Origin of the sequence: Anoxybacillus tengchongensis (genome assembly GCF_014201585.1) — a bacterium.
In the GTDB taxonomy this organism is placed as follows: Bacteria; Bacillota; Bacilli; order Bacillales; family Anoxybacillaceae; genus Anoxybacillus; species Anoxybacillus tengchongensis.
This window is the reverse complement of sequence record NZ_JACHES010000002.1, coordinates 230,687-316,013: the sequence shown is the minus strand read 5'-3', so window position 1 is coordinate 316,013 and position 85,327 is coordinate 230,687. Positions and strand designations below refer to the sequence as shown.

94 protein-coding genes and 1 pseudogene (1 of these 95 only partly in view) are annotated in these 85,327 nt (G+C 42.3%); 76 read left to right on the top strand and 19 right to left on the bottom strand.

Annotated features, from left to right (window positions below; translation table 11 throughout):
• Window positions 1-84: 84 nt before the first annotated feature.
• Window positions 85-651, bottom strand: a complete 567-nt coding sequence (locus tag HNQ82_RS03965; protein ID WP_183247307.1) for a TetR/AcrR family transcriptional regulator — start codon at window positions 649-651, stop codon at window positions 85-87.
• 145 nt (window positions 652-796) lie between these two features.
• On the opposite strand from HNQ82_RS03965, the gene HNQ82_RS03960 reads away from it, so the two are divergent.
• The 12 genes from HNQ82_RS03960 to HNQ82_RS03905 all read left to right on the top strand — a co-directional run bounded on the left by HNQ82_RS03960 (window position 797) and on the right by HNQ82_RS03905 (window position 18,352).
• Window positions 797-1,435, top strand: coding sequence for a glycoside hydrolase domain-containing protein (locus HNQ82_RS03960; protein ID WP_183247305.1), 639 nt, complete (start codon window positions 797-799; stop codon window positions 1,433-1,435).
• 70 nt (window positions 1,436-1,505) lie between these two features.
• Window positions 1,506-2,411, top strand: a complete 906-nt coding sequence (locus HNQ82_RS03955) for a chemotaxis protein (protein ID WP_183247303.1) — start codon at window positions 1,506-1,508, stop codon at window positions 2,409-2,411.
• A gap of 16 nt (window positions 2,412-2,427) precedes the next feature.
• On the top strand, window positions 2,428-4,038 hold the full coding sequence (locus tag HNQ82_RS03950; protein ID WP_183247301.1) for a diguanylate cyclase: 1,611 nt from the start codon (window positions 2,428-2,430) through the stop codon (window positions 4,036-4,038).
• A 2-nt stretch (window positions 4,039-4,040) separates the two neighbouring features.
• Window positions 4,041-5,081: a HEAT repeat domain-containing protein gene (locus HNQ82_RS03945; protein WP_183247299.1), complete on the top strand. Its 1,041-nt coding sequence runs from the start codon at window positions 4,041-4,043 to the stop codon at window positions 5,079-5,081.
• Window positions 5,074-6,459, top strand: coding sequence for a glycosyltransferase family 2 protein (locus tag HNQ82_RS03940; RefSeq protein WP_183247297.1), 1,386 nt, complete (start codon window positions 5,074-5,076; stop codon window positions 6,457-6,459). Before HNQ82_RS03945 ends, HNQ82_RS03940 begins: the two co-directional genes overlap by 8 nt.
• Entirely contained in the window at window positions 6,456-9,662 is a 3,207-nt protein-coding gene (locus HNQ82_RS03935) for a hypothetical protein (RefSeq protein ID WP_183247296.1), read from the top strand. The genes HNQ82_RS03940 and HNQ82_RS03935 overlap by 4 nt, the downstream gene beginning before the upstream one ends.
• Window positions 9,662-10,036, top strand: coding sequence for a response regulator transcription factor (locus HNQ82_RS03930; RefSeq protein ID WP_183247294.1), 375 nt, complete (start codon window positions 9,662-9,664; stop codon window positions 10,034-10,036). The genes HNQ82_RS03935 and HNQ82_RS03930 overlap by 1 nt, the downstream gene beginning before the upstream one ends.
• Window positions 10,020-12,911: an ATP-binding protein gene (locus tag HNQ82_RS03925; protein ID WP_183247292.1), complete on the top strand. Its 2,892-nt coding sequence runs from the start codon at window positions 10,020-10,022 to the stop codon at window positions 12,909-12,911. The genes HNQ82_RS03930 and HNQ82_RS03925 overlap by 17 nt, the downstream gene beginning before the upstream one ends.
• An 80-nt stretch (window positions 12,912-12,991) precedes the next feature.
• On the top strand, window positions 12,992-14,455 hold the full coding sequence (locus HNQ82_RS03920) for a spore germination protein (RefSeq protein ID WP_183247290.1): 1,464 nt from the start codon (window positions 12,992-12,994) through the stop codon (window positions 14,453-14,455).
• Complete coding sequence (locus tag HNQ82_RS03915; protein WP_221261005.1) at window positions 14,455-15,552, top strand: GerAB/ArcD/ProY family transporter; 1,098 nt, start codon at window positions 14,455-14,457, stop codon at window positions 15,550-15,552. Before HNQ82_RS03920 ends, HNQ82_RS03915 begins: the two co-directional genes overlap by 1 nt.
• Window positions 15,549-16,661, top strand: coding sequence for a Ger(x)C family spore germination protein (locus tag HNQ82_RS03910; protein WP_183247288.1), 1,113 nt, complete (start codon window positions 15,549-15,551; stop codon window positions 16,659-16,661). Before HNQ82_RS03915 ends, HNQ82_RS03910 begins: the two co-directional genes overlap by 4 nt.
• 92 nt (window positions 16,662-16,753) lie before the next feature.
• Window positions 16,754-18,352 (top strand): putative bifunctional diguanylate cyclase/phosphodiesterase, encoded by a 1,599-nt coding sequence (locus tag HNQ82_RS03905; RefSeq protein ID WP_183247286.1) that lies wholly within the window; start codon window positions 16,754-16,756, stop codon window positions 18,350-18,352.
• Window positions 18,353-18,414: 62 nt separating this feature from the next.
• Here HNQ82_RS03905 and HNQ82_RS03900 read toward each other — a convergent pair whose 3' ends face one another.
• On the bottom strand, window positions 18,415-18,855 hold the full coding sequence (locus HNQ82_RS03900) for a YkyB family protein (protein ID WP_032100571.1): 441 nt from the start codon (window positions 18,853-18,855) through the stop codon (window positions 18,415-18,417).
• A 97-nt stretch (window positions 18,856-18,952) separates the two neighbouring features.
• On the opposite strand from HNQ82_RS03900, the gene HNQ82_RS03895 reads away from it, so the two are divergent.
• Genes HNQ82_RS03895 through HNQ82_RS03880 form a run of 4 tightly spaced genes read left to right on the top strand, consistent with a single transcriptional unit; the run spans window position 18,953 to window position 23,281 of the window.
• The gene (locus HNQ82_RS03895) at window positions 18,953-20,464 is read left to right on the top strand and encodes a Ppx/GppA family phosphatase (RefSeq protein ID WP_183247284.1); all 1,512 of its coding nucleotides are present in this window, start codon (window positions 18,953-18,955) and stop codon (window positions 20,462-20,464) included.
• A 2-nt stretch (window positions 20,465-20,466) separates the two neighbouring features.
• Complete coding sequence (locus tag HNQ82_RS03890; protein ID WP_183247282.1) at window positions 20,467-22,554, top strand: RNA degradosome polyphosphate kinase; 2,088 nt, start codon at window positions 20,467-20,469, stop codon at window positions 22,552-22,554.
• 8 nt (window positions 22,555-22,562) lie between these two features.
• Window positions 22,563-22,952, top strand: coding sequence for a fluoride efflux transporter FluC (locus HNQ82_RS03885; protein WP_246348857.1), 390 nt, complete (start codon window positions 22,563-22,565; stop codon window positions 22,950-22,952).
• Entirely contained in the window at window positions 22,949-23,281 is a 333-nt protein-coding gene (locus tag HNQ82_RS03880) for a fluoride efflux transporter FluC (RefSeq protein WP_183247280.1), read from the top strand. The genes HNQ82_RS03885 and HNQ82_RS03880 overlap by 4 nt, the downstream gene beginning before the upstream one ends.
• Here the strand turns inward: HNQ82_RS03880 and HNQ82_RS03875 are convergent.
• A complete protein-coding gene (locus HNQ82_RS03875; protein WP_183247278.1) occupies window positions 23,276-24,124 on the bottom strand; it encodes a metallophosphoesterase in 849 nt (282 codons plus the stop codon). The genes HNQ82_RS03880 and HNQ82_RS03875 overlap by 6 nt on opposite strands.
• A gap of 145 nt (window positions 24,125-24,269) precedes the next feature.
• Between HNQ82_RS03875 and fadH the strand changes: the two genes are divergently transcribed.
• The 9 genes from fadH to HNQ82_RS03830 all read left to right on the top strand — a co-directional run bounded on the left by fadH (window position 24,270) and on the right by HNQ82_RS03830 (window position 30,705).
• Complete coding sequence (gene fadH, locus HNQ82_RS03870) at window positions 24,270-25,025, top strand: 2,4-dienoyl-CoA reductase (RefSeq protein ID WP_183247277.1); 756 nt, start codon at window positions 24,270-24,272, stop codon at window positions 25,023-25,025.
• 249 nt (window positions 25,026-25,274) lie between these two features.
• On the top strand, window positions 25,275-26,489 hold the full coding sequence (locus tag HNQ82_RS03865) for an EAL domain-containing protein (RefSeq protein WP_183247275.1): 1,215 nt from the start codon (window positions 25,275-25,277) through the stop codon (window positions 26,487-26,489).
• 42 nt (window positions 26,490-26,531) lie between these two features.
• Window positions 26,532-26,765 (top strand): hypothetical protein, encoded by a 234-nt coding sequence (locus HNQ82_RS03860; protein WP_183247273.1) that lies wholly within the window; start codon window positions 26,532-26,534, stop codon window positions 26,763-26,765.
• A gap of 99 nt (window positions 26,766-26,864) precedes the next feature.
• The gene (locus HNQ82_RS03855; RefSeq protein WP_003396622.1) at window positions 26,865-27,104 is read left to right on the top strand and encodes a YkuJ family protein; all 240 of its coding nucleotides are present in this window, start codon (window positions 26,865-26,867) and stop codon (window positions 27,102-27,104) included.
• A 107-nt stretch (window positions 27,105-27,211) separates the two neighbouring features.
• Window positions 27,212-27,631, top strand: a complete 420-nt coding sequence (gene cbpB / locus HNQ82_RS03850; protein ID WP_183247333.1) for a cyclic-di-AMP-binding protein CbpB — start codon at window positions 27,212-27,214, stop codon at window positions 27,629-27,631.
• Window positions 27,632-27,692: 61 nt separating this feature from the next.
• A complete protein-coding gene (gene dapD / locus HNQ82_RS03845) occupies window positions 27,693-28,400 on the top strand; it encodes a 2,3,4,5-tetrahydropyridine-2,6-dicarboxylate N-acetyltransferase (RefSeq protein ID WP_183247270.1) in 708 nt (235 codons plus the stop codon).
• Window positions 28,401-28,442: 42 nt separating this feature from the next.
• The gene (locus tag HNQ82_RS03840; protein WP_183247268.1) at window positions 28,443-29,585 is read left to right on the top strand and encodes an N-acetyldiaminopimelate deacetylase; all 1,143 of its coding nucleotides are present in this window, start codon (window positions 28,443-28,445) and stop codon (window positions 29,583-29,585) included.
• The gene (locus HNQ82_RS03835; protein ID WP_183247266.1) at window positions 29,582-30,040 is read left to right on the top strand and encodes a TlpA family protein disulfide reductase; all 459 of its coding nucleotides are present in this window, start codon (window positions 29,582-29,584) and stop codon (window positions 30,038-30,040) included. Before HNQ82_RS03840 ends, HNQ82_RS03835 begins: the two co-directional genes overlap by 4 nt.
• Window positions 30,040-30,705, top strand: coding sequence for a potassium channel family protein (locus HNQ82_RS03830; protein ID WP_183247264.1), 666 nt, complete (start codon window positions 30,040-30,042; stop codon window positions 30,703-30,705). The genes HNQ82_RS03835 and HNQ82_RS03830 overlap by 1 nt, the downstream gene beginning before the upstream one ends.
• A 109-nt stretch (window positions 30,706-30,814) precedes the next feature.
• On the opposite strand, the gene HNQ82_RS03825 is transcribed toward HNQ82_RS03830, so the two are convergent.
• The 3 genes from HNQ82_RS03825 to HNQ82_RS03815 all read right to left on the bottom strand — a co-directional run bounded on the left by HNQ82_RS03825 (window position 30,815) and on the right by HNQ82_RS03815 (window position 33,211).
• Complete coding sequence (locus tag HNQ82_RS03825) at window positions 30,815-31,036, bottom strand: hypothetical protein (RefSeq protein WP_183247343.1); 222 nt, start codon at window positions 31,034-31,036, stop codon at window positions 30,815-30,817.
• Window positions 31,037-31,331: 295 nt separating this feature from the next.
• Entirely contained in the window at window positions 31,332-32,999 is a 1,668-nt protein-coding gene (gene rnjA / locus HNQ82_RS03820; RefSeq protein WP_183247262.1) for a ribonuclease J1, read from the bottom strand.
• Complete coding sequence (locus HNQ82_RS03815) at window positions 32,996-33,211, bottom strand: DNA-dependent RNA polymerase subunit epsilon (protein WP_183247260.1); 216 nt, start codon at window positions 33,209-33,211, stop codon at window positions 32,996-32,998. Before HNQ82_RS03815 ends, rnjA begins: the two co-directional genes overlap by 4 nt.
• A gap of 565 nt (window positions 33,212-33,776) precedes the next feature.
• Between HNQ82_RS03815 and HNQ82_RS03810 the strand changes: the two genes are divergently transcribed.
• The 3 genes from HNQ82_RS03810 (at window position 33,777) to HNQ82_RS03800 (ending at window position 36,722) form a co-directional block, all read left to right on the top strand.
• A complete protein-coding gene (locus HNQ82_RS03810) occupies window positions 33,777-34,826 on the top strand; it encodes a hypothetical protein (protein WP_183247258.1) in 1,050 nt (349 codons plus the stop codon).
• Between the two features lie 38 nt (window positions 34,827-34,864).
• Entirely contained in the window at window positions 34,865-35,755 is an 891-nt protein-coding gene (locus HNQ82_RS03805) for a hypothetical protein (protein WP_246348854.1), read from the top strand.
• A gap of 190 nt (window positions 35,756-35,945) precedes the next feature.
• On the top strand, window positions 35,946-36,722 hold the full coding sequence (locus tag HNQ82_RS03800; protein ID WP_183247257.1) for a Cof-type HAD-IIB family hydrolase: 777 nt from the start codon (window positions 35,946-35,948) through the stop codon (window positions 36,720-36,722).
• A gap of 30 nt (window positions 36,723-36,752) precedes the next feature.
• Here HNQ82_RS03800 and def read toward each other — a convergent pair whose 3' ends face one another.
• Window positions 36,753-37,307, bottom strand: a complete 555-nt coding sequence (gene def, locus HNQ82_RS03795) for a peptide deformylase (protein WP_183247255.1) — start codon at window positions 37,305-37,307, stop codon at window positions 36,753-36,755.
• A 383-nt stretch (window positions 37,308-37,690) separates the two neighbouring features.
• Between def and pdhA the strand changes: the two genes are divergently transcribed.
• The 5 genes from pdhA (at window position 37,691) to HNQ82_RS03770 (ending at window position 42,855) form a co-directional block, all read left to right on the top strand.
• On the top strand, window positions 37,691-38,797 hold the full coding sequence (gene pdhA, locus HNQ82_RS03790; protein WP_141653478.1) for a pyruvate dehydrogenase (acetyl-transferring) E1 component subunit alpha: 1,107 nt from the start codon (window positions 37,691-37,693) through the stop codon (window positions 38,795-38,797).
• 3 nt (window positions 38,798-38,800) lie between these two features.
• Window positions 38,801-39,778, top strand: a complete 978-nt coding sequence (locus HNQ82_RS03785; protein ID WP_012575447.1) for an alpha-ketoacid dehydrogenase subunit beta — start codon at window positions 38,801-38,803, stop codon at window positions 39,776-39,778.
• 49 nt (window positions 39,779-39,827) lie between these two features.
• Window positions 39,828-41,123 (top strand): dihydrolipoamide acetyltransferase family protein, encoded by a 1,296-nt coding sequence (locus HNQ82_RS03780; protein WP_183247252.1) that lies wholly within the window; start codon window positions 39,828-39,830, stop codon window positions 41,121-41,123.
• A 4-nt stretch (window positions 41,124-41,127) separates the two neighbouring features.
• Window positions 41,128-42,540, top strand: coding sequence for a dihydrolipoyl dehydrogenase (lpdA, locus tag HNQ82_RS03775; protein WP_183247250.1), 1,413 nt, complete (start codon window positions 41,128-41,130; stop codon window positions 42,538-42,540).
• A gap of 78 nt (window positions 42,541-42,618) precedes the next feature.
• Window positions 42,619-42,855, top strand: a complete 237-nt coding sequence (locus HNQ82_RS03770; RefSeq protein WP_183247248.1) for a hypothetical protein — start codon at window positions 42,619-42,621, stop codon at window positions 42,853-42,855.
• Here the strand turns inward: HNQ82_RS03770 and HNQ82_RS03765 are convergent.
• Window positions 42,843-43,223, bottom strand: coding sequence for a DUF1885 family protein (locus HNQ82_RS03765; protein ID WP_183247246.1), 381 nt, complete (start codon window positions 43,221-43,223; stop codon window positions 42,843-42,845). The genes HNQ82_RS03770 and HNQ82_RS03765 overlap by 13 nt on opposite strands.
• 127 nt (window positions 43,224-43,350) lie before the next feature.
• Here HNQ82_RS03765 and HNQ82_RS03760 point away from each other — a divergent pair, with 127 nt between their 5' ends.
• The 6 genes from HNQ82_RS03760 to HNQ82_RS03740 all read left to right on the top strand — a co-directional run bounded on the left by HNQ82_RS03760 (window position 43,351) and on the right by HNQ82_RS03740 (window position 46,943).
• A complete protein-coding gene (locus HNQ82_RS03760; RefSeq protein ID WP_183247244.1) occupies window positions 43,351-43,650 on the top strand; it encodes a DUF3055 domain-containing protein in 300 nt (99 codons plus the stop codon).
• A gap of 142 nt (window positions 43,651-43,792) precedes the next feature.
• Window positions 43,793-43,906: a GapA-binding peptide SR1P gene (locus HNQ82_RS03755; RefSeq protein WP_003395198.1), complete on the top strand. Its 114-nt coding sequence runs from the start codon at window positions 43,793-43,795 to the stop codon at window positions 43,904-43,906.
• 349 nt (window positions 43,907-44,255) lie between these two features.
• On the top strand, window positions 44,256-44,507 hold the full coding sequence (locus HNQ82_RS03750) for a hypothetical protein (protein ID WP_032100548.1): 252 nt from the start codon (window positions 44,256-44,258) through the stop codon (window positions 44,505-44,507).
• A complete protein-coding gene (locus HNQ82_RS14525; RefSeq protein WP_246348852.1) occupies window positions 44,500-45,174 on the top strand; it encodes a hypothetical protein in 675 nt (224 codons plus the stop codon). Before HNQ82_RS03750 ends, HNQ82_RS14525 begins: the two co-directional genes overlap by 8 nt.
• 98 nt (window positions 45,175-45,272) lie before the next feature.
• Window positions 45,273-46,451: a hypothetical protein gene (locus tag HNQ82_RS14520; protein ID WP_246348849.1), complete on the top strand. Its 1,179-nt coding sequence runs from the start codon at window positions 45,273-45,275 to the stop codon at window positions 46,449-46,451.
• Between the two features lie 66 nt (window positions 46,452-46,517).
• Complete coding sequence (locus HNQ82_RS03740) at window positions 46,518-46,943, top strand: HIT family protein (protein WP_032099485.1); 426 nt, start codon at window positions 46,518-46,520, stop codon at window positions 46,941-46,943.
• A 137-nt stretch (window positions 46,944-47,080) separates the two neighbouring features.
• Here the strand turns inward: HNQ82_RS03740 and HNQ82_RS03735 are convergent, their stop codons facing one another.
• Complete coding sequence (locus HNQ82_RS03735; RefSeq protein WP_183247242.1) at window positions 47,081-48,547, bottom strand: aminotransferase class I/II-fold pyridoxal phosphate-dependent enzyme; 1,467 nt, start codon at window positions 48,545-48,547, stop codon at window positions 47,081-47,083.
• 186 nt (window positions 48,548-48,733) lie between these two features.
• Here HNQ82_RS03735 and HNQ82_RS03730 point away from each other — a divergent pair, with 186 nt between their 5' ends.
• The 4 genes from HNQ82_RS03730 (at window position 48,734) to HNQ82_RS03715 (ending at window position 51,095) form a co-directional block, all read left to right on the top strand.
• Window positions 48,734-49,693, top strand: a complete 960-nt coding sequence (locus HNQ82_RS03730) for a nitronate monooxygenase (RefSeq protein WP_183247239.1) — start codon at window positions 48,734-48,736, stop codon at window positions 49,691-49,693.
• A gap of 32 nt (window positions 49,694-49,725) precedes the next feature.
• Window positions 49,726-49,995, top strand: coding sequence for a UPF0223 family protein (locus tag HNQ82_RS03725; protein WP_055440220.1), 270 nt, complete (start codon window positions 49,726-49,728; stop codon window positions 49,993-49,995).
• Between the two features lie 78 nt (window positions 49,996-50,073).
• Entirely contained in the window at window positions 50,074-50,262 is a 189-nt protein-coding gene (locus HNQ82_RS03720; protein WP_032101581.1) for a hypothetical protein, read from the top strand.
• A 50-nt stretch (window positions 50,263-50,312) separates the two neighbouring features.
• Window positions 50,313-51,095 (top strand): inositol monophosphatase family protein, encoded by a 783-nt coding sequence (locus tag HNQ82_RS03715; protein ID WP_183247237.1) that lies wholly within the window; start codon window positions 50,313-50,315, stop codon window positions 51,093-51,095.
• Here HNQ82_RS03715 and HNQ82_RS03710 read toward each other — a convergent pair whose 3' ends face one another.
• Window positions 51,096-51,278, bottom strand: coding sequence for a DUF5325 family protein (locus HNQ82_RS03710; protein ID WP_183247235.1), 183 nt, complete (start codon window positions 51,276-51,278; stop codon window positions 51,096-51,098).
• 104 nt (window positions 51,279-51,382) lie between these two features.
• On the opposite strand from HNQ82_RS03710, the gene typA reads away from it, so the two are divergent.
• The 3 genes from typA to HNQ82_RS03695 are packed head-to-tail and all read left to right on the top strand — an operon-like array spanning window position 51,383 to window position 53,810.
• Window positions 51,383-53,218, top strand: a complete 1,836-nt coding sequence (gene typA, locus HNQ82_RS03705) for a translational GTPase TypA (protein WP_183247233.1) — start codon at window positions 51,383-51,385, stop codon at window positions 53,216-53,218.
• 11 nt (window positions 53,219-53,229) lie between these two features.
• Window positions 53,230-53,532: a YlaH-like family protein gene (locus HNQ82_RS03700; RefSeq protein WP_183247230.1), complete on the top strand. Its 303-nt coding sequence runs from the start codon at window positions 53,230-53,232 to the stop codon at window positions 53,530-53,532.
• Window positions 53,529-53,810, top strand: a complete 282-nt coding sequence (locus tag HNQ82_RS03695) for a hypothetical protein (RefSeq protein ID WP_183247228.1) — start codon at window positions 53,529-53,531, stop codon at window positions 53,808-53,810. The genes HNQ82_RS03700 and HNQ82_RS03695 overlap by 4 nt, the downstream gene beginning before the upstream one ends.
• A gap of 32 nt (window positions 53,811-53,842) precedes the next feature.
• Here the strand turns inward: HNQ82_RS03695 and HNQ82_RS03690 are convergent, their stop codons facing one another.
• Entirely contained in the window at window positions 53,843-54,043 is a 201-nt protein-coding gene (locus HNQ82_RS03690) for a YlaI family protein (RefSeq protein WP_032101575.1), read from the bottom strand.
• A 93-nt stretch (window positions 54,044-54,136) separates the two neighbouring features.
• Between HNQ82_RS03690 and HNQ82_RS03685 the strand changes: the two genes are divergently transcribed.
• Complete coding sequence (locus tag HNQ82_RS03685) at window positions 54,137-54,592, top strand: pyridoxamine 5'-phosphate oxidase family protein (RefSeq protein ID WP_032101574.1); 456 nt, start codon at window positions 54,137-54,139, stop codon at window positions 54,590-54,592.
• 19 nt (window positions 54,593-54,611) lie between these two features.
• On the opposite strand, the gene HNQ82_RS03680 is transcribed toward HNQ82_RS03685, so the two are convergent.
• Window positions 54,612-55,196, bottom strand: a complete 585-nt coding sequence (locus tag HNQ82_RS03680; protein WP_183247226.1) for a YhcN/YlaJ family sporulation lipoprotein — start codon at window positions 55,194-55,196, stop codon at window positions 54,612-54,614.
• Between the two features lie 109 nt (window positions 55,197-55,305).
• Between HNQ82_RS03680 and HNQ82_RS03675 the strand changes: the two genes are divergently transcribed.
• Complete coding sequence (locus HNQ82_RS03675) at window positions 55,306-56,637, top strand: PhoH family protein (protein WP_183247224.1); 1,332 nt, start codon at window positions 55,306-55,308, stop codon at window positions 56,635-56,637.
• Window positions 56,638-56,660: 23 nt separating this feature from the next.
• On the opposite strand, the gene HNQ82_RS03670 is transcribed toward HNQ82_RS03675, so the two are convergent.
• The gene (locus tag HNQ82_RS03670) at window positions 56,661-57,155 is read right to left on the bottom strand and encodes a peptidyl-prolyl cis-trans isomerase (RefSeq protein WP_183247221.1); all 495 of its coding nucleotides are present in this window, start codon (window positions 57,153-57,155) and stop codon (window positions 56,661-56,663) included.
• A gap of 140 nt (window positions 57,156-57,295) precedes the next feature.
• On the opposite strand from HNQ82_RS03670, the gene HNQ82_RS03665 reads away from it, so the two are divergent.
• The 3 genes from HNQ82_RS03665 to pyc all read left to right on the top strand — a co-directional run bounded on the left by HNQ82_RS03665 (window position 57,296) and on the right by pyc (window position 62,368).
• On the top strand, window positions 57,296-57,586 hold the full coding sequence (locus tag HNQ82_RS03665; protein ID WP_004891276.1) for an Fpa/YlaN family protein: 291 nt from the start codon (window positions 57,296-57,298) through the stop codon (window positions 57,584-57,586).
• Window positions 57,587-57,660: 74 nt separating this feature from the next.
• Entirely contained in the window at window positions 57,661-58,863 is a 1,203-nt protein-coding gene (gene ftsW / locus HNQ82_RS03660; RefSeq protein WP_183247220.1) for a putative lipid II flippase FtsW, read from the top strand.
• Between the two features lie 64 nt (window positions 58,864-58,927).
• Complete coding sequence (pyc, locus tag HNQ82_RS03655; protein ID WP_183247218.1) at window positions 58,928-62,368, top strand: pyruvate carboxylase; 3,441 nt, start codon at window positions 58,928-58,930, stop codon at window positions 62,366-62,368.
• 24 nt (window positions 62,369-62,392) lie between these two features.
• On the opposite strand, the gene HNQ82_RS03650 is transcribed toward pyc, so the two are convergent.
• The gene (locus HNQ82_RS03650; protein ID WP_183247216.1) at window positions 62,393-63,340 is read right to left on the bottom strand and encodes a COX15/CtaA family protein; all 948 of its coding nucleotides are present in this window, start codon (window positions 63,338-63,340) and stop codon (window positions 62,393-62,395) included.
• A gap of 432 nt (window positions 63,341-63,772) precedes the next feature.
• On the opposite strand from HNQ82_RS03650, the pseudogene cyoE reads away from it, so the two are divergent.
• From cyoE to HNQ82_RS03615, 7 genes and pseudogenes are all read left to right on the top strand, one after another.
• A pseudogene (gene cyoE / locus HNQ82_RS03645) lies at window positions 63,773-64,624 on the top strand (heme o synthase); the annotation flags it as partial.
• A gap of 87 nt (window positions 64,625-64,711) precedes the next feature.
• Window positions 64,712-65,776: a cytochrome c oxidase subunit II gene (gene coxB / locus HNQ82_RS03640; protein WP_183247212.1), complete on the top strand. Its 1,065-nt coding sequence runs from the start codon at window positions 64,712-64,714 to the stop codon at window positions 65,774-65,776.
• Window positions 65,777-65,805: 29 nt separating this feature from the next.
• Window positions 65,806-67,674, top strand: coding sequence for a cytochrome c oxidase subunit I (gene ctaD, locus HNQ82_RS03635; protein ID WP_183247210.1), 1,869 nt, complete (start codon window positions 65,806-65,808; stop codon window positions 67,672-67,674).
• Window positions 67,674-68,294 (top strand): cytochrome c oxidase subunit III, encoded by a 621-nt coding sequence (gene ctaE / locus HNQ82_RS03630; protein ID WP_055440205.1) that lies wholly within the window; start codon window positions 67,674-67,676, stop codon window positions 68,292-68,294. The genes ctaD and ctaE overlap by 1 nt, the downstream gene beginning before the upstream one ends.
• Window positions 68,295-68,298: 4 nt before the next feature.
• Window positions 68,299-68,631 (top strand): cytochrome c oxidase subunit IVB, encoded by a 333-nt coding sequence (gene ctaF / locus HNQ82_RS03625; RefSeq protein WP_183241755.1) that lies wholly within the window; start codon window positions 68,299-68,301, stop codon window positions 68,629-68,631.
• 83 nt (window positions 68,632-68,714) lie between these two features.
• The gene (gene ctaG, locus HNQ82_RS03620) at window positions 68,715-69,584 is read left to right on the top strand and encodes a cytochrome c oxidase assembly factor CtaG (protein ID WP_183247208.1); all 870 of its coding nucleotides are present in this window, start codon (window positions 68,715-68,717) and stop codon (window positions 69,582-69,584) included.
• Between the two features lie 14 nt (window positions 69,585-69,598).
• Window positions 69,599-70,057: a DUF420 domain-containing protein gene (locus tag HNQ82_RS03615; RefSeq protein ID WP_032101562.1), complete on the top strand. Its 459-nt coding sequence runs from the start codon at window positions 69,599-69,601 to the stop codon at window positions 70,055-70,057.
• A gap of 26 nt (window positions 70,058-70,083) precedes the next feature.
• On the opposite strand, the gene ytvI is transcribed toward HNQ82_RS03615, so the two are convergent.
• Entirely contained in the window at window positions 70,084-71,202 is a 1,119-nt protein-coding gene (gene ytvI / locus HNQ82_RS03610; RefSeq protein WP_183247206.1) for a sporulation integral membrane protein YtvI, read from the bottom strand.
• Here ytvI and HNQ82_RS03605 point away from each other — a divergent pair.
• Window positions 71,189-71,449 carry a hypothetical protein gene (locus tag HNQ82_RS03605; protein ID WP_183247204.1) on the top strand — a complete coding sequence of 87 codons (261 nt, stop codon included), beginning with the start codon at window positions 71,189-71,191 and terminating at the stop codon, window positions 71,447-71,449. The two genes, ytvI and HNQ82_RS03605, sit on opposite strands and share 14 nt — an antisense overlap.
• A 6-nt stretch (window positions 71,450-71,455) precedes the next feature.
• Here the strand turns inward: HNQ82_RS03605 and HNQ82_RS03600 are convergent, their stop codons facing one another.
• Complete coding sequence (locus HNQ82_RS03600) at window positions 71,456-71,815, bottom strand: YugN family protein (protein WP_032101560.1); 360 nt, start codon at window positions 71,813-71,815, stop codon at window positions 71,456-71,458.
• Window positions 71,816-71,946: 131 nt separating this feature from the next.
• Here HNQ82_RS03600 and HNQ82_RS03595 point away from each other — a divergent pair, with 131 nt between their 5' ends.
• From HNQ82_RS03595 to HNQ82_RS03565, 7 genes are all read left to right on the top strand, one after another.
• Window positions 71,947-72,363: a CBS domain-containing protein gene (locus HNQ82_RS03595; protein ID WP_183247201.1), complete on the top strand. Its 417-nt coding sequence runs from the start codon at window positions 71,947-71,949 to the stop codon at window positions 72,361-72,363.
• A 102-nt stretch (window positions 72,364-72,465) separates the two neighbouring features.
• Window positions 72,466-73,476, top strand: coding sequence for a CAP domain-containing protein (locus HNQ82_RS03590; protein WP_183247199.1), 1,011 nt, complete (start codon window positions 72,466-72,468; stop codon window positions 73,474-73,476).
• Between the two features lie 65 nt (window positions 73,477-73,541).
• Entirely contained in the window at window positions 73,542-73,871 is a 330-nt protein-coding gene (locus tag HNQ82_RS03585; RefSeq protein ID WP_183247197.1) for a YlbD family protein, read from the top strand.
• Between the two features lie 11 nt (window positions 73,872-73,882).
• The gene (locus tag HNQ82_RS03580) at window positions 73,883-74,125 is read left to right on the top strand and encodes a YlbE-like family protein (RefSeq protein ID WP_183247195.1); all 243 of its coding nucleotides are present in this window, start codon (window positions 73,883-73,885) and stop codon (window positions 74,123-74,125) included.
• 32 nt (window positions 74,126-74,157) lie between these two features.
• Window positions 74,158-74,529, top strand: a complete 372-nt coding sequence (locus tag HNQ82_RS03575; protein WP_221261004.1) for a hypothetical protein — start codon at window positions 74,158-74,160, stop codon at window positions 74,527-74,529.
• 71 nt (window positions 74,530-74,600) lie between these two features.
• Complete coding sequence (locus tag HNQ82_RS03570) at window positions 74,601-75,050, top strand: YlbF family regulator (protein WP_183247191.1); 450 nt, start codon at window positions 74,601-74,603, stop codon at window positions 75,048-75,050.
• Window positions 75,051-75,071: 21 nt separating this feature from the next.
• The gene (locus HNQ82_RS03565; RefSeq protein ID WP_055440389.1) at window positions 75,072-75,338 is read left to right on the top strand and encodes a YlbG family protein; all 267 of its coding nucleotides are present in this window, start codon (window positions 75,072-75,074) and stop codon (window positions 75,336-75,338) included.
• 29 nt (window positions 75,339-75,367) lie between these two features.
• Here HNQ82_RS03565 and HNQ82_RS03560 read toward each other — a convergent pair whose 3' ends face one another.
• Window positions 75,368-75,757, bottom strand: a complete 390-nt coding sequence (locus HNQ82_RS03560) for a DUF7147 family protein (protein ID WP_032101595.1) — start codon at window positions 75,755-75,757, stop codon at window positions 75,368-75,370.
• 143 nt (window positions 75,758-75,900) lie between these two features.
• Here HNQ82_RS03560 and HNQ82_RS03555 point away from each other — a divergent pair, with 143 nt between their 5' ends.
• The 3 genes from HNQ82_RS03555 (at window position 75,901) to coaD (ending at window position 78,561) form a co-directional block, all read left to right on the top strand.
• Window positions 75,901-77,229 (top strand): hypothetical protein, encoded by a 1,329-nt coding sequence (locus tag HNQ82_RS03555; RefSeq protein ID WP_183247189.1) that lies wholly within the window; start codon window positions 75,901-75,903, stop codon window positions 77,227-77,229.
• A 265-nt stretch (window positions 77,230-77,494) separates the two neighbouring features.
• Window positions 77,495-78,061 (top strand): 16S rRNA (guanine(966)-N(2))-methyltransferase RsmD, encoded by a 567-nt coding sequence (gene rsmD, locus HNQ82_RS03550; RefSeq protein ID WP_183247187.1) that lies wholly within the window; start codon window positions 77,495-77,497, stop codon window positions 78,059-78,061.
• Window positions 78,062-78,063: 2 nt separating this feature from the next.
• A complete protein-coding gene (gene coaD / locus HNQ82_RS03545) occupies window positions 78,064-78,561 on the top strand; it encodes a pantetheine-phosphate adenylyltransferase (protein ID WP_055440193.1) in 498 nt (165 codons plus the stop codon).
• On the opposite strand, the gene ylbJ is transcribed toward coaD, so the two are convergent.
• A complete protein-coding gene (gene ylbJ, locus HNQ82_RS03540; RefSeq protein WP_183247185.1) occupies window positions 78,558-79,763 on the bottom strand; it encodes a sporulation integral membrane protein YlbJ in 1,206 nt (401 codons plus the stop codon). The two genes, coaD and ylbJ, sit on opposite strands and share 4 nt — an antisense overlap.
• A 99-nt stretch (window positions 79,764-79,862) precedes the next feature.
• Between ylbJ and HNQ82_RS03535 the strand changes: the two genes are divergently transcribed.
• Window positions 79,863-80,639, top strand: coding sequence for a patatin-like phospholipase family protein (locus HNQ82_RS03535; protein WP_183247183.1), 777 nt, complete (start codon window positions 79,863-79,865; stop codon window positions 80,637-80,639).
• Window positions 80,636-81,649, top strand: coding sequence for a SepM family pheromone-processing serine protease (locus HNQ82_RS03530; protein ID WP_183247181.1), 1,014 nt, complete (start codon window positions 80,636-80,638; stop codon window positions 81,647-81,649). Before HNQ82_RS03535 ends, HNQ82_RS03530 begins: the two co-directional genes overlap by 4 nt.
• On the opposite strand, the gene HNQ82_RS03525 is transcribed toward HNQ82_RS03530, so the two are convergent.
• Window positions 81,641-82,846: a nucleotidyltransferase gene (locus HNQ82_RS03525; protein WP_183247180.1), complete on the bottom strand. Its 1,206-nt coding sequence runs from the start codon at window positions 82,844-82,846 to the stop codon at window positions 81,641-81,643. The genes HNQ82_RS03530 and HNQ82_RS03525 overlap by 9 nt on opposite strands.
• Window positions 82,847-82,987: 141 nt before the next feature.
• On the opposite strand from HNQ82_RS03525, the gene HNQ82_RS03520 reads away from it, so the two are divergent.
• The 5 genes from HNQ82_RS03520 to HNQ82_RS03500 form a co-directional block, all read left to right on the top strand.
• A complete protein-coding gene (locus HNQ82_RS03520; protein ID WP_183241719.1) occupies window positions 82,988-83,503 on the top strand; it encodes a YceD family protein in 516 nt (171 codons plus the stop codon).
• 63 nt (window positions 83,504-83,566) lie between these two features.
• A complete protein-coding gene (gene rpmF, locus HNQ82_RS03515; protein WP_003395111.1) occupies window positions 83,567-83,740 on the top strand; it encodes a 50S ribosomal protein L32 in 174 nt (57 codons plus the stop codon).
• A gap of 104 nt (window positions 83,741-83,844) precedes the next feature.
• A complete protein-coding gene (locus HNQ82_RS03510; protein WP_183247178.1) occupies window positions 83,845-84,597 on the top strand; it encodes an enoyl-CoA hydratase/isomerase family protein in 753 nt (250 codons plus the stop codon).
• 60 nt (window positions 84,598-84,657) lie between these two features.
• On the top strand, window positions 84,658-85,104 hold the full coding sequence (locus HNQ82_RS03505; RefSeq protein WP_221261002.1) for an RsfA family transcriptional regulator: 447 nt from the start codon (window positions 84,658-84,660) through the stop codon (window positions 85,102-85,104).
• Window positions 85,105-85,172: 68 nt separating this feature from the next.
• On the top strand, window positions 85,173-85,327 hold the 5' portion of the coding sequence (locus HNQ82_RS03500) for a 2-dehydropantoate 2-reductase (RefSeq protein WP_183247176.1). It continues 739 nt past the right edge of the window; 155 of the gene's 894 nt are visible here — the first part of the coding sequence; its start codon is at window positions 85,173-85,175; its stop codon lies beyond the right edge, outside the window.

The following is an 85,327-nucleotide window of genomic DNA, read 5'->3' as shown; positions in this document are numbered from 1 at the left end:
CTTGCGTCATTGATCTTGATTGAACCGCCGTATACGGAACCGTACGTACGGTGGTGTGAGAGGACGGAGGTTAATCACCTCCTCCTACTCGATTATATAAGAAAGAAATACATGTAACGTCTCATGGAGAAACGTCGGCAACGGCTCCGTAATATGTGAAAAAATCCATAACTGTAATGCGCCAACGTATAATTGGACTGCCATTAAAGCAAGCGATGAAGACGAGTGTCTCGTTCGAATATCGCCACATCGTTTTCCTTCCTCAAACAAATGTACAAGCATATGAAGCAAAGGGGTAAATGGAAACGTTTGTTTAGAAGTATATATATGTAAAACCGATTTCGTCACTTTACGTCCAAGCTGCTCATGCATCATTGTCAGTTCATAAAACAGTCGCTCCATTCGTTCACGCCAATGCTCATGTTCATTGTTTTTCATTTTTTCATATACACGCTCGACAGACGAAAAAAATACACTTTGCAATACGTCTTCTTTCGTGCGGAAATAATTAAAAAACGTCCCTTTTGCGACGCCTGCTTCGTTTGTAATTTGCAAAACGGTCGTTTCATCGTATCCTTGTTTTTGAAACAATTGAAGTGCCGTTTGTTGCAGTAATAGTCTCGTTTGCTTTTTTTGTCGCTCTCGTTTCATCATACATCCTCCGCGATGATTATCTATTTTTATTATAGTGAAATTTACCTAGGAATAAAGTATTATTTTCATAGACTGAAAGTTTTGTTTAGACATGTATCATTCGCATATATATGGAAAGACACATAAAAAGGGGGAATGGTGCATGTGGGGCGTTGATTCAGCTGCAAAAGTGACGGAAGCGTTGCTTGCATGTGTGAGACGGGAATATGGTTTTCCGAAATTTTGGGGAAGATATGTGACGACAGTGCCGAACGTATCGGACGGGTTGACAAAAGAAGAAATCGCTTTCCTTCGTAGAAACGGGATACAAATTGCACCGATTTACAATGCATTTCGCGAGGCGACACAATACGAAAAAGGAAGGACAGCAGCAAGAAATGCGATTTTTCATGCGCGCAGACTAGGTATTCCGAAAAACAAAGTTATTTTTGCGAATATTGAAGATGAATTTCAAGTCGATGCCGCATGGATTCGCGCGTGGGTCGATACGTTTTATCCGAGCGGATATCGTCCGGGTATTTATGCAAATCCAACGAAAGGCGCATTCGGTGAAGCATATTGTGAAGCGGTAAAAAACGATGAACGTGTGGCACAACAAACGATTATATGGAGCTCTTATCCGCGCCCAGGGACAACACCAGCAACAAAAGCGCCAACGTATCGCCCTAACGTACCAAACTGCCGCGCGAACGTTTGGATATGGCAATACGGACGCGATGCGGACCGTTGCGCGATCGACACAAACGTCGCCAATCGAAAAGTGAGCGAGTTTTTATACTAAAATTTTTTTCCGTCGCATAAAAGAAGTATGATAAAATAAGCAGTAAATGATGTCGATGGAGGTTTTTTTTATGGAAAATAAAAACGGAATTTTATTAGAAAGTGGAACGAATGAACTAGAAATTGTCGAATTTTTAATTGGGGACAACCGATTTGCCATTAACGTCATTAAAGTGAAAGAAATTATTCAACCGATTGCGCCAACGAAAGTGCCGCATGCGCATCCGTACATTGAAGGGATTATTGAATTGCGCGGCGAGGTGCTTCCGCTCATCGACTTAGCGAAAGCGCTCGGCTTTGGGCCATCGAACAATCCAGCGCAAGATAAATATATTGTCGCACAGTTTAATCAACAAAAAGTTGTGTTTCACGTCCATAACGTCACGCAAATTCATCGCATATCATGGAAACAAATTGAAAAACCGTCGCAAATGTATCAAGGATTAGAAAGTCAAATTATCGGTGTTGTGAAGTTAAACGGAAATATGATTTTACTTCTCGACTTTGAAAAAATCGTTGTAGACATTAATCCACAATCTGGAATTAACGTCGAACGCGTGAAAAAATTAGGTAAGCGCGATCGTTCGAATAAAAAGTTGATCGTTGCGGAAGATTCACCGCTATTACGTAAACTACTTCACGATACGCTCGCTGAAGCGGGATATGTATACGTCGAGTTTTTTGAAAACGGCGAAGATGCGTTCAACTATTTACAATCGATCGTTCAAAAAGGAAAGCCGGTTGAAAGCGAAGTACAGTTAGTCATTACCGATATTGAAATGCCACAAATGGACGGCCATCATTTAACGAAACGTATTCGAGAAGATGAAAAATTAAAACATTTGCCAGTTATCATTTTCTCCTCTTTAATTACAGACGACCTTCGTCATAAAGGAGAGCGCGTCGGAGCGACAGCACAAGTAAGTAAACCTGAAATTGCCGAGCTTGTCCAAATGATCGATCAACACATTTTATAAGTAGTAGGGGATCACTATGGATCGTTATGAAAAATATCGCCAACATTTTTTAAAAAATATTCGCAAACGGTTAGAAGAATGGGAAAACGTTGATGAGATCGCCCATCAAGACGTCTATCGCCTTCTTCACTCCATTGCGGGCACGGCTGCGATGATCGGCATGAACGACATCGGAAACTATGCGCGCAAGTTAATGGAGCAGTGGGGAGAAAATGAAGAGAAAAAGTGGAAAGCGTCAGATGTGAAAGAGCGGCTCGCCCCGCTTTTTCAACTTTGTTACGAACAACAAATTGGAGAAGTGGCACAAAACGAACAAGGAACGAAACAAGGCGACGAACCGACCGTTTTGCTCATTGATGATGATCCGTCGTTTTTAATGTACGTGAAAGAACATCTTGAACAAAACGGGTGGTATGTCGTAGCGATTGCCGATCCAGTCAAAGCGGTCGCTTCGTTTTATGACGTTCGTCCGGATTGCGTTGTTATCGATATTCATATGCAAACGAAAACAGGATTTGAAGTACTAGCATTTTTAAAAGAAAAATTAAAACAACAATTCGTTCCGATGGTTATGGTTAGCATCGATGATCGAAAAGAGACGCGCATGAAAAGCTATGAAATGGGTGCGGATGACTTTATTCCGAAGCCGTTTGACATTGATGAATTGATCGTGCGCATTCATAGGCAACTCGAGCGAAAACAATTAATCGATGAGTTGCTTTTGTTAGATGAATTGACGCATGTGTATAACCGAAAATATTTAAAACAAGCGTATGAACAATTAAAAAGCGATTGGCACCGCACGCATGAACCGTTTTGTTTAGCGGTGCTCGATATTGACCATTTTAAACGGGTAAACGATCAATACGGTCATTTAATTGGCGATGTCGTCTTAAAACAATTTGCCCAATTTTTAAAAACGAACGTTCGTACGCACGATATCGTGATTCGTTTCGGGGGCGAAGAATTTATCGTTTTATTGCCAGCGACCGAAGCGAGCGAAGCGTTTCTCGTATTTGAGCGCCTGCGCGAACAATTTGAACGCATGACGTTTCAATCTGGAGAAACGACGTTTTCATGTACATTTTCGACAGGCCTTGTGGAAGTCAACGACCCGTCCAAACCGATCGGTCATTGGATTGAGCTTGCCGATTCCGCATTATATAAAGCGAAAAACACAGGAAGAAACTGTGTCGTGCTTGCGAAGCAACAAGAAGCGTCGTATCGTCGCACTGTAAAAGTAGCGATTGTTGATGACGATGCGATCGTGCGCGCCATTGTGACCGACGTCGTTCAAAAAATGTTTGCGAAAGAAAAAGTGGCGCTCGATTTACGTGCATTTAAAGACGGCGAGCAGTTTATGACGTCTGAATGGCATCATGGAAAAGAGTCATGCCTCGTCATTTTAGACGGCGTCATGCCGAAAATGGATGGACTCGAAGTATTACAGCAATTGCGAAGCCAAAAAGACTCATCAAGATACAAAGTCATTATGTTAACGGCACGAAAAAGCGAACACGATATTGCCCGCGCCCTTGAGCTTGGCGCAGACGACTATATGACAAAACCGTTTAAATTGCTTGAACTTGAAGCGAGAATACGCCATATGTTAAAAAGGATGAATTGACAATGTCCCATTCGCTTGTTTTGTTCACTTTGATTGTCATGACGTTATCGCTCATATTACTGACTATTTTTCTTTATTTAATTGTGCGAAAAAGAAAAGACTACCGATGGAAACAAGAAGTAGAGACATATAAACAGTTGTATGAGCCGATCTTGTTTCGTCATTTAGCATACGGCGACGAACAAATCACTCCTCCATCATCGTCTGCGCAACATGTGGCGATGATGGAATTGTTAGACCATTTTCTTCGCGTTTTAGCTAACGGTCATGTAAAACAACGAGCGACGGCATTAGCGGAAACTTATTTTTCAAATTACTTGCGCCAACAATTGTATCATCGTCGGCTCGGTAGAAGGATGAACGCCCTTTTTTACATCGAAGATTTTGGACTTCGTTCCCTTTTACACGAATTAGAAAAGATGTATGAACAAAAACATGTAACGATGATGGAGAAGCGCCAACTGTTAAAAATGTTTGCTCTTTTTCGCCATCCGCACGTATATGAATATATGAAAGCGAACGATGAATCATTTACACAGTTTGACTATCGCCTCATTTTATCCCGCATGGACGATAAAATGTTTGCGAAGGTGGTCGATCATTTTTTTGATTGGAACGAAAAAATACAATATGCGTTAATCGATATGATCGGCATTATGCAAAAAATAGCGCACGTATCGTTTTTGCGCACGTTGCTTCAACATGAACAAAGTGAGTATCGCATTCGCGCTTTAAAAGCGTTAGCTGAAATGGCGTTTCCACTTGAAACCGAACAACTTGATGTACATTTACGTTCACAAATTTGGCAAGAACGGTTGATGGCGTTGCGATTATGTGCGCGCGTACGAAAAGAGGAATTGATCGAACAGATCAAAGAGCTTATAAAAGATCCGATGTTTTCCGTTCGATCGCAAGCAGCAGAAGCGTTGTTGCGCATGCCGAACGGGTTGGCGATGCTCGAACAAATCGCCCAAACATCAGATGACCGCTATGCGCGCGATATGGCGCTTGAATGGTTAGAAAGAGGTCGACAATATGATTGAACTGGCGGCGCTGTTTGTCTTTTTCTTTATGATTGCAGTCATTGTTTTTTATACGTTTTTACTCGTCGTCTCGTTCGTGCAATTGCGTCGCATGTACGAGTTAGACGAATGGGAGCCGTATGAAGAAATGCTCGATGTCAGTTATACAAAACCAGTTTCCATTTTAGTGCCTGCTTACAATGAAGAAGCTGGCATTTTCGCAACGGTGCGCTCGCTTTTAAGCATCGAATATCCGGAATATGAAATTGTTGTCATTAACGATGGGTCAACAGACGATACGCTTGAGCGGCTCAAACGAGATTTTGACCTTGTTGAAATGAAGCGCGTCATTCGTGAGCAGTTAAAAACGAAACGTGTGCGTGCGGTATATCGCTCACAAAAATTTTCTCACCTATTTGTTATCGACAAAGAAAATGGCGGAAAAGCAGATGCATTAAACGCAGGCATTAATTTTTCATCTTATCCATACGTTTGTTCGATTGACGGCGACTCGGTCATTGAGCGCCGCGCCTTTTTAAAAGTCATGAAACCCATTATTGATTCAGACGAAGAAGTGATCGCTTCAGGGGGAAGTGTGCGCATCGCCAACGGCTGTGACATTGAAAAAGGGGAAGTCATTCGCATCGCCCTCTCTCGTCAACTACTCGTTGTTATGCAAGTGATCGAATATTTGCGCGCTTTTTTAATGGGACGGATCGGATTAAGTCGCCACAATTTATTGCTCATTGTTTCAGGTGCTTTCGGTGTTTTTTCAAAACAATGGGTCATTCGTGCTGGCGGATATGCGCATACAGTCGGAGAAGATATGGAACTTGTCGTCCGTCTTCATCGCCTTATAAAAGAAACAGATGCTGATAAAAAAATTGTGTACGTGCCTGATCCAGTTTGTTGGACGGAAGCGCCAGAGTCGATGACCGACTTACGTAAACAACGTCGCCGTTGGCATCGCGGATTATTTGAAAGCCTTTGGCTTCATCGTCGCATGTGGTTTAACCCGCGCTATGGGTCGATTGGGCTCGTTTCCATGCCTTACTTTTTACTCATCGAATTTTTTGGACCTGTCGTCGAACTGCTTGGTTACATCCTCATCGTCATCTCGCTCATTTTAGGCGACATATATATAGAATTTGCGATTTTACTATTCCTCGTTTCCGTTTTATACGGTTCGATTTTTTCAATGGCTGCCGTGTTGTTAGAAGAATGGACAGTGCGAAAATTTTCCAACGTTTCCGATGTTGTGCGCCTCTTTTTTTATTCGTTGACAGAGACGTTATGGTATCGTCCGCTCACGGTGCTATGGCGCTGTGAAGGAATCGTTGACGCGCTGTTAAAAAGAAAAGGATGGGGAGAAATGAAAAGAAAAGGTGTGTCGAAATGATGAAACGACAACGATGGCTCATTGGATATGTAGTATGTATTTTTCTTGCCATTTCTTCACCGTATTGGCTGTGGAAAATGAAGCCTGAAACAACGTTGAACATGCTCATCGTCAATAAAACGGTTCCAGATGAAACGTATCGCGAACATGAAGGGCTCGTTTGGCTATTAAATCAACAAAAATATGTGAAGCCAAACGGGGAGCGCTATGAGTTAAATAAAGATTACGTTGGTTTTGTACCAAACGGGAAAAAAGAACGACCGTGGCCGGCATCGTTACAACCGTACGACGTCATTTATGTGGCGGATACGTACGGTGTATATGAAAATGATTTCACTGCAGAAAAAAAGAAAGGGAAACGCTCGAAAAAAGTGTATGGCGGATTGACAGAACAAGAAGTCAGTCGCTTGCACGATGCGATGTTTGAAGGAAACAAAACGCTCATTGCGGAATTTAACTCGTTTGCAAGCCCAACGGATCGAGCTGTTCGTAATAAATTTTACGCGTTATTAAACGTCGAATGGACGGGCTGGATCGGCCGCTATTTTCCGAAGCTTGAAGATGACGAAGTGCCTGTATGGGTGAAAGAAAACTACGAAAAACAATACAACAAACGATATACATTTACCGGACCGGGCTATGTGTTTGTCGATGAGTATGATCGGCTCGTCATTTTAAATAAAAAAGAAATCGGAAAACGAGGGGTGCTTTTTACTCCGACGGACAAAGGGAAAAAAGAACTTCGGATTGACGGTTCGATTCCATATTCCTATTGGTTTGATATCGTTAAGCCACTATATGACGATGAAGTGTTAGCGACATATACGCTTTCGTTATCGGAAAGCGGAAAAGAGAAATTGCAAGCGATCGGCTTGCCGACGACATTTCCAGCAATCGTTCATCATCGCAACAAGCAATACGATGCGTACTATTTTTGTGGCGATTACGCCGATCAACCGGATGTGCCGAGCATTTATCAAACGGTCGGCATCGACATATGGCGGAAATGGACGACGCGCCACGATCCAAATAACACCGTCTCGTTTTATTGGAAAGCATATGTCCCGATGATGAAAACGATTTTAAAACATGTGCATGATGACGAAAAACAAAAACGTGAGCGAACGGTAGCGAAAACAGACGACGGCATTCAACTTGCTGGACGAGTTGGAGAGCAATATATCCAAATTTATAAAAACGGCAAATGGGAAAATATGTTGTTAAAAGGAGTGAATATGGGCATCGCGAAACCGGGTCATTTCCCGGGTGAAACAGCGATTACGAAAGAAGAATATTTTCGATGGTTTAAACAAATTGGAGCGATGCATGCTAACGCCGTTCGGGTGTATACGATCCATCCGCCCGCGTTTTATGAAGCGTTTTATGAATATAACAAAATCGTACAACAGCCTTTATATTTATTCCATGGCGTTTGGATCAATGAAGAAACATTTTTACGAACAAACGATGCGTTTGCAAAAGACAATACAGAGGAATTTGTTGCTGAAATGAAGCGAACGATTGACATCGTTCATGGAAAAGCAATCATCCCAGCTCGCCCGGGGCATGCAAGCGGTGTATATCGCTTCGATATTTCGCCGTATGTACTCGGCTGGATTTTTGGTGTCGAGTGGGAACCGACCGTTGTTTATGCAACAAATACGAAACATGCCGGCTTGCCAGATTATCAAGGGACATACGTGTATACAAAAGGGGCTTCACCGTTTGAAATTTGGCTTGCGCGCATGATGGATGAAGCGATTGCTTATGAAACGAAAACGTACGGTTGGCAACGTCCGGTGAGCTTTACAAACTGGGTGACGACCGATTTGTTAACACATCCGAGCGAACCGTTAGAAAAAGAAGATTTTGTGTCCGTCAACCCGAACGTCATTTATACGACAAACGCTATGCATAGCGGCTTATTTGCGTCGTATCACATTTACCCGTATTATCCAGACTTTTTAAACTATGAGCCGAAATATGTCAATTACATCGACCATCGTGGCAAGAAAAACAACTATGCCGGTTATTTGCACGATATGAAGCAAGTTCATCGCATGCCGATCGTTGTCGCAGAATTTGGCGTACCATCATCGCGCGGCATGACGCACCGCAACGTATACGGGATGAATCAAGGATTTCATTCCGAGCAACAGCAAGGCATCATCAACAAAAAACTATTCGAAGACATCGTTCATGAAAACATGGCAGGCGGATTTATTTTCACATGGCAAGATGAATGGTTTAAACGAACGTGGAACACGATGGATTATGACAATCCAGACCGTCGTCCGTTTTGGTCAAATGCGCAAACGAACGAGCAACAATTCGGTTTACTGAGTTTTGACCCAGCAAAAAACGAAACGATGATGATCAAAGTCGATGGACGAAAAGAAGATTGGGCATTTCAACAAATCGCCCCAGCGTTTCAACAAGACGGTCGAGCGCTATATATGACAAGCGACGAACGATACGTGTACATTCGTTACGATACCACCGTAAAGCAAAACAAAGACGTATATCTTTTATTTGACACGATCAACAATCAAGGACAATCAACCATTCTCGACGTGCCAAATGTCAAAACAGAAGGCGTCGATTTCGTCCTCCATTTACGAGGAGAAAAAGAAGGACGATTATGGATTGATAGTTATTACGATTCGTTTTATTATCATTACGGACACGTTTTAAATATGATCGATCGTCTGCCGTATGCGAACAAAAAAAATAACGGCGTGTATCATCTGATTCGCTTAACATTAAATAAAAAACTACAAATTAAAGGAAAAACATACCCATTCGACTTTTATGAAACAGGCGTCATGACGTTTGGCACAGCCAATCCGAACGATGAAGCATACAATTCATTAACGGACGTGAGCGTCAGCAAACAAAAAGACGGATATGAAATTCGCATCCCATGGGCGCTGTTAAATATGAAAGACCCGAGCATGCATGAAGCGATAGGGGATATGTGGCAAGAAGGGTTGGCGAGCAGCCGAACGATTGACGGCATTCGCGTCGGTGTATATGAAGATGGATTTTCGTATCCAGAAAAAGAAGGACATATGTTAGATGCCACACATTTTTATACGTACACATGGGATCGTTGGGAAGCGCCGACGTATCACGAACGGTTAAAACGTTCATACGAAATCGTGAAACAAACATATAAGAAGTTTGAAGGAGAGGGACAATAATGGCAAAAATTTTATTAGCGGAAGATGAAGAAGTATTGCGCATGCTTGTCGTTGATACGTTAGAAGATGAAGGACACGACATTGATGAAGCGTGCGATGGGGAAGAAGCGCTTGAAATGATTAAACAAAACGATTACGACTTAATTTTGCTTGATTATATGATGCCAATATATACCGGCTTAGAAGTCATTCAACAAGTACGAAATATGCCCGATAAAAAACATGTAAAGATTATGATGCTGTCGGCAAAAAGCCAACAAGCCGACAAGCAACGCGTACTAGAGGCGGGGGCGGATTACTTTATGGCAAAGCCGTATAGTCCGCTAGAACTTGTGCAACGAATCGAGGCGATTTTACATGGAGAAGATGCGTAATTACTTTCGAAAAAGTTTAGCAAGACAATTTATCGTGCTTGTCGTTAGTTTTTTAGTCGTATTTATGATCGGTTCGGCATCATTGCTCGTCTATCAATCGTCGTTAACGACATCGTTTGAACAAAAAAAGAATCAAATCGAAACGAAGATGAAATACGCCCAAGAAATCGAACGGGCGTTTAATCAAGCGTTTTCCGATGCGCGTGGCTATTTAGCATTTAATCGAAAAGAGTTTAAATTGAGCATTTTCCGCGAACAAGAAAATGTCCAAACGGCGCTTGATGCGCTCGAACTCGTCGCAACGACAAAAGATGATACGCAATTTATTTTAAAGGCGCGTCAGTTTGCGAGTTATTATTTTGGCAATCTCGTTCCGCAAGCGATCGAAGCGTTTGAAAATGGAAACATTCAAAAAGTGTTGAGTTTATCAGAAAATGGTGGTACAGCGTCCATTGAACAATTTCAATTTCAAATGAAAACGTATAAAAACAGACTAACTGAACAACTTGATGGTGAATTTCAACAATTACGTAATGCTCAAACGACGGCGCAAACGGCGTTTATTTTATTCATTGCTGTGATTTTAGCTATTTTAATTACAATTGCGCGCATCATGATGAAAAAAATCGGCAGACCGCTTAATGAACTTGCGAAAGTGGCGGAAAAAATCGCACACGATGAACAAGTCGTTTATGACATGCAAGAAACGACTAAACGAGAAGATGAAATCGGCAAATTAGCTAATGCTTTCAAAAAAATGTTAACAAGCATTCAAGAAAAAGAAGAAAGTTTAATGGCACACAACGAAGAGTTGCTCGCTCAACAAGACGAACTAGAAGTACAACAAGCGGAGCTTGAACAAGCGCTTGAGACGATGCAAGCGCGTGAAAAAGAGTTAAAACGGCGCAACGATTTTATTAACGGACTATCGAATTCGCTTGATAAACAAGAAGTATTAAAAAATATCGTTTGCAATATGGCGCGTGTGATGGAAGCGGACCGGGGCATGATCGTATTAATGAACGACGAAAAAACGCACGCCTCGTTCGGTTTATCAGAAGAAGGCGTCCATCAGTTTTTAACGTATATATATAACGGACTGCATCAACGATTGTTTGAACAAAAAAAGCCGTTTATGTTAAAGCGGGAACTGACTGCGTCTGAAAAAGGATATCATCAAGAAACGATGTATGTGCATGACGTCTTTTTACCTGTGTTATCAAATGAAAACGACGTACAAGCTATTTTAGTATTTAGCCGTTTTGGCGGACCGTTTTCAGACGAAGACATTCAAGAATATGTCGGCTTAACGAAACAAATATCCATTTCACTTCAAAAAATTGCGCTATATGAACAGTCCGAACAGGCGCGCGAAACGGTGCAACATATTTTAAATACGGTACAAGAAGGGATTCATTTCGTTGATCGTGACGGCCGTAGCGTGATGGTAAATAAACAAATGGTTACCTTGCTTCAAAAAGAGACGATTGCTGAACTAGAAGGAGCAAGTTATGAACAATGGGCGCGTGGTTTAGTTGAACAGTCTGATGCGGGCAAAAAGCTATGCGATTATTTACGAGCCATTATTTTTAACGGCGATGAAGAACATGAACCGTTTGTGTACCATTTACCGCAAAAACGAAAAGTGATGCAAGTGTACGCCAAACCGTTATATCGCAACGGTGAACGGCAAGGAACGGTATTTGTTCATCGCGACATTACGAAACAATTTGAAGTCGATCAAATGAAATCAGAGTTTGTCAGCACGGTCAGCCATGAATTGCGCACGCCACTTTCAAGCGTGCTCGGCTTTACGGAACTGATGTTAACGAAGGAATTAAAACCAGAACGTCAAAAAAAATATTTAACAACCATTTACCAAGAAGCAAAACGGTTAACTGCGCTTATTAACGACTTTTTAGACGTGCAACGAATGGAGTCTGGAAAACAGACGTACGATAAAAAATATGAAGATATCGTATCTATTATTGAAAGTGTGATCGAAACGCAAAAAGTAAATACGAAAATCCATCAGTTTCATTTGCAAAAAGAAACGGATAAAACGACGGTGCTCGGCGATCGCGATAAACTCGCCCAAGTGTTTACAAATTTAGTAAGCAATGCGATTAAATATTCGCCAGAAGGCGGAAACATTACAGTGCGAATGTACGAACGAGGCAACCGCTTATGTATCGATGTGCAAGATGAAGGATTAGGCATCCCTGAAGAAGCGTTGCCAAACTTATTTACGAAATTTTATCGCGTTGATAACTCCGACCGTCGCCGTATCGGCGGAACAGGGCTTGGACTTGCGATCGTGAAAGAAATTGTAAAAGCACACGAAGGGGAAGTAAGCGTCACGTCCGAATTGAAAAAAGGAAGTACGTTTACGGTATCGCTTCCGCTCGTTGCCCTTGCGAACGCAGAAGAAGAGGAGCGTGACAATTACGAAAAGTACGCGCATGCGCACGTCATTATTGTGGAAGATGACGAACATTTGGCGGCGTTATTAGAAGCAGAATTAAAAGATAGCGGTTTTCGCGTCAAACATGTGAAAGAAGGAAAAGAAGCGATTGCCCTCATTGAAAAAGAAAAACCAGATGCGGTCGTTTTAGATATTATGTTAGAAGAACACGACGCATCTGGTTGGGACGTGTTAAAAGCGTTAAAGCAAAACGAACAGCTTTCCGATATTCCAATTATTATTTCTTCTGCGTTAGAAGAACGAGAAAAAGGGATGGCGCTTGGGGCAAATAGTTATTTCGTAAAGCCGTATCAACCGAGCCAACTATCAAAAACCATTTTGCAAATGTTGTTAAATAAAGAACGACAAGGAGAAATTTTTATTCCAATGCCAAAAGAGGAAGCCAATTAAGGTTTCCTCTTTTTTGTATAAAAACGGGCAGTTATTACAAACTAGTAAAAAACGAAGCGGAAGAAAAAGGGGACAACATCATGTGGTTTACGAAAAAAAATCGAGTCGATGATGTCGCGAAACTGCTTGCCCATTCGCCAGATTTCATGTGCCGGCGCATTCGATGTCAAGGAAAAATCGTTAACGTTTTATTTTTAAGTAATTTAATTAACCACGACCATCTCCAACAAAACGTTTTAGCGTTTATTCATGAACAAAAACATGTTTCGATTGATGAGCTCGCCCGTTGTTTGCCGATTGGCGCAATACGTATATGTGAAACAGAAAAAGAAATGGCATCCGCTATACGTGACGGCTGGGCGGTCATTTCTATTGAACAAGAGAAGCGTGTGCTTGCTGTCAACATCGCTGAAAAAGTCGAACGGTCGCTTGAAAAAGCAGAAACGGAGTCGCTCGTTTTAGGACCGAAAATATCATTTACCGAGTCAATTGATACAAATATTCGCATTTTACGTCAAAACATTACAGATAAACATTTAGTAACGGAAAAAGTGGAAATTGGCGAACGCAACAAACTTGAAGTACGCGTCGTCTATATTCAAGACATTGCGGATGAAACGAACGTTCAAACCGTAAAACAACGACTATCGGAGTTGCGTATTGATGAGGTCATTGATAGCTCCGTATTAGCTCAACTGTTAGACGATCATGCATACACCATTTTTCCACAATATTTATTAACAGAACTTCCTGACCGATTAGCGTATAGCTTAATGAAAGGGCGCATCGGCATTTTTGTTGATCGCAGCCCGACGGTCATTGTTTGTCCGACGACGTTTTTTAGCTTTTTTGAAACGACGGAAGATATTTATTTACGTTGGACGATGAGCACGATTTTGCGCGCTGTTCGTATGCTCGGTATTTTTGCTTCTATCTTTTTATCGCCGCTTTATGTCGCTGTCATTACGTATCATTATGAAGTCATCCCTTCTGCTTTGTTGTTGACGATTGGAGAGTCACGTTCACGTGTACCATTCCCTCCTGTCATTGAAGCGTTATTTCTTGAATTTATGATTGAGCTGTTGCGCGAAGCAGGCGCACGCTTGCCAACAAAAGTTGGTCAAACGATGGGTATCGTCGGCGGTATCGTTCTCGGACAAGCGGCGGTCGATGCGGGTTTTACGAGCAACGTCCTCATTATTATCGTTGCGTTAAGCGCGCTCGGCTCATTTACGGCACCAAGCTATGAAATGGGCGCAACGATTCGCATTTTACGCTTTCCAATCATTTTACTTGCAGCGCTTTGGGGACTTATTGGTATTTTTATTGGCGTGAGCCTTTTGCTTATTCATTTATTAAAGCTGACATCGCTTGGAAGACCGTACTTGTCGCCTGTTTATCCGTTTCGTTTTGCAGATATCAAATATTCGCTCATTCGTTTGCCAATTAAATTTTATGGCGAACGTCCGAAGACGAACCGTCCAAAAAACTCTCGCCGCTTTTCATGGCGGGAAGCGATGAAACGAAAGGATTTGGATGAATAATGAAAACGCCACGCGAACGGCTATCGATTAACGCTTATCTCGTTTTTTTCCTCGTTCATACCGTACAAATTGGACTTGGGATTGTCGGTGTGCAGCGCGTCATTTTCGTTGAGGCGCGCCAAGATGCGTGGATTGCTGTGTTACTAAGCGGCTTATGGATTCATCTCGTCGTTTTCGTCATTTGTCAAACGTTAAAACAAACAGAGCACGACAACATTTTTTCGCTTCATACGTTCGTTTATGGGCGTGTGTTTGGCTGGATGGTGAATGCTGCAGTTGTCGTTTATTTTTTAATGGCATATACGTCCATTTTGCTCGGCTATGTTGAAATGGCGTTAACGTGGATGTATCCTGACTTTCCGCTTTGGGGCGGGGCGCTTATTTTAGTTGTGTTAACCGTATATGCACTATACGGCGGGGGATTTCGTCTCGTAGCAGGTGTCAGTTTTATCACATTTTTTATGGCGATTTGGATTGTTGTCGTCGTATTTCAACCATTGAAATACGCGGAATGGATTCATTTATTGCCGATTTTTGAAGCGACCCCAAAACAAATGGCAAACGGCGTATTAAAAACAGCATATACGATGCTCGGATTTGAAGTATTGTACATTATTTATCCGTTTGTTAAAGAAAAAGAACGCGCCCATCGTTACGCCCAACTTGGCGTTTTATTAACGACGTTTCTCGTAGCTGTAGTGACCGTCATCGCCATCGCCTTTTTTAGCCCGAAGCAACTCGAAGTGACGATTTGGGCGTCGTTGTCGATGTTTACAATCGTTAAATTTCCGTTTATTGAGCGATTTGAATATGTCGTCATTCCGCTTTGGCTTCTCGTCATTTTACCGAATTTACTCATGTTTATGTGGGCGATGACGCGCGGCGGAAAAGCGCTTTTTCACGTCAAACAAAAATATTTGCTTTTTGTTTTTGGCCCCATGTCTTTTTTTGTTGCCATTTTATTTAAACGAAGGGCAACGATTAACGAATTTATTGATCAAGTCGGATGGTACGGCTTTTGGTTAAGTTTCGTATATCCATTTATTTTGTATATGCTTGTCAAATACAAAGCATGGATGAGGGAGAAAAAACAATGAAATGGCTACTTATGTTTACATTATTGCTTTCTGGCTGTGTACAACCGCGCGTGTTAGAACGGCAAGGCATTATTACCGCTGCTGGGTTTGATAAAGAAGGAAAACAATATAAAGGGGCATCTGTCATGCTTTCGTTTCAAACGACCGGTTCGTCGATGTCAGAAGTCATTGAAGCGACAGATGTCACGAGCAAAGGGGTGCGTCAAGATTTAGAAGCGCAAACGAGCCACGATTTAGGGTCAGGGCAAATTCGTGTCGCTGTATATGGAAAAGAACTAGCAGAAAAAGAAGGAATTTATCCATTAACAGATACGTTGCAGCGCGATGCGAATATTGGCTCGCTCGTTTATTTAGCTGTTGGCGATCCGAGTGCTGTTGATATTATCAAGAGTAAAAAAACGGAGGATACGCCTGATATCGGAACGTATTTGTATCGTCTAATTGAAAAAAATGCAAAAACAGAATCGGTATTAGCGGCAACGCTTCATGAATTTATTGCCCATTATTATGACGTAGGAAAAGACCCGACGTTACCATGTTTAACGTTGCGCGATGGGAAGCCGATTATTCAGCATGTCGCTTTATTTAAAGGCGATCGGTACGTTGGAAGGGCGAGTTTAGATGAAAGTTTTTATATTAAGTTATTAGCATCTGGACGTAACGTCGGCATTAAAGACGTCCCGTTGCTCGTTGATGACATTTCACCGCTTATCGTGAAAAAGCGTGGAAAAAAAGTGAATATCGTTTTAAATGAAATTCGTACAAAACGAAACATCACACTCGTTCAGCAAAAACCAACTCCTCGCTTTCAAGCAAGTATTGAAATAGAAAGTGAAATATTAGAAACATCAACCAAGTTAAAACCGATTACAAAAGATAACGTCCACATTCTTGAACGAGCGATTGAGAAACAAATGAAAAAAGAAGTAGAGCGTGTATTACATAAATTAAAATCATACAAAACCGATCCGATCGGATTTGGGCAAATATACGACCATTCCGTGCGCAAATTGCAATTGACGCCAAAGCAATGGGACAAATTGTATCAAGATACACAAATCGATGTCGATGTGAACGTATCGATTTTACGAACAGGAACAATTGACTAATTTGTATTTCTTCATGAAAAAATATTTTCAATCGTTGAACCATATGTTTTAATAAAGAGGGAGGGAAGAAAACAAAAAGCGAGGATTACAACATGAGTGAACAACAGTTTCTGTACCAACACCCTCCATTTGCGAAATGGAAGGCCGTTGGGCAACAGTTTGACCAATATGCCATTTTTTTTATTACGAATGAAGACGGAACGATTGTGTATATGGACGATTCGTTTATGAACCAGTTGTCACGTCGTTACGGAGTCGTCCAACAATTTGTTGACAGCGCCCATGAAGTTGTGGCTACATTACATACAAACGATGCGTGGCGCGGCAAAACCGTTGTCGATCATCGTCCTGCATACATGCACGTATATTCGTTCCATTCGCACTTCATTTGGACAGGCTGCTTTTTATTCGATCACGATGATGCGGATATATTAACAGGTGTGCTATCGTACGATGCATTTAGCGACATGCTTCGTGCGCGCATGAATAAACGTGAGCCGTTTGCGTTATTTTCGCTCAATTTAGATCGTTTTAAATTTATTAACGATTTAATTGGCTATGAGTGTGGAAACGAATTATTAAAACAAGTGGCCGAGCGTTTGCGGCGCTATGAAGGGAGCATCGTTGCAAGACAACATCGCGATCAATTTTTTCTCGCTTTTTATACGATTGATCGAAATGAACTACGTCGCATGATCGGCGACGTCATTCAACTATTTACGTCCCCATTTCAGCTGACTGACCAAGAGTTAACCGTGACGCCAAGCATTGGCGTAAGCGTCTTTCCTCATGATGCAACCGATTGGACGACGCTCATTTCATGTGCCGATTTGGCGCTTGAAATTGCGAAAGAAAACGGTGGAAATACGTATTGTTTTTATACGAACGAACTAAAAAAGACGAACGAAGAAAAATTGTACATTCAACATAGCATTCGCAAAGCGTTAAAGCAAAATGAGTTTACCGTTCACTATCAGCCGATTGTCGATATTCAAACAGGCAATATTGTTGCGGTTGAAGCGTTATTGCGGTGGTTCCACCCGAAGCGCGGTTGGATTTCACCAGCAACGTTTATTCCGATTGCCGAAGAAACGAACTTAATTCAGCCGCTTGGCGACTGGGTATTGCGCCAAGTATGTGAACAAAGTAAAGTTTGGAGAAAAAAAGGTCTGCCACATGTCCAAATAGGTGTAAATATATCCATTAAACAGTTTTTACAAGCCGATTTAGTCAAACATATTGAACATGTGTTGCACACGTACGATTTAGACCCATTTTGTTTAAAGTTAGAAATTACTGAAAGTATGGCGATGCATCACGTCGATTATGTGCTCGCTCAGTTGCAGTCGTTAAAAAATTTAGGATTGCAACTGGCTGTCGATGATTTTGGGACAGGCTATTCGTCATTAAATTATTTAAAAAAATTGCCAGTAGACATCATTAAAATCGACCGATCGTTTGTACAAGATATGGTGAAACATTCATACGATTTATCGATCGTTCGCGCTGTCATTGAAGTGGCGCACAGCTTGCAGATGAAAGTTGTTGCTGAGGGGGTCGAAACGGAACAACAGCTTGCGATTTTACAGCGAGAAGGATGCGACCGCGCCCAAGGCTACTACTTCAGCAAGCCCCTCTCTGCTGAACAATTTGAACAATTAATCCAACATAACAAAGGGCGATCTCATTAAGAGGCCGCCCTTTTGTGTAATATAATAAAGCATGCTTGTGACTTTTCAAACTAGGCTTGTCCTTATCGAAACGTTTTTCCGAACCGATGCGGACGTGTCCAGTCATACCGTTTCGTTTTCGGCTCAACATCTTCTGGTGAAATGCCTGTATATGCTTGTAGTAATCGCTTCGCTTGAGACAACGGCATTTTAACAACAGGATTGCGATATGAATCGTCCAACGTACCGAGATGAGGCAAATGCTTGAAGTCTTCTTTTGTTGGAGGTATGTGGAAGTAATACGCACCGATCGCCACAAGCACATCTGACTTTTGCTGGCTATATTTCGGATTTCGAGAAAAATGAAGCCCAACTTTTTTCGCTTTCCCTTCTTCGAGCATTTTTTCAATCGTTTTTTTCTTTAATAAATACAAGTAAGAAGGGTTTAAAGCTGTTTTCGCATGACGATTGACAGTAAACAGCGCGACCGACAAATTTTCAACGGTGCATTCGACTGTTTCCATGTTTACTCAACTCCTTTTTATTTTGGTACACTTATATTATACACGATCGTTTATGTTTTTGGAAAATTTTCAATTTATTTTTTAGGGAGGTTGAACGTTGAAATACGGTATTATTGACATTGGTTCCAATACGATGCGTCTAGTCATTTACGAACAAAGTAAAAGCGGTCGTTTGCGCGAGCGAGAAAACGTAAAAATTGCCGCTCGCTTGCGCAACTATTTAACCGAAGACGGTTGGTTTACTGAGGAAGGATTGCACGTTCTTTTAGACGGGCTTCTTACGTTTCAAGACGTGACGCGCTTTCATCGATTGCACGATGTGAAATGTGTCGCAACGGCAACGATTCGTCAAGCGCGCAATCGCGACGATATCGTTCGTATCGTTGCGGAACGAACGGATTTTCACATTCGTATTTTATCGGAATATGAAGAAGCGTACTACGGTTTTTTAGCTGTCATTCAATCGACATCGTTTTATGAAGGAATTACGATCGATATTGGTGGGGGAAGTACGGAAGTGACGTATTTTCACAATCGTGAACTTGTCGATTATCATAGTTTTCCGTTTGGTGCGCTATCGTTAAAGCGTGAATTTGTCGCTGGAAACGTGCCGACCGACGAAGAACTACAAACGTTACGAGCATACGTCGAAAAACAATTTCAATCGCTTCCGTGGTTAAAACAACGAAAACTTCCGATCATTGCGATTGGTGGAAGCGCCCGCAACGTCGTACAAGTACATCAAATGTTGCAAAACTATCCAATTGCTGGCATTCATCAATATGAAATGAATCGTGAGCATATCGTTCAAGTAAAAAAATATTTGCGCGCGCTTACATTTGAACAACTTCAAAAAGTGGAGGCGTTATCGAAAGATCGGGCCGATTTAATTATTCCTGCCGTTGAAGTATTTCAAACGTTATATGAAACGGTCGATGCGACGATGTTCATTTTAAGTCGAAAAGGATTGCGTGACGGCATTTTTTATGAACAGTTTGGCCCGATCATTTTTCCCAGCGTATTAGATGAAAGTTTTTTTGAATTAGCCCAAGATTACGAAGTGAATACAAACCATGTGCAGCACGTATTAAAACTAGTTATCCAACTGTTTGAACAAATGCGTTCGCTTTCGCTTTTCCCATTGACAGGCGAAGACCTCGTTCTATTAAAACGCGCTACCCATGTGTTTTATTTAGGACAATATGTCGATGAAGAAGCGAGCAGCCAACATACGTTTTACCTTTTAGCTAATCGAACGATTGATGGATTAAGCCATCGCGATCGTGTACAGTTAGCTCTTGTTGCGTCGTTTAAAAATAAAACGTTGTTTAAACAATACGTCCAGCCGTTTCACACATGGTTCACACGTGCTGAACAAAAAAAGCTTCGTTTTCTTGGCGCCTTATTAAAATTTGCTTATAGTTTAAACGACACGAAGCGAAATATTGTTAACCGTCTACAACTTGACATGCAACAAGAAACGATCGTCATACACATTTTTTGCAGTCAATCGTTTAAGGCGGAAGAGTATCAAGCAGAAAAACATAAAAAGCATGTGGAAAAAATGTTAAAACGCCCGATTCAATTACAGTTTCATTTGGAGGGATGAGAATGGATTTTAGTCATCCGCGTTATTACAACAACCGCGAATTAAGTTGGCTAGCGTTCAACGAGCGCGTCTTGCAGGAGGCGATGGACGAACGCAACCCGTTATTAGAACGATTGAAATTTTTAGCGATTTTCAGCTCGAATTTAGATGAGTTTTTCATGGTGCGCGTCGCTGGCTTAAAAGATCAAGTGAAAGCGGGCTTTAATAAGCCAGAAAATAAGGCAGGATTAACGCCGAAAGAACAGTTGAAAAAAATTGCGAAAAAAACGCATGAGCTCGTTCAGTTGCAGTACGACATGTACAACCGGACGTTATTGCCGATGTTGCATAAGGAAGGGGTATATTTGCTTGCGCCAAACGAATGGAGCGATGAGCAACGAACGTATTTACAAACGTATTTTATGAAAAATATTTTTCCTGTGTTAACGCCGATGGCTGTTGATGCGTATCGTCCGTTTCCGATGTTGTTAAACAAAAGTTTAAACTTAGCGATCGTTCTTGAAGATGATGAAGAAGATGATGACGATCGAAAAAAATTAGCAATTGTACAAGTGCCTGCTGTGTTACGTCGTTTCATTCCTTTGCCTACACATAGCGGCACGCACGTTTATGCGCTATTAGAAGATGTCATTACGACATTTATTTATACGTTATTTAAAGGATATACCGTCTCATCTGTGACGCAATTTCGCATTACACGCAACGCGGATTTAACGATTCATGAAGAAGGGGCACGGGACTTATTAAAAGAAATTGAAAAAGAGTTAAAAAAGCGAAAATGGGGCGCTGCGGTGCGACTAGAAATGAGCAAAAAAGGATTCGACGAATGGGTGCTTGACTATTTATTAGATGAGCTAGAAATTCATGAAAAAGATGTGTACAACATCGACGGACCCATTGATTTAACATTTTTATTTTCGTTTTATCATGAAGTAGCACGATACAAAGAACATTTGGTTTTTGAAACGCTCATTCCACAACCGCCAAAAGATTTAGATGATGACGAAGACATATTTGAAAAAGCAAAAGAGCACGATTTATTGTTCCATCATCCGTACGAGTCGTTTGAACCGGTTATCGATTTTATTTCCGATGCGGCAGATGACCCGGATGTGTTAGCGATCAAACAGACGTTATATCGCGTGAGCGGAGATTCACCGATTATTGAAGCGTTGAAGCGTGCGGCGGAAAACGGGAAACAAGTGACTGTTCTCGTTGAATTAAAAGCGCGGTTTGACGAAGAAAATAACGTCCAATGGGCAAAAGAGCTTGAAAAAGCAGGTTGCCACGTCATTTACGGCATGACGCATTTAAAAACGCATAGTAAAATTACATTAATTGTTCGGCAAAAACAAGGAAAAATTGAACGGTTCGTTCATTTAGGAACAGGCAATTATAACGATGCGACTGCGAAAGTGTATACGGACTTCGGCTTTATTACGGCGAATGAGCAATTTGGAGAAGATGCGACAAACTTTTTCAATTATTTAAGCGGTTATATGGAAAAGCCACCGTTTCATCATTTATCCGTCGCTCCGTTTGATTTACGGCAACAATTTTTACAACTCATTGATGAAGAAATTCGTTACCATAAACAATACGGTGACGGTCGCATTATCGCGAAAATGAACTCGCTGACAGATAAACAGCTCATCATGAAGCTATATGAAGCGTCGCAAGCGGGGGTACAAATTGATTTAATTGTGCGCGGCATTTGTTGTTTACGTCCACAAATTGAAGGAGTAAGTGAAAATATTCGCGTCCGCAGCATCGTCGGCCGCTTTTTAGAACATAGTCGCGTATATTATTTTCACCATCACGGACAAGCGCGCGTCTTTTTATCGTCTGCCGATTGGATGACGCGCAATATGGATCGGCGCATTGAAATTTTGTTCCCGATTTTCCGCCAACCATTAAAAGAGCGGCTTATCGAAGTGTTGCACATGTTGCTTTCTGATAATGTCAAAGCGCGTGAACAAAACGAACATGGGGAATATCATTATGTGAAACGAAAAGATGGGGAAGAAGAAATCGATAGCCAAATGATACTATTTCAAATGGCTTACGATGTCGCAGATGATGAAGAATGAGGTGATAGATGATGAAAGAAAGTGGGGCAGTCGCCATAGGCGGAGCGTTCGGCGCGTTATGTCGTTACGGTGTGGCGCTTATCTTCCCATTTCTCACATTTCCATGGGGAACGTTAATGGTCAATTATATCGGTTCATTTTTGCTCGGTGCGCTGACGTCTTACGTCGGAAAACGGAAAATGGCTGAATGGTTGCGGCTTGCGATCGGTACAGGATTTTGCGGCGGATTGACGACGATGTCGACGTTTAGTAAAGAAACGGTGACGTTATGGCATACACATGCTGCATTAGCGAACGGATATGTACTTATATCTTTTGTTGGCGGTTTGCTTCTTTGTTATGCGGGCGTATATGTCGGTGAACGAGCAGGCGGAAAACAAGTAGGTGGACTGTCATGATGTATGTAGCACTTGGTGGGGCATTAGGAGCGTGGTGTCGGTATAAGCTTGGCATATGGCTGTTGCGTTGGACAAAACAGTCACCTGTTCCACTATCCATTTTGTTCATCAACTGGCTCGGTTCATTCGGGCTCGGTTTTGTTCTTTCGTCTGGCGTTCAATCGATTGGGGTGACAGTCGGGTTTTTCGGAGCGTTTACGACGTTTTCAACATTTAGCGTGGAAGCACTTCAACTCTTATTGCATAAACAACATAAAGAAGCGTTTATTTATATCAGTGCGTCAGTCGTCGGAAGCATATTGTTGTTTCAAGCCGGGTTTATGTTATAACCCGGCTTTTAACGTAAATAATGTAAGTTCTGGTGGCGTTAAAAAGCGAAATGGCATGCGCGTCGTACCAAGACCGCGATTGACGTACAATGTAAGCTGCCCGACGTCGTAAAATCCTTCCACGTATCGTTTCGCTAACGGAGGAGTGACAACTGGACCGATCCACGGTAGTTGAATTTGTCCACCATGGCTATGACCGGACAGTTGAAGGTGAAACGGATATACGCTTGCTTGCGTCACAAGATCGGGTTCATGAATTAAAGCGATCGTATACGTTTCTTTTGGCATATGTTGCACCGTTTTTGCGAAATTTGGCTTACCGAGCATGAAATCATCTAACCCGGCAATGACAATTTGTTCACTACCTTGTTTGACATATACCCATTCGTTTACAAGTAAACGAAATCCACTCGTGTTCATCATTCGTTTATATATGTCTGTGCCGTATCCACCATGATCGTGATTGCCATAAATGCAAAATTTTCCGAGTGGAGCGTGAAGTTGGGAGAGTAGCGATGTAATCGCATCGACATGTGCATATTTGTTCGGCTCATCAAGCAAATCGCCTGTAAAACAAATAAGATGTGGCTTTAAGTCGTTCATTCGTTCGACGACTTGTTGAAAATGACGAACGGTATAATGATAACCGATATGCACATCGCTAAATTGGAGCAGTCGACACCCGTCAAAGCTTTTTGGAATGAGGGGATGCACGACATCGTAATGATGCACCGTCAGCCGTCGCGGTTCAATATATTTCGCATACATATATCCTGCCGTTGAAAGCAATGCCCCTTTGACAACTAAAGAGAAAAACGTTTTCAAAACATCTCGTCGTTTCATTCGCTTCAAACCTTATACGTAAAATGTTCTTCACTCATTATAAAAGAAAAAAGTTGATAAAAACAGTAAAAATAATATTAAAAATTTTCTAAATATATAGTACAATAAAAATGAATGAATAACCATTCATAAAGGGGATGAGGAAATGAACGGAAAAGTCATTATTGTGACAGGCGGTTCAAGCGGTATGGGGAAATATATGGCGAAGCAGTTCGCGGAACAAGGGGCGCATGTCGTTATTACAGGAAGGCGAAAAGAAGCGCTCGAGGAGGCAGCAAACGAAATTGGCGAAAGAGTGTTGCCGATCGTTATGGACGTGCGTAAGCCAGAATTAGTCGCTGCGATGGTCAAAGAAACGGATGAACGCTTCGGAAAAATTGATGCGTTAATTAACAATGCTGCTGGCAACTTTATTTGCCCAGCGGAAAAGTTATCCATTAACGGCTGGAATAGCGTCATTGACATCGTCTTAAACGGCACGTTTTATTGTAGTCGAGAAGTTGGAAACTATTGGATTGAGAAAGGGCAAAAAGGGTCAATCATTAATATTGTCGCTACATACGCTTGGGGAGCAGGGGCGGGCGTCATTCATTCCGCGTGCGCCAAAGCAGGCGTATTAACGATGACGCGTACGTTAGCGGTTGAATGGGGAAAAAAGTACGGTTTTCGCGTGAACGCCATCGCCCCGGGACCCATTGAGCGAACAGGCGGGGCAGAAAAGCTCATTTTATCAGAAGAAATGGAAAAGCGCGTAAAAGATAGCGTACCGCTCGGTCGCTTCGGGACGCCAGAGGAAATTGCCGGCGTCGCCTCATTTTTACTTTCCGATGCCGCTGCCTACATTAACGGCGAATGTATTACCGTTGACGGCGGTCAATGGCTTAATCAACATCCGTTTTAATGCGACGTTTCTTGACGTCGCTTTTTTTTGAAAGATAAGAAAGTATAAAATTTCAGATTTAGGGAGCTGTCTAGCTCCAAGCGCCATCGGCTCAAGTCGCTTCGCCCCACACTGCGGCGGCGACAGCCTCCTCGGTGGGGCTTGTGCGCTCTTCGCCGATAGGCGGGCGCTTTGCGCTTTTCTTATACGATGAACGTGCGCATTTCTTATGATATAATGAGTGAAAAAAACGGGGGAGGAGGCGTCGTTTTGGATGCGCTAGACATTTTAACACATATCGATCAAGTTGTTCCGTATTATCAACCGATTTTTAGCGCCGATGAGCAATGTATTGTTGGTTATGAAGTGCTTGGTCGCTTTCAACATGGCAATGAAGTCGTCAGCCTCGGCCCATTTTTTCACGACGAAACGATTCCAGAAGAATTTCGCATGGAAGTTGATCATGCGGTGACGACGAAAGCGCTCGAACAGTTCGTAAATGAACAGCCTGCGTCACTCATTTTTATTAACCGCGATGCCAATGTGTTAATGATTGACCGCGGTGAATCATTTTTACAACTGCTTTTTCAATACAAGGAAAAAGGGCTGTCGCTCAATCAAGTCGTTCTTGAAATTACGGAACATCATTTTAAAGGCGACATTCAACAACTCGGGCACGTGCTCACATATTTGCGTACATACGGCATTCGAATTGCGGTCGATAACATCGGAAAAGAAAGTAGCAATTTAGATCGCATTCGTTTGTTAGCCCCCGATTTGTTGAAAATTGACTTGTATTCGTTGCGCACGTCAGCGACAACCGTATCATACGACGATGTACTATATTCCATTTCGCTTTTAGCACGAAAAATTGGTGCGACACTTTTGTATGAAGACATTGAAAACGCCTTTCAGCTACAATATGCGTGGCGAAACGGCGGACGATATTATCAAGGCTATTATTTGCACGAACCTTCGCCAACATTCCTTCCGAAAGATTTATTAAAAGAACGGTTGCGCGACCAATTTCATACGTTTATTCAACATGAAAAAAAGAAACTGCAGGCGTTATACGATATTTCTGAACAATTTCAAGCGCGCATATCAGAGCTTGTCGCTAAACATAAAAAGGCATCATCGTTTAATGAGCTCATTTCCGCCTTAGCAAAACAGTTAAGCGATTGTAGTTTTCGCATTTACGTATGTGACGAAGACGGTTTTCAACAGTCGGCGAACATGTTTAAAAAAGAAGATACGTGGGAATTACAGCCGCAATATGAAATGAAAAACTGGAGCTGGCGACCGTATTTTCTCGAAAATATCATTCGCATGCGCTCACGCAAGCGCGGCATTTTATCTGATTTATATAGCGATATTGAAACAGGGGAAATGATTCGCACGTACTCGTACCCAATTGACGAGCATCATTATTTATTTATTGATTTAACGTATGAGTATTTATTTGAACATAATGCTCATCTGTAATAAAACGTCGCTTGCGGTGGAAAAGTAAATATGAGGTGAGTGATGATGGATACATTTTCATGGATGCTTTTGCTAATCGCAAGCGGGGTATTAGTCGGAGGGCTTATATATACGTATCAAGTTGGTAAGCGGCAAAAAACGCAAGGCGAATACGATACGAGCGTTGGCGAAAAGGTGGCTGCTCATCCGTATGTGCGCAATCCAGTTTTTATTGCATACATCGTGTTTGTTGCCCTTTTACTCGGTTATATTGCATACGTCGCGCTTCAAATGTAAGCCCGCTTTTGTGGGCTTTCGTTTTTGTTTACTTTTTCCGCGATTCTTGGTACAGTAGTGAATAGTCGTTGAAATACGTATCGGAAAGGAATGAACGTCATGTCGCAATTATTAGGCATTATTCAACGCTTAATTAGCTTACAAGAACAAAAAACAGGAACGAACGAAGCGCCGCAACGCAATTTTGAAGTGAACGGTGAAAAAAAATGTAGCGTCACATATTACGAAAAAACAAACACGTTCGTATTAGAAGTGTACGAAAAAGGAGAAAAGCCGAAATCGTATCAATTTGACAACATTGATATGATCGCCATCGAAATTTTTGATTTGTTGAATTAAGTCTTCACATGTGTGAAGGCTTTTTTGCTTTACTTCTCGCTTTTCCTTATTGAAATGAACATGGTACAATGACAAATGGGGATTATATCGTGAAAGGCGGAATGACGATGCAACAACCACCGCTCATTGACTTGATGATTCCGTCCGATAAAGTAGCGCACGTGCAAGTGGGGAATCATTTAGAACACGCATTATTAGTATTGACGCGCACAGGATATTCGGCTGTTCCTGTGTTAGATATGACGTACAAACTGCAAGGGCTCATTAGTATGACGATGATTATGGATGCGATTTTAGGCATTGAGCGCATCGAGTTTGAGCGACTAGAGACGATGAAAGTTGAACAAGTGATGCAGCGCAACATTCCGCGCTTACATGTGAACGATTCATTTTTAAAAGCGTTGAAGTTGCTCATTGATCATCCATTCGTTTGCGTCGAAAACGATGCCGGCTACTTTGCAGGGATTATGACCCGTCGCGAAATATTAAAACGGTTTAACCGTTCGATGTACGAAAAGCGACAATAAGCTTGTCACTGCTTGTTTCATTTGTTAAAGTAAAAAATAAAGCGATAAGGAGGAAATGACGATGATGATGGATGCGAATGAAATTATTTCATTTATTCAAAACAGTAAAAAGAAAACCCCTGTGAAAGTATACATAAAAGGAGATATCGCCGACATCGACTTCGGCCCGAGTGCGAAAACGTTTATTACCGGTCAAACAGGTGTCGTATTTGGCGAATGGGTGGACATTGAAGCAGCGATTGAAGCAAACAAACATAAAATTGAAGATTACGTTGTCGAAAACGACCGTCGCAATTCAGCCATCCCGCTTCTTGATTTAAAACATATAAAAGCGCGCATCGAGCCGGGAGCGATTATTCGCGATCAAGTGCAAATTGGTAACAACGCGGTCATTATGATGGGTGCTGTCATTAACATCGGTGCCGTTGTTGGCGAAGGTACAATGATTGATATGAACGCTGTGCTCGGCGGACGTGCGACAGTAGGGAAAAACTGCCACGTCGGTGCAGGGGCAGTTCTTGCCGGTGTCATTGAGCCACCATCAGCGAAACCGGTCATCGTTGAAGACGACGTCATGATCGGAGCAAACGCAGTCATTTTAGAAGGCGTAACGGTTGGAAAAGGCGCGGTCGTTGCCGCTGGGGCAATTGTCACAGAAGATGTGCCGCCATATACGGTTGTCGCAGGTGTGCCAGCGCGCGTCATTAAACAAATTGATGAAAAAACGAAAGCAAAAGTAGAAATTAAACAAGAACTTCGTCAACTATAAAGCGTGGATCGATTCCACGCTTTTTTCAAAAGGAGGAGCGAAATGGGCGAATTTATTGCGATTCGTCGCGATTTACATCAAATTCCTGAACTCGGCTTTCAAGAGTTTAAAACACAACAATACATATTGAATTATATTGCAACGCTTCCGCAAGAACGAATACAAATTAAAACGTGGAGAACAGGTATTTTCGTTCGTGTCCTCGGCACAGCGCCAACGAAAACGATCGGTTATCGCGCCGATATGGACGGATTGCCGATTGACGAACAAACGGACGTCCCGTTTCGTTCAACGCATGAAGGACGCATGCACGCTTGTGGGCACGATATGCATATGGCCATTGCGCTCGGCGTCCTTACCTATGTTGTTCATCATCCAATTTGTGATGATATGCTGTTTATTTTTCAGCCAGCGGAGGAAGGGCCGGGTGGAGCGCTTCCGATGCTTGAAAGCGATGAAATGAAACAATGGATGCCCGACATGATCCTCGCTTTGCATATCGCTCCACAGTATCCGGTCGGAACGATTGCGACAAAAGAAGGGTTGTTGTTTGCGAATACGTCCGAGCTGTTTATTGATTTAATCGGCAAAGGTGGGCATGCCGCATTCCCGCACGAAACGAAAGATATGGTCGTTGCGGCCAGCGCCTTAATTATGCAACTGCAAACGATCGTCTCGCGCAACGTCAATCCGCTTGATAGTGCTGTTATTACAGTTGGCAAACTGACGAGCGGTACAGTACAAAACGTTATTGCAGAACGTGCGCGGCTAGAAGGAACGATTCGTACGCTTTCACCTGAAGCGATGGAAAAAGTGAAAGGGCGCATCGAAGCAATCGTGCGCGGCATAGAAGTGGCTTACGAATGCGAGGCACATATCGATTACGGTTCGATGTATTATCAAGTGTACAACGACGAGACATTAACGAACGAATTTATGCAGTTTGTTGAAAAAGAAACAGACGTCCGCCTCGTTCGTTGTCAAGAGGCAATGACAGGTGAAGATTTCGGCTACATGCTTGCGCGCATTCCGGGCTTTATGTTTTGGCTCGGTGTACAGTCGCCGTTCGGTTTGCATCATGCGCAATTAAATCCGAACGAACAAGCCATCGATGTCGCCATCCAACTACTCACTCGTTACGTCACTTGGAAAGGAAATCATCATGCAAAGGAAGAAGAACGATGAAATTACGAGAACAAATGCCATCATTAGACGGAGCAACGATCGTATTGAATGGACACGTCACTCGCGAACAGCTCATCGGGAAACCGACGCTCGTTCATTTTTGGGCGGTGAGTTGCCATCTTTGTAAAGATGGAATGAAACAAGTCAATGCTTTTCGCGATCGCTATCAAGATGAATTACACGTCATTTCCATTCATATGCCACGGCGCGATGGCGATGAGAACGTAGAAGTCGTCAAACAGCTAGCTGAACAATACGGCATGACCCATCCGATTTTCATTGACAACGACCATCGGTTAAAAGAGGCGTTTGATAATCGCTGTGTGCCAACGTATTATATATTTGATGCAGACGGTAAACTTCGTCATTACCAAGCAGGCAGTGGCGGTGTGAATATGCTAGAAAAACGGCTTTTACGTGTGCTTGAAGAAAACCGAACAAGAGGGGATTTTTGATGAAGAAAAAAGAATTTGCTGTCATTGGCCTCGGACGATTTGGCGGTAGCGTATGTCGTACGTTAAGCGAACAAGGCATGGAAGTGCTTGCGATTGATATAAACGAAGATAAAGTGAACGAATACGCGTCCATTGCCTCGCAAGCGGTCGTTGCTGATTCAACCGATGAGAACGTTCTAAAAAGCTTAGGCATTCGCAACTTTGACCACGTCATCGTCGCCATCGGTGACAACATTCAAGCGAGCATTTTAACAACGCTAATTTTAAAAGAGCTTGGCGTTGAAAAAATTACAGTGAAAGCAACGAACGATTATCACGAAAAAGTATTGAAAAAAATTGGAGCAGACCATATCGTTCATCCAGAACGAGATATGGGTGAACGAATTGCTAACAATATGATTTCAAACAACGTGCTCGACTATTTAGAACTATCTGATCGCCATAGCATCGTTGAAATTGTCGCAAACGAACAGCTTCATGGCCATTCGCTTCTCGAGTTAGACATTCGCGCGAAATACGGCATTAACATTGTCGCGATTAAACGAAACAACGACATTATCGTTTCACCGCTTGCATCAGAAATGATTTACGAAGGCGACATTTTAATTGTCATCGGTGCGGATCACGATATTGACCGCTTTGAAAACGAAGTTGTTGGGGAATAAGAAAAGAAGGTGTCCAAACGGGCACCTTCTTTTCAACAGTCTGAAAGACAGAGTATATCTCCGTCTTTTTCACGAGGTATAGTTATTTATGAAATTTACATTTGTCATTTCAAGGATTCTTTACTTTTTTCTCTTCTAAATATTTTAATTGGATTATTAACATAGACCTTTTCTTTTTTATAGGTACTTTATATTGTGACCAGTCGGTAATCGAAAAAAATTCTTCCTTGATAAAATAAATTTTAAAATGTTCAGACATCTCTTCGTACTCCAATCCAAAAAAAGAAGCGGATACCCCGCTTCTTTGTTGAAAAGTTTTCGAGTCCGCCATTTGTTAGTCGCCTGCGGATGGGCGACAAGTTTTTAAACCATTTGTCTAGCCTTTTGTCACCGCCATTTTTAACGGTGGCGAAAAGCCAATCGTAGGTAACTAAAACACCCTACATCTGTATTTTCATTATATTCAACGGAATTTATTCTGTCAATGAACATATTTGACAGGCTCCTTATTGTACCAAGGCACGAACCCGTCTTTTTTCTCCCACAAATTGAAATATTTGAAGGTAAAGGAGAAAATGTATTTCAACGTTTTAAAAAGAAGGTGTCCAAACGGGCACCTTCTTTTTTTATACTTCCATAATAATCGGTAAAATCATTGGTTTTCGCTTCGTTTTTTCGTATAAAAACGGTGCGAGTGTATCAGTAATTTCCGTTTTAATGTCCGACCATTGATTTGTTCCTTGTTCAAGCAACTGTTGTAAATGTTTGGCGATTAGTTGTTGCGCATCGCTAATTAAATTGCCTGATTCACGCATGTAGACGAATCCGCGTGAAATAATGTCTGGACCCGCAGCAATTTTCATTTCTTTCATATTAATGCTTACAACGACAATGACGAGTCCTTCTTCTGACAAAATGCGGCGGTCGCGCAAAACGATGTTGCCGATATCGCCAATGCCGCTTCCGTCAATATACACTGAGCCAGACGGAATTTTGCCGACAATGCTTGCTCCTTCTTCACTAATGCCAAGTACATCGCCGTTGTCCATAATAAAGCAATTTTCTTCTGGCACACCGCAATCAACCGCAAGTTTCACATGCATTTTTTGCATGCGATATTCCCCATGAATCGGCATAAAATATTTCGGTTTCATGAGACGAATCATCAACTTTTGTTCTTCCTGCCCACCGTGACCAGACGTATGAATGTCGCTAAGCGGTCCGTGAATGACTTCCGCTCCTGCGCGGGCGAGCATGTTAATGATGCGGTTGACGCTTACTGTATTGCCCGGAATCGGTGAAGATGAAAAGACGACCGTATCGCCCGGCATAATTTGAATTTGGCGATGTGACCCATTGGCGATGCGCGATAACGCTGCCATCGGCTCCCCTTGGCTTCCGGTGCAAAGAATCGTGACGCGATGGGCAGGAAGGCGATTAATTTGCGCTGCATCGACAAACGTATCTTTCGGACATTTAATGTAGCCAAGCTGTTGTCCAATTTCAATGGCTGCTTCCATGCTTCGTCCGAATACCGCAATTTTCCGATTGTTTAATACTGCTGCTTCCGTCACTTGTTGTAAGCGGTGAATGTTCGAAGCGAACGTTGCGAAAATAATGCGCCCTTGCACTTTTCGGAAAATGTCATGAATGCTTTCGCCGACGCGTCGTTCTGACATTGTAAAATGTGGAATTTCGCTGTTTGTACTATCCGACAATAAACAAAGAACGCCTTCTTTTCCGATCTCAGCCATTTTCGTTAAGTTTGCTGGCTCACCAACAGGTGTAAAGTCAAATTTGAAATCGCCCGTATGCACAATTTGACCGACTGGCGTTTTAACAACGATCCCGTAGCTATCCGGAATGCTATGGGTTGTACGGAAAAAAGTGACCGCTGTTTTTCCGAACGAAATGACATCATCTTCCTTAATTTCAATCAGTTTCGTTTGACGAAGCAATCCGTGCTCTTCTAGCTTGTTGCGAATCAGTCCGAGCGCTAGCTTCCCGCCATAAATCGGTACGTTCACTTGGCGAAGCAAATACGGAATGCCGCCAATATGGTCTTCATGTCCGTGTGTAATAAATAGCCCTTTAATGTTTTCTGCATGTTTCACTAAATAGCTATAATCAGGAATGACGTAATCAATTCCGAGCAATTCATCTTCGGGAAACTTAATGCCGGCATCAATGACGATAATTTCGTCTTCATACTGCACGCCATATGTATTTTTCCCGATTTCGCCTAGACCGCCGAGAGCGAAAACACCAACTTGTTTATTTTTTAAAATGTTCATTGTTCAATCTCCAATACGTGAAAATCAGGGTTTTGTTGCTCGTACGCTAAATGCGCCCCCTCAAGCGGTTGAATGTATTCAATATTGATATGACGGTCTTGTAATTTTCGGCGTACATCTCGCTCGCTTTCCGCTTCAATATAGAGCGTCTTCGTTTTTTCTCTTACCGGCACTTCATCGATCGTATCTTGGTAAAACACTTTAAAAATCAACATTCATCTCTCCTTATGTGTCATATTGCTTTTTTATTATGTTCCCTTTTAAAAAGTAAAGCGATGTGTAGCTCCGGACGCTTTCCGCTTTTCTTATTATATATAAAAAGTGGGGAATGGGAAACAAAATTGAAAAGAAGCCCTTCGATCGAAGGGCTCGTACAACTATGCAATGGATTTTCTGCGCAAAAGTTCTTTCCATTGTTTGAGCAGCTTGCGTTTCAACTTTTTCAACATGACGCATCACTCCTCACTTTTATTGTATCCGATTTTGTCGGAAAGTAAATGTGTTCTCTTATTATTTATTATAAGGAGATGATCGACAAATTTTGCATGGGAAAATATACATGGTTCTAACCTATTCACTACCGTATGCATGGTGGACAAGATGTTTTCTTAAATAATCATGTATTATTAACGTGAAACGCTTTTTGATGAGTGAAAAAGCACGTCAGCATAGCAAAAAGTTTTTGCCACTCAGCATGTTGACGTTTTTTTTTATATAATTAAGAAAATTCTTATATAATTATTTGAAGGTTAAATAAATTGTAGTGGGGGAGATTTAATGAGAAAAGTTTTGCTTAGTTTGTTTGTTTTGGTGATGTTCTACATTTTATCTACAGGATCCTCGACTTCCGCTACCATCATCACCGATGATAAAAAGGTTAAGGATGTAAATGAAATGTTAGAGTTGCTTGGTTTTTCTAAAGAAGATGTTAAAGATCTAAAAGCGAACAAGGTCGATGTAGCAGATATAAATTTTCAAAATGAAGGCACAAGAAATTTGAAACTAAGAAAGAAGGATATCTTATTTTTAGCTCACTTTGGGTTTACTAAGGAGAGAATTGAGCATTTCACGCTAAATGACTGGGATCATTTTAAGAATATGGAGCAACCTGAATTGATAGATGTAAATGTTTCGTACTTTAAAATTGATGGAAATAATGGGGAACTCACTCCTATAACGAAATATGAGTTTGAGAAAAACAAAAAACAGCGGGATGAGTATTATAACAAAATAAAAAATAATCCACAATTAGTGACAGCCTCTTTATGTGATCCAGACAATACTTGCCAAGGATCAAACTCATCGTCTATGCTGAAACTTACTGTTGCGGTTACCCATTCGTCAAAATATGCAATTGTATCTGATTTTGATTGGGTAAACGATTCGAATGAGCGACACGTTGATTTATTCGGAACTGGACATAAGAAGGCATTGACTGTAGATTATAAATCAATATTTGGAAGTTGGACGACGAAGTACTATGACAATTATGGTTACGTAGCAGGAAGAACCTCTCATTTTAATGGTGCGACATATAAATTTTCGACAGGATATGTTCACAAATTGGATAGAAATTCTTCTGATCATCAAGAATTTTGGCAGTATAATGGAAAGTGGATACGTGCACAAGATGATTCAGGATATACGTATGCCGAATTTGAGTGGAGTTCTGGAGCGAATTCTTCTGCATATGCTAATTATACTCATATGAAAACGGGATGGAGTTCTTCATTTAGTGTGTCGATGCCGCTAGGAGCGTCAATTTCTGTTTCGGGAACAACTAGTTACGTACAAATACCAAATGCTGCAGTTTCTTTTACGAGATAAAACGATGTTGTAAAGATATAGTGAAGGGTGGCTTTCTGTTGAAACGAATCCTTAGTTATTTGTTGTTGTGTACAATGCTAGCTGGTTGTGATCATCAGGGGATGTATTCACAGGGTCAGCATTTGGATGAAAAAAGACAAGGTTTTAATAAAGAAGAGATCGAAAGTCTCATTAGAGAGCCGGAAAAAGTGAATAATACAATTAACTCACAGTTTAAAAACAAAGATATTGTGAATTTATTTTTGCTCGGGTTGACGAAAGAAGAAATGAAACACATGGGTAGTGAGGAGTTGCGCTTCTTCAGCAATAAAATTTCAATAGATAAATGGAATCACCTAAATGAGCAAACGTTGAGAGACATTTTCAAAAAGCAGACAAAGAATCAAATCATTCAATGTGATCTCTATAAACAGATGTTATGCACAGCATCGACAATTTACACGATTCAAAAAAAGAAAGTGATGGAATTAACGATGTCTATTTCTTTGCTCAATCGAAAAGAGTCTCGATATGCTGTCGTTTTGTCATATAGATGGCTTACAAATCCACAAGAAAAGAAGGTGGATTTTTACGGAGTTTTGACAACGGAAAATGCGGTCGTAGATTATCAAAAGCTTCACAGCGTTTACAAGACATATCGAGAGGAGTCTCACATCAGCACAAAACATTACAATAAGCCTTATCAATCTTCTGTTAGTGGCTATGTCATAAAAAATTCTTTGAACAAGGAAAATAATCGGCATTTTGGCTATTTGTATGCCGAAATCGTACCCTCAGATCGTACGCATAAATATATTGATGTTGAGGGGTTTTATATACATGCTAATGAAGACAACTCCTTTTCTTTTCAAGATATTCTTGATGCGGGCGTGAATGATGATACGATGATGTTCAAGTCTCCGATTACCCGAATTGCAATCCAAAAGTGACGAGTAGAATGAAGTAAAGTTTAAAGGGAGCGCTTTTAAACAAGCGCTCCTTTTAATTTTGCATAATGAATTCACCCATTTTTGAAAATGAGTTGAACTGGTGGTGAAGAGATTGCTAACCATTTCGTTGACAATATTGCGCAATTCCGTTACGGTAAGTTTGTGCACTTTTACACGAGGAGCGAGAAACATGGAGAGAAAAATCGTCTTTTTTGATATTGACGGAACGTTGTTAGATCATGATAAACAGCTGCCGAAATCGACGTATGAGGCGATACATGAATTAAAAAAGCAAGGGGTATATGTGGCAATCGCAACCGGGAGAGCGCCGTTTATGTTTGAATGGTTGCGAAAAGAACTCGATATTCAATCATTTGTCAGCTTTAACGGACAATATGTCGTTTTTGAAGGGGAAGTGATTTACAATCAACCGCTTGATCGCGAACAGCTCGGCGCATTAAAGAAAATGGCGCACAATCATGACCATCCGCTTATTTTTATGGACGCGGATACGATGCGCGCAAGTGTTGCGGATCATCCGTACATTCACGAAAGCATGGGAAGTTTAAAATTTACCCATCCACCGCATGATGAAACGTATGACGAACGAAACGACATTTATCAAGCGCTTTTGTTTTGTAAGCCGGAAGAAGAACAGCCGTATATTACATCGTTTCCGACGTTTCACTTCGTTCGTTGGCATGCGGTTTCAACCGATGTATTGCCGTATGGCGGATCGAAAGCAGAAGGAATTAAAAAAATGATTGCCGAACTAGGCATTCCGCGCGAAAACGTCTATGCGTTCGGCGATGGATTAAACGATACGGAAATGTTACGTTTTGTCGGCACAGGGGTAGCGATGGGAAATGGGCATGAAGAAGCAAAAAAAGTGGCTGATTTCATTACAAAGCCAGTCGATGAAGACGGCATTTTATTCGGATTACGTCATCTTGGTTTGTTAAAATAAAAGGGCTCCGTCATGGTAGCCCTTTTCTTATTATCGTTCAATCGGAATGGCGCCAGCTGGCACGTCGTACGGATGTTGTTTATTAATATGATCATAAAACATAATGCCGTTTAAATGGTCAATTTCATGTTGAAATACGATGGCAGGCAATCCTTTTAAGCGCAGCTTCACCGTTTCGCCTTCAAGCGTCGTTCCTGTAACGGTAATACGCATATAGCGCGGCACGTAACCAGGAATCGCTTCATCCACAGACAGACAACCTTCTCCGCTCGTTAAATAGCACATCTCGACTGAATGACTGACGATTTTTGGATTAAATAGCGCATAGCTATGCAATGTTCCTTTCTCATCCGTCACGTGCACAGCAATCATCCGTTTGGAAACGTTAATTTGCGGTGCGGCTAAGCCGATGCCCGGACGAAGCCCATATTTTTTCGCTACATCGGGATGTTGGCTCATTTTCACATACTCCAATAAACTCGCTAAAATGCGACGATCTTCTTCAGAAGGGGGAAGTGGCACTTCTTCAGCTACTTTTCGCAACGTCGGATGGCCATCTTTAATAATATCTTTCATCGTAATCACGTACCTTCACTCCTTATCCGCAAAGTAGACTACGTTTTATTATGGGGCATTATATGCAAAAGTGCAATCTGCGTACAAACATACATAAGCACGTTGTAAAACAGAAATAATACAGATTGAGAAAAATAAGTATAACAGATTCATAACACAGTTAAAATTTTCTAAATTTCATTTTTATATAGAAGGTGATAAGCAAACTCATTGACGAGCGTTGTCGAACGGTGTAAACTTAAAGTTGTAAAAAAACAGTTGTATTAATCACAATGGCTTTTTTCATTAATACAGCTTTTCATACACAAAACGTTGTAAAAACGAATCGTTTTTGGGCAAATTAAAAGGAGCATCATTTTATGCGTTGAAAAAGAAAGGATGAGGTGAACAACATGGGTAAAAAGCCCCTATTTGATGTGAAAAAGCAACTTGAAAAAGTCGCTGAGCAGTTCCCGACGTTTCAAATTTTAAACGAAGAAGGCGAAGTCGTAAACGAAGCGGCGATGCCAGATTTAACAGATGAGCAATTAAAAGAGCTCATGCGCCGCATGGTATATACGCGCGTGCTTGACCAACGTTGCATTTCGTTAAACCGTCAAGGACGTCTCGGCTTCTATGCGCCAACGGCAGGACAAGAAGCGAGCCAATTAGCGAGCCATTTTGCGTTAGAAAAAGAAGATTTCATTTTACCGGGCTATCGTGATGTTCCACAAATGATTTGGCATGGTTTACCACTTTACCAAGCATTTTTATTTTCACGTGGTCATTTCCATGGCAACCAAATTCCTGAAGATGTAAACGTGTTGCCACCACAAATTATTATCGGTGCCCAAATTATTCAAACAGCCGGCGTTGCGCTTGGCATGAAAAAACGTGGCAAAAAAGCAGTTGCAGTTACATATACAGGTGACGGCGGTGCATCGCAAGGGGACTTCTACGAAGGAATTAACTTCGCAGGCGCATTTAAAGCACCAGCGATCTTTATCGTTCAAAACAACCGCTTTGCGATTTCAACACCAGTCGAAAAGCAATCGGCAGCAAAAACAATCGCACAAAAAGCAGTTGCCGCAGGTATTCCGGGCATTCAAGTAGACGGAATGGACCCGCTTGCGGTATACGTTGCGGTGCGTGACGCTCGTGAGCGTGCGATTAACGGCGAAGGTCCAACGCTCATTGAAACGCTTTGCTTCCGTTACGGTCCACATACGATGGCAGGAGACGACCCAACACGTTATCGTTCGAAAGAGCTTGAAAACGAATGGGAGAAAAAAGATCCGCTCGTTCGCTTCCGTAAGTTTTTAGAAAACAAAGGATTATGGAGCGAAGAAGAAGAAAATCGCGTCATCGAACAAGCAAAAGAAGATATTAAAGAAGCGATTAAGAAAGCGGACGAAACACCAAAACAAAAAGTAACCGACTTAATGTCGATCATGTACGAAGAAATGCCAGCGTTCTTAAAAGAACAATACGAAATCTACAAAGAAAAGGAGTCGAAATAAGCCATGGCGCAAATGACAATGATTCAAGCAATCACGGATGCGTTGCGCGTAGAAATGCGCAAAGACCCGAATGTTCTTGTGTTTGGTGAGGACGTCGGTGTAAACGGCGGGGTATTCCGTGCGACAGAAGGATTGCAAGCAGAGTTTGGCGAAGACCGCGTATTTGACACCCCGCTTGCAGAATCAGGAATCGGCGGTTTAGCGATCGGTTTAGCGTTACAAGGATTCCGTCCTGTCCCTGAAATTCAGTTCTTTGGATTCGTCTATGAAGTGATGGATTCCATTTCTGGTCAAATGGCGCGCATGCGCTATCGTTCTGGCGGCCGTTTCCATGCGCCAATCACTGTTCGTTCGCCATTCGGTGGTGGCGTACATACGCCAGAATTACATGCCGATAGCTTAGAAGGGCTTGTTGCACAACAACCTGGATTAAAAGTTGTCATTCCATCGACACCATACGATGCAAAAGGCTTGCTCATTTCAGCCATTCGTGACAACGATCCGGTCATTTTCTTAGAGCATATGAAATTGTACCGTTCGTTCCGTCAAGAAGTGCCAGAAGGCGAATATACAATTCCAATCGGCAAAGCGGACATTAAGCGCGAAGGAACAGACGTATCGGTCATCACATACGGTGCGATGGTACATGAATCATTAAAAGCGGCAGCGGAGCTTGAAAAAGAAGGCATTTCTGTTGAAGTCGTTGACTTGCGCACCGTTCAACCGCTAGACATTGAAACGATTATCGCATCCGTTGAAAAAACAGGTCGTGCGGTTGTTGTACAAGAAGCGCAAAAACAAGCAGGTATTGCGGCAAACGTCGTTGCAGAAATTAACGAACGTGCGATTCTTAGCCTTGAAGCGCCAGTATTGCGCGTCGCGGCGCCAGATACAGTATATCCGTTCTCACAAGCAGAGCCAGTATGGTTACCGAACTTTAAAGATGTGATCGAAACAGTGAAAAAAGTGATGACGTTTTAATGGAGGGGACACGCCCCTCCACATTTAAGAAACAGGAGGTTGAGGTACAATGTCATTTGAATTTAAATTACCGGACATCGGTGAAGGGATTCACGAAGGTGAAATTGTCAAATGGTTCGTCAAACCGGGCGATGAAGTCAACGAAGATGATGTACTTTGCGAAGTGCAAAACGATAAAGCAGTCGTAGAAATTCCATCTCCAGTGAAAGGAAAAGTATTAGAAATTTTAGTGAGCGAAGGCACAGTCGCAACGGTTGGTCAAACGTTAATTAAATTTGATGCGCCAGGATACGAAAACTTAAAATTTAAAGGCGATCATGGCGACGAGCCAAAAGTAGAAGAAAAGGCAGAAGAAAAGAAAGAAGAAGGAAAACAAGAGCAACCAGCGCAAGCACAACCGAAAAAACGCGTCATTGCGATGCCATCTGTGCGCAAATATGCCCGTGAAAAAGGTGTCGACATTCGCCTCGTGCAAGGAACAGGTAAAAACGGTCGCGTGTTAAAACAAGACATCGATGCATACTTAGCAGGCAGTGCAGCTCCACAACCAGAAGCACAAGCGCAAACGGTAACAGAAACAGTTGCGTCAGCACAAGAACAAAAAGCAGCACCAGCTCCACAACCAGTTGTTGTTGAAGGTGAGTTCCCAGAAACACGCGAAAAAATGAGCGGCATTCGCCGAGCGATCGCCAAAGCGATGGTGAACTCGAAACATACGGCCCCACACGTCACATTAATGGACGAAGTCGATGTGACAAAACTTGTTGCGCATCGTAAGAAATTTAAAGACGTGGCAGCGCAAAAAGGCATTAAGTTAACGTTCTTACCATATGTCGTTAAAGCGTTAACGTCTGCGCTTCGCGAATATCCAGCGCTCAATACGTCGATTGACGATGCGACAGAAGAAATTATTCATAAACATTACTACAACATCGGAATCGCAGCGGATACGGATAAAGGCTTGCTCGTTCCGGTTGTTAAACATGCGGACCGCAAATCGATTTTTGCGATCGCGAAAGAAATTAACGAGCTTGCGACGAAAGCACGTGAAGGCAAATTAATGCCAAACGAAATGAAAGGTGCGACATGCACAATTACAAACATCGGTTCTGCAGGCGGTCAATGGTTTACACCAGTCATTAACCATCCAGAAGTTGCGATTTTAGGTATCGGTCGCATTTCAGAAAAGCCGATTGTGCGCGATGGTGAAATTGTCATCGCTCCAGTATTAGCGTTATCATTAAGCTTCGACCACCGCATGATCGACGGTGCGACAGCACAAAATGCGTTAAATCATATCAAACGTTTATTAAACGATCCTGAATTATTATTAATGGAGGCGTAATGCGATGGTAGTAGGCGATTTCGCAATTGAAACAGAAACTCTCGTCGTCGGTGCAGGTCCTGGCGGTTACGTCGCAGCAATTCGCGCGGCGCAACTCGGTCAAAAAGTAACGATCGTTGAAAAAGGAAACTTTGGCGGTGTGTGCTTAAACGTTGGATGTATTCCATCAAAAGCGCTCATCTCTGCCGGTCATCGTTACGAAATTGCGACACATTCGCAAGATATGGGAATTTTTGCAGAAAACGTAAAAGTTGACTTTTCCAAAGTGCAAGAATGGAAAGCAGGCGTCGTCAAAAAATTAACGAGCGGCGTGGAAGGCTTATTAAAAGGAAATAAAGTAGAAATCGTGCGCGGAGAAGCGTATTTCGTTGATGAAAATACCGTTCGCGTCATGACAGAAAATAGCGCGCAAACGTACAAATTTAAAAACGCGATTATCGCAACAGGTTCTCGCCCAATCGAGTTGCCAACGTTTAAATTTTCAAAGCGCGTCCTTGACTCGACAGGCGCATTAAACTTGCCTGAAATTCCAAAATCAATGGTCGTCATCGGCGGCGGTTACATCGGTACAGAGTTAGGGACAGCATACGCAAACTTCGGAACGAAAATTACAATTTTAGAAGGTGCAGATGAAATTTTATCTGGCTTCGAAAAACAAATGAGCGCCGTCGTTCGTCGTCGCTTAAAGAAAAAAGGTGTTGACGTCTTTACAAACGCCCTCGCCAAAGGTGTCGAAGAGCGTGAAGACGGCGTAACAGTCACATTTGAAGTGAACGGCGAAACGAAAACAATTGATGCTGAATACGTGCTTGTCACAGTCGGTCGTCGTCCGAACACAGAAGAAATGGGACTAGAACAACTCGGTATTAAAATGACTGAACGCGGCTTAATTGAAATCGACAAACAATGCCGCACAAGCGTGCCGAACATTTACGCGATCGGTGACATCGTTGCGGGTCCACCGCTTGCACATAAAGCGTCATACGAAGGAAAAATTGCTGCAGAAGCGATCGCTGGTCATCCGTCTGAAATTGATTACTTGGCGATTCCAGCTGTCGTCTTCTCTGACCCTGAATGCGCATCTGTCGGTTACTTTGAAAAACAAGCGATCGAAGAAGGCATCGACGTCATTACAGCGAAGTTCCCGTTTGGCGCAAACGGCCGTGCCCTTGCATTAAACGAAGCAGACGGCTTCTTAAAACTCGTCTTAACGAAAGACGATGGCGTCATTATCGGTGCGCAAATCGTCGGTCCAAACGCATCAGATATGATTGCGGAACTTGGCTTAGCGATCGAAGCCGGCATGACAGCCGAAGATATCGCTATGACGATTCACGCGCATCCAACGCTCGGTGAAATTACAATGGAAGCGGCTGAAGTGGCACTCGGTAGCCCAATTCATATTATTAACAAATAAAAAGAGGATGGCTTAGCCGTCCTCTTTCTCATTATTTTTCCCTTGCGATCATATGATGTTTGTAAGGGGTGTGTAAACATGTATGTCGTTTTTTTAGTTCAATTACTTATTTGGAGCTTATTTTCACTCGTTGAATGGAGATCTGCCCACGATCATTTTATTTTTAAAGCGTTGCTGTTTATGATATTTATGTACGTTGCTTTTTTGCTTGCGCTTCGGTTTCGTTTAACGAAAAGACAAGCATGTTGGACAACCTTATTGACGATCGCCATTTATTTTCTTTGTCGCGGGCTTTTTTGGGCTTATCGTTTGTAATAATACATCACACGTCCGTTAAATAAATGCAGTTTCCCCGCCATTTGTTTAGCGAAAAATTTACATAGTTCGTTCGCTTTTCCTTTATCGCCATGCGTCGCTCGTTTCGGCAATACAAACTCGACCGCACGCTCATGAACGCGACATTCAATCATATAATAGCGGTCGCTTTTTCCAACTAATACAATGCGATCTTCTTTTGTCACGATGTCATACGGGAAAGCAGATTCCGCATAGTCCCAAGCAAGCTGTTCACCCGTTTTTCGCGCGATATCCCGAAATTGTTCAAGCAATTGTTTGCATTGTTCTAACGTCACCGTCTCCCATGTCGATGCAGGGACAAGTTCAATCGTAGCTGTATAAGCCATTTTGTTCACCTCATATATGTTGAAATCACTTTCATTGTATCACGTACATATGTAAAAAAACAAATAATTGCGAAAATATGAATGGTACGATATAATAAAGTTTAATATACAAGAAGGAGGGAATGATATGCACGTATTTGAAAAATTGTATGATGAGCATGAAAAAGTAAAAGTGAGGTTCGTCGGCTTTACGACAAAAGACGTTCGCTACGATTTTGGCATCGTTTATACGAGCATGTTTTTTGGCAAGCCGCTCGTCATCTGTATGCAAACAGGCCGCTCAGCTCTCCTCGACCCGAAAGACATCGAAGACCACGACTACTTACAACGAATATTTCGCATCGACACAAAAGAACAAGCTGAAGATTTGGCTGAATTTTTCTCAGACATTTTACCAGCTACTCATCTTGCCGAACAATATGAATAAAATGGAGGAAGAGGCGTAAAATACGTCTCTTTTTTTGTTTAAATATGTCATACTAATTCCTATTGACAAAACAAATATGACATATTATTATGAAATCAGTAAAACGTTTTCAAACATTCCAAAGGAAAAGGGGTTATCGGGGATGGGTACAATTGTATGCCAAACATGCAATGCGACAATTGATCATTTTGAAGATGAAAAAGTGACGGTATTGTACGGTCAATGTTGTACGTGTGATTGTGAAGATGAGGAATAATAAGCTTTGGGGGATGGGGAGACATATATAGAGGGAAGGGATCGGCATAGTCGGTCTCTTTTTATTGATGAAAAAAGCGGAACTCCACACGAGCTAAGTAGTTCAGTTTTAAGGTAGAAAAATTAAATTAACTTCATAATTTTGAGTTCAATTCGCATACGAATTGGACTCTTTATTTTTGTTGATATATCAATATTTGAAGGGAAAATAGGTATGAAATAACACACGAATTGGCATACTAATTAGTAAATAGACAATGGCTGTTGGTCATATGCCAAAAGTTGTGCTAATTTCGTTGTTAATTTTAGGTCGAAAATTGTTATAATTTGAATAAGGAGGTTGATGTGCGGTGAAGTTCATTAAACCGAAGAATACCAATGCTGATAAGGTTGATTGGCTGATTTCCGAAAGGACTCAAGCCATCGTGAAATATTATGCCGAATACACTGAATACAGCGAAAGCGAAGTTGCCGATAAGTTCTTGCAAAACATCCTTGACGACAAAGACTTCATTAAATGGATTGAGCAAAAACGAAATAACAAACGATTAATAAAACAGATGGAAATTGAAGATATGGTGAAGGTGAAATCCATTGGCTAATTTGAAGCGGTTGTCTAATAAACAAGACTCAGTGGTATCGGTTGTTCCGCCTGTATCAGATGGCGACATCGAAGATAGGAAAAAACACTATGGCATTTTAGACACCACAAAATACGCTAAAAGATACAACCATTTACTTTTTACTCCTGTTCAATTTCATTGGAATGACAAGACATTTCAAATTCAATATAACTTTTGTACAGACCCATTCTGCAAATGGTTTGGAAGAGACCAAGAACGGTTTGAAAAGGTTTTAAACAAACCAAGTAGATATAAATTAACTGGAAGTACGAAGAACCGAAGTAAGGTTATTAGGTGCAACCCTGACCCCATACAGCCAAATATAGGTGTTGTATCGGACATTAGCTCCTATCCTTATTCTAATTGGTCTATCGCAGAAGAAATTAATCGGCTTGTCAGAATTGAAACAGTTCAAGATGTTGAGCCAGATTATGTGTTTCATAAAGAAGACTGTATAAACGAAGGTTTTACCCCTTTTGACCATAAAAAAGAGTTTTATAAGCAAGGGAAAAGCACAAGTAATTCTCAAAGGTGGCAATGCAAACAGTGTAAAAAATTACCAATGTTTTGCCGAACAGAAAACAATCCACCACCTATCACCAACAAAGAAATGACATACTTCCCACATTTGCAAAATTGCTATTAAACAAAGTTCCTATCAGCCGTGCTTGTGAAATTTTAGATATTGGGGTTGGAACCTATTATCAAAAGTTAGAATGGCTTTATCGTAGATGTTTAGAGTTTTTGGACAGATACGAAACAAAACCTTTAAAGAACAAGCATTTTAAGGAAATGTGGCTAAATACCGATAAGATGCATTATTTACTTAACAATGTTCGGAAAAAAGGTCAAGGTGGAAGTAAATTTCGGGGCTTGGAAGACTTAAATTTGCAAACATACATTGTCGTTACTTCAGAGGTTTTTTCAAGGTATGCCTTTCGTTCTGATGTCGCTTATGATTGGGATACTACCTTTGAAGAATTGGCTTTGGATACCATTCAATATAAAGATGACCGCTTGAATGAGTTTGCCAAGAAAAATGCAAGGTTAGATTTTTCTCATTATCCCCAAGAACCACCTAAAGAGAACGAAGAAGAATATGCTCAATATACGCACGACATTAATAAAATCAGACACAGAAGCCAATATGTAGATGGTCTTCACGTTAATGCGACATACACGAATATTGCTCATTATTGGCTGATTAAACAGCTTGTAAAGGCAAATGAATGGCGTATGATTAGCGATAATGACAGTTCAATCAAAACAGCCTTCTATCGTGTTTTTGCCAAAGAAATCAAACGATACGATGCCCATCACTTTCTAAGCCTTGTTGACCGAGAAAAATCAAGGAAACAAAGTTTGCAGGAGTTTGAAGATGCAAAACAGGATTTGTTAGAGTGGGGTTTTCAAAGCGGTTATGAAACAAAAAATTTGAGGAAGTTGGCTAAATATTATTTGACCGAACTGTTCCGCCGACACACTTTTCACGAACAAGTTTCAGAAGGGAAAAAGACCTTTAATAAATATGCCAATCAACCAATTGAGCATCCTTTGGCATCGAAAGATAAAGGCTTTCACTTGGTTGATTGCACAACAGACCTTTCCTCTATTGAACCAAAAGATATTGCTGAAATGGTGTTAGAGGTAAATGATAATGCCACCAATGCCTTTATCCAACAAATGCGAAGAAGGCTGTCCATTCTTGAACGCCCTTTAATGACGGCAAGAGGCGAAGGTAAAAGTTATATTTATGCTAACTTTAACCCGAAGTATGCTCAATATGCATTAACTATTCTAAGAACTTATTTTAATTTTTGCTTACCTTATAAATCTATGGATGGCAAAAAACTAACCCCTGCTCAACGACTTGGAATAACTGAAAAGGTTTTTGACATCAAAGATATAATCTACTTACGATAGTTTTCCACAATTTAGAAAGTGAATGTATAATTGTATATAATGCGTTTCAAAAGGGAGGGAACCTAAATGAACTGTTTAGGTTGTAATTTAGCAAATAAAGTAGAGGCTGTTAATGTAGTATTCGAAGACGATTATGTTTGTTGCATCTTAGACCACAATCCATACAACGAAGGACACGTTTTGATATTGCCTAAAAAACATATTCGTTACTTTGATGAACTTGACGAAAATACTGCAAACTCGATATTTAAGGCATCAAGGATTATTTCAAAAGCTATAAAAAAGTTGTTTAATCCTGATGGAATTACTGTGTGTCAAAACGGTGGAGCTTTTGATGAATTAACACATTTTCATATGCACATTGTTCCAAGATATGAAGGGCAAAACTTTGCAGATTTCTATACGGAAGATGGAGAAACCAACATTGAAGAAGAAAATAAATTAGAAGAGACAAAAAGAAAAATCATAAACACAATAAAGGTATTGGATTAAAATCCAATACCTTTTTGAATGCTAATTATATAGTTATTTTTTTATCAAAAACATATCTAAAACCCTTGATAATTAGAATGTTTTTTTACTTTTTCTACTTCTAAACTGAACTACTTACCACACGAGCTCCGCTTTTTTCATTTCTGATGTTCTTTAATGACGCGCAACGTTCGCAACGTATCGTCTTCTGGACCTTGAACAGGTAAGCCGACTTCGATATTTTTGCGAATGTAATTTAAATTTTCTTCTGTAATAATTTCACCTGGAATAAAAATTGGAATGCCCGGTGGATAAACCATGACAAACTCAGCAATAATGCGTCCGGCTGACTCGTCAAATGGCACGACTTCCGTTTCAGCATAAAACGCATCGCGCGGCGTAAGTGCAAGAATCGGAATGTCAGGTAAAAGCACTTTCGGCTTTTTCCCGACTTCTGCTTGATGGCGAAATTCGTTTGATAAATGGCGAAGCGCATCGACTAATATGTTCGTCTCGCGTTCAGTATCTCCCGGTGTAATAATACATAAAATGTTATATAAATCAGATAACTCCACTTCAATGTTGTAACGTTCACGCAACCATTTTTCTACTTCATAGCCTGTTATTCCAAGCTCTTTCACAGAAATAATGAGCTTCGTCGGATCGTAGTCAAACGTCGCTTTTGTGCCGATAATTTCTTTTCCGACGCAATATAAATAGTCGATGTCGTTAATTTTTTTGCGCGTTTCATTCGCCAGGCGAATCGCTTGTTCCGCAAGCTCATGCCCTTGCGTCGCTAGCCGTTTGCGCGCCACATCAAGCGAAGCAAGCAACAAGTAAGACGTCGATGTTGTCGTTAACATGCTTAAAATCGCCTGCACTCGTTTAGGTGACACAAGCCCTTTTTTCACGTTTAAAATCGAGCTTTGCGTCATCGAACCGCCCAGTTTATGCACGCTCGTTGCTGCCATATCCGCACCTGCTTGCATCGCCGATAGCGGTAAATCTTCATGAAAGTGAATGTGCACACCGTGCGCCTCGTCAACAAGAACAGGAACGCCGTACGCGTGGGCAATGTCAACGATGCGTTTTAAGTCACCAGCAATGCCAAAGTACGTCGGGTTAATGACGAGCACCCCTTTGGCGTCTGGATGTTGCTTTAATGCACATTCTACCGCTTCTGGCGTAATGCCGTGTGAAATGCCAAGCTCTTTATCAATTTCAGGATGAACGAAAATCGGTGTCGCTCCTGAAAAGACGATGGCAGACATGACCGATTTATGCACGTTGCGCGGAACGATAATTTTATCGCCAGGTCCTGCGACAGACATGACCATCGTCATAATCGCGCCGCTTGTCCCTTGCACGGAAAAAAACGTATAGTCCGCCCCAAACGCTTCCGCCGCAAGCTCTTGAGCACGTTTAATCATTCCTTTTGGCTGATGTAAATCATCAAGCGGACCGATATTAATTAAATCCATCGCTAACGCATTTTCCCCAATAAAAGAGCGAAACTGCTCGTCCATGCCTGCTCCTTTTTTATGACCAGGAATATGAAATTGAATCGGATTTTTCTTTATATGCTCTAACAGTCCGGTAAATAACGGTGTTTCATACTGTGACAATTTCGCTGTACACCTCTTTAACTTGGATTTACATAAAACAAAGTGAATTATAGCACTTCTTTATACGTTTGGAAAGATGATTTTTTTGCTTAAAAATCAAAATTGCTGCATATTTCTACATTTATTGTTTGTGAAGGACTTTTCTTTATGAGCGAAGAATGATAAAAAGTAAAGGGGGAATGATGTGTGAACTGGAACACGAGAGTAACCGAATTGTTAGGCATCCGTTATCCAATCATTCAAGGAGGGTTAGCGTATTTAGCGTATGCCGATTTAGCGGCGGCGGTGTCGAATGCCGGGGGGCTAGGGCAAATTACAGCGATGTCGCTCGAGACGCCAGATGAGTTGCGAGAAGAAATAAAAAAAGTGCGCGAAAAAACGGACAAACCATTTGGCGTTAATTTTGCGATTGGACAACATGGACGTCCATTTGCACATATGCTTGATGTGGCGATTGAAGAAAACGTGCCGGTCATTTCGATGACGGGCGGAAATCCTGCACCTATTTTTGAACAGTTAAAAGGTGTGCCGGTGAAAAAGCTTGTGCTCGTTGCGGCAGTACGACAAGCGGTGAAAGCGGAGGAACTCGGCGCAGATGCGGTCATGGTCGTCGGTCAAGAAGGGGGCGGACATCTCGGTAAACATGACATCGGGACGTTCGTATTAGTGCCGCGCGTCGTCGATTCCGTGTCCATTCCTGTCATCGCTTCAGGCGGCATTGGCGACGGTCGTGGGCTGATGGCTGCCCTTGCGCTTGGAGCGGAAGGCATCGAAATGGGTACGCGCTTTATTGCAACAAAAGAATGCATTCATGCCCATCCTGTGTATAAACAAATGCTCGTGGAACGTACAGAAAGCGACACGGTCGTCATTAAACGATCGCTCGGTGCCCCTGCGCGCGCTTTGTTAAACGAATGGACGGAAAAAATTTTACAATTTGAACAAGAAGGAAAAGGGTATGAACAACTAAAAGAGTACATTAGCGGAAAAGCGAATAGGCGGTTTATTTACGACGGCTATACGGAAGAAGGATTTGCATGGGCGGGGCAAGTGATTGGACTGATTCATGACGTGCCGACAGTTGCTGAACTTTTTGCGCGCATGATCAACGAGGCGGAACAAATTCGCGCACGTTGGGCAAACTAAAACGAGACAGATGACAAAGAAAGGTGAACATCATGAAATATGCTTATCCGATTGATTACAGTTGGTCAACAGAAGAAATCATCGACGTCATTAAATTTTATGAAGGGATTGAAGAAGCGTACGAACAAGGCATTGAACGAGAGCGACTGATGAACTTATATCGCCGCTTTAAACAAATCGTCCCAAGCAAAGCCGAGGAGCGAAAACTATGTGATGAGTTCGAAAAAGTAAGCGGCTATTCATCATACGAAACGATCAAAAAAGGAAAAGAGTTGTCCAACGGAGATATTGTGAAAATGTAAAGTTGCATATCCCCTTTCCGTTACATAGTATATAAAAAAGAATTTTCAGAAAAAATAAAGACGGAAGGGGTGCACGAGATGAGAAAAACAGCCGATGGATTCAAAAAAATGGATGGAGAAAGACGAATCAAAGTATTAAAACTTGAAGTCGATTACGAACTAGCCACCCTTTATGAAGCGATGTTAGAAAATAATGAAGCGAAAAAAAACGAATGTAAACGAAAATTAGAAAAACTACGCCAAGAACTTATTCGTCTGTCGAACTGAAAGGCGGCAAGCGCCGCCTTTTCTACATAAGTATATGCAGGAGGTATGATATGTGGAACGAAATTGATCAACATATGCAGCATTGGATTCGTGAAGCAGGGGAGCGCATCCGCGATGCGTTTCAAACGAAACTAAAAATCGAAACGAAATCAAGCCCGTCTGACTTAGTGACAAACGTCGATCGGGAAATCGAACAGTTTTTTATTGAGCGCATTCGTCGGACGTATCCGACACACCGCATTTTAGGAGAAGAAGGGCTCGGGGATACGCTTGAAGCGCTAGACGGCGTCGTTTGGATTATCGACCCGATTGACGGAACGATGAATTTCGTTCATCAACAGCGCCATTTCGCGATTTCCGTCGGGGTGTTTCAAGATGGCGTCGGCATGCTTGGCTACATTTACGATGTGGCGTTTGACGAACTATATTATGCACAAAATGGAAAAGGGGCATTTTTAAACGGCACACCGCTTCCACCGCTTGAGAAAACAACGCTTGATCGCTCGATCATTTCATTAAATGCGACGTGGGTGACGGAAAACCGTCGCATCGACCCGAACGTCCTTGCCCCGCTTGTGAAAAAAGCGCGCGGCACGCGTTCGTACGGCTCTGCGGCACTTGAGATGGCGTATATCGCAGCGGGTAAACTTGATGCGTACATGACGCTTCGGTTGTCGCCGTGGGATATTGCCGGTGGGATGGTCATCGTGCAAGAAGTAGGCGGTGTGGTAACAAACTTGTACGGTGAGCCGCTCAATATGATTGAAAAAAGCTCCGTGTTCGTTTCAAAGCCGGGATTGCATGAAGAAATACTTGCGATCATTCAGCGCTAACTACCGATTGTTAGCGCTTTTTCTTTTTTTTAGTGAAAACCCAAGACCCATCACGCCAAAAAAAGCAATCATCGAGCCGACGATCGCTGGCACATGTCGATAAGCGATCGCAATGCCGGTGCCTATTAACGTCATCGTCGCAAGTAGCGCTATCATAAAAAAAAGCGGTTGAAATTTATTCATATGTTCTCCTCCTCTTTCCTTTAGATTACAACAAAACATTCCGCTTTTCTACTATGTTTGTGCTATAATAGACGCGCAATGTTGAAAAATAGGAGTTGAATGAATTGAGAAACGATATTCGTAACATCGCGATTATTGCGCACGTCGACCACGGAAAAACGACGTTAGTCGACCAATTGCTTCGCCAATCGGGCACGTTTCGGGCGAACGAACAAGTGGAAGAACGGGCGCTTGACCGCAACGATTTAGAACGTGAACGAGGCATTACGATTTTAGCAAAAAATACAGCCATTCAATACAAAGGCACGCGCATTAACATTTTAGATACGCCGGGACATGCGGACTTCGGCGGAGAAGTGGAACGCATTATGCGGCTTGTCGATGGGGTGTTGCTCGTTGTCGATGCGTACGAAGGATGTATGCCGCAAACGCGCTTCGTCTTAAAAAAAGCGCTTGAACAAAACTTAACGCCTATTGTCGTCGTCAATAAAATTGACCGCGAATTTGCTCGACCGCACGAAGTCGTCGATGAAGTGATCGATTTATTTATTGAGCTTGGGGCATCAGAAGACCAACTTGAGTTTCCGGTCGTGTACGCTTCAGCCATTAACGGCACCGCAAGTTTAGATGCGGACAAACAAGATGCCGATATGACGGCGCTATTTGAAACGATTATTGAACATATTCCAGCGCCAATCGACAATAGCGACGAGCCGCTTCAATTTCAAGTGGCGCTTCTCGATTATAACGACTACGTCGGTCGTATTGGGATCGGACGCATTTTCCGCGGGCGCATGCAAGTGGGGCAGCAAGTCGCGCTGATGAAGCTAGACGGTTCTGTGAAGACGTTTCGCGTCACAAAGCTGTTTGGCTTCCTCGGGTTAAAACGTATTGAAATTGAAGAAGCGAAAGCGGGCGATTTAGTTGCCGTTTCCGGAATGGAAGATATTAACGTAGGCGAAACGGTATGTCCGCTTGACGTGCAAGAAGCGTTGCCACCGCTTCGTATTGACGAACCGACGTTGCAAATGACGTTTCTTGTGAACAATAGCCCGTTTGCTGGTCGGGAAGGAAAACATGTGACTGCAAGAAAAATTGAAGAACGTCTTCGTTTACAGTTAGAAACAGACGTCTCGCTTCGCGTTGAACCAACCGATTCTCCTGATGTATGGATCGTGTCAGGGCGCGGAGAGTTGCATTTATCCATTTTAATTGAAAATATGCGTCGGGAAGGTTTTGAACTGCAAGTATCCAAACCAGAAGTCATTATGAAAGAAATCGACGGCGTCATGTGCGAGCCGGTCGAGCGCGTGCAAATTGATATTCCTGAAGAATATACGGGGGCGATTATGGAGTCGCTTGGGGCGCGCAAAGGGGAAATGATCGATATGATCAATAATGGAAACGGACAAGTGCGCCTTATTTTCCTCGTTCCAGCGCGCGGACTAATCGGCTATCGGACAGAATTTATGTCGCTTACGCGCGGATACGGCATTTTAAACCATTCGTTCGACAGCTATCAACCTGTCATCCCAGGTCAAATCGGTGGCAGACATCAAGGGGTACTCATTTCGATGGAGACAGGAAAAGCGACGGCTTATGGCATTATGCAAGTCGAAGACCGCGGCGTCATTTTCATCGAACCGGGAACGGAAGTGTATGAAGGGATGATCGTTGGCGAACATAGTCGCGACAATGATTTAGTCGTGAACGTATGTAAAATGAAACATGTGACAAACGTTCGCTCTTCAACGAAAGAACAAACGGTGACGATGAAAAAACCACGCCTTATGACGTTAGAAGAAGCGCTTGAATATTTAAACGACGACGAATATTGCGAAGTGACGCCACAATCGATTCGCTTGCGGAAAAAAATATTAGATAAAAACGAACGCGAAAAAATCGCGAAAAAGAAAAAACTCGCTGAGCAAAAGAAATAGGAGGATTTTTCATGGATGTGATCGGTCGCCTGTCGTTTTTCGCTTCGCTATACAACGTGCACGAACAACCGACGAAAGGGATGTGGCTGTTGTACGTGACGATCATCGTTTTATCGATCATCGTCTATCGGCTCGGCTTTGCGCGCGAGCTGCCGCTATTAAAAAACGTCGTCATTTACGCGCTACTTGTGCTTGGCTGCACGATTTTAACGTTTTTTGCCGTCTTTTTACCTGTGGCGGAAGGATTGCTTGTCGCAGCGATCGTATTAATGATTTATAAATGGCGTCTTCGTCGTGAGGGGGAACGCGCGTGAAACTACAAGATGCGGTGTACAATTGGCTGACGATTAAAGTGGTCGCACAGGCGCGCCCGGATGATACGGCGGCACAAGAGACGGAACAATTTTTTGCCGACTTATTGCGTGAAGATCATGCGATTGAGCAAATCGCATTTACAAAAGAAGATGACGTATATACGGTCACATGTACGGCAAACGACGAATCACGCACGTTTCGTTTTCCAGCCGAACTCGTTGAAGCGATGCTCGATCAAATCAATCGTGAACCAGACAAATATGCCAATTACGAATAAGCGCCTATGCTTCGTGCAAGGCGCTTTTTTTATTACCATTCCGTTTCGTGTTTGCTCGTTCGGAAAAAGCGAAATTTGCCGGTGGCAAGCCGCTCGTTCGTTTTTTTCTCAATGCGCTCATGGCACGTTTCGCACATATATGTATGAATCGGGCGGTTGCGCAACCGTTTTGCCAGCAACGTTTCGTCGTCTAACGTATCTATTTTTTCACAAAGAATGCATCGTACTCTCATCGTCAAACCTCACATGTTTTTTTACGAATTAGTATATCATATCATTTGAAAGTGTGTGAAAAAAAGGTATGATAAAAATAAGGAGGGATACATATGCCAAATGCGGTAGAACCGACATTAATTGAGCCTTTGTTCCAAGCGTTGCAAAAAGAACGATTTGTCATTGTATGTACGATCGACCATGAAACAGGTGCACCAAATGCAAGCGCCATTTCATGGGTGTACGCGCCGGCGCACGATAAAGTATATTTTGCCGTCGATCAACGCTCGCGCATTGTCGCAAATGTGCAGGCGAATCCAGCGATGTCCATCGTTTTAATCGCAAACGAATCGACGTATTCCATTAGCGGAAAAGCGCATGTGAAAGTTGAAAAACTAGAAAACGTTCCGTTGAAGCTTGCAGTTATTCAAGTCGATATTGAAGAAGTGCGCGATGTGATGTTTTACGGTGCAAAAATTGCACTCGAACCGAAATACGAAAAAACGTATGATGCGCAAGCTGCTGCCAAGCTCGATCAACAAGTGATGAGCGCGTTAAAACAAGCATAAGCCGAGCAATATGCTCGGCTTATTTCATATGGTCGTTTGATTGTTTTTGTTGCTCTTTTTCTAGTTGCTTTTGTTCACCATCGTTTAACTGCTTATCGTTTTGTCTTGTTGAACGCGGATTTGTCGTTTGTAAAAAGTCGCTTGGGATTTCAGGCATGACGCGTCCGACAATCGCTGCTAACTCGTCCATAAATCCTTGAATCGGCTTTCCTTTCTCTACTTGCTTTTGAATGGCTCTCAGCCGCGTATTTAAATCCGCATCCGCAATGACGATCGCATTGGCCCCGTACGGATCTTTTTGTAAACTTTCCACAACGGAATATTTCACCGTTCCAACGCGCGACGGATCAAGTTTAGCATTGACATCAATGCCTACTAACGCATATTTCCCAACAACTAATACGGTCGCATCGTTCACATTCGGCACGCTGCTCGCAAGATTTGCGAGATGACGCGCGATTTGTTGCCCGGATTTATCGACGATTTTTTCATTTGTCGTATTTTTCACATGAACGAGCGAGTCGCGATTATTCGGTTGCGCTTGTTGTCCGCAGGCACTTATAAAAAGCAACATGAAGATGATGATATATTTCAATGGTTCCACCCCTTTTCGACTTTAACTTTATTTTGCAAAACTTCTTCTATCTTTATGCGTCCGTTCATATATATAAACAACAATCCCGTCCACCGACGGTCGTCAAGGGGGAGAAAACGTGGGCAAAAAAATATACGTATTAGATACAAACGTGCTTTTGCAAGATCCGTATTCTATTTTTTCCTTTCAAGATAATGAAGTGGTCATCCCGGCTGTCGTATTAGAAGAAGTGGACTCGAAAAAGCGATATATGGATGAAATCGGAAGAAATGCTCGCCAAGTATCTAAAATTATTGATAGCTTAAGAAAAAACGGAAAGCTGCATGAAAAAATTCCGCTCGATCATGGTGGGGTGTTGCGCATTGAATTAAATCATCGCTCGTTTCATCAACTGCAAGAAATTTTTGTTGAAAAAACGAACGACAATCGCATTTTAGCCGTCGCGAAAAATTTATTGCTTGAGGAACAGTCGAAAGAAAACGGTCGCCCTGTTATTTTAGTCAGTAAAGATGCGCTCGTACGTGTCAAAGCTGATGCGATTGGGCTAGAGGCGGAAGATTTTTTAAGCGACCGCGTCGTTGAAATTGACCATATTTACACCGGATTTTTAGATTTGTACATAAGCCCAGAACATTTGGCGCGCTTTTATGAAAAAGGCGAACTTGTGCTGGCGGAAATTACAAACCACCCATTTTATCCGAACCAATTTATTATTATGAAAGATGCACTTGGCGGTTCGTCATCGGCGCTCGGTATGGTCGATCATACAGGAAAAAAAGTGCGCAAACTTGTATTTCATTACGATCATATTTGGGGCATTCGTCCGCGCAACGTGCAACAAACGATGGCATGTGAATTGTTGCTTCGCACCGACATTCCGCTTGTGACGCTGATCGGAAAAGCAGGAACAGGAAAGACGCTGCTTGCGTTAGCGGCCGGACTGATGCAGACGGAAGATATGCGGTTATATAAAAAATTGCTTGTCGCTCGTCCGATTGTACCTGTCGGGAAAGATATCGGCTATTTGCCAGGCGAGAAACAAGAAAAATTACGACCGTGGATGCAACCAATTTTTGATAACTTACATTTTTTATTCGATACGAAAAAGCCGAGTGAACTTGATGCGATTTTATCAGGCATGGGATCCATTGAAGTTGAAGCGCTCACGTATATACGCGGACGGAGCATTCCAGAACAGTTTATTATTATTGATGAGGCGCAAAATTTAACGAAACATGAAGTGAAGACGATTTTAACGCGCGTCGGGGAGCGAAGTAAAATTGTGTTAATGGGTGATCCGGCCCAAATCGATCATCCGTATTTAGACGAATACAATAACGGGCTCACATATGTTGTTGAAAAATTTAAAGAACAAAAAGTAGCGGGGCACGTGCGGTTAGTGAAAGGAGAGCGTTCATCGCTTGCGCAACTTGCGGCAGACCTTTTGTAAGAAAAGAGGCAAAACGCCTCTTTTCACTCGACGATAAACGCCCGTACGTGGGTAATTGGGTTGTCGCGATTTGAACCATCGCCAAAATAAATATGGACAGGTCCATCTTCTTTGAGCGGTTTGCCGTCTTTTGAAAAACATAATAGTAGCTCATAAGCATCAGCAAGTGAAATCGTCGTATCGCCGTTTTCTGTGACGATGGTGAACTGTGTTGCATTCTCATTCGGTTCCGCGTTGCGTAAAAACGGGGCAAACGGCATGCCGAACGTACCGGTTAATATTTTTTCTTTTTCAAATTGCTTTTCGGTTTGCAGCGTCGGAGGCGACACCGCTCCTTCTTGAATTTCACGATCCCAATACGCTGAAATGTTTTGAATGTCGTCTATGTCTTCTTGTTGTTCAATTTGTGGATGACGTGTAAAATAAGTATGTACATCTACTTTTCGATCGTCAAAAATCCATACGCTCGGATCGAGTGTAATCGTAAATTTGACGTTCCCTTTGATGACGATGACCATGTTTATTCCCCCTATCTGCCTTTCATTATATGATGAAAGCGTTTGTTTGTAAAATGAATCGGTCAAGGCATGATGCTTGCATTTTTTTCGTATTCACGATAAGATGAAGAAACAGGAACGTACGGAACGGAGGGGTCAACGTGACGCCTGAAGTGGCGATAAACTTTCGAGAAAGAGCCTATTCGTTATTGCAAGCGGATGCGGAAAAAATTGTGAAGCTTATTCAAGTGCAAATGGATCACTTAACGATGCCACAATGTCCGCTATATGAAGAAGTGTTAGATACGCAAATGTTCGGGTTATCCCGTGAAATTGATTTTGCGGTCCGATTAGGACTTGTCGATGAAAAAGACGGGAAGGCCATTTTAGACCGACTTGAGCGCGAGCTTTCGGCATTGCATGAAGCGTGCACGAAAAAGAAGAAAAAATGACAAAAACTCAAACGAATTTCGTTTGGGTTTTTTCTGTTTTATAGTACAATGCAAATAAGACAGTGAAAAGGAAGATGGGTCAGATGCGCTTGAAAACGTTTATGAAATATCATGATTATCCGTTAATCATCGCTGTATTTTTATTATCGCTGTTTGGGCTTATCATGGTATATAGCGCGAGCATGATTACAGCAGTCACTCGTTTCCATACGGCGAGCGATTATTTTTTCCAAAAACAAAAATGGGCGTGGATCATCGGAACATGTATGTTTTTATTCCTTGCATTTGTTCCGTATAAACATTATGCGCGCAAAAAGTTTTTGCAATTTGTTTTTTTTGCCATGCCTTTGCCGCTCATTTATGTCCTTTTGTTTGGACATACAGCAAACAATGCCACAAGCTGGATTAAAATCGGACCTATTAACATTCAGCCAGCTGAATTTGCGAAAATCGGCTTAATTGTATATTTAAGCGGGGTGCTAGCAAACAAACAAAAAAAATTGCAAACTTCCCCGCAAGACGTGCTCTTTCCCGTTTATTATATGTTGTTCATTTGCTTGCTTATTTTCTTGCAGCCAGACGTTGGAACGATGATCATTATCGCGTTCATTTGCGCAGCGATTATCTTCTCTTCTGCCGCCAGCAAACGGCTATTAATGAAACAGTTGTTATTGTTCGGCTTGATTGCTAGTCTTGTCGTGCTTGTTTCCGGTCCGTTTATATATGATAAAGTTTTCACCAAAGTACGCATGGCGCGTATTTACAGTTTTCTCGATCCATTTGCATATCCTCAAAAAGAAGGATACCAGCTCATTAACTCGTACTTTGCGATCGCAAACGGAGGCTTAAAAGGGCTAGGACTTGGACAAGGCATTCAAAAGTACGGTTATTTGCCGGAAGCGCATACGGACTTTATTATGGCGGTCATTGCCGAAGAACTTGGCTTATTTGGTGTTTCATTCGTCCTTCTTTTATTATCGTTTATCGTCTTGCGTGGTTTTTCTATTGCAAGAAAATGCCACGATGCGTTTGGCAGTTTATTAGCGATTGGCATTTCGACGATGATTGGCTTTCAAGCATTTATCAACCTCGGTGGAATTTCAGGAATGATTCCACTTACAGGTGTCACTTTGCCGTTTGTGAGCTACGGCGGCTCATCGCTCGTTTTACTTATGATGTCTGTCGGCGTATTAGCGAACATTTCTGCAGTGACAAACTACGAAAAGCATAAAAATGAAAAAAGCAATATTCAAAAAAATCATATTTCTTTTTCGTAATCCTATTTACAAATACAGAAAATTCGTTATAGTTTTTATATGAAGAATAGGGGGAGGATCACATATGAGGCGTATTCAAAAAGTACTTGTCGCAAACCGTGGAGAAATTGCGATTCGCGTCTTTCGTGCATGCAACGAGCTTGGCATTCGCACCGTTGCGATTTATTCGCGCGAAGACGCAGGATCGTACCATCGCTATAAGGCAGATGAAGCGTATTTAGTCGGGGAAGGAAAAAAACCGATTGAAGCGTATTTAGACATTGAAGGCATTATTGAAATCGCAAAAATGCATGATGTCGACGCGATTCATCCAGGATACGGCTTTTTATCGGAAAACATCGAATTTGCGAAACGATGCGAAGAAGAAGGCATCATTTTTATCGGTCCACGCCAAGAGCATTTAGATATGTTTGGCGATAAAGTAAAAGCGCGTCACCAAGCGAAACAAGCGGACATTCCAGTCATTCCGGGAAGCGATGGCCCTGTGCAAAGCTTGGAGGACGTCGTGCGCTTCGGTGAGACATACGGTTATCCGATGATCATTAAAGCGGCATTAGGTGGCGGCGGTCGCGGGATGCGCATCGTTCGTTCGCAATCCGAAGTAAAAGAAGCATACGAGCGCGCGAAATCGGAAGCGAAAGCAGCCTTCGGTAGCGATGACGTATATGTCGAGAAATTAATTGAAAATCCAAAACATATTGAAGTGCAAATTTTAGGCGATGCATACGGCAACATCGTTCATCTATACGACCGTGATTGTTCCGTACAACGTCGCCATCAAAAAGTGGTCGAAGTGGCGCCGAGTGTATCGCTTTCTAAGGAGCTTCGCGAAGAAATTTGTGAAGCGGCAGTCAAACTTATGAAAAACGTGCAATACGTCAACGCAGGAACGGTCGAGTTTCTCGTTTCTGGAGATAAGTTTTACTTTATTGAAGTCAATCCGCGCATTCAAGTCGAGCATACCATTACTGAAATGATTACGGGCATCGATATTGTCCAATCGCAAATTTTAATTGCGGAAGGTCATGCGCTACATAGCGAAAAAGTTGGCATCCCGAAACAAGAACATATTCATGTGCACGGATATGCGATTCAGTCGCGCGTCACAACAGAAGATCCGCTAAATCACTTTATGCCAGACACTGGGAAAATTATGGCATACCGCTCAGGCGGTGGCTTCGGCGTTCGCTTAGATGCAGGTAATAGTTTCCAAGGAGCAGTCATTACACCGTATTACGATTCGCTATTAGTGAAAGTGACGACGTGGGCGTTAACGTTTGAACAAGCAGCGGCGAAAATGTTACGCAACTTGCGTGAGTTTCGTATTCGCGGCATTAAAACGAACATCCCGTTTTTAGAAAACGTCGTCCAACATCCGAAATTTTTAACAGGGGAATATGATACATCGTTTATTGATACGACACCGGAGCTCTTTATTTTCCCGAAACGAAAAGACCGTGGGACGAAACTGTTATCATATATCGGAACGGTCACCGTAAATGGATTTCCAGGCATCGGAAAAAAGAAAAAGCCCGTATTTGATCCACCGCGCATTCCGAAAATAAACTATATCGAACCGATGCCAAAAGGAACGAAACAAATTTTAGATGAGCGTGGAGCAGACGGACTTGTTCAATGGATTAAAGAGCAAAATCGTGTGTTGCTAACGGATACGACGTTTCGTGATGCCCATCAATCGCTTTTAGCGACGCGCGTGCGCACAAACGACTTGATGCGCATCGCGGAACCAACGGCGCGTTTATGGCCGCAGTTGTTTTCGATGGAAATGTGGGGCGGAGCGACGTTTGACGTCGCATATCGCTTCTTAAAAGAAGATCCATGGGAGCGCCTCATTCAATTGCGCGAAAAAATTCCAAACGTCTTGTTTCAAATGTTGCTTCGCGCCTCGAATGCTGTCGGATATAAAAACTATCCAGATAACGTCATTCGTGAGTTCGTTGCAAAATCAGCTGAAGCAGGCATTGACGTATTCCGCATTTTCGATAGTTTAAACTGGGTGAAAGGAATGACGGTTGCAATCGATGCAGTACGTCAATCTGGAAAAGTAGCGGAGGCAGCTATTTGTTATACGGGCGATATTTTCGATCCAGCGCGCACAAAATACAATCTCGACTACTATAAAAACTTAGCGAAAGAGCTCGAACAAGCAGGCGCGCACATTTTAGCGATTAAAGATATGGCGGGGCTATTAAAGCCACAAGCCGCGTATACGTTTATTTCCGCTTTAAAAGAAGTCGTCGATATCCCGATTCATTTGCATACGCACGACACAAGCGGCAACGGCATTTATACGTATGCGAAAGCGATTGAAGCAGGGGTAGATATTGTAGACGTCGCGGTTAGCTCCATGGCTGGTTTAACGTCACAACCGAGCGCCAATACGCTTTATTATGCGCTAGAAGGAACCGAGCGTGCGCCAGAAGTGGATATTGCATCGCTTGAAAAATTATCGCGTTATTGGGAAGATGTGCGCCAATATTATGCGGACTTTGAAAGCGGCATGAACGCGCCGCATACGGAAGTATATATGCACGAAATGCCGGGCGGACAATATAGCAACTTACAACAACAAGCAAAAGCAGTCGGCTTAGGAGATCGTTGGGATGAAGTAAAAGAAATGTATCGTCGTGTCAACGATTTATTTGGCGACATCGTAAAAGTGACGCCATCATCGAAAGTCGTTGGTGATATGGCGCTATATATGGTACAAAACAATTTAACAGAACAAGACATTTACGAACGCGGGGACACGCTTGACTTCCCTGATTCCGTTGTTGAGCTATTTGAAGGCTATCTCGGTCAACCGCATGGCGGATTCCCTGAAACATTGCAACGTATTATTTTAAAAGGGCGCGAACCAATTACCGTCCGTCCGGGCGAGCTATTAGAGCCGGTCGACTTTGAAAAGTTAAGAGAAGAACTGTACCATCTCATTCAGCATGAAGTGACTGACTACGATGTGTTAGCTTACGCGCTTTATCCGAAAGTATTTGTCGAATATGCGCGTACCGTTGAACAGTTCGGTGACGTATCTGTTTTAGATACGCCAACATTCTTATACGGCATGCGTCTCGGTGAAGAAATTGAAATCGAAATTGAAAAAGGAAAAACATTAATCGTCAAGCTCGTTGCAATCGGTCAGCCACAAGCAGACGGGACGAGAGTTGTTTACTTCGAACTAAACGGTCAGCCGCGCGAAATTGTCGTGAAAGACGAAAGCATTAAAACGACGATTGTCGCACGTGTGAAAGCAGATCGTAACAATCCGAACCATATTGCTGCGACGATGCCAGGAACAGTGGTAAAAGTGCTTGTGGAAAAAGGAGAAAAAGTGAAAAAAGGCGACCATTTAATGATTACAGAAGCGATGAAAATGGAAACGACTGTTCAAGCACCGTTTTCAGGCGTTGTCAAAGATATTTATGTCAAAGGTGGCGACGCGATTCAAACGGGAGATTTATTAATTGAATTAGCCGAAAAATAAAAGAACGAGGGATCCCTCGTTCTTTTATTTTAATACGGCAGATGGAATGACGTTCGATTCATGTCGCGCTTCCTTTTCTTTTTTACTGCGCGTTGCCAGTAGCACAAAGTAACTTAACACGCCGAACAAACATGAAATGAAAAACGCATGAGCTAAGGCGACGTATAAATTCAATTCTGTAAAAACGACGAGCGCTCCTGTGGCGACTTGGCAGCTGACGAGAATAAGCGCAATCAGCCAACCCCAATATATAATCGGTTGTCGTTTATATCGTTTCATTGCATCAATCGTTGCTATTAAAATCCAAACAAATAATAACCCTGCGGCTAAACGGTGCCCCATTTGTACCCATTCATGTAGTTGCGTCGGGAATATGCGCGTTTGCGCGCAAAACGGCCAGCTCGGGCACGCTAAACTCGCTTGTTTATGACGAACGAGCGCTCCTGTGTATACGACGATATAGCAATAAGAAATAATGCCATAAATATGAAATTTCATCTTGCGATCAAGCACAACAGATGCAACATCAAATTTTTTATCGACTTCAAAAATAAACAACGTCAATAAAAAGACGGCCGCAAATGAAATTAACGAAATACCAAAGTGAAGCGCCAGCACAACGTCCGATTGTCCCCACACGACCGCAGCGGCCCCGATCAGCCCTTGTAAGACGAGAAACACAAACGAAATGATCGCTAAAAATTTCGTTTCGCGAATATGACCGATCGCTTTCCATGCCCAAATCGATAAAATGAGCACCATCAACCCGACGACGCCGGAGACGACACGGTGGCTTAATTCAATCAACAACTCTGCTGTAATATTGGATGGAATAAGCTGTCCGTGACAAAGCGGCCACGAACGTCCACAACCCATCCCTGATCCTGTTTTTGTCACAAGCGCTCCACCAATTAAAACGAAAAGCATGCCGATTGTTGTCGCTACCGCAAACCATTTCAAAAGCCGTCGCAATGTATTCACTTCCTTAACGTAAAATTTTATATAGCCAATGTCTAGTAAAAACTGTATAATAAATGTGAAATACGTGTGAAAAATTCTACTCTCATATTAGCGGAAAATGTCGAAAAGCGCAAAGTTTTATTATTTTACAATATAGCAAACGTGACAAATGTAGTTGAATATTTGTATGGAGTTTGCTAGAAATATAAGTGCAGTTATTTTTCAATGTTTTCATCGTAGCAATCTCGCTTTGACACAAATTCGACACAATTAAGACAAAAAAAGTTCACAAATTGACGAAGAAATGTGCTTTAATATACAGAGACGACATATCGTTATCGTGTATATAATGGAAACGCCTTCAAAGGCATAAGAGAGGAGTGGCGGCACATGGCGGATGTAGTCGAAGATGTAAAAACAACAAAAATACAATCAGGTGTTTTAAAAGACGTGCTTTCGGTCGTAAAAATTGGCATCGTCAACTCCAATTTAATTACGACATTTACAGGACTTTGGTTAGCTTTTCATTTTACGGGAAAAGGATTTTTAAGCAATTTGCATATTGTATTTTTCGCGCTCGTTGGATCTGCGCTCGTCATTGCAGGTTCGTGCGCATTAAATAATTTTATCGATCGCGATATTGATCATTTAATGGAGCGGACGAAAAGTCGTCCAACAGTAAGCGGAAGTGTAGAGCCGAAGCGCGTGCTTTGGTTCGGCATCCTTCTTGTCGCTATTGGCACGCTTAGTTTGCTCATGACAACCGTCACTGCTGCAGTCGTTGGACTGATTGGTGTTGTGACGTACGTCTTTTTATACACGATGTGGTCTAAGCGAAGCAATACGTTTAATACCGTCATCGGAAGCATTTCTGGTGCAGTTCCGCCAGTTATTGGTTGGACGGCAGTTGATGACACGTTCCACGTCGTTCCAATTATTTTGTTTTTGCTTATGTTTTTATGGCAGCCGCCACACTTTTTGGCGCTAGCGATGAAGCGATGTGAAGAATATCGTGCAGCGGGCATTCCGATGCTCCCTGTCGTTCACGGTTTTGCGGTGACAAAACGACAAATCGTCATTTGGATTGTGGCGCTTTTACCACTTCCATTTTACTTATTTTCGTTAGGTGTTCCGTTTTTAGTCATTGCGACGTTGTTAAACGTCGGTTGGCTAGCGCTTGGATTAGCGGGCTTTAAAATGAAAGACGATATGAAATGGGCGAAATGGATGTTCATTTATTCATTAAACTATTTGACCATTTTATTCGTCACCATGGTTATCGTTACAATTGATTAAAAAAGGTTTACAATTCTTTCTTTTTGTAAAGAAAGAATGTATATATTTCACTTTATTTCATAATCGAAAGAGGGGTTTGATTAGGCTATGAAGAAGTGGCTACGAAATTGGCGCTTGGTTTCTCTCGTATCCGCCATGGCGCTTTTGCTAGCTGGTTGCGGTAAGCCGTTTTTGTCGACGCTTCAACCAGCGGGAGAAGTAGCTGATATGCAGTACAAGCTTATGCTGCTCAGCACGGCCATCATGGTCATCGTCATTGCGGTTGTAACAATCATTTTCCTTTACGTTGTGACTCGCTTCCGCCGTCGTAAAGGGGAAGAAAACAAAATTCCAAAACAAGTGGAAGGAAGCCATACGCTTGAAATTATTTGGACAGTTATTCCGATTATTTTACTTATCATCTTAGCTGTTCCAACGGTTTTATACACGTTTAAACTAGCGGATGTAAAACCGATGAACAAAAAAGAACGCGACGTCGTTGTCGTGAATGTTCGCGCAAACCTATACTGGTGGGAGTTTGAGTACCCAGACTACGGCATTATTACAAGCCAAGATTTAGTTGTCCCAACAGGTGAGCGTGTATATTTCAACTTAAAAGCATCTGACGTCAAACACTCGTTCTGGGTACCTGCGGTTGGAGGAAAAATGGATACAAATACAGATAACACAAACCAATTTTTCCTCACATTTGATGACAAACGTGCCGAAGAGGCAGGACGTCTATTTTACGGAAAATGTGCGGAGCTTTGCGGTCCGTCACACGCTTTAATGGACTTTAAAGTGAAGGCGCTTCCTCGCGCTGAGTTTGATCAATGGGTAGAAAAAATGAAAAATGCAAAACCTGTTGCTTCAACAGATCCTGTTGTGAAGCAAGGGGAAGAAATTTTTAACAAAAGCTGTATTGGCTGTCACGCGGTGACACCGGTTGATGGTCGTCCAGAGCAAGCACGCCTTGCGCCTAACTTAGCGGGCTTTGCAGATCGTTCGCGTATTGCTGGCATTTTAGAACATAATGAAGAAAACTTAAAAGCTTGGTTAAAAGATCCAGAGAAAATTAAACCAGGCAACAAAATGACAGGTACTTACCCAGCATTGTCTGATGAAGAGCTTGAAGCATTAACAAAATACTTAATGACATTATCTGTTCAGTAAGGGGATTATCGATAAAGGGAGGTTAAACTGTGAGTACGTTAGCTCGGAAAAAAGGTGTCGGCGCAGTCATTTGGGACTACTTAACAACAGTAGACCATAAAAAGATTGCGATTTTGTACTTAATCGCCGGCGGAATTTTCTTCCTGCTCGGTGGTTTAGAAGCGATGATCATTCGCATTCAGCTCGCCGTGCCAAACAATGACTTCATTAGTGCAGGTTTCTACAATGAAGTGTTAACGATGCACGGAACGACGATGATTTTCCTTGCGGCGATGCCGCTCGTGTTTGCGATGATGAACGCCGTTGTACCGATTCAAATCGGTGCACGCGACGTAGCGTTCCCATTTTTAAACTCGCTTGGATTTTGGTTATTTTTCTTCGGTGGTGTATTTTTAAACTTATCGTGGTTTTTAGGGGGAGCACCTGATGCAGGTTGGACATCGTATGCGTCGTTATCACTTGCATCACCAACCCACGGCATTGACTTTTACGTGTTAGGCTTACAAATTTCTGGTCTCGGAACGTTAATTGGTGGGATTAACTTCCTTGTTACAATCATTAATATGCGTGCACCAGGAATGACATATATGCGCATGCCGATGTTTACATGGGCAACGTTTGTTACATCTGCGCTTATTTTATTCGCGTTCCCACCATTAACAGTCGGTTTAATTTTCATGATGATGGACCGTTTGTTCGGTGGAAACTTCTTTGACCCAGCGCTTGGTGGAAATACGATCATTTGGGAGCACTTATTCTGGATTTTCGGTCACCCAGAAGTATACATTCTCGTATTGCCAGCGTTCGGTATTTTCTCAGAAATTTTCGCAACGTTCTCGCGCAAACGTTTATTCGGTTACTCTTCAATGGTATTTGCGACGGTGTTAATCGGATTTTTAGGCTTCATGGTGTGGGCGCACCATATGTTTACTGTTGGTTTAGGCCCAATTGCGAACGCCATCTTCGCAGTTGCAACCATGGCGATTGCCGTTCCAACAGGAATTAAAATTTTCAACTGGTTATTTACGATGTGGGGCGGAAGCATTCGCTTTACGACGCCAATGATGTATGCGGTAGCGTTCATTCCATCGTTCGTTATCGGTGGAGTGACAGGAGTTATGAATGCGACAGCTGCGGCAGACTATCAATACCATGATAGCTATTTCGTCGTTGCTCACTTCCACTACGTTATCGTCGGTGGGGTTGTATTCGCACTACTCGCAGGGGCTCACTATTGGTGGCCAAAAATGTTCGGTAAAATGTTAGATGAAAAGTTAGGAAAAGTGACATTCTGGCTGTTCTTTATCGGATTCCATTTAACGTTCTTTATTCAACATTTCCTTGGCCTAATGGGTATGCCACGTCGCGTATTCACATTCTTGCCTGGTCAAGGATTTGAAACAGGAAACATGATTAGTACTGTTGGTGCATTTTTCATGGCAGCAGGTACAATTGTACTATTAGCAAACGTTGTTATTACAACCGTAAAAGGAAAACGCGTTGGCAACGATCCATGGGAAGATGGACGCACGTTAGAATGGGCGGTATCTTCACCAGCGCCAGAATATAACTTTGCGCAAACGCCACTTGTGCGTGGATTAGACGCATACTGGATTGAAAAAATGGAAGGCAAAAAAGGATTAACACCAGCTGAACCGCTTGGTGACATTCATATGCCGAATCCATCGATTTTACCGTTTGTCATTTCGCTCGGCTTATTTGTAGCGGCATTCGGTTTCTTGTTCCATCAAGATCATGCGTGGGGAACACCGGTTGGCATCGTCGGATTACTTATTACGCTCGGTGCAATGTTCTTCCGTTCAATTATCGATGACCACGGCTTCCACATTCATAAAGAAGAAGTGATGGAAGCAGAGAAGAAGGGGGCTGGGGCATAATGCATGTGGAAGAAAAATTAACGGCAGAGACGTTTCCGGCAGAGCCTGAAAAAGCGACCCTTGAAGGGAAAAATAAGTTTTTAGGTTTCTGGTTTTTCCTCGGCGGAGAGACGGTATTATTCGCCTCTCTCTTCGCCACATATTTAGCGCTGAAAGATTCTGTAGCAGGCGGTCCATCCGCAAAAGAATTGTTCCAAATGCCAATCGTCTTTTTAGCGACGATGTTACTACTAACAAGCAGCTTAACGAGCGTATATGCGATGCATCATATGCGCAATTTTGACTTCAAAAAAATGCAACTTTGGCTCGGCATTACCGTATTGCTTGGCGCAGGCTTCTTAGCGCTCGAAATTTACGAGTTTACAGAGTACGTACATGAAGGATTTAAATTTTCAACAAGTGCGTTTTCTTCAGCGTTTTATACGTTAGTTGGTACGCACGGTGGTCACGTCGCGTTCGGTTTACTTTGGATTATTACATTAATGGTTCGTAACGCAAAACGTGGGTTAAACTTATATAATGCACCGAAGTTTTACGTCGCAAGCTTATATTGGCACTTTATCGACGTCGTTTGGGTGTTCATTTTCACGGTCGTATACTTAATGGGAATGGTGGGGTGATTGTATGGCAAATCATACACATGTACAAAACCCAAAAGTAGATGTGCAATATCGCCGTAAAAAAAATGCGGAAGAAATGAAACATCAAATCATTTCATTTACGTTAATGATTTTCTTAACGCTGATCGCCTTTTTTGCGGTTGGATATGAAGGATTTTCAGCTTGGTTTGCTGTACCGTTCATTTTGTTGTTAGCGGTTGTGCAAGTCATTTTCCAACTGTATTACTTTATGCATATGAGCCATAAAGGGCATGAACTTCCAGCGCTTTTCTTATACGGTGGTGTCGTTGTAGCGTTCGTTACCGTTTGGGCGTTTTTAACGATCGTTTGGATTTAAGAAGCTAGCACGTGCTAGCTTCTTTTCTTTTCACGTTTGTTACGTTTGTAGTATAATAAAATCGGAAAAAAAGCGAGGTGAATATGATGCCGTTAAGTATATTTGGTTTTGAAGCGATGTGGAGTCCGTACTTTTTCATTTTTTTAGTCGCTGTGACGATCGCCTATTTTTGGCTCGTAAACCGTTCAAACAAGCCGACGACGACAAAACAAAAAACGTTGTTTGTTACGGCGATTGTTTTGCTTTACATTTGTAAAGGTTCTCCGGTTGATTTGTTAGGTCATTTAATGTTTAGTGCGCATATGACGCAAATGGCTGTCCTTTATTTAATGGTACCGCCGCTTCTCATTAAAGGCATTCCATCGTGGATGTTTGAAGCGCTCTTTCGTATTTCATTCATTCGTTCAACGTTTACGTTTTTAACTAAGCCGATCATTGCGTTATTTTTGTTTAATGGTATTTTCTCTTTATACCATGTTCCTCTTATTTTCGATGTTGTAAAAACAAATATGTGGCTACATGCATTCATGACCATTGCCATTTTTATTTCAGCGATGATCATGTGGTGGCCGCTTGTCAACGAAGTAAAAGGGTTTTCCACATTATCTGGCTTGAAAAAAATCGGCTACATTTTTGCTGATGGCGTATTGCTTACACCAGCATGTGCGCTCATTATTTTTGCCGATACGCCGCTATATGCCACATATTACGATCCTGCCGCATGGATGAATGCGTTAGCGCTTTGTGTGCCACAAAGCACATTGTCATCACTTGAATTGAGTGGACCAGAAATGTTTAGTTCGATGTCGTTATTACACGACCAACAGCTCGGTGGTGTATTAATGAAAATCATCCAAGAAATTGTATATGGAGTCATGTTGTTTTACATTTTTATTGCATGGTATCGGAAAGAACGAGATGAGGAAACAATCGCCGTTCAAACAACAAAATAAAGAGGGGAGAAGTTATGGTACCGATTTTACCTACGATTAGTACAAGCTTTATTGTCATTAGCGCAATTCTTGTAGCAGTTGGCTGGTATTTTATTCGCCAAAAGCAAGTAAAGAAACATGAAAAAACGATGTGGCTTGCTGCCGCTTTTGCGCTTGCCTTTTTCATCATTTATTTATCACGTACGATTTTTATCGGCAATACAAGTTTCGGCGGTCCGGACGATATAAAAATATATTATACAATCTTTTTGTTTTTCCACATTTTTTTGGCGACTGCGGGTGCCGTTTTTGGCATTGTGACGTTGCTTTCCGCGGTGAAAAAAAATTGGGTACGCCATAAAAAAATTGGTCCAATTACAAGTGTTGTATGGTTTTTCACCGCAACAACAGGCGTTGCTGTTTATTTGTTGTTATACGTGTTTTATCGCGGTGGTGAAACGACATCGGTCATTAAAGCGATTTTAGGATTTTAAAAGAGGGTGACGATTCACCCTCTTTTTTACAATTTAAAGTTGAATTTAATAATACCTGCTTCTTTCGCTGATTTTATAGCAATCAGTAAAAGCGGGAATAAAATGAGCCCGAGTGCGCCCATAATTTTCACACCTAAATACATGGAAATAAGTGTCGCAAGCGGCGATAAGCCGATATGTGCGCCCATGACTTTTGGCTCAATTGTTCGGCGTAAAATAAGTAAAATGACGCCGAGAATCGATAGTTTTGTGGCTAATACGGTGTCCCCTGTGATGAAGTGGAAAATGGCCCAAGGTGCCATAATGACAATTGAACCGATGATTGGGATAAAGTCGATCACCCAAATGATAAACGCAGTAAATAATGCCACTTTCGGTGTAATAAGCAGCAATCCAACGAGCGATACTGCAAAAATAATTAAGCTAACGAGAAATTGCGCTTTCCAAAAACCGAATACGACATATGATAGACGCGACATCATAAAATGTACTTTTTCTTTCGTTTCTTCTGTTAAATGTGAAAAAATCGCTTCGCGTATTTTCGGTAAGTCGTGCATAAATAAAAATAAAGTAATTAAATAGACGAGAAAATTAATTAAAAATTTTGGAACGTTGGCAATAAGTGCGCTGACTTTATTCAAATTGAGTGAAGCCGTCAATTGCGTCTTTAATTTTGTTAAAAACAAATCGACTTGATGGCTTAATTCTGCTACAACAAACGGTGGTAATTTTTCAGTCTGCTTGTACCAACGAGCGACAAGTTCATTCCAACCCGCAATCATTTCATTAATGTATAAAGGTGAGTTTTTAAAAAAATGAAATGCTTCTGTCACAATTTTTGTAATAATAAAGTAGCCGCTTAAAAACATAAATAACGTAAATAAACTAAACACAAGAAGTGTGGCGGACTGCCGTTTAAACCCGATCCGTTGTTGTGCCACTTTGACGGCGGGCTCTAAAAAAATAGCAGTAATAAACGCAAATAAAATGGGAACAGCAATCGGAGCGACCCAATACGTCAATAAGACGATTGCAAGTAAAATAAGAATGATGTATACGGACCGCTTTGAAATTTTCTCAAACAACGAAACGACACCTGCTTTCATTTCATAAATCGTATGGAGGATGTATATGCATAAACCCATTATAACGATTGTTGCGATGAGTGTACAACCGTTTGATGATGTTATATTAGAAGAAGTGAGACTACACGAGCAACAAAAACGATTGACGATTCATATGACCGTTTCTTTTATGAGGCATGACAACATGCTCGCTTTATGTGAACGCATTCAAAAACAAGTCATTGACGATATATACGAGATGACAGAAAGAGAGGTGTTTGCCGTTCATCTATATGTCCGTCGCCTCGTTGACGGAAAAAACGCATGAGCGCGCTCATGCGTTTATGTTTGCAAGACCTTCTTTCACTTTTGCTAAAAGAGCTTCACATTGGTTCACTAATGACGAAGGGAAGTTTTCGCCCTCACCGTATTCGACACCATGTGGATAATAATGTTTACCAAGCAACGGTTTCATCAGTTTAATGATCGCATGGCGACCACCAACGTCTCCTTCAACGGCATAGCCTTGCACACGCAAATAAAAAACATCATTTTTAATTTCAAATTTGCGGTCATATGTGACACGGTCGTAATCCCATTGACCTGCACGCACAAAGCCGAGGCTTTCCATTAATTCGTCTAAACGTGTTAATGGCGCTGTTTGATTTTCAATACCTGTATTTTCAAAGCGCATCGTTCATGTCCCCCTTATGTAAAATAAAACATTCCTCCATTAATAATAGTACGAAAGCGCATAACTTTCAATGACGAGCTTCATAATTGTTCCGATTTTGGTGAAACTAATGTGCGAAAGGAGAGATCAGTATGGCAACAGTAAAAGAAATGATGACGACAGACGTTGAATGTTGTACACCGCTTGATAATATATACGAAGCAGCGGTAAAAATGCGTGATTATAACGTCGGATCTATTCCGATTGTAGACGGAAATCGCCTCGTTGGCATTGTGACAGACCGAGACTTAGTCATACGCGGCATTGCCGAGAAAAAGCCAGGTTCGACAGCTGTCACAGAAGTGATGAGCGAACAGCTTGTGACAATTTCACCAGACGCTTCTGTTGCTGAAGCTGCCCGTTTAATGGCAAAGCATCAAATTCGTCGTTTGCCTGTTGTAGAAGGCGATACGTTAGTTGGAATGATGTCGCTCGGTGATTTAGCAATTCATGAAGCAAGCGATGAACAAGCAGGAGAAGCATTAACGGAAATTTCGCAATATCATTAACGAGTAAAGGCTATGTTTTCGCATAGCCTTATTTTTTAGTGTTGTAATGTAGGCAAGCTGTATATAATGGAAGTATATACAACAGCTAAGGGAGAATGGTGCATGCGTTGGATAGTCGCACTTATCGTTATTTTTATTTTCATTTTTTCTTTTTTACCAACAGATGAACAAGCTCCGTTAAACGATACATCCATGATGAGTGAACAAACGAGCGAGAAAACGGTCGCAGAAGGGTTAGGGGCATGGATCGGAAAGACGGAAGAAGAAGTGGAACAAACATTTGGACAGCCAGCCCGTATCGATCCGTCCGCTTACGGCTACGTATGGTGGGTATATAATCACCCGAAAACGTATATGCAAATCGGTATTCTTGATGGACGAGTCGTCACAATTTATGCGTGTGGACCGGAAGTGAACGTTGCCCCGTTTCAGTTCAACCGCTCAATTAACGAACTGCTACAAACGATGCCGCTTCACGATGAGATCCATGTGCAACTAGATGACGGTGTATATCGCTTTCAATTGACCGAAGAAGATTTACTCATTCAACCGCTTCTTTCGTTTGGCGATGCGTACGTGCAATTGTATATTGATCGTTTTACCGGCAAATTATCAAGCATTCGCTGGGTTGACGGGGAAACGTTAGTGAAGCTTCGTCCATATGAACTCGAATATCGTGGTCCGTTGCCGAGTGTAGAAATGGATGAAACGCTCGAAACACAAGTGGAGCGAGCAAACGCCCAACAAATTTTTGATATTACAAACGTGATGCGCGTACGTCACGGTGTTTCTCCACTCGAATGGGACGAACGTGTAGCGAAAGTGGCGTATGAACATAGTAAAGATATGGCCGAAAATCACTTTTTTGCACACGAATCCCCGACAAATGGCGATTTAAAGCAACGACTAACAAAAGCAAACGTTCGTTTTGAATTAGCAGGGGAAAATATTGCCTCGGAATATGTCGATGCGCCAGCAGTCGTCGAAGCGTGGCTCAACAGCCGCAGTCATCGGCAAACGTTGTTAAATGGAGAATTGACGCATTTAGGCGTTGGTGTATATAAACGTTATTATACGCAAAACTTTATTCGCCCTTTTTCCGAGCCAAAATAGGCGCACGCATTGGCTGTTCGGTCGTAATATATGATAGGCAAACAAACAAGGAAGGAGCGACCGATATGTCCATTGAACAATTTAAACAGTTTGTGAAAAAACATCCAAAGTTAATTGAAGAGGTGCGCCAAGGAAAAAAAACGTGGAAACAGCTATACAACGATTGGTACGTATTCGGCGAAGACGATGACATGTGGGATGAATATCGATCAAGCGGGGGCAAACAAGAGCAAGGAGATCTTATACAAAAGCTAGCAAGTTACGTCAAACATCTTGACGTCAACGAGCTTCAAACGTACATTACAAATGTTCAACAAGCGATTATGTCTATTCAAGAGGTCGTCCGCCAAATGCAGCAGACGAAGAAAGATCCATTTTCGTTTCGAAAAGATTAAGGGGATATGTGATGAGAAAAGACGTATACGAATACATTATAGCAAAGCCAAAGCTCCATCAATTTTTACGTGAACAACCGACATGGTATCGACGACTAGCAAGACGTCCGATGGATATAAAAGAAATGGAAAAACAAATGCGTCACTATTATAAACAGACGCTACCGCATAAAGTGGAACGGGTCGTTCAAACGATCGAAATGGCAAAAATGATGATGGCGATGATGAAACTAATGAAGGACACTCATAATTAGACGAGAAACGCAAACACTATCACTACGAAAGGATGGTGAAAGTGTTGCGCTTCTTTTTTTTATGTGTTGCGCTGTTGTTTTCGACGTTTATGTCTACTCATCACCTAGTTACTTTTGCTGAACAGAAACAAACGTTATTTGTGAAACATCATGTGAAAGGAAATAACGTCTTTGTCGAATGCATTATCGACGAGTTTACTTTTATGAAAGGCACGCATCCAAAAAAAGATGGGCAAGGACGTATTCATATTTACGTCAATGGCAAAAGAGTGAGCGAAACGACAACGGCTGCCTTTGTCATTCGTGGCTTGCCTGTTGGAAAACATACGATTCGCTTGGAGCTTGTCCATAACGATGCAAGTAAATACAACGTCTCACACGAATTTACGGTAACGATCTCATAAGTCTGGAGCAACCAGACTTATTTGTTTTGTGGACGAAATCGTGATATGATAACGTTGTGGAGGTGTTGCTCGTGCTTGTAGCAACGGTCGAACGATTGCAGTTATTAGATTTTGCTGAAGAGCTTGGCAAAATGATTGTCGAATCAGACGTGGCGGAGAAATACCGTCGCTGTTTTTATCATATGCAACAAGATGAGAAAGCGCAGCAACTCATTCGTCAGTTCGTTCAGTTAAAAGAGCGATACGAAGATGTGCAACGTTTTGGTAAATATCATCCAGACTACAAAGAAGTGACAAAACTCGTGCGCGAGGCGAAACGCGAACTGGATTTATACGGTCCGATTGCCGCGTTTAAACAAGCAGAAAAAGAAATGCAGTCGCTGTTAGATGAAATTAGCACGATGATCGGTCGAGCCGTATCTGAAAACATTAAAGTGCCGACAGGAAATCCGTATTTTGATTCTTTATCTTGCGGGGGAGGATGCGGGTCTGGCGGTGCGTGCGGCTGTCGGACGAAGTGAGAAAAGGGGGATGGGGTTTTTATGTTTCCGATGCGTCAAGGAATTATCGTTTGGCTGTATTCGTTAAAACATAGTAAGCAGTTGAGGAAATATGGAAACGTTCATTACGTATCGAAACGATTAAAATATGCTGTTTTATATTGCAACATGGACGAAGTAGAAGATGTGATGAAAAAAATCGCTTCGCTCCCGTTCGTCAAACGCGTCGAACCTTCATATCGCCCATACGTGAAGGTCGAATTTGAATCAAAAGTCGATAAAGAAAAGGAATACGAATATGGAATATAAAAAGGATGTCGCAGTTAGACATCCTCTTTTTATTGTAATGGCGGAATAAACCGATTCATGCGCATAATGCCAATTAAATGTTGGTAGTATAGTTGTAAGTCGGCAAAAAAGCTTGACGGTTTTACATCCAAATGAATAATTTCTCGGTTTAATTCTTTTGCTAATTCGATAAACAGCTCATATCTTTTTGTCACTTTCACAGACGGATGTGGAATGCCTTCTCGGCAAATGTATAGCGGTTGAAAATCGCCAGGATCCGTCGGATGAAGTACAACGACGAACGACGTGACCGCTTTGCCGTCTTTCATCGTATGAAAAGCAAACAAACCAGACAAACGATGACGGTTTGATTTCGCAATTTCGATGAGCTCATAAATGTCAGAATACCCTTCCCCTAATTCAATAAAACGTTGAATCATCACCATTCCCTCACTTTATGTTTTCTCTCCTCATTTACTTTAACACGTTCAACTTTTTTCGACAATTAGTGAAAACGGTGTATGACAACGCGTTGAAATTTTGCTATTGTTATAGTATAAACTGCTGAATGAGGGGCCTTCGTATGTGGAAAGTAGCTTTTATTTCAACGCTCCTTTTTCTTGGCGTTAGCGCGGGAGCTTTATATTATCAATGGGACGAATATCATACGGAAGCGACAAAACAATCGGTGCTGCAACATGACATTGAAGCGACATTTACGGGAAAAACGATTGAAGTCGTTCATCATATACGCGGAGCTGTTGCTGACACATATGAAGTGACAGTGCCAAAAGAAGTAAAAGACGTTTCGTGCTCAAACGAAAAAACATGCGTGAAACGACAAAACGGGAAAATAGTCGTAGACGCACCGAAGACCGGGAAGCTTTCTCTGACGTATCGTGTGCCGATTGAACCAAAAGAGCCGCTTTTCGTTCAAGCATGGCTCGTTCGTTTTCATACAACACAACCACAACAAACAAACATATCGCTGACCGATGTCGTTCATCCGAAAGGGGTATGGGCAGCAGACGGGAAGCTCGTTGGCTATGTATATAAACCATCTTTTTCATTTTTTATGTGGGAAAAAACAGGCGGACAAACCGTTCCGCTTTATTTTCAATCTGAGCTGTTGCGTCCAACGTTTAACGATGATTTGGTCGTATATGCGACAAAGCCACTTGATCAAACGGCGTTATCGTTTTGGAAACAAAGCGGTGTGCAAACGTTAATTGTTACTTCGTCGCGTCTGCAATATATGACGCCGACGTTTGTCATTATACCGAATACTTCTTCTTTGGCAAACGTGCAGCGCACTTATGTTCGTGTGCAGTTACAGCAACGGTTTCCAAATAGCGTTGTTGCTGATTGGATATGGGATTTGCTCGTTTCATACATGACGAAAACCGAGCCGCTGACAAAAAAAGCAAGACTTGTTTTTCAACAATTGCAACAAACATTAACGAAAGAAGAACAACAAACGTTTTGGACGCTCGTCAACGCAAACGCTGGTCAACCGTTGACGATGAAAAAGTTAGACGAATGGCTCGGAGCAGCGTATGGAGGAAATACGACATTTTTTCAAGATGAACAATCGTACATGACATTCACAGAACGGAAAGTGCTCGTCGTCAATGACGTAAAATTGCCGAATGCACATGTTTTATTAAAGGACGGTCAACAACTATTTCCGTTCGTTCCGATTATGCGCACGCTTGGCTATACTGTTCAACGTTCAGGCGAGGCGGTATTTATTGAAAAAGGTAGTGCTCGTTGGCGCTTTTTTACAAACAGCACGAATGCGGTCATTCAAGAATGGGATGGAATGTTGTATATTGAACGGACAGAATTTCCGAAATGGTTTTCAGTTTACATTAGCGAAACGAACGAGGAAATACATGTAGTCGGTCAGTAAGATAAAAAAAATGCCCTGTGGCATATGCCGCAGGGTTCCTTCCATTCTTTTTCAGCCAAGCCGAAAAAGAGAAGGAAAAAAGGGAGAGGAGAAACCGGAGGAAGAACTTATGGGGAACGTAAGTCTTCTCCGTGGTTGGCAACAACATCATCAACGATGTTGTTACTATCAGTATGACCATTGTTTTGAATTGTATACATGTTCATCATTTTTTTCCTTCCAACCATTCGGTTATGATATGATCATAAAAGCGAGGTGAAATATGATGAGAGTCATATCAGGGAAGTGCAAAGGAAAACCGCTTCAAGCCGTTCCAGGAATGACGACACGCCCAACGACAGATAAAGTGAAAGAAGCGATGTTTAATATGATTGGTCCGTATTTTTCTGGTGGGATTGGCCTTGATTTATTTGGTGGAAGCGGTGGGCTTGGCATCGAAGCGTTAAGTCGCGGATTAGAGCGCGTCATTTTCGTCGATCATGATGCGAAGGCCGTTCAAACGATGAAAAAGAACGTGGCTGCCTGCCGCTTGACCGATCAAGCTGAAATTTATCGCAACGATGCCGAGCGCGCCCTGAAAGCGATCATGAAAAGAGGGCTGACATTTCGTTTAATTTTTCTTGACCCGCCTTACAAAAATAAGAAGTTGGAAGCGCTTATTGCGATGATCGATGCGCATCAGCTTTTAGAACGGGATGGCTTTCTTGTCGCGGAGCACGATGCGGAAGTCAAGCTTCCCATTCATATCGGACGTTTAACAAAAGTGAAATATGAAACGTATGGCATTACGGCTGTATCGATTTACGCTTACGTAGACGAGGAAGGAGAATAAAGATGGCAAGCATTGCGGTATGCCCGGGAAGTTTTGATCCTGTCACATACGGGCATTTAGACATTATTCGCCGCGGGGCGAAAGTGTTTGACAAAGTATATGTTGTCGTATTAAACAATTCATCGAAAAAACCGCTATTTTCAACAGAAGAGCGAGTACAGCTACTTGAAGAAGTAACAAAAGATTTACATAACGTCATCGTTGACTCTTATCAAGGCTTACTTGTCGATTACGCTCGCAGCAAACACGCAAGCGCCATTTTGCGCGGCTTGCGCGCTGTTTCTGACTTTGAATATGAGATGCAAATTACATCAATGAACCGCGTATTAAACGAGCAAATTGAAACGTTTTTTATGATGACGAACAATCAATACGCCTTTTTAAGCTCAAGCATCGTCAAAGAAGTCGCGAAATATAACGGCAACATTTCTGAACTTGTGCCAAAAGTTGTGGAAGAAGCGCTTCGAAAAAAATTTGCTCATGAAGAAAACCACCTTTAAACAGGTGGTTTTTCACGTCGGAAAGCGATAACGACATATAAAAGGCATACGGTAGCGGTCACAAAAAAGCCATATTGTTCAATCCAATGTATGTATAACATCGGCCAACGGATCGCCCCTTCTGGAAGCCAAACGGGCAACGTTTCTGCCGACTCGAGCGGCTGAACATAAAGCGGCTTCCAAAGTAAGAATGCGAAAAAAGAAGCGAAAAATCCATGGAAAATACGAGCGATAAAAAACGGCTGAAAGCGGATATGGGCTTCCGCTAAAATGCTTGCGACTTGTGCTTGTACCGAAAAGCCGCCAAAAGCGAGAATAAAGCTTGTGATCATGACTTTTTGTAATAACGTTGCGTTTGTTACTTCACTCGTCATTTGGCTGCCGAGTGTAATTTCAAATAATCCTGCGATGAACGGAACGCTTAATTCGCTCGGTAAATGAAAAAGCGCTAAGGCGTATTGTATCATGTCGGCTAACCATTTCGTTATGTTTGTAATGTAAAGCAATTTATTTAAAACGGAAAATAAAATAATAAATCCACCGATCATGAAAAGGGTTTGAATGGAGGAGCGAACCGCATCTCCAAGCAGCTTTCCGATCGCTTGGCTATGTTTTAAGCGCGCTTCATGCATCGCGCGAAACGCTTGAAGCAAAAGGCTCTTTTTTTGTTTTGGAATCGTGTCGTTTTCATCTTTTCCGTGAAAGCGCATCATGAAACCGACGCAAATGTTGCCGAGATAATGAGATAAAGCAAGAATGATACCGATGTTTGGATTATGAAAAAATCCGACGGAAATGGCACCGAAAATAAAAAGCGGATTAGACGAATTGGTAAACGAAACGAGCCGTTCTGCTTCAATGGCGGAAAGTTGTTGTTGCTGTCTTAAGCGAGCGGTCAGTTTTGCACCGGCAGGGTATCCCGAAGCCATACCCATCGCCCAAACGAACCCACCGATGCCTGGGACTTTAAAAAGCGGACGCATGAACGGCTCAAGCAATACGCCGAGAAAATGAACGACACCAAAACCGATTAAAATTTCTGATACAATAAAAAAAGGAAGAAGGGAAGGAAAAACGACATCCCACCACATATGTAATCCTCGTACCGCTGCTTCAAATGAATGTTGCGGATAGCGAAGCAATGCGATACATAAACAAATAATGATCGATGATAACAGCAATGTTTTCCATTTTTCTTTCATCGTTCGTTGGCCTCCTCATTCGCCGATCGTACTCGTTTTAATATACGAGTATATGTGGACATTTTAGACCATAGTATTGAACAGGAAGGGGGAGCGGGAATGAAAATCGGGTTGGCGTTAGGCTCTGGCGGTGCACGCGGTTTTGCGCATGCCGGGGTTATCAAAGTGCTAGAAGAAGAAAACATTCCGATTCATATGATTGCCGGAAGTAGCATGGGAGCACTCGTTGGAGCGTTGTACGCATCAGGCATGTCAACGGAACGATTATATCGCCTTGCGACAGCGTTTCGGCGCAACGATTATATCGATTGGACGGTACCAAAAATAGGTCTCATTTCCGGTCGTCAAATTAAACATTTCATCTCGGTCATGACGAAACAAAAGCGTATTGAAGATGCCCGCATTCCACTGGCGATTGTGGCGACCGATTTACAAAAAGGAGAGAAAGTCGTGTTCCGCCAAGGAAGTATAGCGGATGCGGTACGCGCGAGCATTTCCATTCCCGGCATTTTTGTGCCAGAACGTTTGAATGACCGCCTTCTTGTTGATGGTGGGGTGATCGATCGCGTACCAGCGACCGTTGTACGCGAGATGGGAGCTGACGTCGTCATCGCTGTCGATGTCGCTTCCGTGAAAAAAAACGATACGATCACGTCCATTTTCGATGTCATTTTACAAAGTTTAGACATTATTCAAGCGGAACTCGCTTCCCACCGCATCGCCCACGCTGATGTCGTCATTCGGCCATCGCTTGAGCGTTACAGTTCATATGCGTTTACCCATGCGAAAGAGATGATTCAAATGGGGGAGGAAGCAGCGCGTCAACAGCTTCCTATCATTCGTCAATTGCTTGCAGAGAAGGGGTTTAAACAATGACTAAAAGACGGTATATTCGAGTAACGATCATTATTGCACTATTACTCGCTTTTGCGACTTTTTTTCACTTACCGTATTACGTGACGATGCCCGGAACGGCGGAGCCGCTGCGTCCGCTCGTGGAAGTACGAGGCGGTTATAAGGAAAAAGGACAATTTATGTTAACGACCGTTCGCATGGGGCAAGCCAATCTTTTTTCGTTTGCGTTTGCACATATAAGTAAATATAACGAGTTATATCGAATGGATGAAGTAAGACAAGAAGGGGAAAGCGACGAAGAATATACACACCGTCAATTAAAAATGATGGAAAGTTCAAAAGAGACCGCCATTGCCGTTGCCTACAAAAAAGCAAACAAACCGTTTTCGTATCGAAATAAAGGGGTATATGTGTTGTATGTTGTTGACGGCATGCCGGCAGCGAACGTATTAAAAAGTGGTGATCAAATTGTAGCAGTGGACGGACAACGTATCAATGAAGCGGACGAGTTTATTCAATACGTTAGCGAAAAGAAAGAAGGAGAGCGTATTCGCGTCACATATAAACGGTCAGGGAAAGAAAAAACAGCGACGTTGACACTTGCGCCGTTTCCGAAAGAAAAACATCGCGTCGGTCTCGGGCTTTCCGTCATGACCGATCGCGATATCGTTACCGATCCGCCTGTCCGCATTGAATCTGATCAAATTGGCGGACCTTCTGCTGGACTTATGTTTACGCTTGAAGTGTACAATCAACTCGTTCCGCAAGATTTAACGAAAGGCTATCGCATTGCCGGTACAGGAACGATCAACATCGACGGCGAAGTCGGACCAATTGGCGGCATTTCACAAAAGGTGATCGCAGCCCATAAAGCAGGAGCGGACATTTTTTTCGCTCCGAACGAACGCGGAGCGAAACATTCCAATTACAAAGAAGCGGTCAAAACAGCAAAAGATATCGGCACAAAGATGAAAATTGTACCTGTCGACACGTTCGATGATGCGATTCGATTTTTACAAAAATTATCGTAACGGAGGGGTTTTGTATTCACGTTGCAACGCTTCCGTCCAAAGTGGCTCAGGCAGAATAGACACATAAGCTTGCGTCGCTTTTTTTTCGATGTGATATATAGCATCGTGTCGCATTTGTTTGACGCTTGTCACAAGTGGCAACGCCATTTGTTTTTTAACCGCTTGTAAATACGCTCTCCCTGTTTCGTTCATCGCTAGCGGACGAACGTATGTTGCACCTTTGTTTTCATGTGCTTTTTCCATTTCTTTTTTTGTGACGTTTGTTAATATATGTGTGCATATGCGTTGCAACCGTGTCCACGTATATCGTTTCGTTTTGACAACCGAAAGAAAATCGTGAAACGATGTAGCGTGAATGATCGCTTTTTTTAGTCGATATTCAATTCCTTCTTCCACTTCAGCAATTTGCTGAATGTCGTCTACATTCATCGTCAATAATCGGTATTTTAAAAGCGGAAAATATTTCTCCCAATCGTGCCACGTCATATACGTATGGCGATACGTTTGGAGCGTGTCATATGTTGTATGCGGGACGTAGCGTGCGACATCGTCGTGATCGGACTGTAAAAAACGGCGAATGCTTGTTGCGCTCGCAATATCATCGTTTGCTGGAAGCGTTTCATCGTGATAGTGAGCAACGATCCGCTGAATCGTCTCTGGTTTTATATTGCTTCGTTGTTCGATAATCGCTTTGACGTAATGCAACCCTAAAATGTTGTTCGGTTGTGAAACGTCAAGCGTGTCGTGTCCAATGTCATGAAGGGCAAGCGCATACGCTTTTGCATAGTTGATGCCTTGGCGTACATATTGTTTTACTTTTTCGTTATGTTGTTCTTTTTTATAAATGAGCAGCTGAGCTGTTTTTATAAACGGTTCGATGCTTCCGTGCTCGCTTCCGAAACATAATTGCTCGCAAAAAAGCGCATCGAGAATTGAAACAGCGCCGTGGGCGAATCGTTCCGCCGTTTGAACGGCAAATGAATAAGGGAGTTCAACGACGAGATCGACGCCGCCTGCAAGCGCCATGCGGGCGCGCTCCCATTTTGGCACGATCGCAGGTTCCCCTCGTTGCGTAAATGAACTACTTATGACGGCAATGACGCAATCTGCGCTCGTTTTTTTTCTCGTTTGTTGCACATGATATAAATGCCCGTTATGAAACGGATTGTATTCGACAACGATGCCGACCGCTTTCATTTGTTGTCCACCTTTCTTTTTTATGTAAAACGTGATACAGTGAGTATAAGTCGATTATAATGGAAGTAGTGTAAAGAAAAAATATTGACAAAACCGTTGTTCAAACGTATAATTTTCTTTGTTGTCTTGAGGTGATTATCATTGAGATGGTCTATTCATCAACTTCATCAGTTGCAACATAAAGGGTTGACGATTGACGAAATGGCCGATGTGTCCGAGCTAAAAGAAGTGGACGCTTCCATTCGCGACATTTCACCTGTTCGTATTCACGGACGGGCAGATGTGAGTGCGAAAAAGTTTACGTTTCACTTAACGATCGAAGGGACGATGCAACTCCCTTGTTCTCGTACGCTTGTAGACGTGTCGTATCCATTCGCAATCGAAAGCACAGAAACGTTTTTTTTGAACGATTATGATGCAACAGATGAAGAGTCGCATGTTGTTCAAGGGGATGCGATCGACTTAATGCCGATCGTCAAAGAACTCATTCTCCTTGAAGTGCCGATGCAAGTGTTTAGCGAGCAACCGGATCATCCCGATGCCGTTCCGCAATCCGGAAAAGGATGGACGGTCATTTCGGAAGAAGAATATGAAAACAAAATTGATCCGCGTCTTGCGAAGCTAGCAAAGTTTTTTGAAAACAAAAATGAATCTTAAGGGAAGATCCGGAACTACACCGGCCTCCATATTCGCCTAAATCTCTTTAAGGAGGTGGAAATGATGGCAGTACCTTTTAGAAGAACATCGAAAATGAAAAAGAGACTACGTCGTACGCACTTCAAATTGCGCGTACCTGGTATGGTAGAATGCCCAAACTGCGGTGAAATGAAACTTGCTCATCGCGTATGTAAAGTTTGTGGAACATACAAAGGAAAAGACGTTGTAAACAAATAAGAAAAGCGCGGGGAATTGCCCTTGCGCTTTTCTTATTTTGAAGGGAAAAAAGCGCGCGGGAGCGAATAAAAAGGGCGTACATACAGTAAAGGGGAGAGGGGAAAATGATTGAAAAACAACATCATATCGTCTGGTTCACGATTTGTCGTCCGGCAAGACGAAATGCGATTGATTATGCAGTCATGGACGAACTCGAGCAAGCGCTTACGCTCGTTGAACACGACGATGATGCGAAAGTGCTCGTCATTACAGGTGAAGGAGAAGAGGCGTTTTGTGCGGGCGGCGACTTACAAGTGTTTCATCAACTCAAAACAAAAGAAGAAGCGCATGCGATGTTAGCGAAAATGGGTAACATTTTATATCGACTGTTGACGTTGCCAAAACCAACGGTTGCTTTAATCAATGGAACGGCTATTGGCGGAGGTTGTGAATTAGCGACAGCATGCGATTTTCGTTTTGCACGTGCCGGGGCGCGCCTTGGATTTGTGCAAGCGAATTTAGCGATCACAACCGGTTGGGGCGGCGCTGCGATGTTGTTTGAAAAAATGCCGTACGATAAAGCGCTCGATGTACTGTTGCGCGCGCAAACGATGACGGCGGAAGAAGCGGCGCATATCGGCTTCGTTCATCGTATTTTTCCTAACTCGTTGCGCGAACGATGTGAAAAAGAGTTAACGGATTATACGAATAAATCAACGGCCGTCTTGCGCGCTTACAAAGAAGCGGCGGTTGCACGTTGGAAAACAGAAACATTTCGCCAACGTTTTTTCCTTGAAATTGAACGATGTGCATACTTATGGGAAAGCGACGAGCACAATGAAGCAGTACAATCATTTTTAGCCAAACGAAACAAATAATCGTCTATCTTCTCTATTAGCTGCATACTCATATAGTAAATGCAGCGAGGAGGGATAGAAATGATGCGCCAAGATGCATGGACAGAGGAAGAAGATGTATTGCTTGCTGAAACGGTGTTAGCTTTTGTGAAGGAAGGTAGCACACAATTACGAGCGTTTGAAGAAGTAGGAAAAAAACTATCGCGAACGGCAGCAGCTTGTGGTTTTCGTTGGAACGCATACGTTCGCAAAAAATATGAAGAAGCGCTAGAGATGGCTAAACAACAAAGAAAAAAGAAAAAAGAGCAACAATGGCCCGAACGTGACATGACGTTACAAGATGTTATTTCCTTCTTACAAACGTTGCAACAACGTGGGGAAGGACAACAAGAAATCGAACAATTGCGTCAACAAGTACGAATGCTCCAAAAAGAAAAAGAAGAGCTTGAAAAGCAACTACAAGCGGTACAACAAGAATACCAGGCGGTCATGCACATTTTAGAGCGCGCACGCCAATTGTCTGTATAGTAGCTGATAGACGCCAGCTACTTTTTTTTATACAATAAAACATAGGAAAAAAAGAGGAGGATTGTTGGGTGCGCATCGGAATTATAGGGGGCGGAGCGGTCGGATTGTTGGCGGCGGCTTACTTTAGTAAAAAATATGATGTGACAATTTATACACGCCGATATGAGCAGGCAGAACAATTGCGTACGCATGGGCTGACGGTCATATATGGCAATGAGCGGAC

Coding starts and splice junctions, on each gene's coding strand:
- HNQ82_RS03965 (WP_183247307.1), bottom strand. CDS start 651: ATGAAACGAGAGCGACAAAAAAAGCAAACGAGACTATTACTGCAACAA.
- HNQ82_RS03960 (WP_183247305.1), top strand. CDS start 797: ATGTGGGGCGTTGATTCAGCTGCAAAAGTGACGGAAGCGTTGCTTGCA.
- HNQ82_RS03955 (WP_183247303.1), top strand. CDS start 1,506: ATGGAAAATAAAAACGGAATTTTATTAGAAAGTGGAACGAATGAACTA.
- HNQ82_RS03950 (WP_183247301.1), top strand. CDS start 2,428: ATGGATCGTTATGAAAAATATCGCCAACATTTTTTAAAAAATATTCGC.
- HNQ82_RS03945 (WP_183247299.1), top strand. CDS start 4,041: ATGTCCCATTCGCTTGTTTTGTTCACTTTGATTGTCATGACGTTATCG.
- HNQ82_RS03940 (WP_183247297.1), top strand. CDS start 5,074: ATGATTGAACTGGCGGCGCTGTTTGTCTTTTTCTTTATGATTGCAGTC.
- HNQ82_RS03935 (WP_183247296.1), top strand. CDS start 6,456: ATGATGAAACGACAACGATGGCTCATTGGATATGTAGTATGTATTTTT.
- HNQ82_RS03930 (WP_183247294.1), top strand. CDS start 9,662: ATGGCAAAAATTTTATTAGCGGAAGATGAAGAAGTATTGCGCATGCTT.
- HNQ82_RS03925 (WP_183247292.1), top strand. CDS start 10,020: ATGGAGAAGATGCGTAATTACTTTCGAAAAAGTTTAGCAAGACAATTT.
- HNQ82_RS03920 (WP_183247290.1), top strand. CDS start 12,992: ATGTGGTTTACGAAAAAAAATCGAGTCGATGATGTCGCGAAACTGCTT.
- HNQ82_RS03915 (WP_221261005.1), top strand. CDS start 14,455: ATGAAAACGCCACGCGAACGGCTATCGATTAACGCTTATCTCGTTTTT.
- HNQ82_RS03910 (WP_183247288.1), top strand. CDS start 15,549: ATGAAATGGCTACTTATGTTTACATTATTGCTTTCTGGCTGTGTACAA.
- HNQ82_RS03905 (WP_183247286.1), top strand. CDS start 16,754: ATGAGTGAACAACAGTTTCTGTACCAACACCCTCCATTTGCGAAATGG.
- HNQ82_RS03900 (WP_032100571.1), bottom strand. CDS start 18,855: ATGGAAACAGTCGAATGCACCGTTGAAAATTTGTCGGTCGCGCTGTTT.
- HNQ82_RS03890 (WP_183247282.1), top strand. CDS start 20,467: ATGGATTTTAGTCATCCGCGTTATTACAACAACCGCGAATTAAGTTGG.
- HNQ82_RS03885 (WP_246348857.1), top strand. CDS start 22,563: ATGATGAAAGAAAGTGGGGCAGTCGCCATAGGCGGAGCGTTCGGCGCG.
- HNQ82_RS03880 (WP_183247280.1), top strand. CDS start 22,949: ATGATGTATGTAGCACTTGGTGGGGCATTAGGAGCGTGGTGTCGGTAT.
- HNQ82_RS03875 (WP_183247278.1), bottom strand. CDS start 24,124: ATGAAACGACGAGATGTTTTGAAAACGTTTTTCTCTTTAGTTGTCAAA.
- fadH (WP_183247277.1), top strand. CDS start 24,270: ATGAACGGAAAAGTCATTATTGTGACAGGCGGTTCAAGCGGTATGGGG.
- HNQ82_RS03860 (WP_183247273.1), top strand. CDS start 26,532: ATGATGGATACATTTTCATGGATGCTTTTGCTAATCGCAAGCGGGGTA.
- HNQ82_RS03855 (WP_003396622.1), top strand. CDS start 26,865: ATGTCGCAATTATTAGGCATTATTCAACGCTTAATTAGCTTACAAGAA.
- cbpB (WP_183247333.1), top strand. CDS start 27,212: ATGCAACAACCACCGCTCATTGACTTGATGATTCCGTCCGATAAAGTA.
- dapD (WP_183247270.1), top strand. CDS start 27,693: ATGATGATGGATGCGAATGAAATTATTTCATTTATTCAAAACAGTAAA.
- HNQ82_RS03840 (WP_183247268.1), top strand. CDS start 28,443: ATGGGCGAATTTATTGCGATTCGTCGCGATTTACATCAAATTCCTGAA.
- HNQ82_RS03835 (WP_183247266.1), top strand. CDS start 29,582: ATGAAATTACGAGAACAAATGCCATCATTAGACGGAGCAACGATCGTA.
- HNQ82_RS03830 (WP_183247264.1), top strand. CDS start 30,040: ATGAAGAAAAAAGAATTTGCTGTCATTGGCCTCGGACGATTTGGCGGT.
- HNQ82_RS03825 (WP_183247343.1), bottom strand. CDS start 31,036: ATGGCGGACTCGAAAACTTTTCAACAAAGAAGCGGGGTATCCGCTTCT.
- rnjA (WP_183247262.1), bottom strand. CDS start 32,999: ATGAACATTTTAAAAAATAAACAAGTTGGTGTTTTCGCTCTCGGCGGT.
- HNQ82_RS03810 (WP_183247258.1), top strand. CDS start 33,777: ATGAGAAAAGTTTTGCTTAGTTTGTTTGTTTTGGTGATGTTCTACATT.
- HNQ82_RS03800 (WP_183247257.1), top strand. CDS start 35,946: ATGGAGAGAAAAATCGTCTTTTTTGATATTGACGGAACGTTGTTAGAT.
- pdhA (WP_141653478.1), top strand. CDS start 37,691: ATGGGTAAAAAGCCCCTATTTGATGTGAAAAAGCAACTTGAAAAAGTC.
- HNQ82_RS03785 (WP_012575447.1), top strand. CDS start 38,801: ATGGCGCAAATGACAATGATTCAAGCAATCACGGATGCGTTGCGCGTA.
- HNQ82_RS03780 (WP_183247252.1), top strand. CDS start 39,828: ATGTCATTTGAATTTAAATTACCGGACATCGGTGAAGGGATTCACGAA.
- lpdA (WP_183247250.1), top strand. CDS start 41,128: ATGGTAGTAGGCGATTTCGCAATTGAAACAGAAACTCTCGTCGTCGGT.
- HNQ82_RS03770 (WP_183247248.1), top strand. CDS start 42,619: ATGTATGTCGTTTTTTTAGTTCAATTACTTATTTGGAGCTTATTTTCA.
- HNQ82_RS03765 (WP_183247246.1), bottom strand. CDS start 43,223: ATGGCTTATACAGCTACGATTGAACTTGTCCCTGCATCGACATGGGAG.
- HNQ82_RS03760 (WP_183247244.1), top strand. CDS start 43,351: ATGCACGTATTTGAAAAATTGTATGATGAGCATGAAAAAGTAAAAGTG.
- HNQ82_RS03755 (WP_003395198.1), top strand. CDS start 43,793: ATGGGTACAATTGTATGCCAAACATGCAATGCGACAATTGATCATTTT.
- HNQ82_RS03740 (WP_032099485.1), top strand. CDS start 46,518: ATGAACTGTTTAGGTTGTAATTTAGCAAATAAAGTAGAGGCTGTTAAT.
- HNQ82_RS03725 (WP_055440220.1), top strand. CDS start 49,726: ATGAAATATGCTTATCCGATTGATTACAGTTGGTCAACAGAAGAAATC.
- HNQ82_RS03720 (WP_032101581.1), top strand. CDS start 50,074: ATGAGAAAAACAGCCGATGGATTCAAAAAAATGGATGGAGAAAGACGA.
- HNQ82_RS03715 (WP_183247237.1), top strand. CDS start 50,313: ATGTGGAACGAAATTGATCAACATATGCAGCATTGGATTCGTGAAGCA.
- HNQ82_RS03710 (WP_183247235.1), bottom strand. CDS start 51,278: ATGAATAAATTTCAACCGCTTTTTTTTATGATAGCGCTACTTGCGACG.
- HNQ82_RS03700 (WP_183247230.1), top strand. CDS start 53,230: ATGGATGTGATCGGTCGCCTGTCGTTTTTCGCTTCGCTATACAACGTG.
- HNQ82_RS03690 (WP_032101575.1), bottom strand. CDS start 54,043: ATGAGAGTACGATGCATTCTTTGTGAAAAAATAGATACGTTAGACGAC.
- HNQ82_RS03685 (WP_032101574.1), top strand. CDS start 54,137: ATGCCAAATGCGGTAGAACCGACATTAATTGAGCCTTTGTTCCAAGCG.
- HNQ82_RS03670 (WP_183247221.1), bottom strand. CDS start 57,155: ATGGTCATCGTCATCAAAGGGAACGTCAAATTTACGATTACACTCGAT.
- ftsW (WP_183247220.1), top strand. CDS start 57,661: ATGGGTCAGATGCGCTTGAAAACGTTTATGAAATATCATGATTATCCG.
- pyc (WP_183247218.1), top strand. CDS start 58,928: ATGAGGCGTATTCAAAAAGTACTTGTCGCAAACCGTGGAGAAATTGCG.
- coxB (WP_183247212.1), top strand. CDS start 64,712: ATGAAGAAGTGGCTACGAAATTGGCGCTTGGTTTCTCTCGTATCCGCC.
- ctaE (WP_055440205.1), top strand. CDS start 67,674: ATGCATGTGGAAGAAAAATTAACGGCAGAGACGTTTCCGGCAGAGCCT.
- ctaF (WP_183241755.1), top strand. CDS start 68,299: ATGGCAAATCATACACATGTACAAAACCCAAAAGTAGATGTGCAATAT.
- ctaG (WP_183247208.1), top strand. CDS start 68,715: ATGATGCCGTTAAGTATATTTGGTTTTGAAGCGATGTGGAGTCCGTAC.
- HNQ82_RS03615 (WP_032101562.1), top strand. CDS start 69,599: ATGGTACCGATTTTACCTACGATTAGTACAAGCTTTATTGTCATTAGC.
- HNQ82_RS03605 (WP_183247204.1), top strand. CDS start 71,189: ATGCATAAACCCATTATAACGATTGTTGCGATGAGTGTACAACCGTTT.
- ytvI (WP_183247206.1), bottom strand. CDS start 71,202: ATGGGTTTATGCATATACATCCTCCATACGATTTATGAAATGAAAGCA.
- HNQ82_RS03600 (WP_032101560.1), bottom strand. CDS start 71,815: ATGCGCTTTGAAAATACAGGTATTGAAAATCAAACAGCGCCATTAACA.
- HNQ82_RS03595 (WP_183247201.1), top strand. CDS start 71,947: ATGGCAACAGTAAAAGAAATGATGACGACAGACGTTGAATGTTGTACA.
- HNQ82_RS03590 (WP_183247199.1), top strand. CDS start 72,466: ATGCGTTGGATAGTCGCACTTATCGTTATTTTTATTTTCATTTTTTCT.
- HNQ82_RS03585 (WP_183247197.1), top strand. CDS start 73,542: ATGTCCATTGAACAATTTAAACAGTTTGTGAAAAAACATCCAAAGTTA.
- HNQ82_RS03580 (WP_183247195.1), top strand. CDS start 73,883: ATGAGAAAAGACGTATACGAATACATTATAGCAAAGCCAAAGCTCCAT.
- HNQ82_RS03575 (WP_221261004.1), top strand. CDS start 74,158: ATGGTGAAAGTGTTGCGCTTCTTTTTTTTATGTGTTGCGCTGTTGTTT.
- HNQ82_RS03565 (WP_055440389.1), top strand. CDS start 75,072: ATGTTTCCGATGCGTCAAGGAATTATCGTTTGGCTGTATTCGTTAAAA.
- HNQ82_RS03560 (WP_032101595.1), bottom strand. CDS start 75,757: ATGATTCAACGTTTTATTGAATTAGGGGAAGGGTATTCTGACATTTAT.
- HNQ82_RS03555 (WP_183247189.1), top strand. CDS start 75,901: ATGTGGAAAGTAGCTTTTATTTCAACGCTCCTTTTTCTTGGCGTTAGC.
- rsmD (WP_183247187.1), top strand. CDS start 77,495: ATGAGAGTCATATCAGGGAAGTGCAAAGGAAAACCGCTTCAAGCCGTT.
- coaD (WP_055440193.1), top strand. CDS start 78,064: ATGGCAAGCATTGCGGTATGCCCGGGAAGTTTTGATCCTGTCACATAC.
- ylbJ (WP_183247185.1), bottom strand. CDS start 79,763: ATGAAAGAAAAATGGAAAACATTGCTGTTATCATCGATCATTATTTGT.
- HNQ82_RS03535 (WP_183247183.1), top strand. CDS start 79,863: ATGAAAATCGGGTTGGCGTTAGGCTCTGGCGGTGCACGCGGTTTTGCG.
- HNQ82_RS03530 (WP_183247181.1), top strand. CDS start 80,636: ATGACTAAAAGACGGTATATTCGAGTAACGATCATTATTGCACTATTA.
- HNQ82_RS03525 (WP_183247180.1), bottom strand. CDS start 82,846: ATGAAAGCGGTCGGCATCGTTGTCGAATACAATCCGTTTCATAACGGG.
- rpmF (WP_003395111.1), top strand. CDS start 83,567: ATGGCAGTACCTTTTAGAAGAACATCGAAAATGAAAAAGAGACTACGT.
- HNQ82_RS03510 (WP_183247178.1), top strand. CDS start 83,845: ATGATTGAAAAACAACATCATATCGTCTGGTTCACGATTTGTCGTCCG.
- HNQ82_RS03505 (WP_221261002.1), top strand. CDS start 84,658: ATGATGCGCCAAGATGCATGGACAGAGGAAGAAGATGTATTGCTTGCT.